At 61.5% G+C, this 83,195-nt stretch carries 73 protein-coding genes and 2 pseudogenes; 50 read left to right on the forward strand and 25 right to left on the reverse strand.

Annotated features, from left to right (window positions below; all coding sequences use genetic code 11):
* Nucleotides 1–81: 81 nt before the first annotated feature.
* From PX554_RS23035 to PX554_RS23060, 6 genes are all read right to left on the reverse strand, one after another.
* Nucleotides 82–282 carry a hypothetical protein gene (locus PX554_RS23035; RefSeq protein WP_021318857.1) on the reverse strand — a complete coding sequence of 67 codons (201 nt, stop codon included), beginning with the start codon at nucleotides 280–282 and terminating at the stop codon, nucleotides 82–84.
* Entirely contained in the window at nucleotides 279–677 is a 399-nt protein-coding gene (locus tag PX554_RS23040) for a hypothetical protein (RefSeq protein WP_020820534.1), read from the reverse strand. The genes PX554_RS23035 and PX554_RS23040 overlap by 4 nt, the downstream gene beginning before the upstream one ends.
* Nucleotides 674–1,351, reverse strand: a complete 678-nt coding sequence (locus PX554_RS23045) for a carbonic anhydrase (protein ID WP_020820535.1) — start codon at nucleotides 1,349–1,351, stop codon at nucleotides 674–676. Before PX554_RS23045 ends, PX554_RS23040 begins: the two co-directional genes overlap by 4 nt.
* Nucleotides 1,348–1,989, reverse strand: a complete 642-nt coding sequence (locus PX554_RS23050; protein WP_008828739.1) for a peroxiredoxin — start codon at nucleotides 1,987–1,989, stop codon at nucleotides 1,348–1,350. The genes PX554_RS23045 and PX554_RS23050 overlap by 4 nt, the downstream gene beginning before the upstream one ends.
* A gap of 97 nt (nucleotides 1,990–2,086) precedes the next feature.
* Nucleotides 2,087–2,266 carry a hypothetical protein gene (locus tag PX554_RS23055; RefSeq protein ID WP_020820536.1) on the reverse strand — a complete coding sequence of 60 codons (180 nt, stop codon included), beginning with the start codon at nucleotides 2,264–2,266 and terminating at the stop codon, nucleotides 2,087–2,089.
* 53 nt (nucleotides 2,267–2,319) lie between these two features.
* On the reverse strand, nucleotides 2,320–2,793 hold the full coding sequence (locus PX554_RS23060; protein ID WP_125445753.1) for a hypothetical protein: 474 nt from the start codon (nucleotides 2,791–2,793) through the stop codon (nucleotides 2,320–2,322).
* 64 nt (nucleotides 2,794–2,857) lie between these two features.
* On the opposite strand from PX554_RS23060, the gene PX554_RS23065 reads away from it, so the two are divergent.
* Complete coding sequence (locus PX554_RS23065; protein ID WP_020820537.1) at nucleotides 2,858–3,706, forward strand: LysR family transcriptional regulator; 849 nt, start codon at nucleotides 2,858–2,860, stop codon at nucleotides 3,704–3,706.
* Nucleotides 3,703–4,188, forward strand: a complete 486-nt coding sequence (locus PX554_RS23070) for a DUF6306 domain-containing protein (protein ID WP_020820538.1) — start codon at nucleotides 3,703–3,705, stop codon at nucleotides 4,186–4,188. Before PX554_RS23065 ends, PX554_RS23070 begins: the two co-directional genes overlap by 4 nt.
* A 29-nt stretch (nucleotides 4,189–4,217) precedes the next feature.
* Here PX554_RS23070 and PX554_RS23075 read toward each other — a convergent pair whose 3' ends face one another.
* Nucleotides 4,218–4,661 (reverse strand): Rrf2 family transcriptional regulator, encoded by a 444-nt coding sequence (locus PX554_RS23075; protein WP_029986492.1) that lies wholly within the window; start codon nucleotides 4,659–4,661, stop codon nucleotides 4,218–4,220.
* A gap of 227 nt (nucleotides 4,662–4,888) precedes the next feature.
* On the opposite strand from PX554_RS23075, the gene PX554_RS23080 reads away from it, so the two are divergent.
* The 8 genes from PX554_RS23080 to PX554_RS23115 all read left to right on the forward strand — a co-directional run bounded on the left by PX554_RS23080 (nucleotide 4,889) and on the right by PX554_RS23115 (nucleotide 12,865).
* Nucleotides 4,889–6,523 (forward strand): nitrite/sulfite reductase, encoded by a 1,635-nt coding sequence (locus tag PX554_RS23080; RefSeq protein ID WP_275504686.1) that lies wholly within the window; start codon nucleotides 4,889–4,891, stop codon nucleotides 6,521–6,523.
* Nucleotides 6,516–6,956 (forward strand): DUF934 domain-containing protein, encoded by a 441-nt coding sequence (locus tag PX554_RS23085; RefSeq protein WP_275504687.1) that lies wholly within the window; start codon nucleotides 6,516–6,518, stop codon nucleotides 6,954–6,956. Before PX554_RS23080 ends, PX554_RS23085 begins: the two co-directional genes overlap by 8 nt.
* Before the next feature lie 173 nt (nucleotides 6,957–7,129).
* On the forward strand, nucleotides 7,130–7,447 hold the full coding sequence (locus PX554_RS23090; RefSeq protein ID WP_275504688.1) for a hypothetical protein: 318 nt from the start codon (nucleotides 7,130–7,132) through the stop codon (nucleotides 7,445–7,447).
* A 402-nt stretch (nucleotides 7,448–7,849) separates the two neighbouring features.
* The gene (locus PX554_RS23095) at nucleotides 7,850–8,119 is read left to right on the forward strand and encodes a hypothetical protein (protein ID WP_020820544.1); all 270 of its coding nucleotides are present in this window, start codon (nucleotides 7,850–7,852) and stop codon (nucleotides 8,117–8,119) included.
* A gap of 145 nt (nucleotides 8,120–8,264) precedes the next feature.
* Nucleotides 8,265–10,340 (forward strand): FUSC family protein, encoded by a 2,076-nt coding sequence (locus PX554_RS23100; RefSeq protein ID WP_275504689.1) that lies wholly within the window; start codon nucleotides 8,265–8,267, stop codon nucleotides 10,338–10,340.
* Nucleotides 10,337–10,561 carry a DUF1656 domain-containing protein gene (locus PX554_RS23105; RefSeq protein WP_020820546.1) on the forward strand — a complete coding sequence of 75 codons (225 nt, stop codon included), beginning with the start codon at nucleotides 10,337–10,339 and terminating at the stop codon, nucleotides 10,559–10,561. Before PX554_RS23100 ends, PX554_RS23105 begins: the two co-directional genes overlap by 4 nt.
* 1 nt (nucleotide 10,562) lies before the next feature.
* Complete coding sequence (locus PX554_RS23110; RefSeq protein WP_020820547.1) at nucleotides 10,563–11,462, forward strand: efflux RND transporter periplasmic adaptor subunit; 900 nt, start codon at nucleotides 10,563–10,565, stop codon at nucleotides 11,460–11,462.
* Nucleotides 11,456–12,865 (forward strand): efflux transporter outer membrane subunit, encoded by a 1,410-nt coding sequence (locus PX554_RS23115; RefSeq protein WP_275504690.1) that lies wholly within the window; start codon nucleotides 11,456–11,458, stop codon nucleotides 12,863–12,865. The genes PX554_RS23110 and PX554_RS23115 overlap by 7 nt, the downstream gene beginning before the upstream one ends.
* A gap of 132 nt (nucleotides 12,866–12,997) precedes the next feature.
* Here PX554_RS23115 and PX554_RS23120 read toward each other — a convergent pair whose 3' ends face one another.
* The 3 genes from PX554_RS23120 to PX554_RS23130 form a co-directional block, all read right to left on the reverse strand.
* On the reverse strand, nucleotides 12,998–13,381 hold the full coding sequence (locus PX554_RS23120; protein WP_021318859.1) for a hypothetical protein: 384 nt from the start codon (nucleotides 13,379–13,381) through the stop codon (nucleotides 12,998–13,000).
* A gap of 146 nt (nucleotides 13,382–13,527) precedes the next feature.
* Entirely contained in the window at nucleotides 13,528–13,908 is a 381-nt protein-coding gene (locus tag PX554_RS23125; protein WP_021318860.1) for a response regulator, read from the reverse strand.
* 130 nt (nucleotides 13,909–14,038) lie between these two features.
* Nucleotides 14,039–15,823 carry a chloride channel protein gene (locus PX554_RS23130; RefSeq protein ID WP_015449309.1) on the reverse strand — a complete coding sequence of 595 codons (1,785 nt, stop codon included), beginning with the start codon at nucleotides 15,821–15,823 and terminating at the stop codon, nucleotides 14,039–14,041.
* A 94-nt stretch (nucleotides 15,824–15,917) separates the two neighbouring features.
* On the opposite strand from PX554_RS23130, the gene PX554_RS23135 reads away from it, so the two are divergent.
* From PX554_RS23135 to PX554_RS23175, 9 genes are all read left to right on the forward strand, one after another.
* Nucleotides 15,918–16,313: a MarR family winged helix-turn-helix transcriptional regulator gene (locus PX554_RS23135; RefSeq protein ID WP_015449310.1), complete on the forward strand. Its 396-nt coding sequence runs from the start codon at nucleotides 15,918–15,920 to the stop codon at nucleotides 16,311–16,313.
* A gap of 424 nt (nucleotides 16,314–16,737) precedes the next feature.
* Nucleotides 16,738–17,910 (forward strand): cystathionine gamma-synthase, encoded by a 1,173-nt coding sequence (metB, locus tag PX554_RS23140; protein ID WP_275504691.1) that lies wholly within the window; start codon nucleotides 16,738–16,740, stop codon nucleotides 17,908–17,910.
* 37 nt (nucleotides 17,911–17,947) lie between these two features.
* Nucleotides 17,948–18,196, forward strand: coding sequence for a hypothetical protein (locus PX554_RS23145; protein WP_015449313.1), 249 nt, complete (start codon nucleotides 17,948–17,950; stop codon nucleotides 18,194–18,196).
* Nucleotides 18,197–18,273: 77 nt separating this feature from the next.
* On the forward strand, nucleotides 18,274–18,603 hold the full coding sequence (locus PX554_RS23150; RefSeq protein WP_021318863.1) for a hypothetical protein: 330 nt from the start codon (nucleotides 18,274–18,276) through the stop codon (nucleotides 18,601–18,603).
* Nucleotides 18,603–18,956, forward strand: coding sequence for a DUF488 domain-containing protein (locus tag PX554_RS23155; RefSeq protein ID WP_275504692.1), 354 nt, complete (start codon nucleotides 18,603–18,605; stop codon nucleotides 18,954–18,956). Before PX554_RS23150 ends, PX554_RS23155 begins: the two co-directional genes overlap by 1 nt.
* 47 nt (nucleotides 18,957–19,003) lie before the next feature.
* A complete protein-coding gene (locus PX554_RS23160; protein ID WP_021318865.1) occupies nucleotides 19,004–19,234 on the forward strand; it encodes a hypothetical protein in 231 nt (76 codons plus the stop codon).
* Between the two features lie 193 nt (nucleotides 19,235–19,427).
* The gene (locus PX554_RS23165) at nucleotides 19,428–19,700 is read left to right on the forward strand and encodes a hypothetical protein (RefSeq protein WP_021318866.1); all 273 of its coding nucleotides are present in this window, start codon (nucleotides 19,428–19,430) and stop codon (nucleotides 19,698–19,700) included.
* 9 nt (nucleotides 19,701–19,709) lie between these two features.
* A complete protein-coding gene (locus PX554_RS23170) occupies nucleotides 19,710–21,155 on the forward strand; it encodes an SMODS domain-containing nucleotidyltransferase (protein ID WP_275504693.1) in 1,446 nt (481 codons plus the stop codon).
* Nucleotides 21,152–22,066 carry an S-4TM family putative pore-forming effector gene (locus PX554_RS23175; RefSeq protein ID WP_275504694.1) on the forward strand — a complete coding sequence of 305 codons (915 nt, stop codon included), beginning with the start codon at nucleotides 21,152–21,154 and terminating at the stop codon, nucleotides 22,064–22,066. The genes PX554_RS23170 and PX554_RS23175 overlap by 4 nt, the downstream gene beginning before the upstream one ends.
* A gap of 42 nt (nucleotides 22,067–22,108) precedes the next feature.
* Here the strand turns inward: PX554_RS23175 and PX554_RS23180 are convergent, their stop codons facing one another.
* The gene (locus PX554_RS23180) at nucleotides 22,109–22,675 is read right to left on the reverse strand and encodes a hypothetical protein (RefSeq protein ID WP_275504695.1); all 567 of its coding nucleotides are present in this window, start codon (nucleotides 22,673–22,675) and stop codon (nucleotides 22,109–22,111) included.
* Nucleotides 22,676–22,896: 221 nt separating this feature from the next.
* On the opposite strand from PX554_RS23180, the gene PX554_RS23185 reads away from it, so the two are divergent.
* The 20 genes from PX554_RS23185 to PX554_RS23280 all read left to right on the forward strand — a co-directional run bounded on the left by PX554_RS23185 (nucleotide 22,897) and on the right by PX554_RS23280 (nucleotide 40,580).
* Entirely contained in the window at nucleotides 22,897–23,658 is a 762-nt protein-coding gene (locus PX554_RS23185) for a helix-turn-helix transcriptional regulator (RefSeq protein ID WP_155187998.1), read from the forward strand.
* A gap of 16 nt (nucleotides 23,659–23,674) precedes the next feature.
* The gene (locus tag PX554_RS23190) at nucleotides 23,675–24,418 is read left to right on the forward strand and encodes a LuxR family transcriptional regulator (protein WP_230461505.1); all 744 of its coding nucleotides are present in this window, start codon (nucleotides 23,675–23,677) and stop codon (nucleotides 24,416–24,418) included.
* A 72-nt stretch (nucleotides 24,419–24,490) separates the two neighbouring features.
* The gene (locus PX554_RS23195; RefSeq protein ID WP_155187992.1) at nucleotides 24,491–25,102 is read left to right on the forward strand and encodes an acyl-homoserine-lactone synthase; all 612 of its coding nucleotides are present in this window, start codon (nucleotides 24,491–24,493) and stop codon (nucleotides 25,100–25,102) included.
* Nucleotides 25,103–25,112: 10 nt separating this feature from the next.
* Nucleotides 25,113–26,057: a phytanoyl-CoA dioxygenase family protein gene (locus PX554_RS23200; protein ID WP_155187989.1), complete on the forward strand. Its 945-nt coding sequence runs from the start codon at nucleotides 25,113–25,115 to the stop codon at nucleotides 26,055–26,057.
* Nucleotides 26,058–26,107: 50 nt separating this feature from the next.
* A complete protein-coding gene (locus tag PX554_RS23205; protein ID WP_155187986.1) occupies nucleotides 26,108–26,449 on the forward strand; it encodes a hypothetical protein in 342 nt (113 codons plus the stop codon).
* Entirely contained in the window at nucleotides 26,446–27,114 is a 669-nt protein-coding gene (locus PX554_RS23210) for a lytic transglycosylase domain-containing protein (protein WP_155187983.1), read from the forward strand. Before PX554_RS23205 ends, PX554_RS23210 begins: the two co-directional genes overlap by 4 nt.
* A complete protein-coding gene (locus PX554_RS23215; RefSeq protein ID WP_021245259.1) occupies nucleotides 27,111–27,449 on the forward strand; it encodes a TrbC/VirB2 family protein in 339 nt (112 codons plus the stop codon). Before PX554_RS23210 ends, PX554_RS23215 begins: the two co-directional genes overlap by 4 nt.
* Nucleotides 27,446–27,796, forward strand: coding sequence for a VirB3 family type IV secretion system protein (locus PX554_RS23220; protein ID WP_155187980.1), 351 nt, complete (start codon nucleotides 27,446–27,448; stop codon nucleotides 27,794–27,796). Before PX554_RS23215 ends, PX554_RS23220 begins: the two co-directional genes overlap by 4 nt.
* On the forward strand, nucleotides 27,789–30,200 hold the full coding sequence (locus PX554_RS23225) for a VirB4 family type IV secretion/conjugal transfer ATPase (RefSeq protein WP_155187977.1): 2,412 nt from the start codon (nucleotides 27,789–27,791) through the stop codon (nucleotides 30,198–30,200). Before PX554_RS23220 ends, PX554_RS23225 begins: the two co-directional genes overlap by 8 nt.
* A 3-nt stretch (nucleotides 30,201–30,203) precedes the next feature.
* On the forward strand, nucleotides 30,204–30,920 hold the full coding sequence (locus PX554_RS23230) for a TrbJ/VirB5 family protein (RefSeq protein WP_155187974.1): 717 nt from the start codon (nucleotides 30,204–30,206) through the stop codon (nucleotides 30,918–30,920).
* Nucleotides 30,920–31,123, forward strand: coding sequence for an EexN family lipoprotein (locus tag PX554_RS23235; RefSeq protein ID WP_076605730.1), 204 nt, complete (start codon nucleotides 30,920–30,922; stop codon nucleotides 31,121–31,123). Before PX554_RS23230 ends, PX554_RS23235 begins: the two co-directional genes overlap by 1 nt.
* Before the next feature lie 17 nt (nucleotides 31,124–31,140).
* Complete coding sequence (locus PX554_RS23240; RefSeq protein ID WP_155187971.1) at nucleotides 31,141–32,085, forward strand: TrbL/VirB6 family protein; 945 nt, start codon at nucleotides 31,141–31,143, stop codon at nucleotides 32,083–32,085.
* 334 nt (nucleotides 32,086–32,419) lie between these two features.
* The gene (locus tag PX554_RS23245; RefSeq protein ID WP_155187968.1) at nucleotides 32,420–33,118 is read left to right on the forward strand and encodes a VirB8 family type IV secretion system protein; all 699 of its coding nucleotides are present in this window, start codon (nucleotides 32,420–32,422) and stop codon (nucleotides 33,116–33,118) included.
* Entirely contained in the window at nucleotides 33,115–33,972 is an 858-nt protein-coding gene (gene virB9, locus PX554_RS23250; protein WP_155187966.1) for a P-type conjugative transfer protein VirB9, read from the forward strand. Before PX554_RS23245 ends, virB9 begins: the two co-directional genes overlap by 4 nt.
* A 3-nt stretch (nucleotides 33,973–33,975) precedes the next feature.
* Nucleotides 33,976–35,199 carry a type IV secretion system protein VirB10 gene (virB10, locus tag PX554_RS23255; protein ID WP_155187963.1) on the forward strand — a complete coding sequence of 408 codons (1,224 nt, stop codon included), beginning with the start codon at nucleotides 33,976–33,978 and terminating at the stop codon, nucleotides 35,197–35,199.
* Between the two features lie 3 nt (nucleotides 35,200–35,202).
* Nucleotides 35,203–36,207: a P-type DNA transfer ATPase VirB11 gene (gene virB11, locus PX554_RS23260; RefSeq protein ID WP_140043494.1), complete on the forward strand. Its 1,005-nt coding sequence runs from the start codon at nucleotides 35,203–35,205 to the stop codon at nucleotides 36,205–36,207.
* Nucleotides 36,191–38,152, forward strand: coding sequence for a type IV secretory system conjugative DNA transfer family protein (locus PX554_RS23265; RefSeq protein ID WP_140043495.1), 1,962 nt, complete (start codon nucleotides 36,191–36,193; stop codon nucleotides 38,150–38,152). The genes virB11 and PX554_RS23265 overlap by 17 nt, the downstream gene beginning before the upstream one ends.
* On the forward strand, nucleotides 38,142–39,005 hold the full coding sequence (locus PX554_RS23270; RefSeq protein ID WP_021316578.1) for an LPD7 domain-containing protein: 864 nt from the start codon (nucleotides 38,142–38,144) through the stop codon (nucleotides 39,003–39,005). Before PX554_RS23265 ends, PX554_RS23270 begins: the two co-directional genes overlap by 11 nt.
* A gap of 45 nt (nucleotides 39,006–39,050) precedes the next feature.
* Entirely contained in the window at nucleotides 39,051–39,743 is a 693-nt protein-coding gene (locus PX554_RS23275) for a HEPN domain-containing protein (protein WP_031294252.1), read from the forward strand.
* A gap of 3 nt (nucleotides 39,744–39,746) precedes the next feature.
* Nucleotides 39,747–40,580: a protein NO VEIN domain-containing protein gene (locus PX554_RS23280; protein ID WP_021316580.1), complete on the forward strand. Its 834-nt coding sequence runs from the start codon at nucleotides 39,747–39,749 to the stop codon at nucleotides 40,578–40,580.
* 36 nt (nucleotides 40,581–40,616) lie between these two features.
* Here the strand turns inward: PX554_RS23280 and PX554_RS23285 are convergent, their stop codons facing one another.
* Nucleotides 40,617–41,600 (reverse strand): helix-turn-helix transcriptional regulator, encoded by a 984-nt coding sequence (locus PX554_RS23285; protein ID WP_021316581.1) that lies wholly within the window; start codon nucleotides 41,598–41,600, stop codon nucleotides 40,617–40,619.
* 104 nt (nucleotides 41,601–41,704) lie between these two features.
* On the opposite strand from PX554_RS23285, the gene PX554_RS23290 reads away from it, so the two are divergent.
* The 6 genes from PX554_RS23290 to PX554_RS23315 all read left to right on the forward strand — a co-directional run bounded on the left by PX554_RS23290 (nucleotide 41,705) and on the right by PX554_RS23315 (nucleotide 60,918).
* The gene (locus PX554_RS23290) at nucleotides 41,705–45,004 is read left to right on the forward strand and encodes a TM0106 family RecB-like putative nuclease (RefSeq protein WP_275504697.1); all 3,300 of its coding nucleotides are present in this window, start codon (nucleotides 41,705–41,707) and stop codon (nucleotides 45,002–45,004) included.
* 3 nt (nucleotides 45,005–45,007) lie between these two features.
* On the forward strand, nucleotides 45,008–46,117 hold the full coding sequence (locus PX554_RS23295; protein WP_021316583.1) for a metallophosphoesterase family protein: 1,110 nt from the start codon (nucleotides 45,008–45,010) through the stop codon (nucleotides 46,115–46,117).
* On the forward strand, nucleotides 46,114–48,744 hold the full coding sequence (locus tag PX554_RS23300; RefSeq protein WP_275504698.1) for an AAA family ATPase: 2,631 nt from the start codon (nucleotides 46,114–46,116) through the stop codon (nucleotides 48,742–48,744). The genes PX554_RS23295 and PX554_RS23300 overlap by 4 nt, the downstream gene beginning before the upstream one ends.
* A 198-nt stretch (nucleotides 48,745–48,942) precedes the next feature.
* Nucleotides 48,943–52,185 carry a site-specific DNA-methyltransferase gene (locus PX554_RS23305; protein ID WP_031294254.1) on the forward strand — a complete coding sequence of 1,081 codons (3,243 nt, stop codon included), beginning with the start codon at nucleotides 48,943–48,945 and terminating at the stop codon, nucleotides 52,183–52,185.
* A 5-nt stretch (nucleotides 52,186–52,190) separates the two neighbouring features.
* On the forward strand, nucleotides 52,191–54,977 hold the full coding sequence (locus PX554_RS23310) for a BPTD_3080 family restriction endonuclease (protein ID WP_140043496.1): 2,787 nt from the start codon (nucleotides 52,191–52,193) through the stop codon (nucleotides 54,975–54,977).
* Between the two features lie 127 nt (nucleotides 54,978–55,104).
* On the forward strand, nucleotides 55,105–60,918 hold the full coding sequence (locus tag PX554_RS23315; protein ID WP_275504699.1) for a DUF3320 domain-containing protein: 5,814 nt from the start codon (nucleotides 55,105–55,107) through the stop codon (nucleotides 60,916–60,918).
* A 139-nt stretch (nucleotides 60,919–61,057) separates the two neighbouring features.
* Here the strand turns inward: PX554_RS23315 and PX554_RS23320 are convergent, their stop codons facing one another.
* The gene (locus PX554_RS23320; RefSeq protein WP_233431813.1) at nucleotides 61,058–61,327 is read right to left on the reverse strand and encodes a hypothetical protein; all 270 of its coding nucleotides are present in this window, start codon (nucleotides 61,325–61,327) and stop codon (nucleotides 61,058–61,060) included.
* A gap of 122 nt (nucleotides 61,328–61,449) precedes the next feature.
* Between PX554_RS23320 and PX554_RS23325 the strand changes: the two genes are divergently transcribed.
* Nucleotides 61,450–62,127, forward strand: a complete 678-nt coding sequence (locus tag PX554_RS23325) for a hypothetical protein (protein ID WP_007684587.1) — start codon at nucleotides 61,450–61,452, stop codon at nucleotides 62,125–62,127.
* Here PX554_RS23325 and PX554_RS23330 read toward each other — a convergent pair.
* The 7 genes from PX554_RS23330 to PX554_RS23360 form a co-directional block, all read right to left on the reverse strand.
* The gene (locus PX554_RS23330; RefSeq protein ID WP_196221885.1) at nucleotides 62,107–62,733 is read right to left on the reverse strand and encodes a DUF6088 family protein; all 627 of its coding nucleotides are present in this window, start codon (nucleotides 62,731–62,733) and stop codon (nucleotides 62,107–62,109) included. The genes PX554_RS23325 and PX554_RS23330 overlap by 21 nt on opposite strands.
* Nucleotides 62,734–62,878: 145 nt before the next feature.
* Nucleotides 62,879–63,985, reverse strand: coding sequence for a relaxase/mobilization nuclease domain-containing protein (locus PX554_RS23335; protein ID WP_140043499.1), 1,107 nt, complete (start codon nucleotides 63,983–63,985; stop codon nucleotides 62,879–62,881).
* Nucleotides 63,978–64,514, reverse strand: coding sequence for a plasmid mobilization protein (locus PX554_RS23340; RefSeq protein ID WP_140043500.1), 537 nt, complete (start codon nucleotides 64,512–64,514; stop codon nucleotides 63,978–63,980). Before PX554_RS23340 ends, PX554_RS23335 begins: the two co-directional genes overlap by 8 nt.
* 259 nt (nucleotides 64,515–64,773) lie before the next feature.
* Nucleotides 64,774–65,697 (reverse strand): ParB/RepB/Spo0J family partition protein, encoded by a 924-nt coding sequence (locus tag PX554_RS23345; RefSeq protein ID WP_140043501.1) that lies wholly within the window; start codon nucleotides 65,695–65,697, stop codon nucleotides 64,774–64,776.
* Entirely contained in the window at nucleotides 65,697–66,461 is a 765-nt protein-coding gene (locus PX554_RS23350) for a ParA family protein (protein WP_140043502.1), read from the reverse strand. Before PX554_RS23350 ends, PX554_RS23345 begins: the two co-directional genes overlap by 1 nt.
* Before the next feature lie 13 nt (nucleotides 66,462–66,474).
* Complete coding sequence (locus PX554_RS23355; protein ID WP_017182162.1) at nucleotides 66,475–66,651, reverse strand: hypothetical protein; 177 nt, start codon at nucleotides 66,649–66,651, stop codon at nucleotides 66,475–66,477.
* A 187-nt stretch (nucleotides 66,652–66,838) separates the two neighbouring features.
* On the reverse strand, nucleotides 66,839–67,231 hold the full coding sequence (locus PX554_RS23360) for a DUF3768 domain-containing protein (protein WP_167706868.1): 393 nt from the start codon (nucleotides 67,229–67,231) through the stop codon (nucleotides 66,839–66,841).
* A gap of 506 nt (nucleotides 67,232–67,737) precedes the next feature.
* Here PX554_RS23360 and PX554_RS23365 point away from each other — a divergent pair.
* The 4 genes from PX554_RS23365 (at nucleotide 67,738) to PX554_RS23380 (ending at nucleotide 76,726) form a co-directional block, all read left to right on the forward strand.
* Nucleotides 67,738–70,851, forward strand: a complete 3,114-nt coding sequence (locus PX554_RS23365) for an SNF2-related protein (RefSeq protein ID WP_275504700.1) — start codon at nucleotides 67,738–67,740, stop codon at nucleotides 70,849–70,851.
* Entirely contained in the window at nucleotides 70,848–72,611 is a 1,764-nt protein-coding gene (locus PX554_RS23370) for a hypothetical protein (RefSeq protein WP_140043504.1), read from the forward strand. The genes PX554_RS23365 and PX554_RS23370 overlap by 4 nt, the downstream gene beginning before the upstream one ends.
* Nucleotides 72,612–72,678: 67 nt before the next feature.
* Entirely contained in the window at nucleotides 72,679–74,280 is a 1,602-nt protein-coding gene (locus tag PX554_RS23375; RefSeq protein WP_230461504.1) for a hypothetical protein, read from the forward strand.
* The gene (locus tag PX554_RS23380; RefSeq protein WP_275504701.1) at nucleotides 74,258–76,726 is read left to right on the forward strand and encodes a phospholipase D-like domain-containing protein; all 2,469 of its coding nucleotides are present in this window, start codon (nucleotides 74,258–74,260) and stop codon (nucleotides 76,724–76,726) included. Before PX554_RS23375 ends, PX554_RS23380 begins: the two co-directional genes overlap by 23 nt.
* Nucleotides 76,727–76,740: 14 nt before the next feature.
* Here the strand turns inward: PX554_RS23380 and PX554_RS23385 are convergent, their stop codons facing one another.
* The 5 genes and pseudogenes from PX554_RS23385 to PX554_RS23405 form a co-directional block, all read right to left on the reverse strand.
* Nucleotides 76,741–77,202, reverse strand: coding sequence for a hypothetical protein (locus PX554_RS23385; protein ID WP_275504702.1), 462 nt, complete (start codon nucleotides 77,200–77,202; stop codon nucleotides 76,741–76,743).
* Nucleotides 77,199–78,410 carry a tyrosine-type recombinase/integrase gene (locus PX554_RS23390; RefSeq protein WP_275504703.1) on the reverse strand — a complete coding sequence of 404 codons (1,212 nt, stop codon included), beginning with the start codon at nucleotides 78,408–78,410 and terminating at the stop codon, nucleotides 77,199–77,201. The genes PX554_RS23385 and PX554_RS23390 overlap by 4 nt, the downstream gene beginning before the upstream one ends.
* Nucleotides 78,411–78,526: 116 nt before the next feature.
* Nucleotides 78,527–79,152: pseudogene (locus tag PX554_RS23395) on the reverse strand (ArdC family protein); the annotation flags it as partial.
* 90 nt (nucleotides 79,153–79,242) lie between these two features.
* Nucleotides 79,243–81,255, reverse strand: coding sequence for a ParB/RepB/Spo0J family partition protein (locus tag PX554_RS23400; protein ID WP_155188064.1), 2,013 nt, complete (start codon nucleotides 81,253–81,255; stop codon nucleotides 79,243–79,245).
* 111 nt (nucleotides 81,256–81,366) lie between these two features.
* Nucleotides 81,367–83,130 (reverse strand): annotated as a pseudogene (locus tag PX554_RS23405) (strawberry notch C-terminal domain-containing protein); the annotation flags it as partial.
* Between the last annotated feature and the right edge of the window lie 65 nt (nucleotides 83,131–83,195).

The following is an 83,195-nucleotide window of genomic DNA, read 5'->3' on the forward strand; positions in this document are numbered from 1 at the left end:
AACGCTGCGCGCGATCACCTCGGAATGCTGCGCGCCATCAAATCGGAATGGTGCGCGCGATCACCCCGGAATCCGCAGGTATTACAGCATTGCGGCTTTGATCAGCCATCGCTTGTCTCCTTGAGCAGAAATAGCGCCGGAAATCGTTTCGGCCGAGGCGTGATGATGCGGCACCATCCGGCGCAGATAAGTCGGTAGGAAGGCCCTGATGATGAGCGCTGCGGGACCATTGCTGATGCAGCCGCACAGGGCGCTGCAATGGTCTTTGGTGAGAACGGTCAATGTGCATAGGACAGCTCCGCCCTTCGCGCATCGAGCGCGGCCATGCACAGGGCGATTGCCTCAACCGGGTGATGGGCTGTCCATTGGCCAAGCTCGCCCACCACGGTGGTTCCCTGGGGGCCGGCTTCGATCCAATAGCCGGATGGCACCAACATAGCGGCAGCGCGGCAAGTCGCCGTGTAGAGCAGTGCCCGAACGTGGTTGCCGTCGTCCTGCAGCCAGACTCCCGGAGCAATAACGGTCAAGCTGCGCAGTGCCGGAAATACGGCCAGCGCAATCCGTGCATCAATGTCGCGATCGGGTTCACTCGCGCCCTTGCAGGCGGAGATGGCGTCGACGAGGCTGTCGTCATGGCCAATCGCCCTCACGCGGCACAGGGCGCGCACGGCGATCATGACGCGCCTGCAATCCGGAGTTTGGGAACTGCCTCATCGGGGTGGCGGCTGACGGGTGAGCAGACCGGTTGGAGAAGGCCGTCTCCAATGGCGTAGACCCAACCGTGAAGCGTTAGCGCAGCGTGCCGCGCCCAGGCCCGAAGAACCAATGGGTTGGCTGCGAGTGCTTTCACCTGGGCGCGGATATTATGTTCGCACAAACGGTCCGCATTGGTATCCGGGGTGCAGCAGACTGTTTGATAGAGCTCACGCACCGGTGCGAGCCAAAGCCCGATCGCGTCGTCCCTGTCCGGTGCCATTGCCGCTTGAATCCCGCCGCACCCGTAATGGCCCACGACGATGATGTGCTCGACCTTCAAAACATCGACCGCGAACTCCAAGGCGGCGGCGAAGTTAGGATCGCTCGGCGTGGCGAGATTGGCGACGTTGCGATGAACAAACATCTCGCCGGGATCGAGATCGACGATTTCGGTGGCCGGCACCCGGCTGTCCGAACAGCCGATCCAGAAGTAGCGTGGCCGCTGCTGGCCTACGAGCCGTTTAAAGAATCCGGGATCGATCAGGGTTTTGGCGTCAGCCCATACGCGGTTGCGGGCCAACAGGTCGGAGAGGCCGCCGTCGTCTGCTCCGTCGGCGGCGGTCTGTCTTTTTCCACTCTCCTCCAATTGCCTCATTGCCCGGGAGCCTGCAGATCGACGACCCGAAGGTAGGGCTTCAGTGTCTTGTAGCCTTGTGGGAACTGCCGGGATGCCTCCTCGTCCGACAGCTTCGGCGATATGACGACCGGCTCGCCAGGTTCCCAGTTGACGGGCGTTGCGATGCTACGGGCATCTGTAAGTTGAAGGCTGTCGATGGCACGGAGAATCTCGGCAAAATTCCGACCGGTCGAAGGCGGGTAGGTCAGGATCAGCCGCACCTTGCGTGACGGATCGATGACGAAGACGGAACGGACAGTGACCGTCGGGTCGCTCTCGGGGTGGATCATGTCGTAGAGCGCCGACACCTTGGTGTTGGCATCCGCGATCATCGGGAAGTCGAGTTTCGTCCCTTGGGTTTCGTGAATGTCGAGCTCCCATTTGTGATGGGCTTCGACCGGATCCACCGAGAGGCCAATGGGTTTGACGTTGCGTTTGTCCCATTCGGACCGGAGCTTGGCAACCTCGCCCAGTTCCGTCGTGCAGACCGGCGTAAAATTCTTGGGATGGCTGAACAGGACACCCCAGCTTCCGCCGAGCCAATCGTGGAAGCTGATGCGACCGTGCGTGCTGTCCTGCTCGAAATCGGGGGCGATCTGCCCGAGCTGAATGGCCATGGGAACTCCTTCATATCGCAGATCTGATGTGGAGATGGACGAAGCATCATACAAACGAATGTTATTATTATTTATCAGCAAAGATATTGGATATAAATTAGCGCCGGGTTCCCGGTCCGAGCCCCACGATCACGAGGAGGGCTATCGGCATGGCGAACAGCACTATCCCATTGCCGTCCCCTTCGGCGACGAAGCCGTTTTGGCGGAGCAAATCGACAAAAAGGCGGATCGAGACGAAGGCGATGCTTGCGGCGAAAATCAGATAGAGCCCGGACATGGAGGGCGGGCGCTCTGGTCCACGCGCTTGTCGGTCATCATCGTTGTCAGCCTTCACGGCAGCTTTGTCCGTGACGAGGGAGGCGGTTTGCGGCGGCAGGTTTCCTGAAGATTAGGGGCATCTTCACCCGACGGCTGTCGGTCTTCAGATGACCACAGCGCGATGAAGTCAAACGGAGGGGGCACTTCCTGCCAGGGCTGACGCACTCGGCGATGTGCCGTTTGTTCCCAATCGAGAGAGAGGATCACACCGATACAAACCGCGATCACGAAGACCACCACGGCAACGAAGACATCGTCACTGATCGCACCAGCGTCGTAAAAACTGAAAAGTGCTATGCCTATCCCTAAAACCAGCAACGCCAGCGCTATGCTGACTTTCCAGATTTCGGCCCGCGGCGGCGGCGGTTCGGGCGTGAAGCGGCCTAAAGGTTTCATCTGAAAGTTCGCCCAAACCGTTAGACGCCTTATGGTTGTTGGTGCCTGTCCAGGGTCGATCACACGGGTCTTGCCTTGTGATCCCATCATCGGCCCGCTACCATGAAGCAAGCAAATGAATATTATTGCGCATTGAGCGCAAGGATGATGGTTTATGGATATCAATGTTGCGCGCACATTCTTGGAAGTCGTTAAAACCGGCAGTTTTGTGAACGCTGCGTCGAACCTTCACCTCACGCAGACCGCAGTCAGTGCCCGCATCCGGGTGCTTGAGGACCTGCTCGATCGGCCAGTATTCATCCGCAACAAGGCAGGTGCGAAGCTGACACCGGCGGGCGAGCAGTTTCTGCGCTTTGCAACCACCATGGTGCAGGTCTGGGATCGGGCGCGCCGCGCCGTCGCGCTCCCGCCGGGACGGGAGACCGTGGTAACGGTCGGCGCCGAGCTCAGTCTGTGGAGTCCCTTGCTGCGGCACTGGTTGCTCTGGATGCGTCGGGAATGTCCGGAAATCGCGGTAAGCACCCATATCGACACATCCGAACGCCTGATGGAGCAGGTCCAGGATGGCTCACTCGATATGGCGGTGCTCTATGCCGCGCCGAGCCGTCCGGGGATCATCGCCGAACTCTTGTTCGAGGAAAAGTTGGTCCTGGTGCGGACCACGCCAACCAGCAGCCCTCTCGCACCGGAAGATCATGTTCAGATCGATTGGGGTGAGGAGTTTGCCGGGAGCTATCACGCCGCTTTCCCGGATCAGCCTAACTCCGTCGTTTCGATCAGCTATGGTCCGCTCGCGCTCGATTATATCCTGGCGACAGGGGGTAGCGGCTATTTTCGCAAAGGCTTCATCCGCTCCTATCTCGAGGAAGGCCGCCTCGCTCTCGTCCCCGGAAGTCCTGAATTTTCGTACTCGGCCTATGTCGTCCACAGCACAAAGGCCGACCCGGGCGTGATGGACCGCATTCGTGCCGGCCTCAAGGCGGCCGCGGCGATTACAGCATGACCGTGAACGAACCATCCTCGCCCGTTTGCTACGCCAGCGAAGCCGATGACATTTACATGGGCTTTGCCGGTCGCGAGGAGATCCTCGCGGCGCTCAACGAACTGCTGGAAGCCGAACGGGCCGGCGCCCGCGTCGCGCTCGCCAGCACCAAGTCGGCGAACGATCCCGACTACGCCGAACTGATGCGATCGGTCCGTGCCGACGAAGCACGTTGGTGCGCGATGCTCTCGAGGCAGATCAGGCGATTGGGCGCAGCGCCCTCACGCAAGACCGGCGCCTTTTACAAGAAGGCGTTGGCAATCCCTGATCCGCTTGAAAGGCTCGCCTTTCTCAACCGCGGACAAGCCTGGGTGGTTCGCAAACTGGAATCTCTGACCCCTAGGGTTCGTGACGAGGCATTGCATGCCGATCTGCGCGAGATGCTCGAGAGCCATCGGGTCAACATCGATCGCGCCGCAGCGCATCTTGAAGCGGAGCATTGACCTGCGCGGAAATCCGCAGGCTGTATCATTTAGTCCATGCCGACGCCGAGCGGTGATTGGCGGTTAATCAGCCGCTTCATGGCCTCACGATCGGACAGGAGATCGGAAATCCGGTAGGTATCGAATACCGCCATCATCGCCTGCATGCCTTGCGCCAGCACGCCGGTCAGTCCACATGCGGGAGACAGCGCACACCCGGAACAATCTGCGAGTTGGAAGCCTTCCTCGGTGCGGCGGACGACCTCGCCGACGGTCATCTCATCCGCTGGTCGGGCGAGACGCATGCCGCCGGCGCGACCGCGAACGGTTTCGATGAAGCCGTCGTGCGCCAGGGCGTTGACGACCTTCATCAGGTGATTGTGGGAGACATCATAAGCCCGCGCGATTTCGCCGATCGAACACAGGCGCTCTTCGTGAAGGGCCAGGTGAATCAAGACCCGCAGTGAATAATCCGTGTAGCGTGTCAGCCGCACGCAGAACTCCCGAGAAACAATCTGCAAACACCATACCTGTATGTCACAGACATGTTAAGGCCGGGATTGCCCTCGATGCCGGCTTGCAACGATCGGCCCATGGTTGTTGGCCTGCAGCGACCTGCCTTATCGAGCAATTATTTTGATGGATCGCTGCATTAAAAGTCATTTTGTGCATGAGTGCTCGTGATGCCATCCTGATGTCCCCTTGGGCGTGAGAGGCTGATATGTACAAATACGACGAGTATGATCAGGCCATGGTCGATGCCCGGGTCGAAGAGTTTCGCGACCAGACGCGCCGTCGGATCGAAGGCCATCTCAGCGAAGACCAGTTCAAGCCTCTGCGGCTCAAGAATGGGCTCTACCTGCAACTGCACGCTTATATGCTGCGCGTAGCGGTGCCTTACGGCACGCTCAATTCGCGGCAAATGCGCAAGCTGGCGCATATCGCGCGCAAATATGACCGAGGCTACGGTCATTTCACGACACGACAGAACATCCAATATAACTGGATCAAACTGGCGGATGCGCCCGACATCCTCGCTGAGCTCGCGACGGTGGAAATGCACGCCATCCAGACGAGCGGCGAGAGCATTCGCAACCTGTCGGCGGATCATTATGCTGGAGCTGCTCCCGACGAGATATGCGATCCGCGGCCCTGGGCCGAACTGATCCGCCAGGCCACGACGTTCCATCCAGAATTCAGTTATCTGCCGCGCAAGTTCAAGATCGCAGTGATCGCCGCGCAGGAAGACCGTGCCGCGCTGCGCTGGCACGACTGTGCACTGCGCATCATCAAGAACGAGAACGGTGAGCAGGGGTTCGAGGTCTATGCTGGCGGCGGTATGGGGCGCACGCCGATTATCGCTTTCCCGATCAGGGCGTTCTGTCCGGCAGGCCAGATCTTTTCCTATATCCAGGCGATCCTGCGGGTGTGGAACCGGCATGCGCGGCGCGACAACATCCACAAGCAGAGGATGAAGATCCTTGTTCATGAACTGGGGGAAGAAGAGTTCCGCCGTCAGGTGGAGATGGAGTTCGAGCACATCCTGACGCTGGGCCGGGATTTTCCGCAGGCCGAGTATGACAGGATTGCCGCCCATTTTGACCCGCCGCCGTTCGAGACCGGGCTTTCCGAGGAGCTCGACCGCTCCGATCCCGACTTCGCGCTATGGGTCGATCGCCAGGTCGCCGCACATAAGGCGCCCGGTTATGCCATCGTCAATATCAGCCTCAAACCCGACGGGGGTATAACCGGCGACATTTCAGCCGAGCTGATGGAGCTCGTGGCCGACCTTGCCGAACGCTACAGCTTCGATGACCTGCGCTCGACGCATGTCCAGAATCTCGTGCTGCCCCATGTGCGCAAGCGGGATCTCCATGCGGTCTGGCAGGCGCTGGACGCGGCGGGGCTGGCAAGCGTCAATCTCGGCCTCGTCACGGACATCATCGCTTGTCCCGGACTCGATTATTGCAGCCTGGCCAACGCGCGTTCGATACCCGTCGCCCAACAGATCGCAGAGCGCTTTGCCGATCTCGATCGTCAGCTCGACCTCGGCGAACTCAAGATCAAGATTTCGGGCTGCATCAACGCCTGCGGTCATCACCACGCGGCCCATATCGGTATCCTTGGTGTCGATCGTAAGGGCACAGAGAACTACCAGTTGCTGCTTGGCGGGTCCGGGGCCGAGGATGTTTCGCAGGCCAAGATCACCGGGCCGGGCTTCGACGAGACCGGGATCGTCGATGCCGTCGAACGCACGATCGAACGCTATCGTGAGATTCGCGAGCCAGGTGAACGCTTTCTCGATTGCTATCGCCGCGTTGGCATGGATCCGTTCAAGGAGGCTATTTATGGGTGATCCGTTACGCTTCCGGGACGATCCGGCACCGGATGAGCCGGGAGTTTCCGTGGATGCGTTTCTCAATCAGAAGGACGCAACCTCAGTGCTTCTCGAGGCGGGCGATGATGTCCGCGCCTTGTTACCCGAACTTGGCCGCGTACGGCTCGTCGAGATCGACTTTCCGCGGTTTCGCGACGGGCGTGGTTTTTCCAGCGCAAGCATATTGCGCGAGGCGGGCTACACAGGCGAAATCCGCGCGATCGGTGACGTGCTCATTGATCTCGTATTCTTTATGCGGCGTTGCGGCTTCGACAGCTTCGAGCCCGACGCCCCCTTTCATCCGGGTGCCGTCGATGCTGCGCTGAGCCGCTACCCTGACGTCTATCAGTCCGCGACAGATGGGCGAGTACCGATTTGGGCGCTGCGGCATCCCCAATTCGCCACGGAATGAAGGCAGTTCCTTCCTCTGGTTTGGACGGTAGTTCGGCACCTGGCGCGCGCACCATATATTAACCAGACCATCGTGCCTTGAATGCTGGAAGTGATGAGCGGGGTCCTTGTAAATATATCGCAACACGATATATTGGAACGAAGGGCGCGGAGGGGATGTCGATGGAGGCAGATATGCCGATGTTGCAAATCCTGGTCACGGCTGTCGGCCTGACGTTGGGCAGCTTGCTGGTCGCGATATCGCTGTCCTGTCTGGCTTGGTGGCTGGCCACCCGCGTTCATCATCCGCGCTGGGGCGCGGCTTTTCTGCTCATCATAGTCGGTGGCACCTGGCTGGCTGCGTTAGGGCAAAGTGAGTTCGTGAAGATGGCCACCGTGTTCGCTCTGGTTGGGGCAGGCCTGCTCTATCTGGTAGGCCGGGAAGAACGGGATGGAGGATCTTCGCGCGATACCAAGCCGGGCCGCTCCGCCCTCTCTAAAGGAAAGCACTGATGGCAACGCAGATCTGGATCTATCCTGCCCTCATCGCGGTTCTAGGCCAGAATAGACGGCCGAGCTTTGCTGAAATGCGCAGTTTCGTTCGACGAGCCCGACGTGAAGCCGCTGCAGCTGGGGGTTCGGACGTAGCACGCCGAGGGAAGGTGCGTCGCCTGATCGAAGCGGCTTTGAAAGCGCCAACTCCTCAGTTGATAGCGGACGAATAGGCGCTTCCTACTCTCGCTTTGCGAACGCCCCTGCGTGCTATGCTGATGCCCCGTTTGCGCGACCTGAGAGTTTTTGCGCTTAACCTGCAAAAACATTCGTTTGCGACGCAGTGCGCATTCTTTCACCCTGCTTCTATCAAACCATGAAGATAGCTGGTTGCGAGCGAGCATCGACAGGAGAGGATGCCGCATGAAGAGGTTTATGTCGGGCGACCCTGCTGCACAGGCCGTTTTTACATGGTCGCGGGCTCTATGGACGCTTCTGTTCGCTGGGCTCGCGTTTGCTCTCTATTGCCTCAGCGAATATCGCCTCCTCAGTGAGGAGCAGATTATGCTGCTGATTTTCCTCGCCGTACCGATCGCCGCATTCTTTGTGTCAGGCAAAGGGCAGGACATGTCTGATGGTTCGAATAAGACAGACCAGGGCACCAATTCGCGCGCGTCCACAAGAAAGAATTAAACGCAAAATATTTGCGTTTATCCATTAATATTTTGATTTAAGGTTTAGGGTGCTGGCTCGGTTAAAGGGCTTTCTCATATCCATGGGAGGTAATGACCACGGTCGCTGTCGATCGTGACAATCCCGTTTGTCATGGTTGTCAGTGATGCTTGTTGCGTTTGCAGGCGGGAAACGCCTGCCAGCCTCTCCCTTGGTGGTTGACCCCCAGAAGCTGCTCTTTTCGCTCAGCAGCTTGCTGGCGGCAGCCGCTACGTTGGCCATAGCCTTCTCAGCCAGTTTGCCGCGCCCCTGGTGGGCTCTGTTGACGGTATACGTTACCGCTCAACCCATGGCCGGTGCCTTTCGGCCCAAGGTTCTCTACCGTCTGGGCGGCATACTAACCGGTGCCGCTGTCACGATCCTGCTCGTTCCCAACTTGCAGAACTCGCCCGAACTTCTGGTCTTGTGCCTCGCGGCCTGGACAGGTTTCTGCATCTATCTTGCGGTTCTTGATCGCACCCCGCGTGCTTTCCTGTTCCAGATGGCGGCGTTCAGCTCAGCGGTGATCAGCTTTCCCTATCTCGATGATCCGGGGAATATTTTCGAAACCACGGCCGCGCGGGTGCAGGAGATGACGGTTGCTATCCTGTGCGTGACGGCGGTTCATGCGCTGCTCCAACCCTGGAGCGCGACGCCGGCTATTCGCGCCCGTGTCCAATCTTTTTTGGGTCACGCCCGCCGCTGGACCGCAGAGGCGCTTGGCAGTCAACATACCCGTCTCGAGGACGCGCATCGCCGCGCACTGGCGGCGGACGTCACCGAACTCGGCATGATCGCGGTCCATTTGCCGTTCGATCAGCGCTGGGCTCCCGCGACCCGGCGACGGGTTACGGCCTTGCAACAGCAGCTCGCCACCGTCCTGCCACTTGCCTCGGCTGCGGCGAACCGGCTCGACCGTCTTCGCGAAGCTGGCGATCTCCCCCCGGAGCTCGAAGCTTTGCTGGCCGACGTCACCGACCGGCTGGATGATGAGCAAAGCGAGCTGCACCGGGTGGGATCGCTGGTGCGGCGGTGCGAGGCGCTGGCGGCTGCCGCTGAGGCGCGCGGCGACTGGAACGGCCTGCTGACCGCGAGCGCCTGCATCCGCATCGCCGAGTTCCTGACCGCATTGGCCGCGAGTCGAAGGCTGGCGGACAGGATCGGGTCACCGGGTCGGCCCAGCGCTAAAATTCTTGCCGCAGAATCCTTTTCGCTTGCCCGCGATCATGGCGTCGCTGCGCTCGCGGGCCTGGCGACCGCCACGGCAATCGGGCTCTATTGCGCCGTCTGGATCCTGCTCGCCTGGCCTAATGGATCGGCGACCGCGGCCTTTGCCGCGCTCATTACCTGTTCTTTTGCCGCACAGGACGATCCCGCGCCGGTGATCGGTCGCTATCTCGTGGCGACGCTCAAGACCTTTCCGTTGGCGGCCCTCTATCTTTTCGTGATCCTGCCCCGGGTCGATGGCTATGAAATGCTGATCGTCACCCTGGCGCCAGCCTTGCTGTGGATGGGCTATATCCAGGCCGATCCCGCACGTTCGCCGCAGGCATTGCCGATGTTCTCCTGCTTCATCGTCGCCATGGGCTTTCTCGCGCGTTTTCAGGCGGATTTTGCACTGTTCATCAACACGGGGTTGGCCCAGCTGGGTGGAATTGTAGCGACGCTTGCCGTCACCCGCATGTTCCGATCGGCCAATGTCCTGTGGACCGCCCGGCGTATCCTGCGCGCGAACTGGGGTGAACTGGCCCTACTTGCGGACATTCGTCGGCCGTTCCGTCCGGACCGCTGGACGGCAAGAGCGGTCGATCGGCTCGGGCAGGTGGCTGCACGCATGGCGGTGGCACCCGCCGGCGATAGACTCCGTGCCGCTGACGGTCTGGCGGACCTCAGGATCGGCCGCAACATCATTCCGATCCGCCGGGCGCTGTCTCATGTCCCGCATAACGTGCGGCACCGCCTGGGCGCGGTACTTGCCGTGCTGGCGGTGTTTTATGGGGATCGCTGGCGCCATGGCCATGCGGATGCTCCGCCGCCCGGCTTGCTCGATCCGATCGACCGGGCCTTGGAAGCGCTTCTCAGCCTGCCGCTCGATGAGCATCGCCGGCCTGCCTTGCGGGCGCTGGTAGGGATGCGCTGCAATCTCTTCCCGACTGCCGCTGCGCCCCATATCGTTTCATCAAGAGCTGGGGAAAGCGCATGATCGAGGAGATCAATGTGCTCGGCGTTTATATGCCGGCGGCGCTCGCCTGGGGCGTGCTGGCCGCGGTGCTCGTCTATATTGTGCGCGGGCTCCTGCAGCGCCTGCCGGGCTATCGACTGCTCTGGCACCCAAGCCTGCTCGAGCTCGCTCTCTTCATTCTGCTGTGGTGGGGCCTGAGCGCGCTCGCCGATAGTTTCCTCTACCGATGGGTCGCGTCTTGACATGTTGCACCGACAAAATCTCCTGCGATCGCTCGCCACGCTCCTCGTCATACTCGTAGTTCTGGGGGGGATATATGCACTGTGGCTGCGCTATCAGGTCGAGCCGGTCACGCGCGATGGCAAGGTGCGCGCGGACATGGTGCCGGTGGCCGCCGATGTCAGTGGGCTCGTCACCGAGGTGAAGGTCGCCGACAATCAGAAGGTCCGAAAGGGCGAGATACTCTTCATCATCGACCGTCCGCGCTACCGGCTTGCGCTGGAACAGGCCGAGGCCAACGTGGCAAGCCAGCGCACCGCGCTCGCGCAAGCTGTCCGTGAGGATCGGCGCAACCGGGCCATGCCCGAAGTGATCGCTGCTGAAGTGATCGAACAAGGCACGGCGCGGGTCGAAGGACTGCGGGCGACGATTGGTCAGGCGGTGGCAGCGCGCGACCTGGCTCGCTTCAATCTGGAACGAACCATCGTGCGTGCACCGGTGGACGGGACCGTGTCCAACATGTCGCTCCAGCCCGGGGTCTATCTGACGGCCGGCAAAGCCGCGTTAGCGCTCGTCTATGACCACTCGCTCCGGGTGGAAGGTTATTTTGAGGAAACAAAATTGCCGGCGATCCGCGTCGGCGACCGTGCAAGCATCTACCTGATGGGCGTTGCTGACGAGATCGAGGGGCATGTTCAGAGCATTGCGGGCGGTGTCGAGGATCGCGAGCGGGCCGGAACCGACGGGCAACTGGCTAATGTAAACCCGTCCTTCACCTGGGTTCGCCTCGCGCAGCGCATTCCCGTGCGTGTCACGATTGATAGAATACCGCCTAATGTACGGATGATTCCGGGCCAGACGGCCACGGTTGTCGTTCATCCGCGCGATGATGGGCGCAGAGTACACCGGAGCCTGCCATGGTAAGGCGCGCGCTGGTGCTGGCGGCTGCAGCCGCGCTGGGCGGCTGCACGGTGGTCGGACCCGATTATCATGTGCCTGACGCCGCGATGGTGAAGGCACCTGCGGCGCAAGGCGCGTTTCAGTCGATAGGCGCGGCCACGACGCAGGAACCGCTGCCCGATCATTGGTGGCGGCTCTACGAGAACCCGACCCTCGACCGGCTGATCGAACAGGCATTCGCCGCCAATACGGATCTGCGAGTGGCCGAGGCCAATCTCGAACGCAGTCTGGCCTTGCTCGACCAGCGCAATGCGGGCCGGGAAATTCAGGGCAGCGCGAACGCCGAAACAAGCTGGGCCCAGCGCTCGGCGGAAGCCGAGTTGAGCCATGTAAAGCCGCCGACGCGGCAAATCTACAATATGGGCATCGGGGCCAGCTATGATCTCGATCTGTTCGGCGGAATAAAGCGCGGGATCGAGGCAGCAAGTGCCGATGCCGACGCTGCCGTGGCGGCGCGCGATCTGGTGCGTGTGACCGTCGCGGCCGAGACGGCGCGCGCCTATGCCGACATCTGTAACGCGGGCTATCAGCGCGATGTGTTGGGTCGTGCGATTGCTGTCCTAGAGCAAAGTGTTCGATTAACCCGGATCATGGTGTCGCATGGACGCGCGGCACCCTATGAACTGGACCGGCGACAAGCGTTGCTCGAAGCGAGCCAGGCCCGGCTCCCACAATTGGTGGCGCGCCAACGCAACGCCCTTTTCCGTGCCACAGCGCTGGCCGGTCGCATGCCGAGCGACGCGGACCCCGGCCTGTTGGCGTGCCATGCCCCGCTTGCGCTGACACGCATGATCCCCGTTGGCGACGGTGCCGCGCTGCTCAAGCGTCGGCCCGACATCCGCATGGCCGAGCGCCGGCTCGCCGCGGCGACGGCGCGGATCGGCGTCGCCACGGCGGATCTCTATCCAGACATCCGCCTGGGGGCATCGATCGGCTCCACGGGGGCTGCCGCCGATTTCCTGTCACCGCTTACCAACCGTTTTGGTCTCGGGCCGCTGATCAGTTGGACGCTCAACCGACATGCCGTTCGCGCCCGCATTGTGGCAACTGAGGCCCAAAGTCGCGGCGACCTCGCCGCGTTTGACGGCGCGGTGATCAAGGCGTTGCGAGAGGTTGAGACGGCGCTGACCAATTATCAAGCTGGGCTTGAGCAGCAGGAAAGCCTGGATCGTGCATCCGAAGATGCCATGCGAGCAGCGATGCGGATAAGTCAGTTGCGGCGTGGAGGCAAGATCGCCGCGTTGCCCGCGCTCGAGGCTGAACGTGATCGGATCGCGGCGGATCAGGCGGCGGCCGAGGCGCGCGCGGCGATCAATGACGATCAGATTACGCTGTTCCTCACACTTGGCGGAGGATGGAGCAACTGAAACGCGATGTGATTTCCTCTGCCGTCAGAACCTGGGCTGCCACGTTTGCTGCTGGCGCGTGCGCGCAGCCTTCCAGGATTCGCTGACCGACGACCGCAGTACAAATTCGGTGATGCCGAACCCGGTTCCCGCTCATTTCTCCTCGACGGTGCGGTCGAGCGTGAGGCTCCCCACCTTGCCATCGTCGAGGTGGACGACCGCCGTCCAGTAAAAATTGGCTCGGTAGTAGTCATGCACCATCATCCAGTCGGAATAGACACAACGCGCGATCTCGGGATCTTGCCGATCGCCCGTGCAATGCGCGCCAGCCTCTTCAAGGACGTCGAGCGCGCTCCAGAAGGACGTGCCTGGCGGAATCTCCCGGGCAAGAGTGGTGCGTGCCTTCTCGATGTCATTGTTCCACTGATAGTCGTCTTCGAGAACGGTGAATTGCAACGACGGCTTTGCCTCGTCCTTCGCCTCGAGTTCAGACGGGATCAAAAGCAGCGCGACGAGCGCGAGAAGAGGTTTACACATATTGTGCCTTCTAGCGGGATCGAGCCAACGCAAAACCGCAAGATATTGAAGTTTTCCATCAAGAAATCTGTTGTGATGCCGCCGCGCTTCTCAGCTCTCTCGATCTCGAAAACGCAGGTCGTTTGTAAAGACTGGTGACGAGACGCTCAGGGCGTCGACGATATAAAAATGGACGAGATCGCCGTCAGCATTTGCGACGTTCCGTATGGCTTGGGAACCATGATACTTTTGGGAACACCATAAAGCGGCCATTCTGCGGCGCTATCTCCTGATGCATACACCACAGGAATATCCGGTTGCAGTTCTCGGGCGCGCCACGATACCTCCCATCCGTTGGGACCCACCCCAAGCCTCACATCGGTGACCACTCCGGCGATTTCAGGATGACGGCTATCGAGAATAGTGATGGCATCCACCCCACAGGTCGCGGCGATGACCACGTATCCGCCGAATTCTAGCATCTCCTGCAGCGTCCACAGGATAAGCCGCTCGTCCTCAACCAGCAGCAGCACCTTGGCGTCCGACATGCGACGTCCCCCCGTTCCTCCTTTTCCGATGCCGCGGCAGGAGTTTGTATCGCAATACGAACGAAAATAGGTGCGGGTTGGTTCCCCGGTCCCGTCCTTGCACGTCGTAACCGACCGATCCTAGGCCGTTCTACTGCGTGCGTGGTTGGAGTTTTGTTCCGAGATGGCGTGAGCGACCAAGTTCGGCATGGCGGTTTGCGCTGCGGGTCTTGAGCAGATCCTGGCGCGAAAGGATGCCGAGCACGCGCCTGGTTCCGGGCTCGATGATCGGAATGCGACCGATGCCGGATTCGACGATGAGATCGGCGACGACGCCGGTGGGCGTATCGGGATAGGCAACGGGCTGTGCTGCGTCCGAGATGGCGTCGATGAGCGGCGTTTGATCGTCGTCGCGCTCGCCCTGCCAGCGCAGGGCATCGGTGCGAGAGACGAGACCCAGCAATCTTCCTTGCGGGTCGGTCACCGGATAGCTGCGATGCACGGCTTTGGTTGCGAAGAAGGATACCGCCGCCTCCACGGTCATCGTGCCCGGTAGGGTCGCCGGATCGCGCGTCATGATCTGACCGGCCTGGATGAGGTCGAGCGGATCGACCGTATATTCCTGCAGGATATGCCGTCCGCGCCGCGCGATTTTCTCGGTGAGGATCGATCGCCGCATCAGCAGCACGCTGATGGCATAGGCGCCGCCCGCAGCCGCGATCGTGCATGGGATGGCGCTGAAGTGCCCGGTGAGTTCGACCGCGAAGATCGCGCCGGTCATCGGCGCACGCATCGCGCCGCTCATGATTCCCGCCATGCCGATCATGGCCCAGAACCCCGGATCGCCGGGCAGGAACTGCCCGAGCAGGAAGCCGGCTGCGCCGCCCAGGATGAGGAGCGGGGCAAGAACGCCGCCAGACGTGCCCGACCCCAGCGCGACCAACCAGACGATGGCCTTCACGACGAGGAGCGCAGCAACGACCCGGAGCGATAACGAGCCATTGAGGAGAGCCTCGATGCTCGCATAACCGGCGCCAAGCACATGTGCATCGATGAGACCACCCAGACCAACGACCACCGCACCGATCGCCGGCCACCACATCCAGTGGAATGGCAGGCGATGGAAGAGATCCTCGATACGGTAGAGGGATGTCGATAGTAGAGCGGCTTCAAGACCGACGACGAGGCCGATCCCGCCGGAAGCGAGCAGGGCCCAGCTTTCCTGCGGAGCCATCGCCGCCATTGGAAACATCGGTCCCGATCCGAGCAGAAGCGGACGCCAGGCGAAGGAAACAAGTGCTGCAACGAGGACGGGGACGAAGCTGCGCGGTTTCCACTCGAACAGGAGCACTTCGACGGCCAGCAAGATCGCCGCGAGCGGCGTACCGAAGATGGCGGTCATGCCGGCTGCCGCACCGGCCACGAGGAGCGTCTTGCGCTCGGCCGCGCTGAGATGGAAGCATTGGGCGAACAGCGAACCAATGGCCCCGCCCGTCATGATGATCGGTCCTTCCGCGCCGAAGGGTCCGCCACTGCCGATCGAGATCGCTGAGGACAGGGGTTTGAGCAGCGCCACCTTGAGCGACAGTCGGCTCTCGCCGAAGAGGATCGTTTCGATCGCCTCGGGAATGCCATGGCCGCGAATCTTGTCCGATCCGAAACGCGCCATCAGACCCACGATAAGGCTGCCGATGATCGGAATCACGACCACCAGCCAGCCCACCGATGCGTCGGTTATCACGGAGTGATCGGCGGAGAGTCGACCGAACCAGAAGAGATTGGTGGCAATCGCAATGAGTTTGACCAGCACCCATGCGCCGAAGGCACCGCCCGTCCCGACCACGACGGCCATGACCGCCAGCATGACCATGCGGCGATCGACACTATGGTCGGCGAGTTGGTGGCCTTCAACGGAACGTGGGGGTGTCAGCGACATGAATCGATATTATCCTGCAAAAGTAGCTCGAGCCCATTATATCGCATTGCGATGTATTTCAATCAGTGAGGATCAATTGAGGCAAAAGGATAAATTGCTGGGGGATGCCGACTATGTGGCGCTGGCCTCATTTCGCCACGCCATTCGCCGCTTCCAGGCGTTCAGCGAGGAAAAGGCCATCGAAGTCGGGCTGACGCCGCAACAGCACCAGGCTCTCCTCGCGATCCGGGGCTGTCCGCCGGATGAAGCCACCGTCGGCCATGTCGCTGAACGTCTGATATTAAAGCCGCATAGCGCCACGGGCCTGATCAATCGCCTCGAAGCCTTGGCGCTTATTACGCGCGAGGCGGCTGCTACCGATCGCAGGCGGGCGCTGCTACGCCTTACCCCCAAGGCTTATGCCTTGCTCGACGCCCTGTCGGCTGTCCATCGCGAGGAAATTCAGCGCTTGCGGCCGGTCTTCACCGGCATTTTCGAACAATTGGGATGAGCAAGCAGCAGTTAATGCAATTATGATGCATTGAAACAGAAATAACATTCATTTGTCTTATGGTATTCTAACCGGCACAACGCGATCTGCAGAGTGAAGTTGCTTCACGACAACAGCGCCCGGAGAGGATCCTGCGAAAGCAGGCCGGAGCGCGGGAAGGGAGCCAGAAACCGAGGATAAGTGCATGACGCAGACGGAGTATGGCGATCGGTGCAGGATGTGGCCGCATCGCCGGAAGGCGGCGCAGGCGTCTCGGTTTAGCGGCTACTTCACCAGGTTAGACGCCGGCTCGCGGCCCCCCCTGCCGCAGCCGGCGTCTTTCCGAAGTTCGGTCAGGCCGGTCACTTACAAAATATTTGGGCCGCAAACTGGCCACTCAGCCGATCTGGCATCGTACTTCAAGTAACAGAGGGGCGTTGCTTCAATGACTGAACCCAAAGATCAGGCATCTCGCCTTCAGACAGTCGCCGCCGCGCACGGCGTTGCCAGCGATGTGGCCTTTGGAGCTGTCGCTCCGCCGCTTTATCTTTCGAGCACATATGAGTTTGCCGGCTACGATCAACCGCGCTCCTATGACTATGGTCGGGCGGGTAATCCCACCCGCGATCTTCTCGGGCAGGCACTGGCGAAGCTTGAAGGTGGCGCAGGCGCGGTCATCACGGCGAGCGGAATGGCCGCGCTCGATCTTCTCGTCGGGAGAATGGGGCCGGGCGATCTTATCCTCGCACCGCATGATTGCTACGGCGGTACGATGCGCCTGTTGAAGGCGCGCGCGAACCGAGGGCATTGCGTCGTCCGGTTCGTTGATCAGGGGGACGAGAGCGCCTTTGCCGCCGCGCTGGAGGACATTCCGGCACTGGTGCTTATCGAGACGCCGAGCAATCCCTTGATGCGGGTCGTCGATATCGCAGAGCTTGCCGCAAAATCGCGCTCGGCGGGGGCTGCGGTTGCCGTCGATAACACGTTTCTTTCACCGGCTATCCAGCAACCGATCGCGCTGGGCGCGGACTATGTCATCCATTCCACGACCAAATATCTCAACGGCCATTCCGACGTGATCGGCGGCGCAGTTGTCGCGGCTGATCCGGTGCAGGTCGATGATTTGCGTAATTGGGCAAATGTCGTGGGGAGCACAGGCGCGCCGTTTGATGCCTGGCTAACCTTACGGGGCCTTCGCACGCTATTTGCCCGGATGGAGCAGCAGCAGCGCAACGCGATGATCGTCGCGCAATATCTCGACCGACATACGGCGGTGTCCCAAGTCCACTATCCAGGTCTCGTCGCCCATCCCGGCCACCGGATCGCCTCACGCCAGCAGCGCGGTTTCGGGGCGATGTTGAGCTTTGAACTCGCAGGAGGGGTGGAAGCGGTTCGGCGGTTTGTCGCTGCGGTCGGCCATTTCACGCTCGCGGAATCGCTGGGTGGGATCGAGAGCCTGGTCGCGCATCCGGCGACCATGACCCATGCCGATATGGGCGAGGAGGCGCGCTCAAGAGCGGACATCAGCGACAGCCTGCTACGGCTTTCGATTGGCCTCGAAGCCGAACAAGATCTGATCGCCGGCCTCGATCAGGGATTGGCGGCATGCGCGGGATGAACGCGCGCGGCAATCCTGGAAACTTCAGGAGAGAAATGTGCCCGGTTATGTATGGCTCGTGGATTTTTTCGGACTGCTTCTTGTGCTGCTCGGTTTCAACATGGCGTTCCGGCAGGCCAGCTTCAGGCGAGCTATCGGACGCCCGAAACCGCCCGCAAGCCGGTTGCGAGCGGGAAATGAGGATGAGGATCCGCTGACCTATATTCTGCGGATCGCCGGTGTCATGATGATGGTCTTCGGTATCGCGATTGGCGGTATGCTGACCTTGTTCAATCTGGCGCGATGAGTAGTCGGGATTGAGGCTCGATGTTCTGATCGCTGCGGCCAGGATGGCTTTGGTTTAGGCGAATACGGAGCGGGCCGATGACGCATGAATATGATGATCCAATCAATCCCGAAGCGGTCGCCGCCGCCGCGCGGCGTATCGCCGAACGTCACCGCGTCGAGGATCGACCGCTTGATCTGCTTGTCGAAGAGGTCGTGCTCGAACGCTTCTGCGGCTGCGTGACGTCGGCCAATGACAGTCGCAGCGCTTCGATCCTGGCTGGCCTTAAGCTGGAAATCACGCGCCAAGTGCGTGAAGTGTTGGCAAGCGGCAAACTCATCGATGAGATCGATGAGGCTTCGATCGAATCTTTCCCGGCAAGCGATCCTCCGGCCTGGGTCGGACACAAAGCCAGGAAAGGCAGTTGATGGGCAAGATACAGATCAAGCGGATCTATGCGCCTCTCGCACCAGACGATGGCTGTCGCGTGCTTGTCGATCGGTTGTGGCCGAGAGGGGTCTCTCGCCAGGCCGCGGCTCTCGATCTGTGGCTCAAGGACATCGCACCCAGCCCGGACCTGCGAGGATGGTTCGCTCACGATCCCGCGCATTTCGACGCCTTTCGGCAAAAATACCGTGACGAGTTGACCCACAACACTGAGGTGGTTGGGCAGCTGCTCGCCCTCGCAAAAAGGCAGGACATCACGCTTCTTTACGCAGCACGCGATCCTGTGGTGAACCATGCCGCTGTCCTGGCGGAGTTTCTTGCAGGGGTGAGGTAACGAACGTGACGTATCTGTTCGCTAAGGGCGAACGCATAGGAAACGTCATGTGGCGAGGGGCAACTGACGGCGCGAAGCGGCTGCGAGGCATCCGGATCGAGGTCAAGGCCCGTATCGACCTTGCGGGCTGGGGCAAACCGGTCACCGCGCCAATATGCCTGTTCTGGACCAAGCTGATCGTCACCGATCACTGTTCAGAAGATCTGGCTGCGGTGCCTGGCGCCTGGCGTGGCGCGATCGAGATCGACGCTTCAGGTCGCCTCGCCAGTTTCGCCTGAGCGCAGCGCCGGTCCTGAATTCACGTAGTTCCCAAGTCGTCCGCACGGACAGACGGATACCTGGCTTCGTGGCCCTGCGAACGGCGATTTCCTTATTGTGAGCATGGGTGTCCGTTTTTGTCATCCTCATCGCCGATTGTAACGGTGTGACAACCGAATCGGAGACAATAGGATGAAATGCGTAAACAGGACCGTGATCGGCCACCATATCATCGATATCGATGGCTGCCTGCGGGCGACCAATCATTCGTCTGTGTCTGCCGAGGATATTCTCGCACTCGGTGGGTTGGCGACACGCAACTTAGAGGTTTGGCTGGAAATCTATGGGGAGAGCTGGCTGCTCGGCCCTCTGGATCGCGTCGAACTCGACGCGGATACGGTCGCATTTTTCCGGACGCGCGCGGTCACACCGGTAGGCTTCGCCTTCAATCGTGCGGAGCGCACGACCATCGCTCTGGCGGCCTGAGGCGATATCATGAAGCTGGTTTCTCAATTCACGTCGTTTCTCAAAGACACGGTCAACCTCAATCAGACTCGCATCGACCTGCTTGAATCCAACGTGGAAGCGATCAGGAACTTCATCCGCCAATGTGAATGGTCTCCCCGTGTCCGTGGATTTGAAGAGCAGGGTTCGTGGGCGCACGACACCATTATCAAGCCGGTTGATGGCGGCGAGTTCGATGCCGACCTGCTGGTCGTCGTCGATCCCGTCGATGGCTGGAGCGCGAAGGACTATGTCGCAAAGCTGGGAAAGGCATTCGCTGACAGCTCCGTTTATGGCTCCAAGGCCAAAACCTGGGATTATTGCGTCACCATTACCTATCCCGGCGAGCGCAAGGTGGATATTGCTCCGCTGGTTCGATCGCGGAAATATGACGGAAGCTTGGAAGTCTGCAATCGTGCTGCCGACCGCTTCGATGCGAGCGAACCGGTCGAATTCACAGCTTGGCTGCGTGAGCGCAACGCGCTGTCGGGATCAAACAGCTTCCGCAAAGTGACGCGGTTGATGAAGTATCTCCGGGACATCAAGACCACGTTCACGTGCCCCTCGGTTTTGCTCACGACGCTGTTGGGCATGCAGATCTACTGGTATGATAAGGATTCCGACGCATTTTCGGATGTCCCCACCACCCTGCGGACAGTCATCGGACGGCTTGATGATTGGCTGCAAGATAGGCCGGCCAAACCGCGGGTGGAGAACCCGAAGCTTTCGAGCGAGGATTTTGCCGCCAGCTGGACAGAGACGCAGTATCTGAACTTCAGGTCCTTCATTCACAAATATCGTGGATGGATTGACGATGCTTATCTCGCGGAAGACCGCGCTTCCAGCATCACCGCGTGGCGCCGTGTTTTCGGGGAGGCCTTTGCCAAGGGCGAAGTGGTAGAAGCGTCCAAGGCCAATGTGGAGGGCGTGTCGCGAGTGCGTGCTTTGCTGACCAGCACAGCCGCTCATCTTGACAGCCTGGTAGAGGTCGTTCGTGATTATGGCGTGTCGATCCTCCCGGACTTCTTTTACCGGCCCCCGCATATGCTCGAGCCCAGCTGGAGCAAGGCGGCGCACGTGTCGCGCGACGTCCATGTCACGGCGACCTGGCATCAATCCCGCAATTCCACGCCTATTCGGGTGGTAACGCCAGGAGAGGTGCTGCCTCGTCGGGGAGGCCTGTGGTTCGAGGCAAGGATCGGCGGAGGACAGCTGTTGCCCAGCGGGTTTCGGGTACAGTGGCGCATCACCAACACCGGCGCTGCGGCGCTGTCACTGCGGCAGGGGCGGGGCGACTTCTATACTCCCCAGCAAAATGGACGGCGGTGGGAGGAACTTCATTATCGGGGAGTGCATCTCGCCGAGGCCTTCATCATCAGGATGGCCGACGATGTCCTTGTCGGGCAAAGTCCGCCGTTCCATGTGGTGATTGAATGACCATGAACGACATAGCTGAGCGTCAGAACACACCGCATTTCTTGCGCCTGCTGCGCGCCCGGTCCGAAATCTATCGGCGCGCGACCCATCTGCAGCTGGTGCAGGTCACTTTGACTGTCGTTGTCCCGGTTGTGATGGCGATCGTCGCGCTATTCATGCCGGCGATACGCCCGGTCGCCGCCGCGGTATCGGTCAGCCTCACGCTTATCGACATCGGATTTCTCGACAGAGCCTTGAAGCGCCGCTTGAAGATTGCGGCTCTGATCTGCGAGCGGTTCGACTGCGACCTTTTAAAATTGCCATGGAGCAAATTTGCCGCCGGCAAGCCGCTTGAACCGGAGATTATCGCCGAGGCGGATCGGCGATGGCCCAAGGGTGATGCAAAGCTCATCGATTGGTATCCGGCTGCTGTTGGACGGGCGCCATTGCATTTAGCGCGGATAATCTGCCAACGAACAAACCTGTGGTATGACGCAAAGCTGCGCGAAAACTACAGTTTCCTGTTGGTCGCCGGGGCGGTAGCAATCGTGCTCGGGCTTGTAGCTGCCGGGCTAGCCCTCAATCTGCCCTTCACCGATTTCGTTGTCACGGTCCTCGTTCCAGCAACCCCGGTTCTGTCCTGGGCGGTGCGCGATGCTTTCCGGCAGCGTGATGCGGCGGATGCTCAGAAGCTAGCCCGCGCAGAGGCTGAAGCACTATGGGAACTGGCGCTCGCGGGAGGTTGTGACGATAGCGAATGCGAAAGACGGTCGCGCGAATTTCAGAACAGCATATTCCAGCGCAGAACCAGCAATCCGCTGCTCCTGCCTTTCGTCTATCATTGGCTCCGATCCGGAATGGAGATCGACATGAACCTAGGGGCCGCTGATTTTCTGCGTCAGGCTGGGATAGCCGAAGTCAATCAATCCTGATGGCAATCCTGTTCAAATGCTGCAGGCGGGATGCAAGTTCGCTTATCCCGTGAACGCGAATTCACCTTGGGCCGACGCTTTCAGCGCGCGAGCTGTCGGGCTGAGAAGACGCGCATCTCCAACCAATGTATAGACGGCGTGGCGTTGTCCGCCGCGGTTCTGGTGGTCGACGCGATAGCCCTGATAGTGGCGGCGTAGAAGTCCCGCATTCACGAGTTCGGAAACCGCACGGCTGAGATTGCTTTTGCCCGCAGTTCGAATGCGCGAACGCATTTCCTCAGCGACCGCCCGCTGTGCATCCTGCGCATCGCGCGGAAGCACGCCGCTTCTGACAAGGTCTCTATGGACCCGCTCGCCCAAGGCCATGTTACGCGTGCTGCGCTGGGCCATTGGCGTGAGAGCGTCGCAAAGCCAGTCGCGCAGCGAAACAAGCTCGTTGTCCCGCTTGATCCACGGACCGGCGCTCCCGTCGGGGCCAGCAACCTGGGCAATCAGGTTGAGCAGCATGAAGGCGTAGCGGGGGCGGCTTGAGACCTGCGCCAATCTCTCGAGCACGGCAGCGATATCGCAGCTGACAGAAGGCTCAAGAGGAGTGGTGGGATGAAACATAACGCGACTGAATCAAGCACATACAAGGATCAATGTGAATCCGAAATCCGCACAATTGAAGCGTTCTTTGTCGCCTATGACACTTTACCATCAGGCAAAGTGTCATAGGCGATTCATTCCACGCAGGTTTTTGCGAATCGTTCTCAACTCACCGTGATAATCGCGGAGCTGGCCGCTTAACGCTGGACGAGAAGTTCTTTTGGCGACGAGCTCGATCGTCTATGGCGAACAGGATAAGAGACTGCGGCCGCCTGGACGACCTCACGCGTTTCGCACAGGAATGTGCGCGTGCTGGAAATCTCGGCGATTTGAAAGACACCATTGATGCGGCCGTGCGCGAACTCGGCTTCCGCTGGTTCACGCTGCTCCACAATGTCGATCTTCGGCACGGAGGCGGGCAGCGCCTGTTCCTCACCACCTATCCGCCGGCCTGGCTCGAGGAGGTGCTTGAGGAGCGCCACTATATCGAGGACCCCATCCACGCGGCCTGCGCCCGCACCCCGTCGGGGCTCGCCTGGGATCGGGTGGGCGACGTGCTTGAGCTTTCGTCGCGCCAGCGAAGCATCCTGAAACGCGCTAGGAATCATGACCTTGCAGCGGGCTATAGTTTGCCGATCAGGACGCCGGGTGAACCTGAGGCGATTTTCACCGTCGCCCGATCGCGCGATGAACCGCTGGATGCGGCGGAAATTCTCTCTGCCCGGTTGCTGGGTTCGGTCGCTTATGACCGGGCGCGCGAACTGCTCGGCGAAGAGATGAGGACCTTGGCGTTCGTTTCCCTCAGTCCGCGCCAGGTCGAATGTATCGCGCTCGTGGCCCAAGGAAAGAGCGATTGGGAGATTGCCCAGATCCTCGGACTTAGCCGCGACACCGTGCACGAATATGTTGAATCCGCGCGCCGGCGCTACGGCGTGCGGCGCCGAACGCAGCTGGTGCTGCGCGCGGTTCGCGACGGTCATCTCAACATGGACGCGCTCCTCTGATCTCGCTTGGGCCGTGATGATCGGGCTTGGCCAAGTTCAAGAATTCTGCGCGGTCGCCGCGACAATCAAGGACAGTCGAGCACTCGCCGGTCTGATGGCCGAGATCACGCGTGAGATGGGTTTTCGGTACTTTGCCCTGGTCCACCATATCGACCTCAAGCCAGCAGTGAGCTCTGTCCATATCGTCGATTATCCGCCAGAATGGGTGGAGCGTTTCCAGGCGCGTCGCCTCTATGCCAGTGACCCGATCCACCGGGCCAGCCATCGCACCAATATCGGCTTTGCCTGGTCGTCGGTTCAATCCCTCATCACGCTTAGCGCTGCTGATCGGTCGATCCTGGCGGAGGCGCACGACGCCGGGCTGGGCGATGGTTTCACGGTTCCTGCCCATATTCCTGGTGAGGTGAATGGGTCCTGCTCATTCGCCATGGGGTCAGGCGACGTGCTCGATCAACGACAGCTCCCGCTCGTCCAGCTGATCGGCAGCTTCGCATTCGAAGCCGCGCGCAGGCTTTCCCGTCAAACCCTAGCTCCATGCGAAGGCCCGTGCCTGACTGAGCGGCAGGCCGAATGTGTGGCGTTGGTAGCACGCGGGAAAACCGACTGGGAGATTAGCCAAATCCTCGGCATTGGGCAGGAAACGGTGATCCAGCATGTAAAGGATGCGCGCGACCGCTACGGCGTGACGAAGCGCACGCTGCTGGCGATCCGCGCATTGTTCGATGGACAGATCAGCTTCGCAGATGTTTTCGGCCGATGATCTCCCCAGGACTGGGGATAACCGAAAGGACGCGGGCCTGATCGACTGACCGCCTCACCAAAGGAGGCTGTCATGCATATCGAAACCGGCGCTGCCCGCGCCATGGGGAACCGCCTGTTCCGTTCGATGTTCGAGGAACGCAAACGGGTATTTGTCGATCTTCTGCGTTGGGACGTGCCGGTCGTCGCCGGCCGCTATGAAATAGACCAGTTCGACAATGACCGTGCCGTCTACATCGCGATAGCCGACGCCGAGGGCGAGCATCTTGCCTCGGCGCGGCTGCTTCCCACGACCGGTGACCATATTCTCGGCACCATTTTCTCCGAACTATGTGAACAAGCGCCTCCCCAGGGTGGTGCGATCCTCGAGATCACGCGCTTTTGTCTTGCACGACGATTGCGCGCACGAGAGCGCTTGGAGGTGCGCAATCGGTTGGTGTCCGCACTCGTCGGATATGCGCTGCGCAATCGAATCCAAAGCTATACCGGCGTTGCGGAGTGGTCCTGGTTCCAGCAGATCCTGAGCTTTGGCTGGGCCTGCCGCCCCCTCGGCCTGCCCGCCTCAACAAGTAGTTGCTGCCTTGTCGCTTTGCAGATCGACATCGATGGCCGCACCCGCGAGCAGCTGCAGGCCAGCGGCATCTGGCGCTCGGTCGGCCTTGCCGATCTAGCCAAGGCTGCTTGAGGAGGGCACCATGACAAATCTCTCCACCTATGGCCATGCTGTCGAACCTGCGGTCGATGACGATCTGCAGCGGCACGGCTTCTGCGTGTTGCGGGACATCGCATCCAAGACACAGATCGCGGAGATCGATCACGCCCTCGATCCGCGGTTTGCCGCCACACCCTTTTGTCAGGGAGGCTTCTACGGTCCGCGCACCAAGCGCTTCGGCGGCCTTTTGAAACGCGTACCCGCTGTCGAGCGGCTCGTGCGCCATCCCGCGATCATGTGTTTGGTGCGGTCGGTTCTCGACCCCTGGTGCGATACCATCCAGCTCAACCTGACGCAGGCGCTCGAACTGCATCCAGGAGCCCCGGCGCAGTTTCCTCACAGGGATCAGGATATGTGGCGCGGCCCGACCGGCCAGATCGAGTATCTCGTCAACGTGATGTGGCCGATTTCTCCCTTCAAAGCTGAAAACGGCGCCACATTGATCTGGCCTGGGAGCCATAATGCCGGCTCCACGCAGGACGCGCAGCCCGTGGCGGTTGAGGCGGAGCCGGGTTCGGCGATCCTCTTCCTCGGTTCTACGCTGCATGGCGCCGGCGCCAACATGACTGGCGCGATCCGGCGTGGCATCATTGTCAGCTATTGCTTGGGCTGGCTGAAGCCCTACGAAAATCAATGGCTGACCTATCCGCCCAATGCGGCCCGTGCGTTCGATCCAGAGCTTGCCGCGCTGGTCGGCTACCAGCAGCACCGTCCCAATCTCGGCAATTATGACGGCCAGTGTCCGTCCATCCTGCTTCGGGGCGAACCGCCGGAATATCTGGCTGCCACCGATGCCCTGCGCCCCGATCAGGAAGGTGCGCTGGCCGAATTCCTGGACCAGCAACGCACAGGCCAACTCCCCCCGGCTGGGGGGATTGCCGAAATCGGGGCCGGGCGGAACAAAAGAGAGGTGAAATCCAACGGATAGCTGACGCCAATTCCCGACGCGGGAGGTGTCTCTCGCGGGGGAATGACCCGATGCAACGCGTGACTCTCAGCCTGGCGGTGCTCGCCATGGGCACCGCCCTTCAACCGGCTCCCGCGCGAGCGAATGACTTGGGCTGCCAGGTTCTACTGTGCCTTTCCAATCCTAGTGGCGCGACGCAATATGCCCAGTGCGTCGCGCCCATGACCAAGCTGTGGCAGCGCTTGGCCACCGGCGGCTCTTTTCCCGCCTGTAGCGGCGGCGGTGTTGCTCGTACCAAGGTCTACGATCGCGATTCCGCAACGCGGCGCCGGGTTGTCATGACCTTCAGCGATGGACGCCGCGAGACCTACTCGCTGGCCCATATCGAGCGGCTGCAGGATCTCGCTCGATGATCCTCGACGTCGCTAGTCTTCTCGCCCTTGCAGGCTCATGCGCGCCAAGCGTGGCGCCTGAGACGCTGATCTCGATCGTTCACACGGAAAGCCGATTCAACACGCTGGCGATCGGGGTCAACAGTCCGGGTGCGCGCAAGCCGGTGCCGGCGACGAGGGCACAGGCGATTGCCGCCGCGCGTCGCCTCATTCGCCAAGGCTACAACATCGACTTGGGCTTGGGGCAGATCAACAGCGCCAACCTCGGATGGCTCGGTCTGTCGGTGGAGGATGCCTTCGAGCCGTGCCGCAACCTTGCCGCCGCCGCGCGGGTGTTGACGACCAACTATCAGTCGGTGGCGCACTCGGCCCAGAGTTCGGACCATGCGATCGCAACAGCGCTCTCGCTCTACAATACCGGCGATCGGCGGCGCGGCTTTCGCAATGGTTATGTCGCCCGGGTCTATGCCAGCGCGTCGACCATCGTCCCCCTGATCCGCGGCAGGCCAACAGCGCCGGTCCTGCCGGCGCGCGTCCAGCTTGCCGACGCGGCGATCGCCAAACCGCAAACCTATGGGCTCGCGGCGACGCAGGCGGCCGGTTGGAACACCGCCGCCGATGCCCGGCAAGCCTCGCTCATGGTCTTCGGGGACGGGACAACTTCTCAGAAAGGACAGCATCCATGACAGCGATCACCGCCCGCCTGGGCTCCCAGCCCCAATGGGCGCGTCTTCTGCTGCGCATCGCCGGCATCGTCGGCCTGGCGATGCTTCTCTCTTTGCTGCTGAGCGATCCTGCTCATGCGCAAGGCGCGGACGGCATCACCTCCATGGCCGAGAACATCAAGACCTGGCTGACGGGAACCTTTGCCAAGACGATCGCGGTCATCGCCGTCGTCATCGTCGGTTTCATGTTCTTCACCGGACGGGCGAGCCTTGGCCTTTTGGTGACGGTCATCGTCGGCATTTTCATCGTCTTCAGCGCGCAGTGGATCGTCGATACCATCACAGGTGGCGCGTGAAGGAGGCAGCGCCCTCGAACGAGCGGCTGCGCGAGGAAACGCTTTTCCTTGCGGTGACCCGACCGACGATGTGGCTGGGCGTACCGCTCGAAGCGTCCTTGCCGATCGCGCTTGCTGCCTGTCTCACCCTGATTGTTAGCGGAAATCCGCTTTACGCGGTGGCGATCGGCGGCGCGTGCCTCGCGGTGGCGCGCCTCATCGTGCGCCACGACGCCAATGCCTTTCGCCTGCTATGGTTATGGACTTTGACCAAGGCGCGCTGCCGGAACCGCGGCTGGTGGGGCGGCAGTTCCTATTCGCCGCTGCCGGTCGCGGGGATGAAGCGCAAGGGTTTCGCGCGTGGCTAGCGCCGCCGTCCAGCTGCCGCAGCGCAAGACGCCCTGGCGGGTTCTGGCCCGAGAAGCGGAGCCCGGGCGCTATCTTCCCTATGCCCGCCATGTGACGCCCGATGTGATTGCGCTCGATAGCGGCGATCTCATGATGATGTTCCGCCTTGAAGGCCTGGCTTTCGAGACGGCTGATCCGATCCACCTCAACGATTGGCACGAGAAGCTCAACGGCACCTGGCGCAACATCGCCGACGATCGGCTTGCGATCTGGACCCACATCGTCCGCTCAGCCGTAGGGGACTATCCCGAAGGACAGTTCCGCTCAAAGTTCGCCGCCGAGCTCGACGGCAAATATCGGGCGCGCGTCACCGCCAAGCGGATGTTCGTCAATGAGCATTATCTGACCTTGCTCATGCGTCCGGCCGTCGGATCGGCCGACCGGACCGGGCTGCTGCTCAAGCGGATCGCGAAAGCCAAGGCCGCGGAGGAGGAAGTCGATCCCGACGAACTGGCGCGCTTCGAGGAGAAGGCGCGTGACATCGAGAAGCTGCTCCGCCGCTGCAGCCCGGCGCGCCTCGCCCTCTACGAGCATAATGGCCTGATCTTCTCCGCCCCGCTTGAGGTGCTCGAGCAAGTGATGATGGGGGCGCGATCCAGGGTTCCGCTCGTCCGCGGTCATCTGGGATCGGCGCTTTACGGTGAGCGTGTGATTTTCGGACGCGAGACGGTCGAGATCCGTGCCCATGACGCGAGCCGCTGGCAGGGGATCTTCGGCATCAGGGAATATCCCGCGCTGACGCGCCCGGGACAGATGAATGCCTTGCTCGGCCAGGATTTCGCCTTTGTCGTCTCGCAATCCTTCACCTTCATGGGTAAGGCGCGGGCAGCCGAACGGCTGCGCCGCCGGCAAAACCAGATGGCCTCGACCGAGGATGCCGCAGCGAGCCAGGCGCTCGATCTCGCCGATGCCGCCGACGATCTGCAAAGCAACCGGTTCGTGCTCGGGGAGCATCATTTCTCGTTGGCGGTCTTCGCCGACAGCCAAAGGCGACTTGCCGACAATCTCTCGGCCGCGCGTGCGGCGCTGGCCGATGCTGGTTTGGTGGCGGCGCGCGAAGGACCAGCGCTCGAAGCAGCGTTCTGGGCGCAGCTGCCCGGAAATTTCGCATGGCGGGCGCGGCCGGCGGCGATCACCTCGCGCAATTTTGCTGCCTTGGCGCCGTTCCATACCTATCCCGCAGGCCGGCCCAAGGGGAACCATTGGGGGCCTGCGATCGCCATGATGAAGACGGCCGCGCAATCGCCCTATTATTTCAACTTCCATGTTGGCGACTTGGGTCACACACTGATCATCGGTCCTTCCGGCGCGGGCAAGACCGTCGTCCAGAATTTTCTGATGGCGCAGCTCGAGAAAACGGGCGCGCAGCAGATCTTCATCGACAAGGACCGCGGCGCGGAGATTTATGTCCGGTCCGCGGGCGGGATCTATCTGACGCTGAAGAATGGGGAGCCTACAGGTTTCGCGCCCCTGCGGGCACTCGACTATGGTCCGCGCAATCTTGTCTTCCTGGGGCGCTTGATCCGGCAGCTGGTGACGCCGGTCGGAGGCCAGCTCGGCGTCACGCAGGAGCGCATGATCGATGAGGGGCTGACCTCGCTCGGACGCCTCGCGCCGGAGGACCGTTCCATTCTCGCGCTTCGCCAGCTGCTCGGTCAGCGCGACCCGGAAGGCATCGGTGCCCGGTTGGAGAAATGGGCGCGGGGCGGATCGCTCGGCTGGGTGTTCGACAATGAAATCGACGCTTTGTCGCTGGAGGCGCCGTTCGTCGGTTTCGACATGACCGATTTTCTCGACAACCCCGAAGTTCGCACGCCGCTCATGATGTACATGTTCCACCGGATCGACGGTCTCCTCGACGGCCGGCGGCTTGTGATCGACATCGACGAATTCTGGAAAGCCTTGGGGGACGATGCGTTCCGCGCCTTTGCGCAGGACGGCCTCAAGACCTACCGCAAGCAGAATGCCTTTCTTGTCTTCGGCACGCAAAGCCCTGCGGATGCGCTGCGTTCGGACATTTCGCACAGCATCATGGAGCAGGTTGCGACCAAGATACTGCTTCCCAACCCCTACGGCCGCGAAACGGACTATGTCGATGGACTGGGTCTGACCCAGGCGGAATTCAAGCTCATCCGCCATGATCTGAATCCGGAATCCCGCCGGTTCCTGGTCAAGCAAGGGCATGACTCAATTGTCGTCGAGCTCGATCTTGGCGGTCTCTCCGACGAGCTGGCAGTTCTCTCGGGCACCACGGAAACGGTGACGCTGCTCGATGCCATCCGCGTCGAGGTCGGCGACGATCCCGAAAACTGGCTGCCTGTCTTTCACCAGCAGCGTCGGTCTCCATCGAGCAGGAAAGGATGAGCTATGCGTAAAGGCAAAATCGCAGCGATCGGTGCGATTATCCTGGGAACAGCAGGTCCGGCCGCCGCCCAAGGCATACCGGTCTATGACAGCTCTGGCTATTTGCAGGCGCTCGCCACGGTCAAGAACACCCTGTCGATGATCGAGCAGGGCAAGGAGCAGATCGCCGAGGCCAAGCAGCTCTACGGTAGCTTCAATCAGGTCACCGACGTCAACGGCATTGCCCCGTCGCTTTCCACCGACGCGATGCGCCATCTTCTGCCGCGCGAGGCCCGCGACCTCGGCAGGTTGATGTCGTCGGACAATGCCAGCCTGGGATCGCTTGGCAGTGCCGCGACCCGCATTCGCGATGCCAACCGCATTGCACTGCCGGAGCTGCGGCCTGGCGCATCCGCTTATGAACGGGCGTCGCGCGACAACCTGTTGCGAAACGGCGATCTGGCCGCCCGCGATGCTGCGATAGCGGAGTCGGCCTACGGCGTCTCGGCCCAGCGCACCGCAGGCCTGGAAGAACTGCGCACCTCGCTCGATACGGCTTCGGACGCCAAACAGGTCATGGACATCCAGGCAAGGGTAGGGGTCGAAAACGCCCACATCCAAAATGATGCCCTGCAGTTGCAGGCGCTGCGGATGCGGCAGGAGTCAGAACGTCGTCTTCAGATGCAGCGCGACGATGAGCAGGATTTAGCCGACCTATCGGCAAGTTTGGGAGGCTCGTAATGCTCCGGGCCATTGTCGTAAGCGTTACTTTGGTTGGCTTGCTCGGGTGCAAACCGCCGACCGGAAAAGATGAGTATCGCAGTAACTCCGATCTGCGGAATCAAACGCTCAGGGATTGCGCGAACGGAACCCATCCAAGTTCCCGCGAGTGCGTCAATGCTCAGGACGTTAAAGATCTCGATGACCTGAAGCGGTCACTTTGACGGCGAGCTGACCCGCAATGGCCTCTACACTGTTCAACGATTTCTATATGCAGGTCGACAATCAGCTAGACCTGTTCCTCAACGAGCGTCTTCAAAACGTCGTTGAGGTTGTTCGCGGGCCGCTCGCCGTTGGGCTTGTTATTTATATCGCTTTGTTCGGCTACATGGTGATGCGCGGCATTATTAGCGAACCCTGGGGCGAACTATTCTACCGAATGGTCAAGCTCTGCCTGCTGTATATTGCCGCAACGACGGTCGCCTATTCCGAGTGGATCACCACGCCTCTTTTTCATGGGATGCCGGACGCACTCTCGCAGGCACTCTCCGGGCGGACCATCACCAGCGTGGGCGCTGCATTTGATGACTACTTCAATCAAGCCGACAGCATAGTTCTCATAATTCGCGCCAAAGCTGCGACGTATATTGAAATTAATCCGATGCGCTTGGTGCTGATCGCGCTAGCCGTTTGCCTCTACGCGCTGGCAGGGTTGTCTGCCGCGATCGGTTTTTCAATTACTATTTTTGCCAAAATAGCGCTGGCCATCATTATAGCCCTCGGGCCAATTTTCATTGCACTTGCATTGTTCGAACCTACGCGCCGCTTCTTTCATGGATGGCTCGGGCAGGTCTTCAACTACATAGTTCTCATGGGAGTGATCATCGCGATTACGACGCTCATTTCTGATTTGGGCAGCATCGCAATCGCAGCTGCCGAATCAAAAGCTGATGTGACAATCGGTGCGGTTCTTTTCGCGGTCTATCTCTTTCTCGGGACCATATTCTTCTTCCAGGCTCCGGCCATCGCCACCGGCATTGCGGGCGGGGCCGCCGCCGGGGTTGGTGCCTTCGCCGGGACCGCCTGGGGGACGATGGCATCTCCCTTCCGACAACGCCGCATTGCGCGCAACAGCCGCAATCTGGAGCGCGCCGCTCGTCGGGGCGGCTCCATCGAAGCGGCATAGTGAGACATCACCATGACCTTGCCCTGTCCTCAAAAATCGACGTTCACCATCCGTCCGGTTACGTTCTGTCTGATGGGTGCCCTCCCATTGCTGGGCCTCGCGGCATGCGCATCCGGACCCAAGAAGCTGGCCGTTTGCAACGGGCACCATCTGCGGGACGTGAATATCTATGGGAGCGTTCTGCCCGGATCGCCGGTGCCGGCGACTACAATGCCGCGCCCTGCGCCGCCCATTCCTCCCTTGTCTCATCCGCAGGTGGGCGATCCACCGCCTCCGCCCGCAGTGCCAGCGCCTCCGGACGACAAAGTTTCCTTTGCGCCAAGGGACATTCGTTATGCGAGTTGCTGACAATGGCGCGGAGGCGGTGCCTACTTCCGGGCTCAAACGCTATTTCCAGGAAGCGCGAAGCTGGGACCAGGACAGGGTTCGATCGGCATTGCGATCGACGCGTATTGCTTGGACCGTTGCGGCGGTAACCTCAGTCCTTGCGGCCGCATCCATTTTTGCTGTCGCCGCGCTGGCCCCGCTCAAGACCGTCGTGCCCTATGTCATTCGGGTCAATCAGACGACGGGCGCGGTGGATGTCCAGACGGCGCTGACCCAGCGGCCGATGCGCTACGATGAAGCGGTCACAAAATACTTTCTCGCGCAATATGTCCGGACGCGTGAAAGCTGGATACCGGCGGCTGCGGAGGAGAATTTCCGCTTCGTGACGATCCTGTCGCAGCCTGCGGAGCAGCAGCGCTGGGCGCGCTTCTTCAGCAACAACAATGCCGCCAGTCCGCAGAACGCCTGGGGGAAGAACGTCGTTGTGCAAGCACGAGTGCGCAACATCGCCTTTATCAATGATCGCGTCGCTAACGTGCGCTTTACGCGGGAGATCCAGACCGAGACGGATACGCAGAGCAGCGATTGGATCGCCACGGTCACTTTCGCCTATGCCAACGCGCCGATGGCCGAAGGTGATCGCTATCGGAACCCGCTCGGCTTCCAGGTCGAGAATTACCGCTCCGACCCGGAGGTGGTCCGATGAACACATTGGTCGCTGCGGTTTTCATCGCGTTTGCATCCCTTTCTGCTGCCCATGCGGTCGAGGTCCCGCGTGGCGCTGCGTCTGACCCACGCGTCAAGTTCGTCGATTATGAGGAAGCGCAGGTCTATCGCATCGTCGGGACCTTCCGGACAGCGACCCAGATTGTCCTCAGCGAGGACGAGACGATTCGGCATGTAGCGCTGGGCGACACCGTCTCCTGGGAGGTGGCGGTGGCCGGCCACATCCTGTTCCTCAAGCCGCGCGAACGCGCTGGACCGACCAACCTTATCGTCACCACGTCTCGCGGCGGAACGTTAAGAAGCTATGCCTTTGAACTCACGGCTCGCAGTGGTCCGATCACCGGTCGCACTAGCCAAGCCTATTTCCAGGTGCGCTTCCGCTATCCGCGGGACGAGGCGGCGCGGGCCGAACGCCTGAGAGCGGCACAGATCGCGATGCAAGCGGCGGCACTGGAGGCCCAGGCTGTTCGCGGTGCCCTCGACCATGCGGTGATCGAGGGTCCGCGCAACATGAATTACAAGGTCCAGGGCTCGAGCGAGCTGCAGCCGTCGGAGGTCTCCGACAATGGCCAATTCACCGTGCTGAGGTTTCCGGCGAACCGGGAAGTTCCTGCCATTTATCTGGTGAGGCCAGACGGGTCCGAAACGCTGGTTCCGTTCGACGTTCGCGACGAATTCGTCGTCGTTCATCTGGTGTCGCGCCAACTGCGCCTGCGCCGGGGCGGCGAGGTGCTGTGCATCTATAACCAGGCGCCCGAACCTTATGGCGTCGATCATGGAACGAATACCGGATCGCCTCACGTCGAGCGCACCATCACCCATCCGCAGGAATGAACCATGGCCGATGAACCGTCCCCTGTCGTGCGCCCGCTGCCCGGTGCCGATCCAACGCCCGAAAGGCACGAAATTCTTCACGAGCGTGGAATCGAGCCGATCGGCGGCACGACGCCCGCGCGGCGCAACACCGCGCTGATCTTCGCCGGCACGGCAATGGTCTTGGGTATTCTCTGGGTGAATTCCGGCACGGGCCAGCAATCCTCGTCTCGTGACCTCACCGCGCCGGCAGGCGCAGCCCGGGAACGACCCGATATCGTCGCCCGGGAAACCGTCGATTATGCCGCGGTCGCACCCCAACCCCGGCCGCTCGAGGCTGCCGTGGCGGACCCCAACGCGCCGGTGCTCAATCCTGCCGCTGGCGTTCCCGGCCCTGACGGCCAGATTGTTCCCGCCATGCAGCCGGGCGCGGCGACGAACGGAACCAGTACCGCTCGGCCAACGCTTGCCGAGCAGGCGCGGCGGTCCACACTGATTGCATATGGGGGTCGCGATCTTGGCGGCGAGGCTGGCGCGCCCACATCTGCAGGAGCTGCCGGCGAAGCGCCCGACAACGCTGCCGGAGCGCCAGAGAGCGGCGAGGGCAGGGCGCCCAACGCGCTCGATCTTTTGCGGCAAAGCTCGTCGATCGGGGAAGCGCGGGCCTCGATGCTGCCGAACCGCAACTTTCTGATTACGGCGGGCACGTTGATCCCCTGTATCCTCCAAACCGCCATCAATTCCGCGCAGCCCGGTTACACGTCTTGCCTGATCCCGCGAGACGTTTATTCCGAGAATGGCCGGGTCGTACTCATGGAAAAGGGCACGCGCGTTCTCGGCGAATATCGCGGCGGCATCCAGCAAGGGCAAAATCGCCTGTTCGTCCTCTGGACGCGAGCGGTAACGCCCCAGGGCGTGCGGATCGATCTTGCCTCGCCTGGCTCCGATGCACTCGGCCGAGCCGGGCTTGCAGGCGCGGTCGACAGCTTCTTCTGGGCGCGCTTTGGCGGCGCCCTGCTCCTCTCACTCGTCGATGATGCCGCCTATATCGCCGGACAGGCCGCCTCGAGCGGCAATGGCAATTTCAACAATGTGACCCGGGCGCCCAGCGAAGGCGCGGCGATTGCCTTGCAGAACAATATCAATATCCGGCCGGTGCTGAAGAAGAATCAGGGCGAGGAGGTCGGCATCTTCGTCGCCAAGGATTTCAACTTCGCCGACGTCTACAATCTGGAACTGCGGCGGTAAGCCATGCGCGATACCGCCGTCCTCCGTCACTATCTCGCGCCGCTCCTGCCCCTCCTGGAACCGGAGGATGTCACGGAGCTGGTGGTCAACCGCCCGGGAGAAGCGGGGATCGAGGACCGCCAAGGGTGGCGCTGGCAGGAGATGCCGGAGCTGGACAGCGACTGGCTTTCTACCCTGGCTGTTGCCGCGGCGAGCTTCACGCACCAGGATATCGATGGTCAGTCTCCGATCTGTTCGACGGTCCTGCCGGGCGGCGAGCGCTGCCAGATCGTCATACCGTCGGTCACCCCAAGCGGTTGCCCTTCCTTCACGATCCGCAAACCGTCGACCGTGACCCTGCCGATCGACCAACTGGCTGGGGCCGGGCTGTTCCGGATGACGCGCGCCAGCGCCAAGGGGCTCACCGATGTCGATGCGCGGTTAGTGGCGCTGCGCGACGCGGGCGACTGGCCGGAATTCTTCAAGGTCGCCGTTCCGGCACGCAAGAACATTCTGGTCAGTGGCGCCACGGGTTCGGGAAAGACGACCCTCGCGAAAGCGCTCATCCAGCTTATCCCACCGGAGGAGCGGTTGCTCACCATCGAAGACACCCGTGAGCTGGTCGTGCCTCATCGCAATGTCGTCCATATGGTCTATTCGAGCGAGGGGCAGGGCCTGGCCAAGGTTGGCGCCAAGCAGCTGCTCGAAAGCGCGCTGCGCATGCGGCCCGACCGCATCCTGCTCCAGGAGCTGCGTGACGGCACCGCATTCTTCTATCTGAGGAACGTCAATTCCGGGCATCCCGGATCGATCACGACCGTCCACGCCGGTTCACCCGCCGGCGCGTTCGAACAGCTGACGCTGCTCGTCAAGGAATCGGAAGGCGGCTGCGATCTCGCCCGCGACGATATTCGCGGACTCCTTCGCATGCTCGTCGACGTCGTTGTGCAGACACGCCGTCACGGCGGGCGGTTTGAGGTCGACGAGATCTATTTCGAGCCGAGGATGGGCGATGCTGGCGCAGCGTAGTCCCTGGGCGATTGGCCTGTGCGTGATCGGCGCAATTCTGTTGTGGGCTGTCATTACCCTGTTCGTTGCCTTGTTCGGACTCGGGCAGATCGGACCTAATATCGATCTCGGCACTCTGCCGGCCTGGCTCTGGTATTATCGTGGTGATCCGCTGCTCGGGGATTGGATCAAGCGGGGTGCGATGGCCGGCGCAGCCGTGGTCGCGCTTCTTGTCCTCACGATCCTGCGGCGAGGCCCATCCTTGCACGGCAGGGCTCGGTTTGCACGCGAGGGCGAAATCCGACGCGAGGGGCTGCGTGCCCCGTCTGGCATTGTCGTTGGACGCAAAGCAGGGCGTTTCCTCATTTTCGGCGGAAACGAGCATGTCCTGCTCGAAGCGCCGACGCGCGCCGGGAAGGGCGTCGGTGTTGTCATCCCCAATCTGCTGACCTGGCCGGATTCGGTCGTCGTGCTCGATGTGAAGCGGGAGAATTGGAGTACCAGCTCCGGTTATCGCCAACGTGCCGGTCAATCGGTTTACCTCTTCGATCCGTTGGATCCTGAAGGGCGGACGGCACGGTACAATCCCTTGGCGCATATCCGGCGAGCCGATGACACCGAAGTCGTCAACGAGCTTCAGAAAATCGCAGTCATGCTCTTCCCCGCGCCGGAACGATCGGACCCGTTTTGGGCCGAAGCGGCGCGGGCGGCCTTCATCGGCGTCGGCGCGCTCGTTGCTGCCAATCCTGGCATGCCCTTCACGATCGGCGAGATCTATCGACGGCTGACCACTGGGGATCCCAAGAGCGATCTTCCCAAGGCCCTGGAAGAGGCGAGGGGGGCGGGACAGCGCCTAAGTCAGGCATGCGTCTCGGCAATCCAGGATTTCGCCTCGGCTTCGGACAACACCTTTTCGGGGATCAAGCAGACGATCACGGCGCGGCTCAATCTCTGGCTCAACCCCGTGGTCGATGCCGCGACCTCGGCAAGCGATTTCGACCTGCGCGAAGTCCGGGCGCGGCGCATGTCGATCTATCTCGGTGTCTCGCCTGACAATATCGACCGGATCGCGCCGGTTTACAGCCTCTTTCTGCAGCAGCTGGTGGATCTCAACACGCGCGATTTGCCCGACGCTGCCAGCAATGTCCCAGTCCTGATCCTGCTCGATGAATTCGCAAGGCTGGGGAAGGCCTCGGTCATCGCGGGTGGCTTTTCCTATGTCGCTGGATACGGCTTGCGCCTGCTGCCGGTGATCCAGAGCCGGGCGCAGCTGCGGGCCATTTATGGTCCCGATGTTACCGACGAAATCATCGCCAATTGCGGGCTTGAGGTGGTGTTCACGCCCAAGGAGCTGAAGGTCGCGAACGAGCTTTCAGAGCGGCTCGGCTTCTTCACGATGAATGTGAAATCGCGCAGCCGAACGATTCATGGGCTGTTGGCCAATCGCAGCGTGTCGGAATCCGATCAGCGCCGCGCCCTCCTGCTGCCGCAGGAGCTGATGCAGATGCCCAAGACCGAGCTCTTGTTGCTGCGCGGCGGGATCGCGCCGGTTCGTGGTAGGAAGATCGCCTTTTATCGAATGCCGCGCTTCACACGGCGCGTTTTGTCGCCGCCTATTCTGCCGTCGCGGCCTATCCCCGCTGCTACGTCCCCAACTGTTCTGCCGCCAGGCAAGCATCAGGTGGTGTCCCCTTACAATGACGCGGAGGGACCAACGGCGAAGAGCACGGGCGGGGCCTTGCTGGAGGAGACAAAGATGCGGGAAATGACCGATGGTGAACTGGCGGGCGCGGCTAAGATTACCGATGACATGCTGGTCCTGGGCGACCTGACCGACTTGCCGCCGCCCGGCGATGAGGCAGCGGCCATCGCTTTCGTGTCATCGATGATCGAGCGGGCGCTCGTGCAGACGGAAGGGGCGTCATCTTCACCCCTCATCCAGGAAAGGACAGATCATGGCCGCTGAAAAACCTGTGGTGCCACGCGGTATGAGCAAGCGTAGCAATACGATCGCGCAGGACGCGGCAACCAAGTCGGCGAACGCGACGCAATCGTCGCCCGAAGCAACCAAGAAGGGGAAATCGATCGATCCGTCCATCCTCCAGGCGTCGTCGTCTGGTGACATTCCGGATGCCTTGCGAAAGCGCTATTTCTCCACGACGAACAAATGGTCGGGCGAGCCTGCTTATTTCACGACAGCGCAGGCCAAGGAACCGGCGTTCCGCGACCAGGGCAGACGGCTCATCACCTCCAGCGAGAGCGACGAAGTTGTGCGCGATCTCGTTGCCATCGCTCGCCATCGCGGGTGGTCACACGTCCATGTTACCGGCAGTGAGACGTTCCGAAGGGCGGCGTGGCTCGAAGCCAGTCGCCAAGGTCTGGAAGTTCGGGGATATCGGCCGAGCGAACGGGATCTGCAGGAGCTGGATCGCGTACAACGCAATGCGAGCCGTAACAGCATCGCCCCTGCCGTCACGGCGCCGGCATCGCGCGAACCCGCTCGCGGCCACCGCCAGGCCGATGAGGCTTCTAGGCAAACATCGTCGGAGCAAAGCCAGGTGAAAAATGCGCGGGCGGCCCAGAGCCAGCTTCGCGTGATTGAGACGGTGGTGCGCGCGGCGTTGTTCGACAATCCCGATGCCGTTGCCAGGGTAATGAAGGTGGCAAATGACAAGGTGCGAACGCATTTGCAGGCGGGCTGGCAGTTTCAGGCGGCCAAGGTGCGGGACACGGCCGTGCGGGGTGTCGAGCCTGCGGGTCGGACGCGGCAGGGACCCGGCAAGGAGCGAGCGCCGCTGCAACGATCTCGAGGTCGCTGATCGAGAGGGATTGAGCCTGACCAGCAAGGCTTTACGATGTTGGTCATGGCCTATCGCTATCCGCCCGGCAGCCCGCTGCATCATGAAGCCTTGAAGGCCAAGCAGCGCGAGCTGCGTGGCGATTTTCCGGAGCCGCTGACGCTCAGGGTGCATCGCGCGCTGTCGTGGCTGCGCCGTGCCGAAGCCGAGGAGAGCGATGAGGATGTGCGTTTCATCCTGCTCTGGATCGGCTTCAACGCTGCCTATGCCGGCGACGTCGAAGCTTCGCGCGCTTCAAGCGCCGCTGAGGGCGAACGGGGCTTATTCCAGACGTTTTTCACGACGCTGGTGAGCTTTGATGGCAAACACCGGATCTACGACATGGTCTGGCAACGCTTCCCTCAGGAAATCCGGGTGCTGCTCGCAAACCGCTATGTCTTCCATCCCTTTTGGCAGCATCACAATGGCTCGCCCGGCTATGCCGACTGGGCTGACAGGCTCGAGCGGTCGCGGATAGCTATAGGCGCCGCACTGCGCGATCATGACACGGCGAAGATACTCTCGATCCTGTTCGACCGGCTTTATGTGCTGCGCAATCAACTGGTGCATGGTGGCTCGACATGGAACAGCGACGTCAATCGCGCCCAGGTCAGGGATGGCGCCGCGCTGCTCGGCTGCTTGCTGCCGATCTTCATCGATCTCATGATGGACAATGCCGGGCATGAATGGCCAATGCCGAACTACCCGGTGGTGGAATAGGCTGTGGCGGAAGTCTGGTCCGATCAGGAAATTGATCACATCGTCGCCGACTATTTCGCCATGCTCACCGACGAGCTGGCTGGCCAGCCCATCAACAAGGCGGCTCGGAACCGCGCCCTCCAGGCGGTGATCGACCGCAGCAAGGGCTCGATCGAGTTCAAGCATCAGAATATCAGTGCGGTCTTGCTCGGCCTTGGTCAGCCCTGGATCGAGGGCTACAAGCCGGCCGCGAATTTCCAGAATGCGCTGGTCGATGGCGTCCTGCGGTGGTTGGAGGCGCGGCCCGAATGGCTGGCTCCCGATATGCTCACGGAAGCCGCTCTGGACGCACCAGATGCGCGCGGGTCATTGCGGATCGGGCCACCGCCCACGGTGCGCAACGAACCGTCGCCGATCGATCCAGCGTTCATGGCCGCGATCGGCCGCAAATATGATGTCGCCGAGCGCGATGCGCGCAACCGGGCGCTTGGCAAGGCGGGTGAAGAATGCGTGCTGCATCACGAGCGCCGTCATTTATATGCCGCGGGCCGCGACGATCTCGCGGACAAAGTCCGCTGGACATCTGTGCAGGATGGCGATGGTTTTGGCTTTGATATCCGGAGCTTTGAAACGGACGGGCGCGAGAAGCTGATCGAGGTCAAGACCACTAACGGATGGGAACGCACGCCCTTTCATATCTCTCGCAATGAGCTGGCAGTCGCCGATACGAGGCGCGAGGAATGGTGCCTCATGCGGCTGTGGAATTTCGCCCGTGCGCCGAGTGCCTTCACGCTTCGCCCGCCTTTGAGCGATCACGCACAATTAACGGCGACCAGCTTCCTCGCCGAACTCAACTGAAACCCTCCGCCACCGAGGGCGACACAAATCGATCAATCAGGGCAGGGCCGGGAAGTCCGGACGCGCATGACCCTCGACCAACGCCCGCAGTCCTGCCGGCTCCAGCACTTCTACCTTGTCGCCCCATTGATAGAGATGCCAGGCCATTTCGAGCCAGCCTGCGGCCTTGAAGCGGACAATCAGACTGCCGTCGTCCCGATATTCGGCTGATTGGTTGGGATGGAACTGGAATTCCGCCGCGCGCGGAGCTGCTTCGGGAAGAAAACGCCAGACGACCTCACCATATTGGGCGGGGTCCTGATAGGCGCCGAAGGCCTGCGCCGCATGATCGTTCAAGGAAAAGCCGGACTGGATGGGAAAACTCTCATCGAGACATTCGGCGCTGTGAATGCGGTCCAGGCGAAAATGGCGGAGATTCTCGCCTCGATCAGCCTGGCGTGCAACGAGATAGCTGCGCAATCCCAGCAAGAGCCCATGCGGCTCGACCGTCCGGGTTTCTGCATCGGTGTCGCCATAGACAATGCGCATCTTGAACGGTCCGCGCAGCGCCTCGATCAGAACGTCGGTGACCTCAGGTCTCATCGCGACCTTTGGGCCTGGCCGCGCCACTTGGCCCAAAGCCGATAGCACCGCCTCCGCATCGGCTTCCGAGCGCAGCGCGTCGCGCGGGGAGAGGCGCGTGATCAGGCTGTCTCTTAGATCTTCCAGCGCGCGGGCGTGGCGAAGCCGGTTCTCATCGCGGGCCGCGCGGGCGGCGATTTCCAGAGCCTCGATGGTGTTTTCCTGGCGCGGTTGCAGCCGCTCGGGGATGGGACTTTGGATGCGCCAGCGCCGGCGGCGATCGTCATCCTCCACGACAACGACATTCGCGAAATTATCCTCCAGCGCGCTGGTCATGCGCTGCGCCGTTCGGTGCGAAATGCCAAATTCCTGAGAGATTTCCTCAAGGCTGATGCCCAAACGCCGCGAGGCGGCGAGTTGGGCGAGGCGCAGAAGATCGTTGGCCTTGGCGAAAGTCATTATACGTCCATGTCAGAGATTGACACCCTTGCATGCTAAGGAACAGGGTAGCGCCTGTCGAGGTGATTCCCTCGTGGGTGGCGTTGGGCAATCAAGGGGGCCAAGTGAGGACGATCGGGAACACCATCCTGTTTTCAGCGACCGACCTGATGCGGTTCGTCGGCTGCGCGCATGCGACAGCGCTCGACCTTGCCTATATGCGCGGCGAGCCGCTCACTCCCCGGGAAGATTCCGAGGATGCCGCGCTGCTTCAGAAACAAGGCGATGCCCATGAGGCCGCCCATTTGGAGAAGCTGAAAGACGCGGGCAACGGGGTAGTCGAGATTGCGCGTGGCGATCTTGCGCAGAACGCGGACGAGACGCGAGCGGCCCTGGCGCAAGGCTCGCAGATCATCTTTCAAGGGGCTTTTCTCGCCGAGCGTTGGGGTGGGTGGTCCGATTTTCTCGAGCGAGTCGAGCGACCATCATTGCTGGGGCCGTTCAGCTACGAAGTGACCGACACCAAGCTCAAGCGCAAAGCCCATCCCAAGCATGTGCTGCAGCTCGTGCTCTATTCCGACCTTTTGGCGGAGATCCAGGGCGTGCTGCCGGAGCACGCGCATGTGCAGCTCGGCAATGGGACGCGCGCGACGCTGAGGTTGGCCGACTATGCCCATTATGCGCGCGGTGCGCGGGCTAAGCTCGAGGCCTTTGTTGCTTCCCCTGAGCCAACGCGGCCGATCCCCTGCGCGGATTGTTCGCTGTGCCGATGGGCCGACCATTGCGACGCTGTCCTCACCAGCCAGGACAGTCTGTTCCAGGTCGCCAATATTACCCGCGGCCAAGTGAAGAAGTTGGAGGCGTCCGGTATCGAAAACATGGCCGCGCTGGCTCGGCATGACGGCCCGGTGCGCGGCGTTGCGAGTGCGACGGCGGAGAAGCTTGTCGGCCAGGCCAGACTGCAGCACGCGCGCAAAAGCGGCGAACCCGCCTTCGAGTTGCGTCCGGCGCAGCCAGGCAAAGGCTTTGACCTGCTCCCTCGGCCGCAGGCGGGCGATCTCTTCTATGATATCGAGGGCGACCCCCATTATGAGGGAGGCCTTGAATATCTGCACGGCGTGTGGGCCGATGATAGTTTCCATGCCTTCTGGGCTCATGACCATGCTGCCGAAGCGCAAGCGCTCGAACGGCTGCTTGCGTTTTTTCGTGATCGCCTCACGGCTTATCCGGAGGCCCGCATCTATCATTATGCGCCCTATGAGATCACCGCGCTGCGGCGTCTCACCACACGCTATGGTATCGGCGAGGCCTTTCTCGACCGGCTCATGCGCGAACGGCGCTTTGTTGACCTCTATGCGGTCGTGCGCGGCGCGCTCATTGCTTCCGAACCGAGCTACTCCATTAAGGCGCTGGAGGCCTTTTATGGCTTGAAGCGCGAGGGCGAGGTCAAGACGGCGGGCGGGTCGGTCGTTGCTTATGAAAATTGGCGCGAGACGGGCGATCAACAAATCCTCGACGAAATCGAGGACTATAATCGGGTTGACTGCCAGTCGACCGAGCTTCTGCGCGATTGGCTAGTGGGCATCCGGCCCGATGGTCCCTGGCCCGTGCTTGCACAAGACGCGGCCGAGCAGGAGGTGGTCGAGGACGAGGAAACGACGGCGCTGCGCGATCGCTTGGCCGCATCCTCTCTGACTCCAGAGCGTCAGGAATTGCTGTTCAATCTGGGGCTGTTCCACAAGCGTGAAGCCAAGCCTGCTCAGTGGACGGTTTTCGACAGCGCGGCGCGCGATGAGGAAGAGCTTGTCGATGATCTCGACGCCTTGGCGGGACTCGAGGCGATATCCGGGATCGAACCCATCAAGCGCTCGGTGATGCGCACCTATCGCTTTCCGTCTCAGGAAACCAAATTGCGCGAAGGCGGCAAGGCCACTGTGCCCGGGATTGACGGACCGCCGTCAACCGTTGCGATTGAGGCGCTGGATCGCGATGCGTGCACGATCACCTTGAAGGTCGGCGTGGCAAGGGCTGAACTCCTCACCGATCGGCTGACCCTGCATCCGGATTGGCCGCTCGATACCAAGGTGTTGGCCGCAGCGGTGCGCGACGTCATCGAGGATCAATGCGGGCCGCGGCGCTTGTCTGCCGTCGATGATCTGCTGTCGGGCACCGCCCCGCGCCTGAACGGCATCGACGGCGATATCCTCTCCGGCGGGGAACCGGTGGCGGGCACCATTGCCGCGGCGCACGCCATGGACCAGACGTTGCTCCCGATCCAGGGACCGCCGGGAACGGGCAAGACGCACGTCACGGCCCGGGTGATCCTGGCGCTGGTTAAAGCGGGACATCGGGTCGCCGTCGCCTCGAACAGCCATGAAGCGATCCGCAATGTCCTGCTCGGCTGCCTGCGTGCTAGCGAGGAAGAAGGTGGCACCTTTCCCGTGTCGTTTGCCCACAAGGTTTCCGGAGGCGATGATGGCTATGCCAGCGATTGTCCCGTTCACCGCGCCACGGCCAATGATGACCTGATCCTCGCCCGCGCCAATGTGGTCGGCGGCACGGCCTTCTTCTTCGCGCGCGATGAGAATGTGCAGGGCTTCGATTGGTTGTTTGTCGATGAGGCGGGGCAAGTGGGCCTCGCCAACATGGTCGCCATGGGTCGTGCCGCGCGCAATATCGTGCTGGTCGGCGATCCGCGTCAGCTGCCTCAGGTCATCCAGGGCGCGCATCCTGCGCCGGCCAACCTGTCATGCCTGGAATGGATGCTGGGCGAGCATGCCACCGTCCCGCCCGATCGGGGCATATTCCTCGCCGAGACCCGGCGGATGCATCCCGCGGTTTGTGACTTCATTTCAGACCAGGTCTATGAGGGGCGGCTAGCCAGCCATAGCGATACCGAGCGCCAGAGCGTTACCGGAACGGCCTGGCCCACGGCCGGCGCATATTGGGTTTCGGTTGCTCATGACGGTAATGCCCAGATCGCCGCTGAGGAAGTTGCGGCGATCAGCGCGGCAATCGAGAATCTCCTGCAAGGGAGCTGGACCGACAAGAACGGCGCCACGCGCCCTATCGGCCCCGGCGACATCATCGTCGTCGCCCCCTATAATGCACAGGTCAACGCGCTGCGGGCAGGGCTGCCGAGCAGCATCCGCGTCGGCACGGTCGACAAGTTCCAGGGCCAGGAAGCCCCTATATGCCTGGTCTCCATGACGGCTTCCTCGGCCGACGAGACCGCCCGCGGCATGGAGTTTCTCTTCTCGCTCAACCGCATCAATGTCGCGGTTTCACGCGCCAAAGCGCTTGCGCTCGTTTTTGGCAGCGACCGCCTGCGCGAGGCCAACTGCAGCAGCATCGAGCAGATGCGGCTCGTCAACACGCTCTGTGCCCTTCCACCGTTTTCTGCGCCTCTCAGTACGGGATCTTGATCCATGCGTTTCCTCCACACCGCTGACTGGCAGCTCGGCAAACCCTTCGGCCGGTTCGAGCCCGAGGTGCGCGCGGCGCTTGGCGAAGCGCGCTTCGACGCCATCGACCGGATCGGCGAGGTCGCTGCCGCCAACCAGGTGGAACATGTGATTGTCGCAGGCGACATCTTCGATACCGAGGGTCCCGAAGATAGGGTCATCGTCCAGGCAGTCTCGCGTATGCAGCGCTATCCCTGCCGCTGGTGGCTGCTCCCGGGCAATCACGACTATGCCCGCAACGGCGGTTTGTGGGACCGTGTCCGTGGCAAAGCGTCGGACAATATCATCCTGCTCACCGAGCCCGTCGCGCAGGAGATGGAGGCCGGGGTTTGGTTGCTTCCTGCGCCGCTCCTTCATCGGCACCATCTCGATGATCCGACCGAACTTTTCGACAGCATGGAAACGCCAGGCGCGAAGCTGCGGATCGGCCTTGCACATGGTTCCATTCGCGATTTCACGGCGCGCGGCGAGACCAAGAACCAGATCGCGCCGGATCGCGCGAAGCGGTCCAATCTCGACTATCTGGCACTCGGCGATTGGCATGGCACACTCAAGGTCGATCCGCGCACCTGGTATGCCGGAACCCCCGAAACCGACGGTTTTCAACGCGATGAACCCGGCCATGCCCTGATGATCGAGCTTGCGCCGGGAGTGGAGCCAAAGGTGGAACCCGTGCGCACCGGCCGATTCCAATGGCTGCTCAGGGATTGGGCCTTGCAGGACACTGCCGCCTTCTCGGCGGAATGCGACGTGCTGCTCTCGGCTATCGATCCTGCGGCAACGCTGCTGCGCCTTTCGCTGGCGGGCATTACGGGCCTCGCCGACCGCGTCGAGATCCTTTCGCGGCTCGAAGATGACCTCCGGCATCGCCTTCGCTTCCTGGATGTCCGGGCGGCCGATCTTGTCGGCCGGCCGGGCGAGCAGGACTTGGCGGATCTCAAGGTCGAGGGATTGCTCGGCATAGCGGCTGAGAAACTCACCGAGACAATCGCAGCCGGCGGGACTGAAGCCATATTGGCGCGGCGCGCGATGGAGCGGCTCTTTGTCGAATATCATCGGGGGAGCCAAGCATGAGCCTCCAACTGCGGCGGATCAGCCTCAACAATTTCCGCAAGTTCCGCGAGCCTCTGACGATCGAAGGGCTGGGCGAGGGGCTCAACATCATCATCGAGCCCAACGAGAGTGGGAAATCCACGATCCTTGAGGCCCTGCGGGCGGCTTTCTTCGTCCGCCATGCCACGAAGAATCAACTCGCCCAAAGTTTTGCGCCTTATGGCGAGGCGGTCGCGCCAGAAATCGAAGTCAGTTTCGATATTGGCACCGACAGCTGGAAAATCGCCAAGCGCTTTCTCAAAGGCCCCCAAGTCGAAGTCACGGGGCCGCAGGGCCGGGCGCAGGGCGAGGACGCTGAAAATCGGCTGCAAGCGCTTCTAGGGTTCGTCAAGGATAGTAGCCAGCGTGGCGACCCGACCACCTATGGCGCGCTCGGTCTGCTTTGGGTTCCGCAGGCGCAGGCGCTCGAAGTGACGGCGCCCGGCAGCATCGTGCGCAGCAGCATCCAGGCGACGCTGGAGGCAGAGGTCGGGACGATCGTCGGCGGCGCTGCCTATGAGCGCGTCCGAAAGCGGATCGATGAGCAGTATGACATTTACTGGACGCCGACTGGCAAGGCGCAGTCGAAGGGACGCTGGCAAGCCGCGCGGGATCGTGACCAGCAGGCGCGGCAAACCGCTGCAGACGCGACCACGCGGCTCGATGCGCTCGAAAAGAGCTTCGGCGAGCTGGAAACCGCGCGCGGCCGACTGAAAGTTATCGAGCGGGAGCTGGCGGACGAGACCGAGCAAGAACAGCGCGCCGGTCTTGTTCAGTCTCTGGAGATCGCCAGGGCTGCTGCGCAGATCCTGGAGACTCGCAAAGCCGAGCATGAGAATTTCTCTGCAAACCTCGATCGTCTCGACGATCTGCAATCGCAGCATGAGGCGGCGAAGGAAGCGCTGACGGCCGCTGGCGAATCTTTGACCGCAATCACCGCCGATCGGGAGCAGCTTGCAGATCAGCTGGAAGCGGGACGCACGAAGGTGGTTGAGGCGAAGGCAGCGCTCGACAAGGCGCGAGATGATCGCGCCACAGCCCGTCAGGCGCTTGTGGAAGGGGATGCACGTCTCGCTAGGCGGCAGCGCCACGCGGCGATCACCGATGCACGCCAGCGGCACACCGAACTCCTCGATCTCGAAAAGCAACTGGCCAATGCCCGCAATCAGGCCGCACAGGTCATTCCAGCTGAGGCGTTCGCTCGCCTGGAGGCCAATGATCGTGCTGTCGCGGAAGCGCGGGCCGCCGTCAATGCCGGCGCTACCACTATCGAGCTTGCGGGCGACGCTACGGGCATCACCATAGGCGGCGAGCCCCTGACACCAAATAGCCCGCGCACCTTGACCGGTGAGACGCAGATTGCCCTGGGCGGGGGCGTCCTGGTCATCCGTCCGCCGGCAACGGCAGCCAGCGCAACAGCCCGCCTCGCCGAATTGCTCGAGCGACAGGAACTGGAACTGGCCGAATGGGATGTGGCCGACCTCGCTGCGGCGCGGACGCGAAACGATACCGCGCGCGATGCGCAGGGGACCGTCCAACTGCTCGAAACCAAGATCACCGGCCTAACGTCGGCGCAATCGCTGTTGAATCTTGCGGCAGGCCCCGATGCGCTCAAGCTGTTCGTGGCAGGTGTTCCAGCGGAATCACCGGCGGCCGATGAAGACGAGATCTCGACCGATCAGCTCACTCGACGCCTGGAAGAGGCGGAAACGGTCGTAGTGCGCGCTGAAACCCTGCACGACCAAGCCGTTCAGGACCTGCGAGAAATAGAGGACAGGGACCGCCCGCTTGCCGCCGCGCAGGCGGGCGCGGAGCGCGATCAGACCCATGCATCGGATCGCATCGCTCAGCTCGAAGGCAAGCCCGCTTTTGCCGGGCTTGCCGACGCCATCGCCAAAGCCCGGGAGGATGTTGCCCAGGCCGCTGTCAAGCTGGCCGAAGCGAAGCGCGACGCCACCGCACATGATGTGCAGGCAATCAACCGCAAAATCGAAATGATCGATAGCCGGGCAAGGGCTGGTCAAACCCGTCGGGGCGATCTCGAAAAGGATATCGCCCGCCTTGAGGCGATCATTGAGAGCGAGGGTGGCAAAGGTCTGGCGAGCCTGGCCGCAGCTGCAGCCGAAGAAGCCGATGCCGCAACCCAGGCACTGGCTCGGCTCGACGAAGAGGCAGCCACGGTCAAAATGCTCAAGGATGTGCTGGACGAGGCGCGCGCCGAGGCATCTCGAACCTTCGTTGGCCCAGTGGCCCAGCGCGCTCGCGTTCATGTCGAGCGCCTGTTTCCCGGCGCCGACCTCAGCTTCGATGAAGAACTCGGTCTAGCCTCGGTCACGCGCTCCGGCTTGAATGAAGCCTGCGGTACGCTCTCAAAGGGGACGCAGGAGCAGCTGGCGGTCCTCACCCGCCTCGCCTTTGCCGACATGCTGCTGGAGCAGGGCATGCCGGTTTCGCTGATCCTCGACGACCCACTGGTCTATTCCGACGACGGCCGGCTCGATCTGATGACCGAGATCCTGGAGGAAGCCTCCCAGCGTATGCAGGTGATCCTGCTCACCTGCCGCGATCGAGCATTTCGGCATCTTGATGCAACGCGCGTCCAGATCTGATGTGACAAAAAGGCGAGATTGCACTTTATGGGATTGCCGAAGGCGCTATCTATCCATTTGGTTCTATTCGATTTGGTTGGGATATTGGGGGGAAGCATGACGGATCCATCGACAACAGCGCTATGCTTTGAATAATCCAGCGAGGAAAATGAGCGAATTTCGATCTGCACGTGCAGTTCACTGACTTGGAAAAATCAAATGACCGCCTCTCTTCGCGAACTTCTATTGTCCATTGTCCCAGACGATGGGTCCGCAGTCGGCAATTTGGCTTTGGCTGCAGCAATGCGCGAGTCAGTACCTGACCTAAGTGATGAAACCTATCAGCGCATTCGAGACGGGCTGATCGCGGAAGGCATGCTGGGCAAAGGTCGCGGCCGTGGCGGGTCAGTTTTTCTGGTGGGGCTCGACGACGAGGACGAGATTGACGATCGAGATGGGGACGGCTTCTCGCTGACCGCGCAGGAGCCTGCCACCCCTTCAGCCCCCAAGCCGGCGAGCAGCACGAAGAAGGTGGCGCGCAAGGCGGGGCCAGCGCAGGTCCTGAGCTATCGCCATACCGAAACGCGGGTGAACAATCCCGAGGTTGGCATGGTCCACCCGGACAACGATCCGGATCAGCCCAAGACAGTCTGGAAATACGATCCCCACCTTGATCCGGAACTGATGTTCGACAGCCAGCGCGGGGCGGTGGAGAAGCTGATCGACGATGCGCTGGCGTCAGGCGATGCCGATGCGATGCGCGATGCGCTGGTGGAACTGAAGCGGCTTCAGGAGCCTTACCTCAATTGGGCGGGCAAGGCCGAGGGTACGAGCTTCGCCGTCGATACCGTGTCGCTGCATGTGCATGAACGGGTGGACCCGGCGACGATACTTGCCAATGCGCGCAAACGGCTGAAGGGCGAGAAGGCGGGCGAGGCATGGCGACAGGCAGACCTGTTCGCCGCCGCGTTCGAGAACCTGCCGTTGCGGCAAGCGCTCGATTTCTACCACCACGAAAAGGGGTGGTCGAACCGGCTGATCGCCGGTGACAGCCTGCTGGTCATGAACTCGCTGCTGCACAAGGAGTCGATGGCTGGCAAGGTGCAGATGGTTTACATCGATCCGCCCTACGGCATCAAATACGGGTCGAACTTCCAGCCGTTCACCAACAAGCGCGACGTGAAGGACGGAGCCGACGCGGACCTCACGCAAGAGCCGGAGATGATCAAGGCTTTCCGGGATACGTGGGAACTGGGTATCCACTCGTACCTGACCTATCTGCGAGATCGACTGCTGCTGGCCAAAGAATTGCTGCATGAAAGCGGCAGCGTCTTCGTGCAGATTGGCGACGAGAACCTTCATCATGTTCGCGAAGTATTGGACGACGTATTGGGGCGGAGCAACTTCGTATCTGTGATAACATTCGTAAAAACGTCGAGTTCTACGAATGACAATCTGTCGAATGTCGCCGATTACATCGTCTGGTATGGCAAGGATGTGGCGGGAGGCAATCTTAAGTTTCGTCCAATCTATGTCGAAAAGGAGGCGGGCGAGACCGGAGGCACTAACTACAACCGGATCAATCATCCCACGAAGGGGGGGATGAGCATTTCCGCCAAGATCGACGGAAAGCCCGCAGTCGATGATCCTCAGTCTAGGATTTACAGCCTCGACAATCTTACCAGCCAAGGAGCCGGAAGAGAGAAAGGCGAAGGTGCCGCATCATGGTTTCCGGTCAGCCTCCAGGGCGAGGAATACCGACCTTCCATGCAGGTCCGATGGAAGACGAACGAGGAAGGCATGGAGCGCCTGCGAAAGGCGCGACGCATTGAGGGAACGGGTACCCGCGTTGGGTACGTTCGCTACCTTGATGATTTTCCAGTTTTTCCAATTTCCAATAACTGGACGGACGTCGGTGCCAGTTTCATGGCCGACAAGCTCTACGTCGTGCAAACCGTTCAAAAAGTAGTGGAACGATGCCTTTTGATGACGACCGACCCGGGCGACTTGGTGCTCGACCCAACATGCGGTTCGGGGACCACTGCCCTTGTCGCTGAGAAGTGGGGGCGCCGTTGGATCACATGCGATACCAGTCGTGTCGCGGTTACGCTGGCAAAGCAGCGGTTCATGACCGCAAGTTTTGATTACTACGCATTACGTTACCCGCACGAAGGTATCCGGGGCGGCTTTGCGTACAAGTCGATCCCGCACATCATGCTCAAATCTATTGTCACGAACCCGGACGTGGATACGACCTATGATACAAAGCAACCGGTGATTGAAGCCGCGCTCCGTGCCTTGAACGCAGCATTGCAAGACAGTTCTTCTGTTCCATTCAAACCCGAGCAGGGCTATCGTAAAGGGAAGCTCATCAGCTTCTCCGAGGGCCAAAAACTGGAAGAATGGGAGGTGCCGTTCGAATGGCCTGCCAGTTGGCCGGAAAGCGCGGCGCAGCCATTTGCGGATTTTCATGCTGCACGTTTGGCGATGCAGGCGGCGATGGACCAGTGCGTCAAGGACCATGCCGAACAAGAAACGTTGTATGACAAGCCTGAGATTGACAAATCTCGCCTGCGCATAACCGGCCCATTTTCGGTCGAAGCGGTGCCCGCTCCCACGGTGCTTTCGCTGGATGAATCAGGGACGCCGACCGAAGCGGATGCAACTGTTGCACGCTCCGGCGAAACCTCTCGCCAGACACAATGGCGCGATGAACTGATCCGCACCGGTATCCGCGCCAAGGGTGGGGCCATGCTGAAGTTCACCGACCTTGAGGCCATCCCCGGCGTCAAGCATCTCCATGCGTCCGGCACGCTGGATAGCGGGGAGCGTGTTGTCGTCAGCTTCGGCCCGGAACACGCTGCGCTTGAACAGAAACAGGTAGAGCGCGCCATCGAGGACGCGCAGACCTTGGTGCCCAAGCCCAAGTTCGTAGTCTTCTGCGCCTTCACCTTCGACCCGGAGGCGGCGAAGGATATCGACGAACTCAACTGGCCCGGCGTCACCCTGCTCAAAGCCCAGATGAATACCGATCTATTGACCGAGGATCTGAAGAAGGCGCGGTCGTCCAACCAGTCCTTCTGGCTGATGGGCCAGCCTGAGGTGGAACTGAAGCAGGTGGGCGATAACTGGCAGATCGAGGTCCATGGCTTCGACTATTTCGATCCCCGCGAAGGCACGCTGGTTTCGGGTGGCAAGTCCAAGATCGCCATGTGGTCGCTGGACACGGACTATGACGGGCGCAGCCTGATGCCGCACCAGGTCTTCTTCCCGATGGCCGGCGCGAAAGATGGTTGGAACCGCTTGAAAAAGACAATCCGCGCCGAACTGGACGAGGACTTGCTGGAGCAATTCCACGGCACCGTTTCCCTGCCGTTCGAAGCTGGGGACCATCGCCGGGTCGCGGTCAAGATCGTCGATGACAGGGGCATCGAGTCGATCAAGATCATGAACCTGGAGTGACGGCGGTGACCAAGCCCAAGTCGCTCATCATCAATACGCCATTCGTGTGCCCGCAGCAGCATTGGGCACCAAAGCAGGATGGCACGCTGGAAATCATTCCGGAGCGCCGCCCCGCCAGCTACGAGGTGTTCGACGCCCGGAACAACACCCGGCGAACCGAGAAGCTGGAACTGGTCGAGACGATCCGTGGCCGCGTCGATCAATGGCGCGAGGCTGGCTACCCCGGCGTGACCATCGTCACCCGCCGCTTGCTCGAACACTGGCATGACAACACGGCGCGGGAATACCCGTTCTACTTCTGTCAGCTAGAGGCCATCGAAACGCTGATTTGGTGGCTCGAAGGCGCGGAGGAATACAAGCAGGGCATCTACGTCCCCGGCGATGGTGGGGCATGGCAGCGCCTGTGCAACAAGATGGCGACGGGCGCGGGCAAGACCACGGTGATGGCCATGATCATCACGTGGCAGGTGCTGAACGCGCTAACCTACCCGAAGCGGAACAAGGATTTCAGCCGGGCCATCTTCATCGTCGCCCCGGGCCTAACGGTGAAGGGGCGACTCCAAGTGCTGATCCCCAGCGCCGGCAGCTACTACGACGAGTTCAATCTGTGCCCGTCCGAAGCGCTGCGCCAAAAGCTGAATCAGGCCGAAGTCCTGATCGAAAACTGGCACACGCTAATGCCAGCCACCGAACCCAAACGCTCGGTCGTCAAGAAGGGCGCAGAGACCGACGAGGCATTTACCCGCCGCGTCCTGGGCAAACTCGCTGCCTTCAAGGATATCGTCGTCATCAATGACGAGGCACACCACGCCTATCGCAAGCCAGCTGAGGTGAAGATCAGCAAGAAGCAGGCGGAAGAGGCCGGGATCGATCTTGACGAGGCCACTCGCTGGATCGAGGGGCTGGACCGCCTGCACAAGACCCGCCGCATTCAGCGGTGCTTCGACCTGTCCGCCACGCCCTTCGCGCCGACCGGCAAGGCCAGCACCGACACCGCGCTATTCGATTGGATCGTTTCCGACTTTGGCCTTAACGATGCGATTGAAGCGGGGCTGGTGAAAACGCCGCGTGTCGTGGTGCGGGACGATGCTATGCCCGATGCCAAGACGTTGCGCTCCAAGCTCTACCACATCTATCGCGATCCGGCGGTCGCAGAGGATCTGAACCGTAAGGCCGAACCTCATGAGGCGCTGCCGAAGCTGGTCAAGGACGCCTATACGATCCTTGGTGCCGACTGGCGCGCGACAGCCAAGCAGTGGGCGGACAGCAAGCACCATTCCCCGCCCGTCATGCTCACTGTGTGCAACCGGACCGAAACGGCTGCGCGCATCGAGCAATTCTTCAATCAGGGCGATTGCCACTGGCCGGAGCTTCAGGCCCCTGGCAAGACCTTGCGGGTGGACTCCCGCGTCATGGAGAAGGCCGAGGTCGGGGAAACTGCCGGGGCCGACAAGGGCTACGAGGCCCGGCTAGAGCAAGTGATCGACGAAGCTGCCATCCCGGAGACACGGAAGGAGCAGCTTCGGGGAATGAAGAAAGAAGAATTGCTGCGGGAGATCGTTGATAATGTCGGCAAGCGCGGCGGTGCTGGCCAAAATCTCCAGAAGGTCATTTCGGTAGCCATGCTGTCCGAGGGGTGGGACGCGAAGAATGTCACCCACATCATGGGCCTGCGCGCCTTTACATCACAGCTGCTGTGCGAACAGGTCATCGGCCGCGGCCTACGGCGTGTCGGTTATGACAAGGACGATGACGGGCTGTTCCTTCCTGAATATGTGAACGTGTTCGGCGTGCCGCTTTCGATCTACGAGCCGGGAGAGGGCGGGGAAGCCCCGCCGCCGCCCAAGCCCAGCACTCAGATTGACGTGGTGCCCGACCGGGCTTCTTTGGAACTGCGTTGGCCGAACGTGCTTCGCATCGAGTCCGTCGTGAAACCGGAACTCACCGTCGATTGGGCCAAGGTCGAGCCGTTGATGCTCGATCCGGTTGCCACCGTCATTAGCGCCGAGATCGCTCCCGCGCTCGGCGGGGCAGCCGACATGAGCAAGGTAACGGCCATCGATTTGTCACTTCTGCCGGAGGAGTTCCGTGTTCAGCGGCTGACATTCGTGGCGGCGCGCAAGGCGTTTGCCGAGCTCAAGACTAACTTCCAGGGCAACGAGGAGTACCTCGTCTTCCAGCTTATTCGGCTGGTCGAAACCTTCCTACGCTCTGACAAGATCGATATCCCGTCGCTATTCCATAGCGATGCGGTTCGCCGCCGCATTTTGATCGCGCTCAATATCGACCTGATCGTGCGGCACGTGCTCCGGTTCGTGACCGAGCAGAACACCACGGCGTTGACGCCGGTATTCGATGAAGAGAACCCCATTGGCAGCACCGGCCAGATGCGCGCGTGGTACACGACCAAGCCAAACATGCCGACTGGCAAGTCACACATCAGCCATGTCGTAGGGGACTCCGCTTGGGAGCAGTATGCCGCAAACGTATTTGAAAGCCGCGACGACGTAATTGCCTATGCCAAGAACGATCACCTTGGTTTTCAGATACACTATCTCTGGCAGGGATCCCGCCGCCGATACATTCCCGATTTCATCGTCCGGCTGGCGAATGGAAAGACGCTCGCCTTGGAGATCAAGGGAACGGATAGCGAGCAGAATAAGGCCAAACGAGAGGCCTTGGATGAGTGGGTTCAAGCGGTAAATTCGAGCGGTGGGTTTGGCGAGTGGTCTTGGGATGTCGCCTTCAATCTTAACCAAATACACGACATTGTGGCACGTTACGGCAAATGAACACGATTGGAAATCGATAACGGTATCTTGTTGGGGGGCTTTCAATTATCACAAACCTACACTCGATGCGGGTAATTGATATCCACGCCTGCTTTTTCCGGTTCAATCCGGAAGGGCCTGCGACGCCATGAGCGGATTTGATATCATAGCTGCCATGCAGGCTTTGGGGCTGCCTGCCGCCATGGCAATTGAAGACAATCTTCGCGCCATCGAAGACCTTGTCGATTTCCATTACGATGATCACGAGCGTCTGGGCCTCATAAGAGGCGAACTGCACAGCTTCCGTCACCCCTTGGCGCGCTCAATTGTCGAGCGCATCGACTCCCATATGCAGAATTTTCAGGACTTCTCGTCAGAAGAGCAAGATGATTTGCAAGTTGGAAATGAAGTGATGGCCACCCGCGCAGCGAAAGGACCGGAGCTGACGGCCGCGCATGCTCGTTTGATAAGCCTGATCGACTATGTGGAGGCCACCGAGCGCGATCGACTGAAGGTCGAACTCGATTATCGCAGTCATCGCGGCTTTGTCGCGACGGAAGATGAGGTTGCCGGACTGCCTGGCGTGTCGCTCGATCAGGGGTCTGGGGATGATCCCGTCTGGTTGCGCGTTGAACGGCTCGCCAAGATCGCGCCGCCAGCGCCACCGAACCAGGAACTGGCGCTCTGGCTATCCCTGCGCGACGATGTAGCAGCGATACCGTCACTCAAGGTGGAAATCGCCACAGCCGGCCTTGTCGAGCTCGAATTGCTTGACGCGGAAGAAGCGCCGCAACACATCGCCTTGTCCGATTATGAGCGTCGAGACAGTGTTGAGGCGGCCTTCCATACCTGGCTAGAAGGGGCATGGAGAATATGGGCAGAACGCGAAAAGCCCCGCCGCGAAACCATCAAGCTGTACAACGCCCTTTATATGCTGCGCCAGCAGTTGGAAGGTGTCAGCGACGTTCCGCTCGAACTGGTATGCGGCATTGGCTTTGCAACGCTGTTCCGCAACGGCCAGCGTTTGCGTTACCCTCTGCTGTCGATGACCTTGGAGCTCTCACTCGATGAGCAAACCCATTGCATCGAAGCGCGTCCACGCCTTGAGGCAGATCCAGGCCTTGAGATTGATCCGCTCGACCGGATGGGCCTGCACGCGCTGGACCAATGGCGCACGGCCTCGGAAAGATTCCTGGCGGCACTGGACGAGGTAGCGCTCTCGCCCTTCGCACCCGAGAGCTTCGAGCCCGTGTTGCGCCAGGCCTCGGCCCTGTTCGATCCAGATGGCATATATGTGCCGGATGCTAATCCGGCCGGGGCGCGGCGGATACCCTCAGTCGAGACGCATTTACAGGTCAGCACCGCGTTCGCCTTCTTTCAGCGCGAACGGCGCGCGACGCAGCTGATGGAAGATCTCCGGCGCTTCCGGGCGGCCCTACTGGACGGCGCGGAGGCCCCCAATCTACCTGCCGCCGTTGCCGCCCTATTGGTCGAGCCGTCCGATACGATCGAAGAACCCGAATACCCGCAGTTCCGTGGTATATCGACCATTCCCGGCGTCACCTCATCAGACGGCTCGGGTAGGGATCTGTTCTTCCCCAAACCGTTCAATCGCGAGCAGGTCGAGGTGGTGCAACGGCTCGAAGTGCGTCCGGGCGTTGTGGTCCAGGGGCCGCCGGGCACCGGCAAGACGCACACGATCGCCAACATCATCAGCCATTACCTTGCGCTGGGCAAGCGGGTGCTTGTCACCTCACAAAAGGCACCCGCGTTGCGTGTCCTGCGCGACAAGCTGCCTGAGGCGGTGCGACCGCTTGCGGTGAGCCTACTCGACAGCGACCGCGACGGCCTGAAGCAGTTTCAGGAATCGGTCGACATCATTGCCGAGAAGCTCCAGCGGCTGCGCCGCCACGAGCTTGAACGACAGATATCTGACCTCGATCATCAGATCGACAACCTGCACCGCAGCCTCGCCCGAATTGATAATGAAGTCGATGCGATCGGACGAACGGCAGTGTCACCCGTCGTGCTGGACGGAGAAACGATCGAACCCGTGCGGGCTGCACGGATGGTAGTGGTCGAACCTGAACTGGCAAATTGGTTGCCGGATGATGTTGATGCCGATCCAGAAAACGCTCCCCGTTTCGACGATAGCGACATCGTGGCGCTCAGGCAGGCGCGACGGAAGGTTGGACAGGACATCGGCTATCTGGGCGTTCCCATCCCGGAATTGGCCAGCCTGCCTTCCATTGACGGCCTGCTGCCCGTTCACCGCGATCTCTCGCGGGCCGAAGAATTGCGCCGACAGATCGCCGCAGATACATTGCCGAACCTTCGAATATCGGAAGCGGAAGCCGAAGCTCAATTGGCCGGCCTGGCGCATGAGCTGGATGAGCTTGGCGTCCTGGATACGAAAGTGGCCTCAGCACCATATACGTGGACGGCGGACGCCATTCGCGACGCTAGGAGCGGCGAGGACCAAGAGATGTTGGCGGCGATTGCTCGTCTCCAGCCAGACATCGACCACCTTATCTTAGAAGGGAGCCACTTCCTAACCCGGCCCATCAATGTGCCAGATGACGCGCTCGACGATGAAAAGCTGCTTGAGGCCTTGCAGAGGCTTTGCGAAGGCAAGGCGGCATTAGGTTTTGTGGGTGGTCTCTTCGCCGGGAAGGTCAAGGCAAAGCTGGCGCAGGTTACGTTGCTTGGCGAGGCGCCGCGAAACGCGGACGAATGGCTCGAGATTCAACGGTTCATCGACGGTATCAAACGCTCGCGCAAGCTTCGCCAAGCCTGGAACCATCTCGTTTTGCTGGGCGTGGGCGACCAGATCGATCAGGATGGCATCGCGATTGCCAAGCGCATGCGCGCACAACAACAACACCTCGAGACCGTCGGCGCGCTTGTCTCCCAACAGCAGCTTGTCGATGGCCGGGCGCGGGAGATCATTGCCGGCTGGGCTCTGTCAGTATCAGAGGGTAGCCCGTCCGCCGGCAAGCTGTGTGAAGTGGTCGAGACGCACCGGTTGAAATACCGGCTCGAGAGCGCCGAAGCCATACGCTCCAGATTGATCGCTTCCCTAGCATCGGCTGGTGGCGACATTGCCCGCGAGTTGCAGGACTATGCAGTGCGCGCTTTGGGCAACCCGGATGTCTCTAACGAGGCCTTCCATTCGGAATGGCAAGACCTGACCCTCAGGCTTGCTCACATCGAAGGTCTTTCAGAGGCGTTCGAAACGATTCAGACCGTTTGCACAGCCATTTCGGCATCGGGCGGCTCTCGTTGGGCAGAGACGCTCCGTTCCGAACCGGTCGAAGGCATGGAGGATAGCCTCACCCCGGGTGATTGGGTCAAACGCTGGAAGCTCAGGCGACTTAGCACTTGGCTTGCACGCATTGATCGTCATGCCCGTTTGCAGGAACTTGGCACTGAGAGAGCCGAAAAGGAGGCCCTGCTTAAGGGCGCCTACGAACGTTCGATCGAATTGCGGACCTGGCTCGAGCTAAGCCGGAAGGCTACCGACGGCGTGAAGGCTGCTTTGGCGGCCTATGCGGATGCGGTTCGCAGGATCGGCAAAGGCACCGGCAAACGGGCAGGGCGATATCGTCGGGAGGCACGAGCTGCATCCGATCGCGCCAAGGGGGCTCTGCCTTGTTGGATCATGCCACACTACCGGGTGTCGGAGTCCTTGCCGGCCGATCTTGGTCTGTTTGACGTCGTCATCGTGGATGAAGCGTCACAATCAACCGTGGCAGCTCTTCCGGCATTGTTACGCGCACAGAAAATCCTCATCGTGGGCGATGACAAGCAGGTAAGCCCCGAGCTCGTTGGGCGCGATCAGGCCCGCGCTGATGAGCTCGCCAGCAGGCACCTCGCGGCCCAAGTGGCGGATTATCGTTCCTGCTTGCGGGAAGAGCAGTCCCTATACGACCTCGGCAAGGTCGTTTTCGCCGGCGGCGCCATAATGTTGACGGAGCATTTCCGCTGCGTCGCTCCGATCATCGAATTCTCAAAGGGCCAGTTCTACGGCCATCGGCTGACGCCGCTGCGGTTGCCGATGGCGTCCGAACGCCTGGATCCGCCTTTGATTGACGTTTTTGTGGAGGACGGCTTCCGCAAGGGAGACGTGAATGTTCCCGAGGCGGAATTCATCGTCTCCGAGATCGCGGCGATCGCGGAAGACGAAAGGATGTCGAAGCGAACGATCGGCGTCACCACATTGCTGGGTCAGAACCAGGCCGCGCACATTTATAAGGAGATCGAACAGCGCCTCGGAACTGAGGTGATGGAGCGCCACACAATTCGGGTTGGTGATCCGACCGCTTTCCAGGGTGATGAACGGGACGTCATGTTCGTCTCGTTGGTGGCGCAGCGGGAGGATAGCCCGCTTTCGGGCAATCGATATGAGCAGCGCTTCAACGTCGCCTTGTCACGGGCTCGAGATCGAACCTACCTTGTTCGCTCGGTTGAGCTGGATCAGCTGCGCACGAGCGATCAACTGCGTCGATCCCTCCTGGAACATTTTCGATGCCCCTACCCAGCCGAAACTTCCGACCTGAAGGATCGGCGCGATCGGTGCGAATCCGACTTCGAGCGAGAAATGTTCGACTTGCTTTGTGAACGCGGCTTCCGGGTCAACACTCAGGTCCGTGTCGGAAACTTCAGAATCGATCTCGTGGTCGAGGGTGACAACGACCAGCGCATTGCCATCGAATGCGACGGGGATCGCTACCACGGGCCCGACAAATGGCCGGATGACATGATGCGCCAGCGTATCCTTGAGCGTGCCGGTTGGACGATCTGGCGTTGTTTTGCCTCGCGTTTCGTTCGCAATCGGCAGGTCGTAGTTGATGAAGTTGCCGCATTTCTGGCCGCGCGAGGAATTGAACCGGTCAACGATGGCGAAGAATGGATAAGCCGTCATACGGAATTGCGTAGTTGGCGGCTTCCTTCGCCTGATGACACCGAGTCTACACCTGCGGCAGAGCAATCACCGGCTGATGGCGGTGCAACCGCTGATGCTTGGCCGGAGCCAGCTCAAAAAACGGATGTCCTCAGCGTCGCCGAAGCGCCCGATTCCAATGTGAACTTGACGCGTGTCACCGAGTCACAGGTTCAGAACGCCATTCTCAATCTGATGTCTGATAAACGCGTTTGGTCCAATGGTGAGTTAAAGAAGGCGCTGGTGGACGTCTTGGCTCTGTCCGACGCAGATCGGGCACCCGCCAACTTTCGCCCGGGCGAGGAAAAGTGGGAAGAACTGGTAAACAATGCCCTTTCCCCTTCTCGTGGAAATTCGCTTCATTCAAAGGGCTTGGTCAAGAGCGCAGGGCGCGGCCTGCATGTCCTGTCTGATGACGATATGGCAGGGCCCGTCGACAAAGCCGCCGTGGTCCGCCCCTCCAGCCCCGAGGATGGCGAGAAAAGTTATTCGCCTCCTGCAATCGAAATCGGCACCGAATACCAAATCGCCTCTCTGGTTGTTCCATTGGAAGAGGTCGAACAGATCTATCAGCCAGAGTATAAGCCAAGACTTGAAAGGCTGATCGACGCCACACTTCAGGCCGAGGCGCCAATGTATGAAGACATCCTGATTGAAAGGATCGCCCGCGCTCACAAAAAGGAGCGGGCAGGCCGGATTATTCAGGATATCGTTACACAGGCAATTTCCGATCGTCATTCATCGGTGCAAGAAGATGGCCGGAACGTGGTGTTCCACGAAACGATGGATACTGGCCAGTTGGTTGCGTATCGACCGGCCCGATCAGATTGGCGATCTCACCGAGACATTCCTCTCATTGAACTCGCGAGCCTAGCTTTGCCTCTTGTCCGAAGAGGCAAAGCGGAAGCCGATGTCCTTGCCCATTTTGCACGGACTTTCAGCTTGGCTCGATTGCGGGAGCCTACGAGGAAGCGGTTTGAAGCTGCTATCGCAATGGCAAAAGCGACGCGCGAGAATTGATCTCAGGCTGGTGAAAGCTGGCAGCCGTCGAACGTGGGCACCCCACTACTGAGGCTCAGACTCCGGCAATTTAACATAAGATGTATTATCAAACTTTTATAGTTTTATATCAATCGTTTATCATCTGAAAGAGCAAGGGTCATTCCGGTGAATTGATATCCGCCCAATAGGTGATCTCCTCGAAAAGGTGCATGCCTTCCGGATCTTCCCATCCCTTACGCCCGTCATCCCATCGGCCGATTACGGGGCGATCTCCTTCCCAGAGTAGCATGAGGCGACCGTCCTTTCGGTCGTCGGGCATCGCGCCAATCGGGTCCCACGGGATGTATTTCGCTGTGATCACGCAAAATCTCCTCGCATGCCGGCGGCGCGCGAGTTCATTCACGCTGCGCTGCTCCAGCAACGGCATTGAAGATCGAATCGACGATGTCTAGAAATAAAGTGCCCCGACGGTTTGCAAAGCAGGGACCGCCGGGGGATACCCAGTTCATATGGCGCAAGGGTGCCTAAAAATCAAGTGAAAAGGTTCCCGTGCCAACATTCGTTCATGCCTTGTCCGCTGACCGCTTCGACACTTATCTGAAGTGGGCCGGAGCCGATCAGACGCTCGCAGAGCGCCTGTACACCTATAATGTGCAGCTTTCCGCAGCCCTCTATGGCCCTCTACACATGCTAGAGGTCGTGCTGCGTAACATGGCGGACGCGCGGCTTGCGGCCCAACATGGCGCCGCCTGGATCGACGATCCTGCGATCCTTGTGACGAACTATCAGACGGGCGCAATCGCAAAAGCACGGCAAACGCTGCAGAAAGACGGGAAGGCAGCGACCCGTCCGCAGATCGTAGCGGAGTTGAACTTCGGCTTCTGGGCGTCACTCTTCGGCCCCAAGTCACACCACCTCTGGCAAAGCCTGCGACCCATCTTTCAGGCCAAAGGCGTACAGCGCGGTGTGATCGCGCGGGACTTGCGCGACCTGCGTATATTGCGCAACCGCGTCGCCCACTATGAACCCATCATCGCGCTTCCGCTCGCGCAGCGCTATGCGAGTATCACGACCTTGACGGGCTGGCTGTCTCCAAGCGCCGCGACATGGATCGCCAAGTATTCGACATGGCCGACACTTTATCCGGCCGTACCCATCCTTGTGCCCGACCCTGCATCTGGAGATTTGCTGGTGGCGCCAGCGGCGCTACCCTTTCTCCCTGCATGACCTATCTCTCCGCGACGCCTGGATCTTGAGGACAATGTCGCCCATCCAGCCCGGCATGGCCGAGCGGGCCGCGACCAGCGCGCGCGTACCGGCATCGTCGAGGCGCGCGGCGAAGCGCCCGATCGCATCCGCGTCGATATTGCCCTTCCCCAGATGCGCGAGTGCCTGGACGATCGCATTCACAGACTCCGGCGCGTCGAGCACCGGCGCGCGGCTGTGCTTCAAGGTGACGCTGCGGCCGCCAGCCTTGGCGGTGCGGGTGCGACCGCTGGTAGCGTAGCTCGCCCGGGCGGGCACCTGCGTCGAGAGACCAAGGCTATTGGCCGCCGCCGCTCCAGACGGCGCGAGCGCATCGCCGCTCTGCGCGGAGAGCGCTTGGGCCACCTGCCCGGGATCCGGGCTCAGGGCACCAAGCTTGTCATGCTGGCGGGGATAGTCGTAGAGACCGCGGCCGATCCGGCGGATGTCACCGGCATGCGCGAGACGCGACAGCGCCATGTCGACCGAGCCGCGCGTACCGAAGTCAACGAACTGCTTGGGCGTAAACACCCAGCCACGGCCCTTGCCGCGCACACGCTTCATAATCCGATCAGCCACCGCAGACATGTCCAAGCTCCTGTCTGTTAGATAATAGCATGGTTTTTTCTAACAAGCTATGACCACAGAAAGCGCCAGTTCCCTCGACTTTCCAAGACATTCTAGCACATGGTAGTGGGAGCATCCCTTCGCAAGATCAACCGCCCCATGCGAATCAACGCTCCCGCCCACGCTCCGGCGCTGGCCGCTCGGGACCAGCTCCACCCTCCAGCTCGCGCGCCGGCTGTGTCGCTTGCCGCCCCTGCATCATCTCGCGGGCCAGGGCCAGACGTCGGGAGACCGCCGGCGGCATAGCCGCCAGGAAACCCGCAATTTCGTCGGAAAGCGCCTGGTCGTCGGCCTCGCCGGTACGTGCAAGCGCCACCGCCGCCTCCGCATAAGCACCGCGTATCTGCTTCTGGCGAACCAGCGCCATCACGTCCTGCGGCCGCCGTTCCTCATCGCGCGCGTGCGCAAAGGCCCGGGCGCGCAGCACGTTGAGTTCATCCATATTGAGCCGGCGCCCCTCCTGACCGATCCGAGCATCGAGATGCAGCGCTGCAGAGCGCACACGCTTTTGAACGTGACCGCGTGCGCGTCTGGGCGTCGCCTCAGCCGCGATGCCGCGCGCCCGTAGCTCATGCGCGAATGTCTCTCTCATATGATGGAGGTCGGCCTTGCGCGGGTTGAACCGCCTACCGTCCGCACCTTCGGTGGCCACCGTCAGATGGATGTGCGGATGATCGGTATCGGTGTGGAGCGCCAGCATATAGGCGTGATTGTCCTCGAACAGGATGCGGGCGAACGCCTGGGCGGCATCCTGCAGCGTCTCGGGATCGGTCGAACCGCCGGGCATGGAAAGGACCAGCGACAGCGAGGTCGGCCGGTCGCGGCCATGCTCGTTCATCGCCTCGTCGAGCATGGCCCAGTCCTGCGCGATCTCCTTCAGCCGTTTGGGATCATCGATGATCTCGCCCTCGCTCGAGCGCACCGCAAGCTTCCCGTGCCGCGCAACATAGCCGAAATGCTCCGATAGATGATGCGCGCCATATTGCTTGCCCGAGACCTTGACCATGACCTCCGGGGCCTTGCGCACGATCCGCTCGAGCTTGGCCCGAGCCTCGGCCTGGCTCAGCGGCACGGACCGCCCCTGCCCTCCCCGGCCCGGTGCGCCTCGTCCGATGCGGACATAGGCCCCCCGCAGTGTCCGTTTACCGCCGGTGGGCGGCCGCCATGCCTCCATGAGGCTGGGCAGCGGCAGGATGCCCTCCTCCTCAAGCATCGAGGCTATCCCAATAGGCAAGATCGCCCTTGAGCGCGGTGCCGAGACCGGCAAGCGCCATCCGGATTTCCGTGCGAAAGCTTGCCACCCGCGCCGCCTCGCGCGCGACATCGAGCCCGGATTCGACCATCACCGATGCGTTGAGCGCCCGCGTCGCCTGATTGAGATTGATGCCGATCCGGTTGAGCTCGCGCCACGCCTGGGCCACTGCCGCCCGTTCTTCAAGCGGCAGCGGTGCCGCCGAATGCAGCCGGCAGCGCACCAGCCTCGTCACCCAGTCGGTTCGCTTCATACCCAAAGCATCGGCCTTGGCATCCAGCGCGGCAATTTCCGCATCGGTCAGCCGGATCTCAAACCGCCGTGTTGCTCGCTCCCGCCGACGGACTGGCCCCGACCTCTCGCCCTCCTCCGCGTCCACTGCATTCATGACGAGGCGCCGCAGCAAAACCGAGCGGCCGCCGGCGCTCTCCGCCACAGCATCGAAGCGCTGGGCGATGTCATCGTCGAGACGGAAGGTGAAGACGGGCATGCATCAAAGGCTATTGTCATACATCCCCGGCGTCACGCCTATCCGGCCCTCACCTTCACTCAACTCATCTGATAGTCTGCTTGAGCAGACTTCGACCATATTTGGGAAAATGCGCCTATCATTCACGCCTGATCCACGAAGGGCGGCGCCAACGGCGCCGCCCCAGCTCGGACCTACGCAAAAGGCCGCACCCCGAAAGGGGCGCGGCCGACATACACGCGAACAGGATATGCGAACGCGGAGGAAGAGGGTCAGAGCATCACAGCGTCGGGCGTCCCTCAGACGCGGTGCAAAGTCGTTCGGCCGCGATCTCTTGCCGGGAACCATCGCCGAAGATCACGACAACACGCGGGCCGAGGACAAGACGCGCGGGACGGCCATCGACTTCAACGGCAAGGCTGGCCTCTGGCGTTTGCTCCCCTGGTCGCGCGACTGGCTCAGTCCCTGCCCGCGGTTGGGGACGGGCGACGGTCACTGCCGCGGCCTGCATCGGCGCTGCCTCGATGCTGAGAACGTCCGCCTTACCCTTCAGCCCGGCAATGAAACGCGCGCCGTCCGCCAATGTCGCGCCGCTCTCATCCCAGGCGCCCACATAGGCCTCGACTTCCGCAGGATAATCCCTGGCTGTGCGATGCAGGTCATAGAGCAGCCGGATCGGCGCGCGCGGGAGCGCCTCCCTGAGATAGGCAGGCATGTCACCATAGGCTGCATAGAGCGAGACGAACTGCTTGGAGCGGCCCAGCGCAGCGGCGATTTCGACTTGGCTCATGCCGCCCTTGAGCATACGGGCAATCGCACGAGCGAGCTCGACCGAAGAAAGGTTCGCACGCTGATCGTTCTCAACGATCTGATCGGCGAGCAGATGGGTTCCCTCCCCCTCGGCCACGACGATCGCCGGGATCGTCACCCGGCCCGCGAGCTGGGAGGCACGAAAGCGTCGCTCGCCCAAACGGATGCGATGCAAGCCGGCGGCGTCGGCGGGCGCAACCGTGATCGGCTGCAAGACCCCGCGGGCCGCTATAGAGGCCGCAAGCTCGGCCAGGGCGTCATCGTCGAAACTGCGCCGGGGATTGCCGGGGTCGGGGATGACCCGATCCAGAGGGATTTCCTCGACCCGGCGCGCCGTTTCATGCGCGCCGACTAGCAGGCCAAACTCCTCGATGCGTTCGTCGAACTTACCCATCAGGTGGCGGCCGCTGGCGCTGAACCGAGCCGCCGTTCGATCTCGGCGAGGATCGGCCGAATTTCCCCGGCCGCCGCCTTGGCCCCGCCACCACCTTCCATCCAGACCGGCCGATGATTTTCCGCGGCATGCTTATAGGTCGGTCGCGCCTTGATGAAGGCAGGGAACATCAGCCGCTCGCCCACCGCGTGGGCGAGCTTGACGGCATTGTCTATTTCGCGCCGGTCGAACGGGTTGACCATCGATGGCAGCAATCCGAGGAAATCGATCTTGCGCCCTGCTCTCGCCGCCTCGGCCTTGCGCAGCGCGGTCAACAGCATCTTGGCGCACTCAACCGAATCTTCGGCGACCTGGACGGGCGCGATCACTGCGTCGGCGACCGCGAGAGCGCTCAAGGTAAGCTCGTCCCATTTGGGACCGGTATCGATCACGCAAAGATCGAAATGGGGCGCGAGCGCAGGAAAGCGGCCGAGAAAGTCGCGCACATCCTGTGCCGCCTTGATCATCTGCAAACGCTGGTCGGCAGCGAGCAAAGTGAGCCCGACCTGGCCATCGGCGGCAAGCGCCGCCGATGGATCGAAGAGATCGGCCGCGAAGCCACCCGGCCGCTCGCCGGCCAGACGGCGCGACGAACTACCTTGCGGGTCCAGGTCAACGAACACAACCCGGCGTCCCGCCGCTTCGGCCAGATACCAGGCGAGATGCGTGGCGAGGAAGGTCTTGCCTACCCCGCCCTTGAGAAGGCTCACAGCGATCGTCCTCATCGGGGCGGCCAGCTCAACAATAGTCTTCCGGACCGTCGCGCAGATTGCGCTCATAATGGTCACGCGATGACCAGTCGCCGCCACCGCCAATGCCGGGACCGACATAGCGGAACAGGTAGACGGTGAGCGCAAAACAGCCGAACGCAAAGAGGATCGCGTGATCGGGATGGGCGGCGAAATAGGCGGACATGGCGGTAACTCCTTAAATGGTCTGATCCCGCGTCGGCTCACAGCTTTGCATCGGCCGCACGGGGGCGATGCTCCGGTGCACCCCTCCCCTCCCCGAGCGCGCTTGGCGCTTGGAGATCCTTTGCGCGCAGTCTGCTCAAGCAGACTTTTCACGGCCATCCCCCCGGTCAGGGGGATGGCCGTGCCGATCAGTATTCTTCGGCGAGTAGGATCGTCAGAACCCGAGTGGTGACGTCGGGATTGGCTGGATCGGGTGAGCCCCAGGCAAGCTCGAGATCATAATAATCGATCTTCCAGTAGAGAATGGCGCTGTCATATTCGAAGCGACCAAAATCATGCTCGCCCAATGGATCGTTGTCGGAATTGAAGCTGTCATAGTTTCGCACCGTGCGCAGGATCTCAGCGCGTCTGCGAAATCCGCGGAAGAGGGACACATCCCCGACCAACGCGGCAACGCCCGCGGTCATGACGATCTGGTTTCGGCCAGGGCTGCAAATAGATCTCCGCAGGCTGTCATTCAGTGCGGCGATGCGGTCGATCCGCTCGGCTCGGTCTGCCGATTGTTGAGAAGGCTGCGGCATGGCTGTGACTCCGGTCTGGATCCGCCCCGCCCATCGGGGCCTTCCGACAGGCGCCCCAAAGGGCGGCGTCATAGCGGGGGTCGTGCACCCGGAGGGTCGCAACGCAGTGGAGAAGCCCGCCTATGCGGGCTTGCTCGGCCCCGCGCGCCGACCAGGAAGCCGACAACGGAACAAGGAACCAGATGGCGTTGCTCCTCCCCGGGTATCGCACCCAGTTTGCAGACGCTGACCGTCGCCGAGCCGACTATCGACCGCGACAGAATTTGTCACCCATGCAAGCTATAATAGCCCCACCCAGGACGACGAAGGATCGACTCGATGAATTTCCTGCATGCCCGAACGGTCCGGGAAGTTACTTCCGCCCGTCGCAAGAGAGGGCGGCGCACATCTATCAATGCCAGCATCTACCAAAGTGAATGGCGCAGATTTTGAATGATTTAACATTCGCCTGACACTTGACGCTGTCGGCTTTCTATTGATCATCCTGTTAGGGGGGAAGTTTCACTATGTTCGAGGCAGGCGAACGGGTACGGCTGAAAAACGATCCGGCGGTTGTCGGTGTCGTAACCGACCGGCCGCCCGAAGAACGAGCAGGACGCACCTTCTTTCAGATTGAGCTTCCGACAGGCCGCCGAAGTCTGCCGGCAAACCAGCTCGAACATGTCCTGGCCGCCCCCGATGCGCTCGTGGATCTGCGAAACGGCAAACTCTCCGCCCCAACCGATTTGCGACGCGCTCTGACCCATCTGCGCATGACGGGCCGCCTTGCCGACATGATCTACAGCATGGGCGCGACGAACACCGAGTTTCACGCTTACCAGTTCAAGCCGGTCCTCAAGCTCCTGAACGCGCCCTCTCGTGGCTTGCTCATCGCCGATGAAGTCGGTCTCGGTAAAACCATCGAAGCAGGGCTCATTTGGACAGAGCTGGTGGCGCGGAATCACGATTGCCGTCGACTGCTGGTGGTCTGCCCCAAGCCGCTCGTCGAAAAATGGCGGGCTGAGCTACGCAACAAATTCAATGTCGACGCGCGTATCTGCGGCGCCGCCGAGTTGCTCGACACGCTGCGTGACGACCAGGAGCGTCGCGAGGGTTTTCAGGTTATCGCATCGCTGTCCGCCATCCGTCCGCCGCGCGGGTGGGACGATCCTGACGAGCCCGCCTCGGGTGCGCGCGCAGACCTCGCGCGGTTACTCAATGATTCGGCTCAGGATTTGTTCGATCTCGCGATCTTCGATGAGGCCCATCATCTGCGCAATGCCGAGACGATGAACCATAAGCTGGCAAAGCTTGTGACCGATGTGAGTGATTATTCGCTGTTTCTTTCGGCCACCCCAATCAATCTGCGCGCCAACGACCTGCGCGCGCTTTTGAAGGTCATCGATCCGGACACATTCGAACGGGAATATCTCTTCGATATCCTCCAGGAAGAAAATGTCCCGCTAGTGCGGGCTTGGGAAGCGGCACGCGATACGCGCGTGCCAATGCACGAATTGGCGGAGCTTGTCGGGGATCTGCCCGAGGGGCGGGTTCTCAAGACCGGCGAACGGCTGAAACGCCTGCGCGAAGAGCTCGAAAAAAGCATAGTCGATACCCCGGCAAACCGCGTGAAATTGGCAGCGCGGATCGAAGAGATGTCGCTGCTGGGATCCACGATCAATCGCACGCGACGGCGCGATGTTGCGGAATTCAAGGTCGAGCGCCGCCCCCAGACGGTAAAATGGCCGATGAATGAGGCGGAAGACGCCTTCTATCAGCGGGCGACACAGCGCATCGAGGCATATGCCTTTGCCAACGACATCAACGAGCGGTTCCTGCTCGCCCAAACCCAGCGACTCCTCGCCTCGAGCCTGGCCACTGCCTATCGCCATTGGGGCGAAAGAAGCGGTTTCCTCACGCTCGACGAGGAGGACGATGCATCACCCCCTGGAGCGTTGCCAGGCCCGCTGATTAGCGCGCTTGGCGAAATCTGCGATGATCCCGCCGTTCTAGCGGAACTGGAAGCCGCCGATACCAAGCTTGCAAAGCTGCTCGATTGGCTGCGCCAGTTGCGCGAGCGGGATCCCGATCAAAAGTTCATTGTCTTCTCGAGCTTTCGCCGCACGATCAGCTATCTCGCTGCGAAGCTCCAGGCTGCCGGCTTTGCGATCATGGAACTCCATGGCGGCGTCAAAGCTGACCGCCAGGAAATCGTCTCGCGTTTTGCCGACGCTCCCGCAGGCACGATCCTGCTGACGTCCGAGGTCGGCGGTGAAGGCCTCGATCTTCAATTCTGCCGCATTCTGATCAATTGGGACCTGCCCTGGAATCCCATGAAGGTGGAGCAGCGGATCGGTCGTATCGACCGTATCGGGCAGCGATCGCCATCAATCGACATCATCAATCTGATCGCCGCTGAAACGATCGAAGAGCAGGTCTATGACCGGCTCTATCTGAGGCTGGGGATCATCCAGGAGACGCTGGGCGACTTCGAACCCATCCTGGGTGAGATCATCCGCGACATCGAATTCATCCTGACCAACCCCGAGCTTTCTCCAGAGGCACGGGCACGTGAATTCGATCGCTCTATCCAGGCTGCAGAGCAGAGGAAAATGCAGGCAGAGGAGCTTGAGCGGGAAGCCCCTGGACTGGTGGCGCATGGCGACAGCATTCTTCAGAAGGTCAAGGAAGCCTATGCGCCGCACAAGCGGCTGACCGAAAGCGACCTGCGCGATTATATCGCCGGCATTCTGGTCAATACGTTCGAGGGCACGCGCTTCGAACCGATCAACGGCATCGACATCGAAGCATATGACGTTCGCCTGTCGCCAAGAGCGCAGGCCGAATTTGGGCACTTTCGGAATCTGAAAGCCCGGCGCTACCCGACCCGCTTTTCTCGAGACGCCGCCAGCGGCGTGAAAGCCGTGTTCGGCAGCAACCCAGACCCGCTGCGCCATCGCAATCTGGAAGCCATTCCGATGACCCATCCGCTGGCGCGCTTTTGCGCCCAGCTCCTCGACGGTCGGCAGGTCGGTGTCGCGCCCCGGCCCGTAACCGCATATCGCGTGCCTCATCAGCCGCATTGGCCTCTGCCCGTAGGCCGATATGTCGTGGCAGTCGAGCGTTGGTCGATCGATGGCCTTTTGCCTGTCGATCGCCTAGCATTCGCTGGCGTCGACTTCGCCACCGGCACAAGCTTGGAAGAAGATGCCGTCGAGCAAGTGCTGATGGAATCGCTGGCCAGCGCCCCTCAGCTCCGACATCTCGAACCAGCCGATCTACCCCATGTCGCGGATGTGATGGCATCGCACCTTTTGCCGGCACTCAAGGAACGCCGAACCGACTTCGAAGGGGCGGAAGCCGCCCGGCACTATGACGACGTCGCCACCCAGCGCGCGCTCATCACGCAGCACAAGGAACGAGAGAAAAGCAGGGCCGAAACCCAGATCCGCGAATTGCGCGCCTCGGGCAGCGCCAAGAAAATGAACATCACATATGCCATACAGGGCAAGCTGAATGCCTTTCTCGCCCGGATGGATCTCAAGCTGGAGCAGATAAACCGTAAGGAAAATGACCTGAGCTTTGACGAGCCAATGCTCGTCGGTATCGCAGTGGTCGAGGTCGCGAAGGCCGACGCATGAGCAAGAAAGGCAAGAGCTTCGCAAGCCTGGCTGATGCCGCTTCCGCCCTGATGGACCTGCGCACGAGCTTGGCCGGAACAAATGCCCCGTCCCGAAGCCCTGACCGAAAGCCCCCGGCAGCGGACGGCGATTTTGCCGATATCGAGCAACAAATGCTCGCGAAGAAGGCGGTAGGGCAAGGCGAATCGACGGCGTGTCCTCCTCTTTCAACTTTTCCGGCGCGGAACGGGGCAGGCCAGCGAGCCTCCAAACCGGGGGCCAAAGCGCAGAAAGCAAAAAACAAGAAGGCCCAGCCACAACACAAGTCCAAAGGCCCGAAGAAAATCATCCTCAAAGGCCCAGGGATGAAGGCCGCCTATCAGGCCATCCTGGAAGCCGAGCGGGCCGCCGCCGCTGTGAAGCAGCCTGCTCCAGTCGTAGCGGAGCCGGCCATTCCGAGGGAGACAATATTCCGCAAGGTCATTGCGGCAGTGAGCAACACCACGCCAATGATCGAGCCACGTCCGGTTTCGATCACGCCCCAGAACCAGGCGATGATCAACCGCGCAATCGTTGATGGCGCGGCGCAGCTCGCGAAAAAGCTCCAGCCTGACCTCGACGACGGTTTCATCGTCGGCTTCGATTTCGGAACGAGTTCGGTCAAGCTCGCCGTGAGCCAGCCCTATCATGCGGATAACCCGACCAAGGCCATGCCCGCGCCTGAAGGCCTACAGTCCTTCGGGCATCCTTATCTTTGGCAGACTGCCTTGTGGCTTGACCCCAAAACTGGCCGTTTTTCGCTTTACCCCCTGCCTGGTGCGGTAACGCTCGAGGGCTTCAAAACCGGTATCATCGGAGCCCATGGGGGCGAGCTGGTGAGGCTCGACGTCAGCATCACCCGGGTCGAAGCGGCTGCCGCCTTTCTCGCCCTTCATTTCGCGCATTTCTTCGGATGGTACAGGCAGGCCACGCCGCTCGGTCCGGCGGGTGCGGATCAGTTCATGGCCGTGAATGTCGGTATCCCCGTTGCCGCGCATGATGATGCGAGATCTTTCTCGATCTTCAAACGGATCGTTGCCGCAGCTGTCGAGCTCGCCCCTTTTGCTTCGCGATTGACCCCAGATCTGGTGCGGCAGACACATTCTCGATCGCCGGACCGATTGCCGACAGGCTTTTACCTCGTGCCGGAATTGACCGCGGCAGTCGCGGGCTATGCGTTCGCGCCGACCTCCCAACCAGGCTCCCACATGCTTGTCGATGTTGGAGCATCGACTCTCGATATCGTCGCTTTCAATCTCGTGGGCCGCGAGCGTGTCGCGGTGTTCTCAGCCGCCGTCGAACTTCTCGGCGCCGCTGCGCTAGACAGCGCGCTTAGTCGCCAGCTGAGCGCAGGAGATTTCAAGCGCGCATGCGACCATGAATTCGAGGAGGTCTTTGGCCGGGCGCGCTCGCCTGAACGCGCTCAGGACGGCTTTCACGCCGCCTACCGCAGAAAGCCGGTCCAACTGCTCGTGACCGGTGGCGGCTGCAAAACAGAAGTCCATGACCGGTTCATCGCTGAAATGCCGACGGAAAGGGTGCTGGGCGCAGCCCCGTCGATCCACCCGCTCCCGCCGAAGGCCATGACCGACATGTCATGTGATCGATCACGGCTGCTGCTCGCCTATGGCCTGACCCGCGATCTACCGGATCTTCCTGAGATCAAGCTGCCATCACAAGTGCCCTCCATCACGCCGCTGGTGCGAATGGAATCCAGCTTCGTCGGGCCGGAGATGACATGATGCTCGCGCACATTCTTTGCCGAGCCACTGCCTAGAACCACGCCAATATGATTGTGGAAGTATCAAAGTGGCATTCTCCAGCGTCAAAATAATGGAAAATGGGAACGAAGTGAGCGTAGCACTCGAATTATCTGAACAGGACGGCGATCCCTATTGGACGAAGACCGGCAGCTGGACGATGGGCCTCGACCCTCTTGGCCTCCAGGCGACGAGCATCAGGATTTACCAATCTCTGGTTCCGAACATCACGAACATCACCAATCGCCTCAGATATTATGCCTATTTCCCATGGTTGATTGAACTCTACGAAAAGAAGCACCACTCGGATGATCCAGCCCGCTTTGCCCGCTTCATGAGACGGGGCGAGGCGCTTTACGCGCTCGCGACGGTTATCAATGATATGGACGGCAGCGATGGATTGGGCGGAGCAAATTGGGCCAACCAGCAGCGCGACGTAGCGCGCAGCAATGGCATCGACTTCAGGCCGTTCACCGACGACCGAACATCCGAGAAAACCTATCTGCAAGCGGCGCGGGGGAACTATGGGGCGGCTTATGCGCCCACTTTGACCGAAATGGGCTGGCTCACCGCATCTTCCGTGCCGGTCACCCAGGGTCAGGGCCAGCTGGTTTCTGCCGCTTTTGCAGGTTCGATCGGTCCGATAGCAGATGAGATCGAGACCGTCCTGCTTTCTGGAACAGCGACATCGCAGCAGCTCCAAAACATTGGTGCGGCCATCCACCCTGCACACATTCCGCACGGTTCGCCCGAACAGGCCGCGTTGCGCGACTTTCTGCTCGGGCAAGGAGACCAATCCAAGGCGAGTTTAGCGCGCCGGGCGTCTATCTGGCTCGTGCTCGACCTCTATCGCAACGGCATCGAGCCTGGCGACATCGACGGGTTGCGCCAGGCGCTTTACACGCGCGCGCTTCCAAACGGGCAACCGTATCAGCCCCCGGGCAAGACCGTCGACCGGTGGCGCGCCTATCAAGCCAATGAGTATGGACATATTGCCTTGGAGTGCGCCCTCAATGGCCTGATAGGCCTACAATGCGAGAGCTACACCAACGGCATCGAACCACGACAACTCGTCGCCAAACTGGTGGATGAGGCGATCCCGCAGAACACATCAACCTGGTCGGATTGGGCGGACGCTCTGGTCGGGCTCGCCGACAATGACGAGGCGCTTCACGCCGAAGTCGTCCTTGAAAATTTGAGGTCGGGCTTGCAGCCAACACCGGGGACACTACTCGATGCATTCAAGCTGCTCGGCATCCTCTGGGCGAAATGGGCCGAGAACGACGGAAATGTCCGACCTATCATCGCCGCCGCAGCCGGGCGTGACGGTCGGTCGCTGGACGGCATTTTGCGCACGCTCGATACGGCACGACAGGAGCCCGTTCAGCAAGCGATCGCCGCTGTTCTGTTCAGGCATATTATCATCGATCATCAGATCATCGCCGGCCGCAAGCTTTCGGCGGCGGGCACCTTCACCTATCATTTCCTGGTTGAAGACGGACTGCTGAGCGAAGGGCGGTTGGGGGAGTATGGCTACACCACGCCCCGGCTCTTCAATCTGACCCGGGTGCTGCGCGATGCGGGATACCTGCATGCCAGCGGCGTGACAGCGGACGGGGAGGCGTTCCTTGAACAGAATCAGCCTCTTTAAGGATCTGGCGCGGACCGGATTCCATACATCGATCACAACGACCTACTCTGTAGACGCGGCATTCTATGATGGATCGCTCCATCATCGGCTGCGCAGCTATGGCTGCGACAACAACATCCTCATGGCCGATGCCAACATGCTGCAGCGCGCGATCGCGCAGACACCGGAATCCTTTGCGCGAGCGGGCTCAGCCTATGCCCTGCTGCCGATTTCCGTGCCCGGCGCCTTCCATCCGAAAGTCAGCATCCGCTTGGGCAGCGATGCCGGTTGCGTGATCATCGGTTCAGCCAATGCGACGGCAGCGGGTTGGGGACTCAACCGGGAGATCGTCGGTCAAATCGAATGGTGGCGCAAACGCGACGATGAGGATGCGAACGCCAGTCGCCAGCTGATCCGCAAGGCCTTCGACTATGTCGCGCCCTGGTTGAAGGACGCTGGACTTGAAGCGATGAAGCGCAAGCTTGATCTGATCGAACGCGATGCGGCCTGGCTGTTTGAGATAGACGCCAATGACGCGCCGCTCGCGCTAGGCGATGGCTCGCTTGTCGATTTGCTGTGCGAAGCCGGAAATGGCGAGGCTGGCATCCTCATGCGCCTCGCTGGGCTTGTCGGCACCGTGCCCGTAACCCGGCTCATCGTCATGTCCCCTTACTGGGACGCAAATCTCGACGGGTTGCTCGGCCTGATCGATGCCATGCGCCCCCAGGAAATCATTATCGCGCTCAGCGCCCACCGGCCCGAATTCCCACTCGATGGGTTGCCGCTCATACCCGATGCCCGGTTCGCAAGCATCTTCGATGGTAATGACCGCGCGCGCTTCATCCATGCCAAGGCTTTGCTCATCCAGACCGAGCACTGGGATCATCTCGTTTACGGTAGCGCGAATTGCTCAGATGATGCCCTTGGCCTCGCCGACAAAGCGGCCCGCAACGCGGAGTGTTCGATCTATCGCCGGCTCAAGGCGGGCACCGGCCTAGGCGCTCTAGGTCTGGATATTTCGGTGCCGATTGATCGTAAGGATCTATATCCGCAAACCAAGCAACTGACCGATACCAAGTCCGACGCGGGCATCCCTCCTGGAACGTTGGAAGCCGCCGGCAACACCATCCGATGGACACCCTCGAACCGCATTACGGAGCCGGACGGTGCCACCCTCGTCATTGCAGAGGGTGAATTTCCATTCCATTCGACCCGCAGCCGTGGCCGGTCAGTCGAGCTACCCAGCAAGCCCCGCCCTCCTCTGATCGCGCGGGTGCGATTGGCCGATGGAACGCTGACCAGCGCCGTCATCGTCAACGATGAGGTCAGCTTGACCCATGCCGCGCCTGGCATGGGCGACAAGCGCCTGCGCTCAGCCTTTGCGAAGGTCGAACTGGAGGATGGCGACTTTCTTGAACTGGCAAATCTGGCCGCCATCATATTTTCCGAGACGCCGCAGGGCCGACGAAAAGCGGTGACACCTGCCACGTCGGCGGGACGGGCAAGAACGAAGAGCAGCGGCAGCGATGCCGAGCACGAGGTCTATGATTATGATAGCCCGGAAGCTTTCCGAACGGCAATGGCAGCAAGTGTGCCGGCGACGGGCGACAGCGGGCGGCTCAATTTCGATGATCCGGACGCGGTCAATCTCCTCAGGATCATCTTGCGTGGGATCAACCAGCCCCAGCAAAAAGAGGGTGATGATGCCGACGACGATACGCTCTACACCGACGAGATGCCGCAAAGCGAGGATGATCCCGGCCCGGATCATCGCAACCGCTTAGAGGATCCATCGGGTAGCGAAGACGGCAATCCGCCTGCGCGAGAGCCACGGGTTTACCGCCGCGATGAAGCCGAGAGGCAAAGCCTCGACATTTTGAAGGCCCTGGATAGCTTCGAGGCCTATATTGCCCGCCTAGCCAGCGAAGAGACGCCTCCGCCACGCAAACTCACGGCCGAAGTCTGTTTCATCCTTCGGTTGATGGTCGAGGCCTGCCGCCGTCCCCTCCAGATCAAGGATGGCGATCAGCGCGACGAGCTCTTCGCGCTCGACCTCGTTCCCAAGCAGCACGATCGTGAACGTGCCTTCGTCGTTCGCGCCGGGCGCATCCTTCAACGGCTGTGGCTGGGCAGCCGATCGGAAGCAGCGCTGCTATCCCGTATCTCTATCGGGCAGCATCAAACCGAGCTGCCCTATGACTGTTTCGCTCTGATCGTATTGAGCCGTTGGGCCCTTGCCCGCTCGGTGATGGCGGCCGACGGCAGCAAGCAAACGCAGCTTGCGGCATTCGTGACCCGCAGCACGGTCGCCATCTGGAAGACCACCCAAAGCTGGCCCCCGCTTGACGCCACCGCCGAACAGGATTTCGTCCGCAAGCTGGACGGTGCGCTTGGCATTGATCCAGAAGAAACCGAGCGTCTGCTGGGTCATTACAGCCAGCTCAGCCAGCAGATCCAAACAGGCTGAAGGCGTGTCGTCACCTACGGGTGGCGATCGCGGAGGCCAAGGTGAACACCCGTCCGGACTGACCGTTCCAGATCACGACGGCATTTGGGACACTTGAAGCGCGCCGCCTCATCTGATTTCAGCGACAGACTATGTACGATCCAACATCGATCCTCACCCAATTGCTGGAGACGGCGCCCGCCCGCCTTGAGACGGTTCCGCAGGGCCACCCCCGGCGGTACTTCATGCGCCGGATCGAAGCTGCTCAACCACTGTGCAAACTGCCGAACGACACTGAGCCTTGCCCCTCGGGTCGAGGTTCTGGCCTCCGCCAACGTAGCGTGCCAGCGCAGGAACAGTGCCGTGTCGACGTGCGTGGCGCCTGCGCTGTCGGCAAACCGGGTGAAGCGACGAAGGATGCGCTCGCTGGTGCCAAGATCGTAACCGAGACCGCGCCGGATGGTCAGATAACGGTCGAGCTGGGAGATGAGGCTCATTGCGCGCCTCCCGCTGCGGGCCAGGGCTGCGCGATTGAGCGCAGCCCGTCGATATCGAGCCGTGCGTATATCATCGTCGAAGACCGTGAGCGGTGCCGCAGCACATCGCCCACTTCGTCGAGCGAGGCCCCAGCGTTTACCAACTGGGTGGCAAGGCTATGACGCAGCAGGTGCGATCCTACATAGGGCGTCGCCGGCTTCTGGCCGGTCGCTCTCAAGGCATCTTTGAGGATGGCGTTGACGATTGTCCCATCCTTGAAGGGACGATGCGGCGCGCGATAGGCAACGAACAGCGTACGACAGGTTGCCGGACCACGTTCTTCACGAAGATAGCGGCTCAGTGCGTTGCCAACTTCGATGCTTATCGGCACGCGGTCGTGCAGCTTGCCCTTGCCACGAACGAGCAGTTCGCCCGCGCGCCAGTCGATATCGCCGAGCTGGATCACGACAACCTCGGCCGCACGCAGCCCGAGCCGTGCCATGAGCAGCAGCATCGCATAGTCCCGCGCACCATGCCGCGGATTGTCGCGGACATACGCGAGGACGGCTTCCACGCCATCGGGCAACAAATGACGCGGCAGCCGCGCAGCCCAGCGTTGCGCCGTCTTCGGAATGCTCAGGGCCAGATTGGTCGCGGTCGCGCCGCATCCGAACAGGTATTGCAGAAAGATGCGCACATGGGTCGCCACCGTCTTGTCGCGGCGGGCACTGGTCAGCACATGCTCCATGAAGCTGATCACGTCGGCGGGCCGCAGGCCGCTCAGATCTATGATGGCCTCGCCGAAGCGATAATCGAGGAAGCGACGCGCGAAGCCTATCGTGTGAGGGATACTCCGTGGACTGAGGCCGCGCTGTTTGACGAGGTAGATCTCGAGGTCCGCCAGCAGCGTCGCGCGCCTCTGCTCCGCTTCGGTCAACGGCACCGGCTGCGTTACGCCGATATCGAGCAGATGCTGCGCGAAACGGCGGGCCAACTTATACGGCAACGCCGTGCCTGGCTTCTCGCGCGGCACCTTGCGTCCAAAATGCTCCGCCGTGTCGAGCGTCAATGCCGAAGGACCGATGCCCGCGACATCCATCTCGTGACCGACTTTCCGGAGGATCGATCGATAGGTCTTTATCGTGCCGGCTGTGTAGTTCTCCGCCGCAAAGCTTTCAGCGAACGAGTCCAGATACGGCTCGATGCAGGTCTGCAAATATTGAGGCATGATCGTCGTGCTCCATGGTGTTGGAGCGTCGAAGATTATGCCGAATAGGATTGACCGGATCACCCCGCCAGCCGCGCGTCAGCGGCGAGATGCGGCATAATCCGGGATGCGGCATTATGACCGGCCTCATGCGCGATGGTGGCTGCCCAGGCGGCGCGCGTGTCGAATTGTTCGACCGGCGGCATAGTGATAACGTCCGCGCGCAGATCGTAATAAGCACGATCGCCGCCACATCGCAGCCGCGCGGGCAGCCGGTCGACGAAGCGCTCCGCCCGCGAACCGAGCCGGTCGCCCGGCGGGACGAGGGAGAGGGCTTCGGGATAGAAATCGCCCGGGAGTGCGTCGATCTGGTCTGCATTGAAGACCGCATAGGACCGCATAACCCGGCGATGCTCATCGACCAGCTCGCCGGGACGTTCGCTGGAATCGACCTTCTTCGAATAGGCCTTGTAGAAGATTGCAAATTGCGCCTGCTCACCGGCACGGACCTGCCCGCCAAGGGTCTGCGCCTGACGGTAGGTCATCCAATGGCGTGACCGATAGCCGCATTGCTCAGCAGCCAGCCACAGCCAAAAGGTGTTCATGCCGCGATACGGCTCGCCATTGGCCCGCAGCGGACGACCCTGCGCCGCACACACGAACGCCAGGGCCGCACCCAGGGTCGCACACCGGCCTCGAGCCGGTCGATGATGGCGCACGTGATGGTTTCGGCCGGCGAGGGCCGGTCCGATGATTGAGTCATGGCGGATACTCCGCGAAAGAGCGGCGGCCAGCGCCGCCGATGAAGGACTGCGGGCGACGCAAGAGCGCCGCCCGCCATTAGGCGTTGGTCTCAGGCCGCCTCGTCGAGGTCATCAGCATCGCCATTGGGGGCGATCTCCCCTGCCCCGCCGTCGCTGCCGTCTTCGTCGCTGAGGAAGGCGGAATAGCTGCGGAAGCTTTCGGGCTTCTCCACCGCGCCAAACCGCATCTCGTCGGGCAGCCAGCAGAGCGCCTTTTCCCGGACTTCGGCCTCTACGATGCCCTGCCCGGAACAGAGCGCCGCGCAGGCATTGGCCAAGTCACCCTTCTTGGCGTCCTTGTAGCGGCCGCGCAGCACTGGCCCGCCGATCTCTTCAAGCGCTTCGAGCATTACGTCCTTCTTCACGCGCCCGAAAAAGTTCTGGGCATCGGGCCGCCACCATTGCGCGACATCGATGTCAAGCAGCCGTCCGAGATGATCGTGGAAGCCGTTGCGGCGCCCGCCATCGTCGACGTTGAGCGTCGGTTCGAGCGTCTGCGCCATGACATGGGCGAGCCAATCGGCGCGCGCCTGTTCATCCAGTTGCCGGAAGGCATCGAAACGCGACGACAGCGTGTTCCCGCCTGCCCAGCTCACATCGAGCCTCTGCCGCTGTTCGGCCAGGACATTGCTGGCCGCGCTGCCCTCGTCGCGGAAGCCGACGATCGGGAAGCTCGCGGCGGCCGCTTGCAGCGTCGAGTGGTCCTGGACATAGCCGCTGGCGAACACGGTCCGGTGCGCGATCAGGAATATCGCGAGATCGAGCGCGAACCCCGCATCCGAGGCGACATGGGACGCCAGGATCTGCCGCCGCTGGGTCGCGAGTTCGTCGACCAGCGTCGCGCTGAGCCGGGAGGTCGCGACCTTGCCGGACGCCGCCTCGGGTTCGCCGTCCTCGCCCGCCTGACGAATGGCGCGCTCGCTGAACATGCGGCTGTGCACCCGCGGGGTGCCGTCAGGGGCAAGATAGATGAAGGTGCCCAGCTGGTCCTTGACCGCATCGTCGACCATCGTGCGCGCCGCCTCGATCGCATCGAGTTCCCGCTCGATGTCGGCGAGCCGCACCGAAGCCGCCTCGGCCTCTGGTGTGCCGTCCTCAAGTTCGGTTTCCAGTTCGCGGATGAGCGCATCGCCCTCATTGGAAAGACTGTCGACGCGATCCTGCTCGTCCTCGCTCAATTCGCGCAGCGCCGGATGATATTCGTGGAGCTGGCACTCCATGTCATAGGGCACATGAGTCGCGAGGACCGGTGTCACGAATGCCAGCTTCTGCTCGGCAGCGAGTGTTTGTGCCTCTGCTTCGAGCTTCTGGGCGGCAAGCTGCTCGATGATCTCCACGTCGACCCAGCTCTCGTCCGCATCATCGCCGAACAGGTCGCGCTCGATCCGGCCACCCGCACCGACATAGGCATCGCGGCCAACGAACCGCGCCTTCGCATCGGTCGCTTTCACCGTCCCGTTGAGGAGCGCACGGCGGACATTGTCGGGATTGTCACCATAATAGGACCGGCTCATGCTCTCGAACACACGCGCCTGGCGGTCGACATCGGGCGTGACGGCATAAGCCTGCGCGACCCCGAGCGTGATCTCGCCAGCGGCAAGCGCCGCGAAGACGACGGGAGCCAGTTCGGCAAGCCGGACCCGCTGCTCGACGAAGCGGGTCGTGACCCCGAAGCGTTTCGCCACATCCTCGCCGCTCGCCCCCAGGTCGAGGAAGTGCTTGAAGGCCGAGCATTCATCCGCCGGGTTCATCGCTACGCGATGGAAATTCTCGGCAAGGCTCGCTTCGGCCGATCCGGCATCATCCTCGAGCACCAGCACCTGAACCTCATGGTCCGCGGCAAGCCGGTTCGTCTCAATCAGGCGTTGGAGCGCCCGCAAGCGGCGGCCGCCCGCCTTGACGGTGAAGTGGCCCGCCTTTTTGAGCGGCGTGACCACGAGATTCTGCAACAGGCCATGCGCAGCGATATTCTCGGCCAGACTGTCGAGGTCGGCATCGCGATTGGATTTGCGGACATTATCCTTGGAGAGCGAGAGGTTCTTGACCTTCACGGACTGGATCATCGGTTGTCTCCTTCGAGGGTTGCGCCGACGTCGTCGGCCGGCTTGAGCCACTCAGGCCCACCCGGCCGAAGGCCCCCTCCCCTCTCTTCGATCGCTTGACGCTGCCGCTGTTCAGCCTACGATCTCGCCAAGGATCTCGACGGCGCGGCTCGGTGGGACGAAGAGCCGCGTGCGGTGTTGGATGATCTCGGTGAAGCAGCCCGCCGCCTTGAGATGAGGAAGGGCGTCGGACTGCCAGTCGAGCAATTCGAGGCGGTGGTCGCCGGCGACCAAGGCCCGCTTCAGCCGAAGCGACCCGATCGGCATGATCTCGCCCGAGGTGCGAACGTGCTCGACCCGCGCGCCTAGATCGATCGCGACATGGGCGGCGATGCCGAATGCGCTGGCGATCCGCTCCACCAGCGGCGCCGGAATAAGACGCCCGAGAAGCGACTGGCCGTCATCGCTCGTCAACCGCCAGACCTGGACATGATCGTCGGGCAGCTTTCCCCAGACCGGGAGCAGCAGGCCCGTGACCAGATAGATGATCTGCGTACGCGTCTGCGCGGCCATCGCGTCGCATTCGGCCTGCCAGGCTTCATCGAAGTTCGCGCAGTCCGCGTCGGTCCAATGGGTTTCGGCGAAGAGGTCCTGCCGGTGCCGTTCGGTGCGCGTTGGACGCACCAGCTCGTAGCGGCGCACGGTCCGCCCCTCTTCGTCCGTCAGCGAGAAGGTCGGCCGGCAAATGGCGGCCTTACCGGAGCGCGGGTTGATTAACCCACGCGCTTCCGGGTCGGCCAGAAGCCAATGCGCGCGCTCCAGGGTCAGCGGTCGATATCGTTCCTCGGTTTCGATGCGCAGGATTTCGGTTTCGGCGCCGCTCACGGGATCGCACCGGATCACCGTGCGGTCGAGGATCGAAATGCGGTCGGCCGCGATCGTTTCGACGCCAAGATCGAGGGTGCCAGCCTCGCGGGCCTTTTCCACCCGTGCTTCGATCAAGCCCAGATATTCGTCGAAGATCGCGTTCTGCAGGTCGATGCGCAGCGCCAGGATGCGGTTCAACCACCGCTGGATCGTGGGCAAGGTCTCAGTGAGCCCCCCACCCTCCCCGGCCAGGTTCAAACCGGTGAGCGACTGGAATTGATCGAAGCGCACCGATTGGAGCTTTCCCTGGAACAGCAGGCGAAACCACTGGTCGAGCGATTCCCGCGCGAAGTCGGACTCCAGATTGTCACGGGGATCGAAAAGTCCCTGTCCACCGGTCTGGCGCTGGCCGCGGGTCAGCGCGCCGAGGCTGTCGAGGCGTCTGGCAATCGTCGAGATGAACCGCCGTTCGCCGCGGCAATCGGTGGAAACGGGCCGAAACAGGGGTGGGCTGGCTTGGTGGGTGCGGTGCGTGCGGCCCAGCCCCTGGATCGCCGCGTCAGCACGCCAACCGGGCTCGAGGAGATAGTGAATGCGGCGGCTCTGATTGGGCACGTCGAGGCTGGCATGATAGCTCCGTCCCGTGCCGCCGGCGTCGGAAAAGATCAGGATGCGCTTTTCGCCGCGCATGAAGCTGTCGGTCTCCGCGAGGTTCGTGCGCGCGCTGCGCCGTTCGATCCGCTGACGGCCCTCGGCATCGACGATGATCCGCCGGCTGCGGCCCGTCACCTCGGCCACTGCCTCCGTCCCGAAATGCCCGATGATATGATCGAGCGCCGAGCCGACCACCGGCAGCGCACAGAGTTGCTCGAGGAGCTGGTCGCGCATGGCCATCGCTTCCCGGCACAGCACGGGCTGCCCGGCCTCGTCGATCATCGGTTCCGAGCGCACCGTGCCGCTATCGTCGGTATAGGTGCGCATCTGGCGCACCGGAAAGGCCGCCGTCAGATAGTCGACCAGGAATTCCTTGCAGTCCGCCATTATCTCGAGCGGAGCGGCAGGAGGCTCGGATTTGCGTCGCTTTGTCATGATTT

Origin of the sequence: Sphingomonas pollutisoli, from assembly GCF_029167165.1 — a bacterium.
GTDB classification, from domain to species: domain Bacteria; phylum Pseudomonadota; class Alphaproteobacteria; order Sphingomonadales; family Sphingomonadaceae; genus Sphingomonas; species Sphingomonas pollutisoli.

What these genes read in the sequence shown, in the direction of transcription:
- PX554_RS23040 (WP_020820534.1), bottom strand. Translation starts at nt 677, where the DNA reads ATGATCGCCGTGCGCGCCCTGTGCCGCGTGAGGGCGATTGGCCATGAC.
- PX554_RS23045 (WP_020820535.1), bottom strand. Translation starts at nt 1,351, where the DNA reads ATGAGGCAATTGGAGGAGAGTGGAAAAAGACAGACCGCCGCCGACGGA.
- PX554_RS23050 (WP_008828739.1), bottom strand. Translation starts at nt 1,989, where the DNA reads ATGGCCATTCAGCTCGGGCAGATCGCCCCCGATTTCGAGCAGGACAGC.
- PX554_RS23055 (WP_020820536.1), bottom strand. Translation starts at nt 2,266, where the DNA reads ATGTCCGGGCTCTATCTGATTTTCGCCGCAAGCATCGCCTTCGTCTCG.
- PX554_RS23060 (WP_125445753.1), bottom strand. Translation starts at nt 2,793, where the DNA reads ATGATGGGATCACAAGGCAAGACCCGTGTGATCGACCCTGGACAGGCA.
- PX554_RS23065 (WP_020820537.1), top strand. Translation starts at nt 2,858, where the DNA reads ATGGATATCAATGTTGCGCGCACATTCTTGGAAGTCGTTAAAACCGGC.
- PX554_RS23070 (WP_020820538.1), top strand. Translation starts at nt 3,703, where the DNA reads ATGACCGTGAACGAACCATCCTCGCCCGTTTGCTACGCCAGCGAAGCC.
- PX554_RS23080 (WP_275504686.1), top strand. Translation starts at nt 4,889, where the DNA reads ATGTACAAATACGACGAGTATGATCAGGCCATGGTCGATGCCCGGGTC.
- PX554_RS23085 (WP_275504687.1), top strand. Translation starts at nt 6,516, where the DNA reads ATGGGTGATCCGTTACGCTTCCGGGACGATCCGGCACCGGATGAGCCG.
- PX554_RS23090 (WP_275504688.1), top strand. Translation starts at nt 7,130, where the DNA reads ATGCCGATGTTGCAAATCCTGGTCACGGCTGTCGGCCTGACGTTGGGC.
- PX554_RS23095 (WP_020820544.1), top strand. Translation starts at nt 7,850, where the DNA reads ATGAAGAGGTTTATGTCGGGCGACCCTGCTGCACAGGCCGTTTTTACA.
- PX554_RS23100 (WP_275504689.1), top strand. Translation starts at nt 8,265, where the DNA reads ATGCTTGTTGCGTTTGCAGGCGGGAAACGCCTGCCAGCCTCTCCCTTG.
- PX554_RS23105 (WP_020820546.1), top strand. Translation starts at nt 10,337, where the DNA reads ATGATCGAGGAGATCAATGTGCTCGGCGTTTATATGCCGGCGGCGCTC.
- PX554_RS23110 (WP_020820547.1), top strand. Translation starts at nt 10,563, where the DNA reads ATGTTGCACCGACAAAATCTCCTGCGATCGCTCGCCACGCTCCTCGTC.
- PX554_RS23115 (WP_275504690.1), top strand. Translation starts at nt 11,456, where the DNA reads ATGGTAAGGCGCGCGCTGGTGCTGGCGGCTGCAGCCGCGCTGGGCGGC.
- PX554_RS23120 (WP_021318859.1), bottom strand. Translation starts at nt 13,381, where the DNA reads ATGTGTAAACCTCTTCTCGCGCTCGTCGCGCTGCTTTTGATCCCGTCT.
- PX554_RS23125 (WP_021318860.1), bottom strand. Translation starts at nt 13,908, where the DNA reads ATGTCGGACGCCAAGGTGCTGCTGCTGGTTGAGGACGAGCGGCTTATC.
- PX554_RS23130 (WP_015449309.1), bottom strand. Translation starts at nt 15,823, where the DNA reads ATGTCGCTGACACCCCCACGTTCCGTTGAAGGCCACCAACTCGCCGAC.
- metB (WP_275504691.1), top strand. Translation starts at nt 16,738, where the DNA reads ATGACTGAACCCAAAGATCAGGCATCTCGCCTTCAGACAGTCGCCGCC.
- PX554_RS23150 (WP_021318863.1), top strand. Translation starts at nt 18,274, where the DNA reads ATGACGCATGAATATGATGATCCAATCAATCCCGAAGCGGTCGCCGCC.
- PX554_RS23155 (WP_275504692.1), top strand. Translation starts at nt 18,603, where the DNA reads ATGGGCAAGATACAGATCAAGCGGATCTATGCGCCTCTCGCACCAGAC.
- PX554_RS23160 (WP_021318865.1), top strand. Translation starts at nt 19,004, where the DNA reads ATGTGGCGAGGGGCAACTGACGGCGCGAAGCGGCTGCGAGGCATCCGG.
- PX554_RS23170 (WP_275504693.1), top strand. Translation starts at nt 19,710, where the DNA reads ATGAAGCTGGTTTCTCAATTCACGTCGTTTCTCAAAGACACGGTCAAC.
- PX554_RS23175 (WP_275504694.1), top strand. Translation starts at nt 21,152, where the DNA reads ATGACCATGAACGACATAGCTGAGCGTCAGAACACACCGCATTTCTTG.
- PX554_RS23180 (WP_275504695.1), bottom strand. Translation starts at nt 22,675, where the DNA reads ATGTTTCATCCCACCACTCCTCTTGAGCCTTCTGTCAGCTGCGATATC.
- PX554_RS23185 (WP_155187998.1), top strand. Translation starts at nt 22,897, where the DNA reads ATGGCGAACAGGATAAGAGACTGCGGCCGCCTGGACGACCTCACGCGT.
- PX554_RS23190 (WP_230461505.1), top strand. Translation starts at nt 23,675, where the DNA reads ATGATCGGGCTTGGCCAAGTTCAAGAATTCTGCGCGGTCGCCGCGACA.
- PX554_RS23195 (WP_155187992.1), top strand. Translation starts at nt 24,491, where the DNA reads ATGCATATCGAAACCGGCGCTGCCCGCGCCATGGGGAACCGCCTGTTC.
- PX554_RS23200 (WP_155187989.1), top strand. Translation starts at nt 25,113, where the DNA reads ATGACAAATCTCTCCACCTATGGCCATGCTGTCGAACCTGCGGTCGAT.
- PX554_RS23205 (WP_155187986.1), top strand. Translation starts at nt 26,108, where the DNA reads ATGCAACGCGTGACTCTCAGCCTGGCGGTGCTCGCCATGGGCACCGCC.
- PX554_RS23210 (WP_155187983.1), top strand. Translation starts at nt 26,446, where the DNA reads ATGATCCTCGACGTCGCTAGTCTTCTCGCCCTTGCAGGCTCATGCGCG.
- PX554_RS23215 (WP_021245259.1), top strand. Translation starts at nt 27,111, where the DNA reads ATGACAGCGATCACCGCCCGCCTGGGCTCCCAGCCCCAATGGGCGCGT.
- PX554_RS23230 (WP_155187974.1), top strand. Translation starts at nt 30,204, where the DNA reads ATGCGTAAAGGCAAAATCGCAGCGATCGGTGCGATTATCCTGGGAACA.
- PX554_RS23235 (WP_076605730.1), top strand. Translation starts at nt 30,920, where the DNA reads ATGCTCCGGGCCATTGTCGTAAGCGTTACTTTGGTTGGCTTGCTCGGG.
- PX554_RS23240 (WP_155187971.1), top strand. Translation starts at nt 31,141, where the DNA reads ATGGCCTCTACACTGTTCAACGATTTCTATATGCAGGTCGACAATCAG.
- PX554_RS23245 (WP_155187968.1), top strand. Translation starts at nt 32,420, where the DNA reads ATGCGAGTTGCTGACAATGGCGCGGAGGCGGTGCCTACTTCCGGGCTC.
- virB9 (WP_155187966.1), top strand. Translation starts at nt 33,115, where the DNA reads ATGAACACATTGGTCGCTGCGGTTTTCATCGCGTTTGCATCCCTTTCT.
- virB10 (WP_155187963.1), top strand. Translation starts at nt 33,976, where the DNA reads ATGGCCGATGAACCGTCCCCTGTCGTGCGCCCGCTGCCCGGTGCCGAT.
- virB11 (WP_140043494.1), top strand. Translation starts at nt 35,203, where the DNA reads ATGCGCGATACCGCCGTCCTCCGTCACTATCTCGCGCCGCTCCTGCCC.
- PX554_RS23265 (WP_140043495.1), top strand. Translation starts at nt 36,191, where the DNA reads ATGCTGGCGCAGCGTAGTCCCTGGGCGATTGGCCTGTGCGTGATCGGC.
- PX554_RS23270 (WP_021316578.1), top strand. Translation starts at nt 38,142, where the DNA reads ATGGCCGCTGAAAAACCTGTGGTGCCACGCGGTATGAGCAAGCGTAGC.
- PX554_RS23275 (WP_031294252.1), top strand. Translation starts at nt 39,051, where the DNA reads ATGGCCTATCGCTATCCGCCCGGCAGCCCGCTGCATCATGAAGCCTTG.
- PX554_RS23285 (WP_021316581.1), bottom strand. Translation starts at nt 41,600, where the DNA reads ATGACTTTCGCCAAGGCCAACGATCTTCTGCGCCTCGCCCAACTCGCC.
- PX554_RS23295 (WP_021316583.1), top strand. Translation starts at nt 45,008, where the DNA reads ATGCGTTTCCTCCACACCGCTGACTGGCAGCTCGGCAAACCCTTCGGC.
- PX554_RS23300 (WP_275504698.1), top strand. Translation starts at nt 46,114, where the DNA reads ATGAGCCTCCAACTGCGGCGGATCAGCCTCAACAATTTCCGCAAGTTC.
- PX554_RS23305 (WP_031294254.1), top strand. Translation starts at nt 48,943, where the DNA reads ATGACCGCCTCTCTTCGCGAACTTCTATTGTCCATTGTCCCAGACGAT.
- PX554_RS23315 (WP_275504699.1), top strand. Translation starts at nt 55,105, where the DNA reads ATGAGCGGATTTGATATCATAGCTGCCATGCAGGCTTTGGGGCTGCCT.
- PX554_RS23320 (WP_233431813.1), bottom strand. Translation starts at nt 61,327, where the DNA reads ATGCCGTTGCTGGAGCAGCGCAGCGTGAATGAACTCGCGCGCCGCCGG.
- PX554_RS23330 (WP_196221885.1), bottom strand. Translation starts at nt 62,733, where the DNA reads ATGTCTGCGGTGGCTGATCGGATTATGAAGCGTGTGCGCGGCAAGGGC.
- PX554_RS23335 (WP_140043499.1), bottom strand. Translation starts at nt 63,985, where the DNA reads ATGCTTGAGGAGGAGGGCATCCTGCCGCTGCCCAGCCTCATGGAGGCA.
- PX554_RS23340 (WP_140043500.1), bottom strand. Translation starts at nt 64,514, where the DNA reads ATGCCCGTCTTCACCTTCCGTCTCGACGATGACATCGCCCAGCGCTTC.
- PX554_RS23345 (WP_140043501.1), bottom strand. Translation starts at nt 65,697, where the DNA reads ATGGGTAAGTTCGACGAACGCATCGAGGAGTTTGGCCTGCTAGTCGGC.
- PX554_RS23350 (WP_140043502.1), bottom strand. Translation starts at nt 66,461, where the DNA reads ATGAGGACGATCGCTGTGAGCCTTCTCAAGGGCGGGGTAGGCAAGACC.
- PX554_RS23355 (WP_017182162.1), bottom strand. Translation starts at nt 66,651, where the DNA reads ATGTCCGCCTATTTCGCCGCCCATCCCGATCACGCGATCCTCTTTGCG.
- PX554_RS23360 (WP_167706868.1), bottom strand. Translation starts at nt 67,231, where the DNA reads ATGCCGCAGCCTTCTCAACAATCGGCAGACCGAGCCGAGCGGATCGAC.
- PX554_RS23365 (WP_275504700.1), top strand. Translation starts at nt 67,738, where the DNA reads ATGTTCGAGGCAGGCGAACGGGTACGGCTGAAAAACGATCCGGCGGTT.
- PX554_RS23370 (WP_140043504.1), top strand. Translation starts at nt 70,848, where the DNA reads ATGAGCAAGAAAGGCAAGAGCTTCGCAAGCCTGGCTGATGCCGCTTCC.
- PX554_RS23385 (WP_275504702.1), bottom strand. Translation starts at nt 77,202, where the DNA reads ATGAGCCTCATCTCCCAGCTCGACCGTTATCTGACCATCCGGCGCGGT.
- PX554_RS23390 (WP_275504703.1), bottom strand. Translation starts at nt 78,410, where the DNA reads ATGCCTCAATATTTGCAGACCTGCATCGAGCCGTATCTGGACTCGTTC.
- PX554_RS23400 (WP_155188064.1), bottom strand. Translation starts at nt 81,255, where the DNA reads ATGATCCAGTCCGTGAAGGTCAAGAACCTCTCGCTCTCCAAGGATAAT.